The organism is Corynebacterium sp. AOP36-E1-14, from assembly GCF_052377495.1.
In the GTDB taxonomy this organism is placed as follows: domain Bacteria; phylum Actinomycetota; class Actinomycetes; order Mycobacteriales; family Mycobacteriaceae; genus Corynebacterium.
In genome coordinates this window covers 1-82,739 of record NZ_JBQSWV010000013.1, presented here as the reverse complement: position 1 = coordinate 82,739, position 82,739 = coordinate 1, and the positions used below count along the sequence as shown (strand labels likewise).

General features: G+C 69.5%; 75 protein-coding genes. 70 read left to right on the top strand and 5 right to left on the bottom strand.

What is annotated here, in order from left to right:
* From ACT3TD_RS07945 to ACT3TD_RS07900, 10 genes are all read left to right on the top strand, one after another.
* The coding region (locus ACT3TD_RS07945; RefSeq protein ID WP_444637979.1) for a His/Gly/Thr/Pro-type tRNA ligase C-terminal domain-containing protein at positions 1-346 on the top strand (346 nt) is incomplete at its 5' end.
* Positions 306-881, top strand: a complete 576-nt coding sequence (locus ACT3TD_RS07940) for an HIT family protein (protein WP_301442018.1) — start codon at positions 306-308, stop codon at positions 879-881. The genes ACT3TD_RS07945 and ACT3TD_RS07940, both read left to right, overlap by 41 nt.
* A 62-nt stretch (positions 882-943) precedes the next feature.
* Positions 944-1,633, top strand: a complete 690-nt coding sequence (gene pgsA / locus ACT3TD_RS07935; RefSeq protein WP_301442019.1) for a phosphatidylinositol phosphate synthase — start codon at positions 944-946, stop codon at positions 1,631-1,633.
* On the top strand, positions 1,626-2,579 hold the full coding sequence (locus ACT3TD_RS07930; RefSeq protein ID WP_441579573.1) for a phosphatidylinositol mannoside acyltransferase: 954 nt from the start codon (positions 1,626-1,628) through the stop codon (positions 2,577-2,579). Before pgsA ends, ACT3TD_RS07930 begins: the two co-directional genes overlap by 8 nt.
* Positions 2,576-3,754 (top strand): glycosyltransferase family 4 protein, encoded by a 1,179-nt coding sequence (locus ACT3TD_RS07925; protein ID WP_301442021.1) that lies wholly within the window; start codon positions 2,576-2,578, stop codon positions 3,752-3,754. Before ACT3TD_RS07930 ends, ACT3TD_RS07925 begins: the two co-directional genes overlap by 4 nt.
* Entirely contained in the window at positions 3,751-4,227 is a 477-nt protein-coding gene (locus tag ACT3TD_RS07920) for a hypothetical protein (RefSeq protein ID WP_301442022.1), read from the top strand. The genes ACT3TD_RS07925 and ACT3TD_RS07920 overlap by 4 nt, the downstream gene beginning before the upstream one ends.
* A gap of 113 nt (positions 4,228-4,340) precedes the next feature.
* Positions 4,341-5,249: a pyridoxal 5'-phosphate synthase lyase subunit PdxS gene (pdxS, locus tag ACT3TD_RS07915; RefSeq protein ID WP_301442038.1), complete on the top strand. Its 909-nt coding sequence runs from the start codon at positions 4,341-4,343 to the stop codon at positions 5,247-5,249.
* Positions 5,250-6,152 carry an acyl-CoA thioesterase gene (locus ACT3TD_RS07910; RefSeq protein WP_444614707.1) on the top strand — a complete coding sequence of 301 codons (903 nt, stop codon included), beginning with the start codon at positions 5,250-5,252 and terminating at the stop codon, positions 6,150-6,152.
* The gene (pdxT, locus tag ACT3TD_RS07905; RefSeq protein ID WP_301442024.1) at positions 6,153-6,800 is read left to right on the top strand and encodes a pyridoxal 5'-phosphate synthase glutaminase subunit PdxT; all 648 of its coding nucleotides are present in this window, start codon (positions 6,153-6,155) and stop codon (positions 6,798-6,800) included.
* An 84-nt stretch (positions 6,801-6,884) separates the two neighbouring features.
* On the top strand, positions 6,885-7,637 hold the full coding sequence (locus ACT3TD_RS07900) for a YebC/PmpR family DNA-binding transcriptional regulator (protein WP_301442025.1): 753 nt from the start codon (positions 6,885-6,887) through the stop codon (positions 7,635-7,637).
* Between the two features lie 7 nt (positions 7,638-7,644).
* Here the strand turns inward: ACT3TD_RS07900 and ACT3TD_RS07895 are convergent, their stop codons facing one another.
* A complete protein-coding gene (locus ACT3TD_RS07895; RefSeq protein WP_301442026.1) occupies positions 7,645-8,091 on the bottom strand; it encodes a DUF3817 domain-containing protein in 447 nt (148 codons plus the stop codon).
* A 127-nt stretch (positions 8,092-8,218) separates the two neighbouring features.
* Here ACT3TD_RS07895 and ruvC point away from each other — a divergent pair, with 127 nt between their 5' ends.
* From ruvC to ACT3TD_RS07850, 9 genes are all read left to right on the top strand, one after another.
* Entirely contained in the window at positions 8,219-8,791 is a 573-nt protein-coding gene (ruvC, locus tag ACT3TD_RS07890) for a crossover junction endodeoxyribonuclease RuvC (RefSeq protein WP_367620291.1), read from the top strand.
* Positions 8,792-9,436 carry a Holliday junction branch migration protein RuvA gene (ruvA, locus tag ACT3TD_RS07885; protein ID WP_301442027.1) on the top strand — a complete coding sequence of 215 codons (645 nt, stop codon included), beginning with the start codon at positions 8,792-8,794 and terminating at the stop codon, positions 9,434-9,436.
* Between the two features lie 29 nt (positions 9,437-9,465).
* Positions 9,466-10,560 (top strand): Holliday junction branch migration DNA helicase RuvB, encoded by a 1,095-nt coding sequence (gene ruvB / locus ACT3TD_RS07880; RefSeq protein WP_301442028.1) that lies wholly within the window; start codon positions 9,466-9,468, stop codon positions 10,558-10,560.
* A 28-nt stretch (positions 10,561-10,588) separates the two neighbouring features.
* On the top strand, positions 10,589-11,023 hold the full coding sequence (gene yajC, locus ACT3TD_RS07875; RefSeq protein ID WP_301442029.1) for a preprotein translocase subunit YajC: 435 nt from the start codon (positions 10,589-10,591) through the stop codon (positions 11,021-11,023).
* A 160-nt stretch (positions 11,024-11,183) separates the two neighbouring features.
* Positions 11,184-13,058, top strand: a complete 1,875-nt coding sequence (secD, locus tag ACT3TD_RS07870) for a protein translocase subunit SecD (protein ID WP_444614708.1) — start codon at positions 11,184-11,186, stop codon at positions 13,056-13,058.
* A 2-nt stretch (positions 13,059-13,060) separates the two neighbouring features.
* Positions 13,061-14,305, top strand: a complete 1,245-nt coding sequence (secF, locus tag ACT3TD_RS07865; protein ID WP_301442031.1) for a protein translocase subunit SecF — start codon at positions 13,061-13,063, stop codon at positions 14,303-14,305.
* A 22-nt stretch (positions 14,306-14,327) separates the two neighbouring features.
* Positions 14,328-16,184 carry an ABC transporter substrate-binding protein gene (locus ACT3TD_RS07860; protein ID WP_441579624.1) on the top strand — a complete coding sequence of 619 codons (1,857 nt, stop codon included), beginning with the start codon at positions 14,328-14,330 and terminating at the stop codon, positions 16,182-16,184.
* Positions 16,181-16,723 (top strand): adenine phosphoribosyltransferase, encoded by a 543-nt coding sequence (locus ACT3TD_RS07855; protein ID WP_301442033.1) that lies wholly within the window; start codon positions 16,181-16,183, stop codon positions 16,721-16,723. Before ACT3TD_RS07860 ends, ACT3TD_RS07855 begins: the two co-directional genes overlap by 4 nt.
* 43 nt (positions 16,724-16,766) lie before the next feature.
* Positions 16,767-19,037, top strand: a complete 2,271-nt coding sequence (locus tag ACT3TD_RS07850) for a RelA/SpoT family protein (protein WP_301442034.1) — start codon at positions 16,767-16,769, stop codon at positions 19,035-19,037.
* 36 nt (positions 19,038-19,073) lie between these two features.
* On the opposite strand, the gene ACT3TD_RS07845 is transcribed toward ACT3TD_RS07850, so the two are convergent.
* Entirely contained in the window at positions 19,074-19,919 is an 846-nt protein-coding gene (locus ACT3TD_RS07845) for a peptidylprolyl isomerase (protein WP_301442035.1), read from the bottom strand.
* Between the two features lie 182 nt (positions 19,920-20,101).
* Between ACT3TD_RS07845 and ACT3TD_RS07840 the strand changes: the two genes are divergently transcribed.
* The 5 genes from ACT3TD_RS07840 (at position 20,102) to ACT3TD_RS07820 (ending at position 27,528) form a co-directional block, all read left to right on the top strand.
* Positions 20,102-20,764, top strand: coding sequence for an MBL fold metallo-hydrolase (locus tag ACT3TD_RS07840; RefSeq protein ID WP_301442036.1), 663 nt, complete (start codon positions 20,102-20,104; stop codon positions 20,762-20,764).
* A gap of 31 nt (positions 20,765-20,795) precedes the next feature.
* Positions 20,796-22,103: a histidine--tRNA ligase gene (gene hisS / locus ACT3TD_RS07835; RefSeq protein WP_441579623.1), complete on the top strand. Its 1,308-nt coding sequence runs from the start codon at positions 20,796-20,798 to the stop codon at positions 22,101-22,103.
* A 128-nt stretch (positions 22,104-22,231) separates the two neighbouring features.
* Positions 22,232-24,382, top strand: a complete 2,151-nt coding sequence (gene betT / locus ACT3TD_RS07830) for a choline BCCT transporter BetT (RefSeq protein ID WP_301443162.1) — start codon at positions 22,232-22,234, stop codon at positions 24,380-24,382.
* Entirely contained in the window at positions 24,375-25,880 is a 1,506-nt protein-coding gene (locus tag ACT3TD_RS07825) for an aldehyde dehydrogenase family protein (protein WP_301443163.1), read from the top strand. Before betT ends, ACT3TD_RS07825 begins: the two co-directional genes overlap by 8 nt.
* A 64-nt stretch (positions 25,881-25,944) precedes the next feature.
* Positions 25,945-27,528: a GMC family oxidoreductase gene (locus ACT3TD_RS07820; RefSeq protein ID WP_301443164.1), complete on the top strand. Its 1,584-nt coding sequence runs from the start codon at positions 25,945-25,947 to the stop codon at positions 27,526-27,528.
* A gap of 27 nt (positions 27,529-27,555) precedes the next feature.
* On the opposite strand, the gene ypfJ is transcribed toward ACT3TD_RS07820, so the two are convergent.
* Complete coding sequence (gene ypfJ / locus ACT3TD_RS07815; protein WP_441579699.1) at positions 27,556-28,503, bottom strand: KPN_02809 family neutral zinc metallopeptidase; 948 nt, start codon at positions 28,501-28,503, stop codon at positions 27,556-27,558.
* A gap of 26 nt (positions 28,504-28,529) precedes the next feature.
* A complete protein-coding gene (locus tag ACT3TD_RS07810) occupies positions 28,530-30,434 on the bottom strand; it encodes a calcineurin-like phosphoesterase family protein (protein ID WP_301443166.1) in 1,905 nt (634 codons plus the stop codon).
* Between the two features lie 304 nt (positions 30,435-30,738).
* On the opposite strand from ACT3TD_RS07810, the gene ACT3TD_RS07805 reads away from it, so the two are divergent.
* Positions 30,739-30,870 (top strand): hypothetical protein, encoded by a 132-nt coding sequence (locus tag ACT3TD_RS07805; protein WP_301442961.1) that lies wholly within the window; start codon positions 30,739-30,741, stop codon positions 30,868-30,870.
* Between the two features lie 55 nt (positions 30,871-30,925).
* Here ACT3TD_RS07805 and ACT3TD_RS07800 read toward each other — a convergent pair whose 3' ends face one another.
* Positions 30,926-31,267, bottom strand: a complete 342-nt coding sequence (locus ACT3TD_RS07800; RefSeq protein WP_301442962.1) for a hypothetical protein — start codon at positions 31,265-31,267, stop codon at positions 30,926-30,928.
* A gap of 170 nt (positions 31,268-31,437) precedes the next feature.
* Here ACT3TD_RS07800 and aspS point away from each other — a divergent pair, with 170 nt between their 5' ends.
* The 45 genes from aspS (at position 31,438) to secG (ending at position 82,608) form a co-directional block, all read left to right on the top strand.
* The gene (aspS, locus tag ACT3TD_RS07795) at positions 31,438-33,222 is read left to right on the top strand and encodes an aspartate--tRNA ligase (protein WP_301442963.1); all 1,785 of its coding nucleotides are present in this window, start codon (positions 31,438-31,440) and stop codon (positions 33,220-33,222) included.
* Positions 33,223-33,263: 41 nt separating this feature from the next.
* Positions 33,264-34,454, top strand: a complete 1,191-nt coding sequence (locus ACT3TD_RS07790; protein WP_301442964.1) for a phosphotransferase — start codon at positions 33,264-33,266, stop codon at positions 34,452-34,454.
* A complete protein-coding gene (locus ACT3TD_RS07785; protein ID WP_301442965.1) occupies positions 34,451-35,878 on the top strand; it encodes a replication-associated recombination protein A in 1,428 nt (475 codons plus the stop codon). The genes ACT3TD_RS07790 and ACT3TD_RS07785 overlap by 4 nt, the downstream gene beginning before the upstream one ends.
* 72 nt (positions 35,879-35,950) lie before the next feature.
* The gene (gene alaS / locus ACT3TD_RS07780) at positions 35,951-38,647 is read left to right on the top strand and encodes an alanine--tRNA ligase (RefSeq protein ID WP_301442966.1); all 2,697 of its coding nucleotides are present in this window, start codon (positions 35,951-35,953) and stop codon (positions 38,645-38,647) included.
* Positions 38,647-39,114: a Holliday junction resolvase RuvX gene (ruvX, locus tag ACT3TD_RS07775; protein WP_301442967.1), complete on the top strand. Its 468-nt coding sequence runs from the start codon at positions 38,647-38,649 to the stop codon at positions 39,112-39,114. Before alaS ends, ruvX begins: the two co-directional genes overlap by 1 nt.
* Positions 39,115-39,265: 151 nt before the next feature.
* A complete protein-coding gene (gene mltG / locus ACT3TD_RS07770) occupies positions 39,266-40,450 on the top strand; it encodes an endolytic transglycosylase MltG (protein WP_441579260.1) in 1,185 nt (394 codons plus the stop codon).
* Positions 40,451-40,498: 48 nt separating this feature from the next.
* Positions 40,499-41,494 carry a shikimate dehydrogenase gene (locus ACT3TD_RS07765; protein ID WP_441579259.1) on the top strand — a complete coding sequence of 332 codons (996 nt, stop codon included), beginning with the start codon at positions 40,499-40,501 and terminating at the stop codon, positions 41,492-41,494.
* Between the two features lie 46 nt (positions 41,495-41,540).
* Entirely contained in the window at positions 41,541-41,996 is a 456-nt protein-coding gene (locus ACT3TD_RS07760) for an A24 family peptidase (protein WP_441579258.1), read from the top strand.
* A gap of 57 nt (positions 41,997-42,053) precedes the next feature.
* Complete coding sequence (gene aroC / locus ACT3TD_RS07755) at positions 42,054-43,280, top strand: chorismate synthase (RefSeq protein ID WP_301441895.1); 1,227 nt, start codon at positions 42,054-42,056, stop codon at positions 43,278-43,280.
* The gene (locus ACT3TD_RS07750) at positions 43,280-43,894 is read left to right on the top strand and encodes a shikimate kinase (RefSeq protein ID WP_301441896.1); all 615 of its coding nucleotides are present in this window, start codon (positions 43,280-43,282) and stop codon (positions 43,892-43,894) included. The genes aroC and ACT3TD_RS07750 overlap by 1 nt, the downstream gene beginning before the upstream one ends.
* The gene (aroB, locus tag ACT3TD_RS07745; protein ID WP_301441897.1) at positions 43,891-44,997 is read left to right on the top strand and encodes a 3-dehydroquinate synthase; all 1,107 of its coding nucleotides are present in this window, start codon (positions 43,891-43,893) and stop codon (positions 44,995-44,997) included. The genes ACT3TD_RS07750 and aroB overlap by 4 nt, the downstream gene beginning before the upstream one ends.
* Before the next feature lie 38 nt (positions 44,998-45,035).
* On the top strand, positions 45,036-45,467 hold the full coding sequence (gene aroQ / locus ACT3TD_RS07740) for a type II 3-dehydroquinate dehydratase (protein ID WP_301441898.1): 432 nt from the start codon (positions 45,036-45,038) through the stop codon (positions 45,465-45,467).
* Between the two features lie 57 nt (positions 45,468-45,524).
* On the top strand, positions 45,525-46,589 hold the full coding sequence (locus ACT3TD_RS07735; protein WP_301441899.1) for a M24 family metallopeptidase: 1,065 nt from the start codon (positions 45,525-45,527) through the stop codon (positions 46,587-46,589).
* Positions 46,590-46,648: 59 nt separating this feature from the next.
* The gene (efp, locus tag ACT3TD_RS07730; RefSeq protein ID WP_301441900.1) at positions 46,649-47,212 is read left to right on the top strand and encodes an elongation factor P; all 564 of its coding nucleotides are present in this window, start codon (positions 46,649-46,651) and stop codon (positions 47,210-47,212) included.
* Positions 47,213-47,217: 5 nt separating this feature from the next.
* Positions 47,218-47,847 carry a transcription antitermination factor NusB gene (nusB, locus tag ACT3TD_RS07725; RefSeq protein ID WP_301441901.1) on the top strand — a complete coding sequence of 210 codons (630 nt, stop codon included), beginning with the start codon at positions 47,218-47,220 and terminating at the stop codon, positions 47,845-47,847.
* A 121-nt stretch (positions 47,848-47,968) separates the two neighbouring features.
* Complete coding sequence (pyrR, locus tag ACT3TD_RS07720; protein ID WP_301441902.1) at positions 47,969-48,565, top strand: bifunctional pyr operon transcriptional regulator/uracil phosphoribosyltransferase PyrR; 597 nt, start codon at positions 47,969-47,971, stop codon at positions 48,563-48,565.
* The gene (locus tag ACT3TD_RS07715; protein ID WP_301441903.1) at positions 48,562-49,545 is read left to right on the top strand and encodes an aspartate carbamoyltransferase catalytic subunit; all 984 of its coding nucleotides are present in this window, start codon (positions 48,562-48,564) and stop codon (positions 49,543-49,545) included. Before pyrR ends, ACT3TD_RS07715 begins: the two co-directional genes overlap by 4 nt.
* On the top strand, positions 49,542-50,936 hold the full coding sequence (locus ACT3TD_RS07710) for a dihydroorotase (RefSeq protein ID WP_301441904.1): 1,395 nt from the start codon (positions 49,542-49,544) through the stop codon (positions 50,934-50,936). Before ACT3TD_RS07715 ends, ACT3TD_RS07710 begins: the two co-directional genes overlap by 4 nt.
* The gene (gene carA, locus ACT3TD_RS07705) at positions 50,933-52,102 is read left to right on the top strand and encodes a glutamine-hydrolyzing carbamoyl-phosphate synthase small subunit (RefSeq protein WP_301441905.1); all 1,170 of its coding nucleotides are present in this window, start codon (positions 50,933-50,935) and stop codon (positions 52,100-52,102) included. The genes ACT3TD_RS07710 and carA overlap by 4 nt, the downstream gene beginning before the upstream one ends.
* Positions 52,103-55,453, top strand: coding sequence for a carbamoyl-phosphate synthase large subunit (gene carB, locus ACT3TD_RS07700; RefSeq protein ID WP_301441906.1), 3,351 nt, complete (start codon positions 52,103-52,105; stop codon positions 55,451-55,453).
* Positions 55,440-56,282 carry an orotidine-5'-phosphate decarboxylase gene (gene pyrF, locus ACT3TD_RS07695; RefSeq protein ID WP_301441907.1) on the top strand — a complete coding sequence of 281 codons (843 nt, stop codon included), beginning with the start codon at positions 55,440-55,442 and terminating at the stop codon, positions 56,280-56,282. Before carB ends, pyrF begins: the two co-directional genes overlap by 14 nt.
* Positions 56,283-56,574: 292 nt before the next feature.
* Positions 56,575-56,895: an integration host factor, actinobacterial type gene (gene mihF / locus ACT3TD_RS07690; RefSeq protein WP_038548495.1), complete on the top strand. Its 321-nt coding sequence runs from the start codon at positions 56,575-56,577 to the stop codon at positions 56,893-56,895.
* Between the two features lie 29 nt (positions 56,896-56,924).
* Complete coding sequence (gmk, locus tag ACT3TD_RS07685) at positions 56,925-57,506, top strand: guanylate kinase (RefSeq protein WP_301441908.1); 582 nt, start codon at positions 56,925-56,927, stop codon at positions 57,504-57,506.
* Positions 57,507-57,556: 50 nt separating this feature from the next.
* Complete coding sequence (rpoZ, locus tag ACT3TD_RS07680) at positions 57,557-57,829, top strand: DNA-directed RNA polymerase subunit omega (protein WP_038548496.1); 273 nt, start codon at positions 57,557-57,559, stop codon at positions 57,827-57,829.
* 173 nt (positions 57,830-58,002) lie between these two features.
* Positions 58,003-59,259 carry a bifunctional phosphopantothenoylcysteine decarboxylase/phosphopantothenate--cysteine ligase CoaBC gene (gene coaBC / locus ACT3TD_RS07675; RefSeq protein WP_441579256.1) on the top strand — a complete coding sequence of 419 codons (1,257 nt, stop codon included), beginning with the start codon at positions 58,003-58,005 and terminating at the stop codon, positions 59,257-59,259.
* 198 nt (positions 59,260-59,457) lie between these two features.
* Positions 59,458-60,720, top strand: a complete 1,263-nt coding sequence (gene metK / locus ACT3TD_RS07670; RefSeq protein ID WP_441579255.1) for a methionine adenosyltransferase — start codon at positions 59,458-59,460, stop codon at positions 60,718-60,720.
* An 81-nt stretch (positions 60,721-60,801) separates the two neighbouring features.
* Complete coding sequence (locus tag ACT3TD_RS07665) at positions 60,802-62,823, top strand: primosomal protein N' (protein ID WP_301441919.1); 2,022 nt, start codon at positions 60,802-60,804, stop codon at positions 62,821-62,823.
* Between the two features lie 27 nt (positions 62,824-62,850).
* Complete coding sequence (gene def / locus ACT3TD_RS07660) at positions 62,851-63,354, top strand: peptide deformylase (RefSeq protein WP_301441911.1); 504 nt, start codon at positions 62,851-62,853, stop codon at positions 63,352-63,354.
* Positions 63,351-64,391 (top strand): methionyl-tRNA formyltransferase, encoded by a 1,041-nt coding sequence (gene fmt / locus ACT3TD_RS07655; protein ID WP_301441912.1) that lies wholly within the window; start codon positions 63,351-63,353, stop codon positions 64,389-64,391. The genes def and fmt overlap by 4 nt, the downstream gene beginning before the upstream one ends.
* Positions 64,391-65,956: an RsmB/NOP family class I SAM-dependent RNA methyltransferase gene (locus tag ACT3TD_RS07650; RefSeq protein ID WP_441579436.1), complete on the top strand. Its 1,566-nt coding sequence runs from the start codon at positions 64,391-64,393 to the stop codon at positions 65,954-65,956. The genes fmt and ACT3TD_RS07650 overlap by 1 nt, the downstream gene beginning before the upstream one ends.
* A 47-nt stretch (positions 65,957-66,003) precedes the next feature.
* A complete protein-coding gene (gene rpe / locus ACT3TD_RS07645) occupies positions 66,004-66,690 on the top strand; it encodes a ribulose-phosphate 3-epimerase (RefSeq protein WP_301441914.1) in 687 nt (228 codons plus the stop codon).
* Complete coding sequence (gene ribD / locus ACT3TD_RS07640) at positions 66,687-67,784, top strand: bifunctional diaminohydroxyphosphoribosylaminopyrimidine deaminase/5-amino-6-(5-phosphoribosylamino)uracil reductase RibD (protein WP_441579435.1); 1,098 nt, start codon at positions 66,687-66,689, stop codon at positions 67,782-67,784. The genes rpe and ribD overlap by 4 nt, the downstream gene beginning before the upstream one ends.
* 89 nt (positions 67,785-67,873) lie before the next feature.
* Positions 67,874-68,494 carry a riboflavin synthase gene (locus tag ACT3TD_RS07635; RefSeq protein WP_301441916.1) on the top strand — a complete coding sequence of 207 codons (621 nt, stop codon included), beginning with the start codon at positions 67,874-67,876 and terminating at the stop codon, positions 68,492-68,494.
* A 74-nt stretch (positions 68,495-68,568) separates the two neighbouring features.
* Positions 68,569-69,819 (top strand): bifunctional 3,4-dihydroxy-2-butanone-4-phosphate synthase/GTP cyclohydrolase II, encoded by a 1,251-nt coding sequence (locus ACT3TD_RS07630; protein WP_301441920.1) that lies wholly within the window; start codon positions 68,569-68,571, stop codon positions 69,817-69,819.
* Positions 69,820-69,844: 25 nt separating this feature from the next.
* Entirely contained in the window at positions 69,845-70,327 is a 483-nt protein-coding gene (gene ribH, locus ACT3TD_RS07625; RefSeq protein ID WP_301441917.1) for a 6,7-dimethyl-8-ribityllumazine synthase, read from the top strand.
* A 45-nt stretch (positions 70,328-70,372) separates the two neighbouring features.
* Complete coding sequence (locus tag ACT3TD_RS07620; RefSeq protein WP_441582932.1) at positions 70,373-70,918, top strand: PH domain-containing protein; 546 nt, start codon at positions 70,373-70,375, stop codon at positions 70,916-70,918.
* A gap of 19 nt (positions 70,919-70,937) precedes the next feature.
* The gene (gene uvrC, locus ACT3TD_RS07615; RefSeq protein WP_441579433.1) at positions 70,938-73,058 is read left to right on the top strand and encodes an excinuclease ABC subunit UvrC; all 2,121 of its coding nucleotides are present in this window, start codon (positions 70,938-70,940) and stop codon (positions 73,056-73,058) included.
* A gap of 9 nt (positions 73,059-73,067) precedes the next feature.
* A complete protein-coding gene (gene rapZ, locus ACT3TD_RS07610) occupies positions 73,068-74,012 on the top strand; it encodes an RNase adapter RapZ (RefSeq protein WP_301442875.1) in 945 nt (314 codons plus the stop codon).
* The gene (locus ACT3TD_RS07605; RefSeq protein ID WP_301442876.1) at positions 74,009-75,091 is read left to right on the top strand and encodes a gluconeogenesis factor YvcK family protein; all 1,083 of its coding nucleotides are present in this window, start codon (positions 74,009-74,011) and stop codon (positions 75,089-75,091) included. Before rapZ ends, ACT3TD_RS07605 begins: the two co-directional genes overlap by 4 nt.
* Positions 75,075-76,148 carry a DNA-binding protein WhiA gene (gene whiA, locus ACT3TD_RS07600; protein ID WP_301442877.1) on the top strand — a complete coding sequence of 358 codons (1,074 nt, stop codon included), beginning with the start codon at positions 75,075-75,077 and terminating at the stop codon, positions 76,146-76,148. Before ACT3TD_RS07605 ends, whiA begins: the two co-directional genes overlap by 17 nt.
* Positions 76,149-76,225: 77 nt before the next feature.
* Positions 76,226-77,233, top strand: coding sequence for a type I glyceraldehyde-3-phosphate dehydrogenase (gene gap / locus ACT3TD_RS07595; RefSeq protein WP_301442878.1), 1,008 nt, complete (start codon positions 76,226-76,228; stop codon positions 77,231-77,233).
* A gap of 172 nt (positions 77,234-77,405) precedes the next feature.
* Positions 77,406-78,617, top strand: coding sequence for a phosphoglycerate kinase (locus ACT3TD_RS07590; protein ID WP_301442879.1), 1,212 nt, complete (start codon positions 77,406-77,408; stop codon positions 78,615-78,617).
* 12 nt (positions 78,618-78,629) lie between these two features.
* The gene (tpiA, locus tag ACT3TD_RS07585; protein WP_301442880.1) at positions 78,630-79,412 is read left to right on the top strand and encodes a triose-phosphate isomerase; all 783 of its coding nucleotides are present in this window, start codon (positions 78,630-78,632) and stop codon (positions 79,410-79,412) included.
* A 99-nt stretch (positions 79,413-79,511) separates the two neighbouring features.
* The gene (ppc, locus tag ACT3TD_RS07580) at positions 79,512-82,265 is read left to right on the top strand and encodes a phosphoenolpyruvate carboxylase (protein WP_301442882.1); all 2,754 of its coding nucleotides are present in this window, start codon (positions 79,512-79,514) and stop codon (positions 82,263-82,265) included.
* A 103-nt stretch (positions 82,266-82,368) separates the two neighbouring features.
* Positions 82,369-82,608, top strand: a complete 240-nt coding sequence (gene secG, locus ACT3TD_RS07575; protein WP_301442881.1) for a preprotein translocase subunit SecG — start codon at positions 82,369-82,371, stop codon at positions 82,606-82,608.
* Positions 82,609-82,739: the final 131 nt, after the last annotated feature.

Below are 82,739 nucleotides of genomic sequence, written 5' to 3'. Positions count from 1 at the left end.
CTGGCTGGCACCGCACCAGGTGACCGGCATCCCGGTGGCCGACGAGTTCGTCGACTACCTGGAGGACATCACCGCCCAGCTGCGCGGGCAGGGCATCCGTGCCGCGGTCGACACCTCCGACGACCGGATGCAGAAGAAGATCCGCAACCACACCACCGGCAAGGTCCCGTTCATGCTGCTGGCCGGCGGACGCGACGTCGAGGCCGGTGCGGTGAGCTTCCGGTTCCTCGACGGCACCCAGGTCAACGGCGTGCCGAAGGACGATGCGGTGCGCATCATCACCGACTGGGTGCGTAGCCGGCGCAATGAGCAGCCGAGTGGAGACAACATTGGCGAGCTCAGCTGACGACCTGTCGCCGGACGGCCTGCAGAGGTTGTGGGCGCCGTACCGCTCGGCCTACATCGGTGAGAAGAGCGGGTCCGGCGAGACCGGTGGGGACACCGGCGCCGACCCGGACGACCCGTTCCTGACGATCCCCGACAAGTCCGACGAGGACGGTCTGATCGTCGCCAGGGGAGCGGAGGTCTTCTGCATCCTGAACCTGTACCCGTACAATCCGGGGCACATGATGGTCCTGCCGTACCGTAGGGTCGCCTCGTACGAGGACCTCACGGACTCCGAGACCGCGGAGTTCGCCGAGTTCACGAAGAAGGCGATCCGGGTGCTGCGGGCGGTCTCCGGGCCGGACGCGCTGAACGTGGGCATGAACCTCGGCCGGGCGTCCGGCGGGTCGGTGCCTGGTCACCTGCACCAGCACATCGTTCCGCGCTGGCAGGGTGACACGAGTTTCATGACCGTGTTGTCCGGCTCGAAGGTGCTGATCCAGGTGCTGGGGGAGACCCGGGAGCTGCTGGCCTCGGCGTGGCAACAGCTCGACTGACACGGAACTGAGAGAATATCGGCGGAGATGAAGTCTGCAAGCACGGCAAGGAGACCTGAAACATGTTGAGCGTTCGTGGACGCCGGCCGGCGGCGGTGGTCATTGAACCGATCGCCCGACGGCTGGTGAACTGGGGAGTGACCCCCAACACCGTGACGATCACCTCGACCACGGTCGCCGTCGTGCTGTCGGTGGCGTTGATCCCCACCGGGCACCACTTCCTCGCCGGCATCCTGCTCGGGATCACGGTGGCCACCGACATGATCGACGGCACCATGGCCCGGATGCTCGGTGGTGGCACCAGGTTCGGTGCCACGCTGGACGCGACCTGCGACCGGATCACCGACGGTGTCCTGTTCGGCGCGATCGCGTGGTGGATGGCCTTCCAGCACGACCACGAGCCCTACAAGGGGCTGTTCGCCGCGGCGCTGGTGATCATGATCGCCAGCCAGGTGACGTCCTACGTCAAGGCCCGTGCGGAGGCCTCGCAGATCAAGGTCGACGGTGGGCTCATCGAGCGCCCGGAGCGCCTGATCATCGGCCTGGTGTCGCTGGGGCTGTCCGGCCTCGGGGTGCCCTACATCCTGGGAGCGGGCCTGATCCTGCTGGCGGTGGGGTCGGTGTACACCGTCTTCGAGCGCCTGGTGATCGTGTCCCGCTCCGACGCGGCGTCCGAGCGCATCGCCCCGCCGACCGGGGCGAAGAGCTATGAAGACACGGCGGACGCAGAGGAAAGCAGGTCACATGAGTGAGGACGCGTCGTTCGCCGAGCGGCTCAGCGCGCTCGGCTACCAGGCCGGATGGGCGCTGACGCGACGGTTGCCGCAGGGACTGGCGGACCGTCTGTTCACCGTCATCGCCGACAGGGTGTCCGGTAACGGGCGGGGTCCGGAGCAGTTGCGGGCGAACCTCGGCCGGGTCGTGGGCGACGAGAACGTGACCCGCGAGCTGGTGCGCGACTCCATGCGGTCCTACATGCGCTACTGGCGCGAGGCCTTCCAGCTTCCCAGCATGGCGGGCCCGGAGTTGGCCGCACGCGTGGCCGCGGGCTTCGACCCGGCGGACGTGGAACGTCTCGACGCGGCACTGGCCCGGGGCAAGGGCGCGGTGCTGAGTCTGCCGCACTCCGGCAACTGGGACATGGCGGGGGTGTGGCTCGTCGACCACTTCGGCCAGTTCGCCACCGTCGCCGAGCGGTTGAAGCCGGAGAGCCTGTTCGAGGCCTTCGTGGAGTTCCGTGAGTCCCTCGGGTTCGAGGTGCTGGCGCTCTCCGGTGGTGAGGCCCCGCCGTTCGGCCGGTTGCGCGAGGTCGTGCGCGCCGGCGGCGTGGTGTGCCTGCTCGGCGAGCGTGATCTCTCGGGCAAGGGGGTCGAGGTGGACTTCCTCGGCGAGCGCACCTCCATGCCGGCCGGCGCGGCGCGGCTGGCGCAAGAGACCGGTGCGGCGATGATGGTCTTCCACACGTCCTTCACCCCCGACGGCTGGGAGTCCAGTTTCAGCGAGGAACTCGACACCAGCGGCACGCTGGACGAGATCGTCCAGCAGCAGGCGGACGTCTACGCCCGCAACATCACCGCGCACCCGGCGGACTGGCACATGCTGCAGCCCCTGTGGTTCTCCGACCTGTCGGACGCCCGGCGCCGACGCCTCGGCATCACCGGTGATGCCGGTGATGCCGGGGGAGACGGCGCGCGATGAAGATCGGCATGGTGTGCCCCTACTCCTTCGACGAGCCGGGAGGGGTCCAGATCCACGCCGTCGACCTGTGCACCGAGCTCATCCGTCGGGGCCACGAGGTCAGCCTGATCGGGCCGGGCGGGGAGGACGCCGAGGTCCCCGACTTCGTGGAGCTCGGCGGTGCCGCCATCCCGATCCCGTACAACGGGTCGGTCGCCCGGCTGGCATTCGGGCCGTCCACCTGGCGGCACCTGGGTGACTGGATCGACCGGCACGACTTCGACGTGGTGCACATCCACGAACCGAACTCACCGAGTTACTCCATGATCACCCTGGCCAAGGCCGACGGGCCGATCGTGGCGACCTACCACGCCTCGGCGAGCGAGTCCCTGGTCCTCAAGGTCTTCCTGCCGGTGCTGCGTCCCTTCCTGGAACGCATCCAGGGAGGTATCGCCGTGTCCGAGGAGGCGCGACGCTGGCAGGTCGAGATGCTGTCCGGGGATCCGGTGCTCATCCCCAACGGGGTGGACACCGCGACCTACCGGGCGGCCACACCGATGCCCGCGCTCGACCCGGACCGTCCTCGCGTGATGTTCCTCGGCCGGTTCACCGAACCGCGCAAGGGGTTCCCGTTGCTGCTCAAGGCGCTTCCGGGGATCCTGCGGGAGGTGCCGGACGTCGAGGTCGTCGTGGTCGGCGGTGGTGAGACCGAGGAACTTAGGCAGTCGCTGCGCAAGGCGCGGGTGAGTTTCGTGGAGGGCAGCGGCAACGAAGCCGGGGAGGGAGCAGGGCAGGACCGCGCCACCGTGCGCATCCTCGGCCGGCTCAGCGAGGCGGACAAGGCTGCGGCGCTGGCGGCGTCCGACGTCTACGTCGCTCCGAACACCGGCGGCGAGAGTTTCGGCATCGTGCTCGTCGAGGCCATGGCCGCGGGCGCGGCCGTGGTGGCCAGCGACATCCCCGCCTTCAGCGCGGTGACCGACCACGGTCGTGCCGGACGGTTGTTCTCCAACGGCTCGGCACGCGACCTGGCGCGCGCGGTGAAGGACCTGCTCGCCGATGACGGACGGCGCGCGCGTCTCGTCGAGCGCGGTTACGAGCGTAGCCGCGACTTCGACTGGGATCGGGTGACCACCCAGGTCGAACGGGTCTACGAGACGGTCGTCACCGACGGCAGGAAGGTGCGCAGGTCATGATCCCGGTGTGGTTGCTTGTCCTGGTCGTGGTGGTGGCGGTCCTGGCGTTGGTGGGGCTGTGGTTGTCGTTGACCGCCTCGCGGCTCAACCGGCTGCACATCCGCACCGACGCCGCACGTCTGGCGCTCGAGGGGGCGCTGCAGTCGCGCTCCGCGGTGGTCTCCGCGATCCATCCGGACCTGATGCGCAGCGCCGGACGCACCACGTCCGTGGCCCTGCGCGCCGAGGACATGGACGCCCGCTCCGACGCGGAGAACGTCCTGCTGCGGCAACTGCGCGCCGAGGACATCGCCAATCCGGCGTTCGTCGAGGCGTCGGTGAAGGTCGACCTGGCGGCACGGTTCTACAACGACGCCGTCGGCGACACGCGCGACCTGCGGGGACGCCCGGTGATCCGGGTGTTCCGGCTGGCGGGCTCCGCCCCGCTGCCCGCCTACTACGAGGCGATGTCGGTGGGTTCGGAGACGCCCTGACGGGCGTCCGCGATCTGATTCACACCCTGTGGACCGCACGGTCTGTCTTGCCCGGTAGAATGCGCCTTGATCACCATTAGGCTACCGAGATCACTCGAGAATCAGAGGTCATGATGACGCAGAACAGTGCCGACAACGTCGCAGCCAGGGGTACCGGGCGCGTGAAGCGCGGCCTCGCCGACATGCTCAAGGGGGGTGTGATCATGGACGTGGTCACCCCGGAGCAGGCGAAGATCGCCGAGGACGCCGGCGCCACCGCCGTGATGGCACTGGAGCGCGTGCCCGCCGACATCCGCGCCGAGGGCGGCGTGTCACGTATGTCGGACCCCGACATGATCGAGGGCATCGTCGAGGCCGTCACCATCCCGGTGATGGCGAAGGCCCGCATCGGCCACTTCGTCGAGGCGCAGGTGCTCGAGAGCCTCGGGGTCGACTTCATCGACGAGTCCGAGGTCCTCACCCCGGCCGACTACGCCAACCACATCGACAAGTTCGGTTTCACCGTGCCCTTCGTCTGTGGCGCGACGAACCTCGGCGAGGCGCTGCGTCGCATCAACGAGGGTGCGGCGATGATCCGTTCCAAGGGCGAGGCCGGCACCGGCGACGTCTCGAACGCGGTCACCCACATGCGCACCATCCGCGGCGAGATCAACCGGCTGACCTCGATGGCGCCCGATGAGCTCTACGTGGCGGCCAAGGAGCTGCAGGCCCCCTACGAGCTGGTGCGCGAGGTCGCCGAGAACGGCAAGCTGCCCGTGGTGATGTTCACCGCCGGCGGTATCGCCACCCCGGCGGACGCGGCGATGATGATGCAGCTCGGCGCCGAGGGCGTCTTCGTGGGTTCGGGCATCTTCAAGTCCGGCGACCCGGAGAAGCGGGCCCGCGCGATCGTGCAGGCCACGCTCAACTACGAGGACGCCGCCACGGTGGCCTCGGTCTCGCGCGGTCTCGGTGAGGCCATGGTCGGCATCAACGTCGACGAGATCCCGGAGCCCCACCGTCTGGCAGAGCGGGGCTGGTGAATGTCTGACGCCCAGTCTGCCCAGCCTGCCGACGGTCGTCGGCCGCGGATCACCGACGTCCTCGATCTCGAGCAGATCGAGCCGGGGATCTTCCGCGGCCAGGTCATCCCGTCGGCGCTCTCGCGCACCTTCGGTGGCCAGGTGGCTGCACAGTCCCTCGTCGCCGCCACACGCACGGTGGGCGCGGAGTACCGGGTGCACTCGCTGCACGGGTACTTCGTGGGGCCGGGCAACTCGGACCGTCCGACCGTGTACCTCGTCGACGAGGTGCGCAACGGCCGCTCGTTCCGGGTGCGCTCCGTGCGCGCCGTGCAGGACGGCCGGACGTTGTTCGTGATGCAGGCCAGCTTCCACGTACGCGGTGACGAGGGCCCGGAGCATTCGGACATCGTCCGCAAGGTGCCGCCGCCGGAGGAGATCCGTCCGCAGGTGGACTCCGACCGTCCGCTGGTCCGCGCCTTCGCCAAGGACTGGGAGGACTGGGACATCCGCATCGTCCCGCCGGAGATGTGGGAGAAGAGCCCCGGCGCCGCCTCCCAGCAGGTGGTGTGGTTCAAGTCGAAGGTGCCGCTGCCGGACGACGAGACCTTCCACATCTGCACCCTGGCGTACATGTCGGACATGACCCTGCTGGGTTCGGCGCTGGTCCCGCACCGCGACGAGCCGGTCCAGGAGGCGTCGTTGGACCACGCCATGTGGTTCATGCGCCCGTTCCGGGCCGACGAGTGGCTGCTCTACGACCAGTCCTCGCCGTCCGCCCACGGTGGGCGCGCGCTGACCACGGGCCGGATCTTCAACCAGCAGGGCGACCTGGTGGCGACGGTGACCAAGGAGGGTCTTACCCGGTCCCTGGCCGAGGGGAAGCAGTCCGTGCCGATCAAGACCGACCTTCAGGGGAAGTAAGTGAGCGAACGTCCACTCATCGGTGTGCTGGCCCTGCAGGGCGGGGTCGTGGAGCATGTCCGCATGCTGGAGGGCCTGGGCGCGCGCACGCGTCTGGTGCGCCGTCCGGGTCATCTGGAGGGCCTCGACGGCCTCGTGTTCCCCGGTGGGGAGTCCACCACGATGTCGAAGCTCATGGAGCTCGGCGGGATGCTGGAGCCCCTGCGTTCCCTGATCGCCGACGGACTGCCCTGCTTCGGCACGTGCGCTGGCCTGATCCTGCTGGGCAGCGAGATCCTGGACACGCGCGCGGACGCGCACTGCCTGAACGCCCTGGACGTGACGGTGCGCCGCAACGCCTTCGGACGTCAGGTCGACTCCTTCGAGACGGACCTCGACGTCGCCGGCGTCACCGGTGCCACCGGCGACCCGGTGCACGCGGTGTTCATCCGCGCGCCGTGGGTCGAGCGGGTCGGCGAGGACGTCGAGGTGCTGTCCCGCGTCGACGACGGCGGCCCGGCGCACGGTGCCGTCGTCGCGGTCCGTCAGGGCCCCGTCCTGGGGCTGTCCTTCCACCCGGAACTCACCGGCGACGACCGGCTGCACCGGTACTTCCTCACGATGGTGGGGGAGTCAGCGCAGGCGCGGAAGTCACCGCATCACGTGTGAACACGGTGCGGTGAACCGGTGTTTCGGTGTGGTGCACTATCATGGGTTCGTCAAGCACCCGACCAATGGGAGATCAGGTAGACGATGAGCGGCCACTCTAAATGGGCGACAACGAAGCACAAGAAAGCTGCGAATGACGCCAAGCGCGGCAAGGAGTTCGCGAAGCTGATCAAGAACATCGAGGTCGCTGCCCGCACCGGTGGTGGGGACCCGTCGGCGAACCCGACCCTCGACGACATGATCAAGAAGGCCAAGAAGGCTTCGGTCCCCAACGACAACATCGAGCGCGCCCGCAAGCGCGGCTCCGGCGAGGAGGCCGGCGGTGCGGACTGGGAGACCATCGTCTACGAGGGTTACGGTCCCAACGGTGTCGCGGTGCTCATCGAGTGCCTCACCGACAACCGCAACCGCGCCACCACGGACGTGCGTACCGCGATGAACAAGAACGGCGGGAACATGGCGGACGCCGGTTCGGTGTCCTACCTGTTCGAGCGCAAGGGTGTCGTGATCCTGGACAAGGCCGACCACACCGAGGACGACCTGCTCATGGCCGTGCTCGACGCGGGCGCAGACGAGGTCAACGACCTCGGCGAGAAGTTCGAGATCGTCTCCAGCCTGTCCGACCTGACCAACGTGCGCAGCGCGCTGGACGAGAACGGCATCGAGTACGACTCCGCCGACCCGGACTACCGGGCCGACGTCGAGGTCCCGTTGGACGCCGAGGGCGCGAAGAAGATCTTCCGCCTCATCGACGTCCTCGAGGAGTCCGACGACGTCCAGGACGTGTTCACGAACATGGACGTCTCCGACGAGGTCCTGGCGGAACTCGACGCCTGACGTCCCGCTACCCGCCGAAGGGCGGGCCGACGACCAGCAGGCCGCCGAAGACGAGCAGCACGACCACGGCGAGGGTTCCGGCGGACAGGTAGGGACGTCCCACCAGTACCGCGAGGATCCGGTCGCCGAGGGGTGCCCCGGGGCCGGCCTCGGTACGCCACGGGCCGTCCAGCCCACCCCGGTTGGCCACGGCCATCTCGAAGGGGACGGTGGCGAAGGGGACGACGGCGGAGAACAGGCCCAGGATGCCCTGGCCGGCACTCCAGCGGTTGTTCATCCACACGAGGACGGTCACCACGACGAAGGCCAGGAAGGCCAGTCCGTGGATCGGGCCGGCGGCGGAGACACCTGCCTCGGTCACGCCGGTGTACTTGAGGATCATCCCGAGGATCAGCAGCCCCCAGGTCACGGCCTCGATGATTGCGGTGGTCCGGTATATTTTCAGAGGAGTCATCGGCTGCTGATGCTACCCGACGCCGCGGTGCCGGTCATAAGTCACGTTGGGGGAGTTCGCGGCACGTGGCCCGCGGCTTTCGCACAGGTGTGCTATGTTCAGGTCGCGAAGGTGTGCACGGGCGATCATGGTGAGGAGCAGACAGGTGACAGGGCAACCACGCTCCACCCCGGCGGCGCAGGGACTGCTCGTGATGGGTATCGACCCTGGTCTGACCCGGTGTGGGCTGTCGGTGGTGCGTTCCGGTCAGGGGCGCTCCGTGGTGCCGGTCGCCGTGGGTGTGGTGCGCACGCCGGCGGAGGTCGAGCTTCCCCAGCGGCTGCGCCGGCTTTCCGAGGCGGTCGAGAGCTGGATGGACGACTACCGTCCGGACGTGGTGGCCATTGAACGAGTTTTCGAACGCGGGAACGTGTCCACCGTGATGAACACCGCTCACGCCGTCGGGGTACTCATGCTCAGCGCCGCGCGCCGCAACCTGCCCGTGCACCAGTACACCCCCAGCGAGGTCAAGAAGGCGGTCTCCGGCAACGGCCGGGCCGACAAACGCCAGATGACCAACATGATCACCCGCATCCTCGGACTGTCGGAACCGCCGAAACCCGCGGACGCCGCCGACGCCCTCGCGCTGGCGGTGTGTCACTGCTGGCGTTCGCCGTACCAGGCCCTGGTCTCAGATGCCTCAGACTCGAAAGGTTCATAAGTGATTGCTTCATTGAGGGGCACCGTCATCGACAAGAGGCTCGACTCCGTGGTGATCGAGTGCGCCGGCGTCGGCTACCAGTGCCAGGCGACGGCCCCGACGTTGGCCACCCTGCCGCGCGGGGAGGAGGTCTTCGTGCTGACCACCATGGTGGTGCGTGAGGACTCGCAGACCCTGTTCGCGTTCCCGGACGTCGCCTCGCGCGAGGTCTTCGGCCTGCTGCAGTCGGTGTCGGGCGTGGGCGCCCGCCTGGCCATGGGCGTGATGTCGGTGCTCGACCCGGCCGAGTTGTCCCGTGCCGTCACCGAGGGCGACGTCAAGGCCCTGCAGCGCGCCCCGGGGGTCGGCAAGCGGCTTGCCGAGCGCATGGCCGTGGACCTCAAGGGCAAGCTCGACGGGTACGCCGTCGCGCCCACCGCGACAGCGGCCGATGGTGGCGTGGGGCAGGACGAGCCGCTCGCCGACGCGGTGCCCGGTCAGGTCGTCGACGCACTCACCGGCCTCGGCTTCACCGAACGTGACGCGGAGAAGGCCGTACGCGAGATCAGCGCGACTGGTGCAGACGGCGACGGCGGTGCTGCCGAGCCCGCGGACACCGCCACCGTCCTGCGCCGGGCGCTCGCCCACCTCGGTGGCCGACGGTAGCGTGGGCACCGGTACAAGAAGGAGAACAGATGGGTGACATCGAACGCACCGAGTTCGACACCGGCTCGGCCGGGGTGACGAACAGCGGGGGAGGCGCAGGGTTCGGCGGCAGCGGCAGCGGCGTCAACGAGGACCTCTCGCCGACGCCCCAGCCCGGGGAGGGCGACGCCGAGCTCTCGCTGCGTCCTCGCTCACTGGGCGAGTTCATCGGCCAGCCGAAGGTCCGCAGCCAGCTGGAGCTGGTCCTCGGCGGGGCGAAGGCGCGCAACGTCGCCCCCGACCACGTGCTGCTCGCCGGGCCTCCCGGGCTCGGTAAGACGACCATGGCCATGATCATCGCCCAGGAACTCGGCTCCTCGGTCCGCATGACGTCGGGGCCGGCCCTGGAACGCGCCGGCGACCTCGCGGCGATGCTGTCGAACCTCATCGAGGGCGACGTCCTGTTCATCGACGAGATCCACCGCATGGCCCGCCCGGCGGAGGAGATGCTCTACATGGCGATGGAGGACTTCCGGATCGACGTGATCGTGGGCAAGGGGCCCGGGGCTACCTCGATCCCGATCGAACTGCCGCAATTCACCCTCGTCGGCGCCACCACGCGTGCCGGCATGCTCACCGGGCCGCTGCGCGACCGCTTCGGCTTCACCGCGCAGATGGAGTTCTACGACACCGCCGACCTCACCCGTGTGGTCACCCGCGCCGCCGGCATCCTCGGGGTAACCGTGACCGCGGACGCCGCCGTGGAGATCGCCTCCCGGTCGCGGGGCACCCCGCGTATCGCCAACCGCCTGCTGCGCCGCGTGCGTGACTACGCCGAGGTCGAGGGTGACGGGACGATCAGCGTGGACGTCGCCCGCGCCGCGCTGCAGATCTTCGACGTCGACGAGCTCGGTCTCGACCGGCTCGACCGGGCGGTCCTGGACGCTCTGGTGCGTGGCCACAACGGTGGTCCCGTCGGGGTGAACACCCTGGCGGTCGCGGTGGGGGAGGAACCCACCACCGTCGAGGAGGTCTGCGAGCCCTACCTGGTGCGGGCCGGTATGGTCTCGCGCACGCCCCGCGGGAGGACCGCCACGCCGGCGGCCTGGCGGCACCTCGGACTGGAACAACCGGCCGATAGGTGACCAAACACCCGTGTGGCAGACTGGCCGCATGGAACCCTTTCTTCTGATTCTGATTGTCCTTGTCTTCCTCGGCCTGCCCGTCCTGTCGATGCGTAAGCAGTCGAAGCAGATCAATCAGATCAAGACCTTCCAGTCACAGCTGGAACCCGGAATGATCGTGCAGATGACCTCGGGCATCCACGCCCGGCTCGTCGAGGTGGGCACCACCACCGTCGACGTCGAGCTCGCACCCGGCGTGACCACCACCTGGGACCGCACCGCCGTGCTCAAGCTGGTGGAGACCGACCAGGGTGGCGAGGCCGACGGGGCCGTCGAGGAGAACGTCGTGGCCGAGGAAGCTCCGGCCTCCGAGTTCGAGAACTTCGACACCGTGGAGCCCTTCGAGGACCGTCAGGACGAGGCCATGGACAACCCGTTCAACGGCGACGAGCGTAAGGACGACGGCGACACGCCCCGGTCGTAACCGGTCCCGCCACCTCAGTTCCTTCCCCACACACCCCTCCGGTGAGACCGTGATGACCCACGTTGCCAGCCGGAGGGTCTAGACTCAGTCGACGACATGGCGGTGGTTCTTTTGTCATGCCCATGTTGCCGACATCCCCGAAACTTCAGGAGTAACCCGAGTGAGTTCCAAGGGCTCAACGGCCGCCAGAGCAAGAAGGTGGCCTAAGCAGGCACTTCTGCTCTTCGTCGCCATCCTGGTCGTGATCTACGGCCTCGTATTCTTCACCGGTGACAAGAGCCCCACGCCGAAGCTGGGCATCGACCTGCAAGGCGGTACCCGGGTCACCCTGGTGCCACAGGGCGAGGAGCCCACCAGCGACCAGCTGAGCCAGGCACGCCGGATCCTCGAGGAACGTGTCAACGGCATGGGTGTCAGTGGCGCCCAGGTCGTCTCCGACGGCAACTCCCTTGTCATCACCGTTCCCGGCGAGGACTCCTCCGAGGCACGCACCCTGGGCCAGGCCTCCCAGATGCTCTTCCGTCCGGTGATGCAGGGCGGTATGCCCGAGGACGGTCTCAACGACGTCCTCACCGAGATGGCCGACCGCTGGGTCGAGACCGGGATTCTCACCGCCGACGAGGCGGACCAGAAGCTCGAGGACGCCATGGCGACCGTCGAGCAGATGGGTATGGAGACCCCGGAGGACACCCCGACCGTCACCGCGCAGGAACCGGCCGAGCCGGCCAACTCCATCGAGGAGGCCGACCGGCGCCAGGAGACCACCGAGGTGATGCGTGAGGACCGCCAGTCCGAGGACACCAACACCCAGATCGCCGCCTCCTTCCTCATGACCTGCTCGGACGGCGTCGACCCGCTCGCCGGTGCCGACGACGCCGCCAAGCCGCTGGTCAGCTGCAGCGAGGGTCAGCCGATCCTGCTGGAGCCGGCCCCGCTGCTCAATGGCCAGGAGGACGAGGAGAACGGGACCCGCCTCACCGGTGACATGATCGACACCGATTCGCAGATCTTCGGCGGACTGGACTCCGAGACCGGCCAGATCAAGATCACCTTCCGGTTCAAGACCGGCGACGCCACCCCCGGTGGCGAGACCTGGCAGCGCATCGGGCAGGAGTACGCCCAGCAGCAGATCGCCATCACCCTCGACAGCCAGGTGCTCTCCGCACCGACGATGCAGTCGCCGACGCCCCCCGGCCGCGACTCCGAGATCACCGGTGACTTCACCGAGAGCGAGGCGTCCGACCTCGCCAACAACCTGCGCTACGGCGCGCTGCCGCTCAGCTTCACCGGCGAGAACGGTGAGCAGGGCGGTACGGCCGAGACGATCTCGCCGACGATGGGTACCGCCGCACTGCAGGCCGGTCTCATCGCCGGTCTGGTCGGCCTGGTCCTCGTCGCGCTCTGGTCGCTGATCTACTACCGCGGCTTCGGTGTCGTCGCCGTGTTCTCGTTGATCGCCTCGGGTCTGCTGATCTACGGTGCCCTGGTCCTGCTGGGCCGGTGGATCGACTACAGCCTGGACCTGGCCGGCATCGCCGGTCTGATCATCGGTATCGGTACGACCGCGGACTCTTTCGTGGTCTACTTCGAACGCATCAAGGACATGATCCAACAGGGGCACAGTTTCCGGTCCGCGGTGCCACGCGCCTGGAAGCGGGCGCGTGCCACGATCATCACGGGCAACGTGGTGTCCATCGTCGCCTCCCTGGTCCTGTACTTCGTGGCCGTCGGCGACGTCAAGGGCTTCGCCTTCACCCTGGGTCTGTCCACCGTCTTCGACGTGGTCATCGCCTTCCTGGTCACCGCACCGCTGGTGATCCTGATGTCGCGCTCGGAGAAGTTCGCCTCGCCGAAGCTCAACGGCCTGCACTCGGCCTTCCGCTCGGCGGAACGCCGCCGCGCCGGCCAGCTGGCCGAAGGCTCCGAGCCCGTGACGGTCCCCGACAGCGAGCCGGACGGAGAACCCGACGGCGATCCGGACAGCGCTCCACAGGACGGCCCTGCGTCCTCCACTGAGAACGGAAAGGACCAGTGAGCATGAACGCGACGACTGAAACCACGTCTTCCAACACGTCTTCCACCGCGCCTACCCCCAAGCCCGCCGGTATCCTCGAGAAGACCTATAACGGCGAGGCCAACTTCGCCTTCGTCGACAAGCGGCGCCGCTGGTACTGGATCTACGCGCTGCTGACCTTGCTGTGCTTCCTGGTCATCGCGATCAAGGGCTTCACCTTGGGCATCGACCTGGAGGGTGGCACGAAGCTGACCATGCCGCCGTCCAACGGTGCCACCGAGACCTCGGTCACCGAGGTCGTCGAGGACGCCACCGGTGTGACACCGCAGTCGGTGCAGACCGTGGGCAGCGGCAACAGCCAGAGCATCGAGGTCGCCTCCGAGCGTCTGTCGGACGAGCAGATCCGTGAGGCACGGGTCGCGCTCTACGATGAGTTCGAGCCGACCGACCAGACCGGCCAGCCCAGCCCCGACGCCATCAGCGACTCCACCGTGTCGGAGTCCTGGGGCCAGTCGGTCACCGAACGCATGGTCATCGGCATGGTGGTGTTCCTGGCGATCGTCTTCGTCTACATCACCATCCGCATGGAGCGCGACATGGCGATCTCCGCGATCGTCACCCTGCTGCTGGACGGCATCTTCGTCGCCGGCATCTACTCGCTCGTCGGATTCGAGGTCTCACCGGCCACGATCATCGGCCTGCTGACGATTCTGGCGTACTCGCTCTACGACACCGTGATCGTGTTCGACAAGGTCCACGAGAACACGCAGGACGTGTTCAGCTCGACGCGCTCCACCTACGGTGAACAGGTCAACCTGGCGATCAACCAGACGGTGATGAGGTCGTTGAACACCTCGCTGTTCTCCGTGGTCCCGATTGCCTCGCTGCTGGTCGTGGCGGTGTGGCTGATGGGTGTCGGCACGCTCAAGGACCTGGCCCTGGTCCAGTTCGTGGGCGTGATCGCCGGTACCTTCAGCTCGATCTACTTCTCGGCGCCGCTGCTGGTGACCCTGAAGAGCCGCCAGAAGAAGATGGTCGAGCACGACCGCAAGGTCGCCCGCGCCCGCGAACTCGCCGCGGACCGCAGCGTCGTACCGGCGGACCAGTCCGCTGCTGACGCCTCCGGCGACGAGGCCGCGCAGGACGGCCCGGCCGCCGAAGCGGCCGACGAGCAGCCGCGGCGCACCGTCACGTTGCCGCCGCACTCGCACGGCGGGGACACCGAACCCGGTCAGGACAGGGGCCGCACCTGGCGGCCCGGGATGTAATCTCACAAGGAAAGACAGGACGATGACGCATCGATTCCGCCGTCCGGCGGCTCTCCTCACGGCCACGGCGGTGGCCTTCGGGGTGGTGGCGTGCTCCTCCGACGACGGAGTCGAGGACGCGTCCGACCCGCTGTTCGGCTACGCACTGCCACGCCCGATCGTGACCCTCAACGCCGCGAGCGCCCAGGGCGCGGCGACCGATGCGGCGAAGGTGTCCGCACGCCTGTACCCGGGCTCCTACCTCACCGGGCCGGACGGACGGCTGTTGCCGAACACCGACCTGGTGAGGGCGACGCCCTCGGCGGACAACGGCGACATCGTCAACTACCGGATCAGCGACCAGGTGACCTACTCCGACGGCGCCCCGGTGGTCTGCGACGACTTCCTGCTGACGTGGGTGGCATCGAAGTACCCGGACCTGTTCTCCTCCGACCTGGGCCTGACCGCCCGGGTCAAGGACTTCAACTGCGACGCCGGTCAGCGTGACTTCAGCATCGAGTTCGACCGGGGCATGGGCAGCCGTTACCGCGAGCTGTTCAGTGTCGGCGAGGTTCTGCCCTCGCACACCGTGGCCGAGCGCGCCGGCGTGGACGACGTGGTCGGTGCCATCGACACCGGCGACCAGGATGCTCTGGCCGACCTGGGCCGGGAGTGGAGCTCCACCTTCCGCGTCGCCGAGACCGACCCCTCGCAGGTCCCGACCTACGGGCCGTACCGGGTGGCCTCCCGTGGTGAGGACGGCTCCCTGGCGCTCACCGTCAACCCGGAGTGGACCGGGGTGCGCCCCGGTCTGGACGAGGTCGTGATGTGGTCGGGTCCCGGTGCCGGCATCGAGGGACCCGACTTCGAGCAGCTCTCCTCGGACTACCGGCTCTACGTCGCCGACGTCCCCCCTGAGACCGACCCGGTGGCCGCGGGCCTCGAGGTCGCTCCGGAGACAGGGACGCAGACGGCGACTGACACGGCAACCGAGACCGGTGCACCGTCCAGCGAGACGACCGGCAGCGATGACGCCGACGGTGCCGACGGTGCAGAGGACGGTGATGACGGCATCCGGGCGGACACCGACGAGACCGCCCCGGACCTCTCGGACTCCGACGACGTCTCCGGACGCTTCGCCGTGACCCGTGGCTCCGGCACCCGTGTCGACGGTCTGACGCTGTCGGACAGCGGCATCTTCGACTCCGCGGAGAACCGGCGCGCCTTCGCGCGCTGCGTGGACCGCAGTGCGGTGGCCGACGCGGTGAAGTCGGAGTCCGGCATCACCGTCGACGAGGCACCCTTCCGGCTGATCGCCCCCGGCGCCCAGGCAGGGGAGAACCTCGGCGACATCGCCGCCCGCAACAACTACACCGACACCGCGCCGACCACCGACCGCCTGGGCGGGACGACCGTGCGCGTCGGCTACTTCTCCGACGTGGCACGCTACCGGGCGATGGTCGACACCCTCGTCGAGTCCTGCTCCGCCGCGGACGTGACCGTGGTGCCGGTCCCGCTGGGTGTCGACGACCTCGACGGCCTCGGCACCGACTACGACGCCCTGCTGGAGACCCGGTCGACCTTCGGCCAGAACCCGCAGGTCTCGTTCCCGGCGTCGTCGGGCGCCTCGGGCACGGCCACGGTCAGCCAGCTGCGTGACGCCGAGAACGTCCTGGCGGACTCGACGGCGACCGTGCCGTTGACCGCCGAGCCCCGCTCGGTTGCGGTGGACCGTGGCCTGTCCAACGTGGTCGACAACCCCGGCGAGACCGGCATGAGCTGGAACATGGACCGCTGGGTCTCCCCGGACTTCCCGACGACCTCGGCACCGACCACGGCGCCGACCGAGCCCAGCAGCAGCAACAGTGACGACAGTGAAAACAGTGAGGACGAGCAGTGACTGACTACCCGGACGCCAGGACCGCCCTGGCGGCCAAGACCCGACACGTCCCGGACTTCCCGGGGCCCGGGATCGTCTTCCAGGACCTGACCCCCGTCCTCGCCGACGGAACGGCCTTCCGCACGATCGTCACCGAGATGGCCGACGTCTGCCGCGAGTTCGACATCGACGTCGTCGCCGGCCTCGACGCCCGCGGCTTCCTGCTCGGCTCCGCGGTCGCCCTGCAACTCGGTGTCGGTGTGCTCGCGCTGCGCAAGGCGGGCAAGCTCCCGCCGCCGGTGTTCCACCAGGACTACGCCCTGGAGTACGGCACCGCCGCCCTGGAGATCCCCTCGGAGGGCCTCGACGTGCACGGACGCCGCGTCCTGCTCGTCGACGACGTGCTCGCCACCGGCGGCACGCTGGTCGCCGCACGTGCCCTGCTGGACAAGGCCGGCGCGATCACCGTGGGTGTCGCCGTGGCCCTGGAGGTCCCGGAACTGCAGGGTGCGAAACGTTTGGGGGACCTTCCGTTGTACGTGGTTTCCCGCGGACAGTAGGCTTGTCGTTCACACGCTGCACACAGTAGGGAAACGGTGAGGCATGACGAACGAGAAGAACTCGCTGTGGATGGCCGCGCGTATCGCGCGCAGCCTCACCGGCAAGAGCAGGATCAACCCCGTGCTGGGGCCGCTGATCGCCGTGCACCGGCGCTACCACCCCAAGGCCGACGTCGAGATCCTCAGCCGCGCCTACACCACCGCAGAACGCCTGCACTCCGGGGTGCTGCGTAAGTCGGGGGAGCCCTACATCACCCACCCGCTTGCCGTGGCGACCATCGCCGCGGAGATCGGCATGGACACCACCACGCTGGTCGCCGCGCTGCTGCACGACACGGTCGAGGACACCGACTACTCCCTCGACGACCTCACCGCCGACTTCGGCGCCGAGGTCACCCAGCTGGTGGACGGGGTGACCAAGCTGGACAAGGTCGCCCTGGGTTCCGCGGCCGAGGCCGAGACGATCCGCAAGATGATCGTGGCCATGGCCCACGACCCGCGCGTGCTGGTGATCAAGGTCGCCGACCGGCTGCACAACATGCGCACGATGCGTTTCCTGCCGCCGGAGAAGCAGGCCAAGAAGGCCCGGCAGACCCTGGAGGTCATCGCACCGCTGGCGCACCGCCTGGGCATGGCCACGATCAAGTGGGAGCTGGAGGACCTGTCCTTCGCGATCCTGTACCCGAAGAAGTACGAGGAGATCGTCCGGCTCGTCGCCGACCGTGCGCCCAAGCGTGACCAGTACCTGGCGAAGGTCATCAACGACATCCAGTCCACGCTGCGCGACTCGCACATCACCGCCGAGGTGGTGGGCCGGCCGAAGCACTACTGGTCGATCTACCAGAAGATGATCGTGCGCGGCCGCGACTTCGACGAGATCTTCGACTTGGTGGGCATCCGCATCCTCGTCGACGAGATCCGCGACTGCTACGCCGCCGTCGGCGCGGTGCACTCGCAGTACCAGCCGATGCCCGGCCGGTTCAAGGACTACATCTCCCAGCCGCGCTTCGACGTGTACCGCTCGCTGCACACCACGGTCATCGGGCCGGACGCCAAGGTGCTGGAGGTGCAGATCCGTACCCACGAGATGCATTACCAGGCGGAGTACGGCATCGCCGCCCACTGGCGCTACAAGGAGACCAAGGGCTCGCACAAGGGCGACGCCGCCGAGGTCGACCAGATGGCGTGGATGCGTCAGCTGCTCGACTGGCAGAAGGAGGCCGCGGACCCCAACGAGTTCCTGGACTCGCTGCGCTACGACCTCTCGACGACCCAGATCTTCGTGTTCACCCCCCGTGGCGACGCGGTGACACTGCCCACGGACGCCACCCCGGTGGACTTCGCCTACGCGGTGCACACCGAGGTCGGCCACCGGTGCATCGGTGCGAAGGTCAACGGCAAGCTGGTCGCGTTGGAGTCGCCGCTCAAGACCGGCGACAAGGTGGAGATCTTCACCTCGAAGGACTCGACCGCGGGTCCGTCGAAGGACTGGGAGAAGTTCGTGGTCTCCCCGCGGGCGCGTAACCGCATCCGCACCTGGTTCAACAAGGAGCGCCGCGAGGAGACCCTGGAGAAGGGCAAGGAGGCTCTGGCGGCCGAGGCGCAGCGTACGGGTATCCCGTTGCAGCGTCTGGTGACGGCCACGGCGTTGCGCACGGTGGCTACGCAGCTCTCCCGCGATTCCGTGGACGACCTGTACGACGCCATCGGCAAGGGCGGGGTCACCGCCGGGCATGTGGTCCACATGCTGCAGGACATCTACCAGGGCGACGCCGACGAGGACGACCAGCCGGTCGCCCCGGCCCCCGCGGTGCGTCGCACGACCCCGCAGCAGCAGGTCCAGTCCGGCCGTGGTGACGGCTCCGGTGTGCTGGTGCAGGGCAACTCGGATTTCTCGGCGAAGCTCGCCAAGTGCTGTACCCCGGTGCCCGGCGACGAGATCTTCGGCTTCATCACCAAGGGTGGCGGGGTGTCGGTGCACCGTACGGACTGCACCAACTCCGAGAAGCTGCACTCAGAGCCGGAGCGCCTCATCGACGTGGCGTGGGCCTCGGACGTGCGCGACGCGGTCTTCGTGGTCACCCTGCAGATCGAGGGCCTGGACCGCACGGGCCTGCTCAGCGAGGTCACTCGTGTGGTCAGTGAACAGAAGGTGCCGATCATCGCCACGAGCACTCACGTGGCGGAGGACCGGGTGGCGATGTGCCGGTTCACCTTCGAGGTGTCGGACACCAAGCAGCTGGGTTACCTGATGAACCAGCTGCGCAACGTGGAGGGCGTCTACGACGTCTACCGCGTCACCACCGGGGGGTAGGACGCGCCGACGGCGCGACCTACCGGACGCGGGGTGTCAGGCGACCGTGGCGCTCTCGATGCGGACCTCGTCGACGGGCTCGCCGTCGCCGCCGGTGTCCTCGTGCTGACCCTCGTTCTCCTCGATGATGGAGTCCAGGGTGCTCAGCCCGTCCTCGGAGATGGTGCCGAAGATGGTGTAGTCGTTGGGCAGCTGGGTCTCGTCGTCGACGAGGAAGAACTGGGAGCCGTTGGTGTTCTCGCCGCTGTTGGCCATCGCGAGCACGCCGCGCTTGTACTGGCCCTCCTCCTCGACCGGCTCGCCGTCCTCGTTCCAGACGGGGTACTCGTCGGGGAAGGAGTAGCCGGGGCCGCCGGAACCGTCACCGGCAGGGTCACCGCACTGCAGGATCTTCATGGAGTCGCTGACGACCACGCGGTGGCAGGTGGTGTCGTTGTAGAAGTCCTCCGAGGCGAGGTGCTCGAAGCTGGTGGCGGCACAGGGGGCCTGGCCGTAGTCCAGGGTCACGCCGATGTCGCCCTTGTTGGTGGCCAGGGTGACGTCCGAGGTGCCGTCCGTGCGCAGGTCGTCGGCACTGGGCACGGAGACCTCCTTGGCGGCGTCGCCGGACTCGTTGTAGGCGCACTCCTGCGGGGCCGAGGCCTCCTCGGTCTCCGGGGTGCTCGGGGCGGAGCTCTGGCCGTCGGCGAGGTTCTCCTGGTCGTCTTCGTCGCCGCCACCGGCCGTGGCGGCGATGTAGATGCCGCCGACCAGGGCGACGAGCACGACCAGGGTGGCCAGCGTGACGCCGAGGGGGCGCAGCTTTTCGCGCCGTGCCCTCGACTTCAGTTCCTTGTCGAGATTCTTGAGTGCCGCGTCGCGGCGGGAGGAGTTGTCGGACAAAGCTCCGTGGCCTTTCCCTCGGGGATGGTCGTGATCGGATGTGATCGGTCGTGATCGACTGCCCCATTGTTCCACCCCGCACCTGCTTACTCCAGCAGCACGCCACCTTGTCGCCTGTGAATCTGCCCCGGGATCCACCTCGCCGGTGAATCCGGGCCGCGCCGGACGGTAGGGTGGCGGCCATGGCGAACCTCACCGTGGAAGTATTGCCCACCGGCCCGTTCGAGACGAACTGCCTGCTCCTGCACGACGGGGCCGAGGCCACCGTCGTGGACCCGGGGATGGGGGCCGCGGCACTGATCGAGCAGGCCGTGGCGGAGAAGGGGCTGCGGGTCACGCAGATCGTGCTGACCCACGGTCACATCGACCACGTCCGCGACCTGCCTTCGGTGCAGGCCACCTACGCCGTGGCGTCCCACATGCACCCGGCGGACAACGTCTTCCTGCAGCGCGAGGTGCTCGACGCGATGGGACCGTCCGGCGAGGCGCACGACGTGGCCACGATGGAGACCCCGGAGGTCCCCACGCCCGTCGCCGACGGCGACGTGCTGGACATCTGCGGGGTGGGGTTCACCGCCCACCACATGCCCGGGCACTCGCCGGGCTCGGTGATGTTCCGCGGCGAGGTCGAGGGCCAGGGCCTGATCCTCGGCGGCGACGTGCTCTTCCGCGGAGGGGTGGGACGCACCGACCTGCCGTTCTCCGAGCCGGCGGTGATGGTCGACAGCCTGCGCCGCCTGGTGGAGACCTTCGACGGGGAGGACACCGTGGTGCCCGGTCACGGCCCGGCGACGACGGTGGGCACGGAGAAGGAGCAGAACGGCTTCCTGCAGGGGGTCGTGTGAGCCGACGGCCGGGTCGCTATAGTTGACCCCCGTGAGTGACTCCAGCAGCACCGGTTCCACCGGACAGGTCCAATCGTTCGCCGGCCCCAAGGGGGTGCCGGACTACGTGCCCCCGGCATCCGCGGCGTTCCATGCTGTGCGCAGCACGTTCGAGGAGGTCATCCACAAGTCCGGCTACGGCCACATCGAACTGCCGGTCTTCGAGGAGACCGCCCTGTTCGCCCGCGGGGTGGGGGAGTCCACGGATGTGGTCTCCAAGGAGATGTACACCTTCGAGGACCGTGGTGGCCGCTCGGTGACCCTGCGTCCGGAGGGCACCGCCGGGGTGATGCGTTCGGTGATCGAGCACAACCTCGACCGCGGCCAGCTTCCGGTGAAGCTGACCTACTCCGGCCCGTTCTTCCGCTACGAGCGTCCGCAGGCGGGACGCTACCGCCAGCTCCAGCAGGTCGGCGTCGAGGCGATCGGCGTCGACGACCCCACGTTGGACGCCGAGGTCGTGGCCATGGCCGACCGCTGTTACCGCGCGCTCGGGCTCTCGGACTTCCGCCTTGAACTCTCCACGCTGGGCGACGAGACCTGCCGCCCGCAGTACCGCGCGAAGCTGCAGGAGTTCCTCTTCGCCCTGCCGTTGGACGAGGAGACCCGTCGACGTGCCGAGATCAACCCGCTGCGCGTGCTCGACGACAAGCGCCCGGAGGTCCGCGAGATGATGGCGGACGCCCCGTTGATGCCGGACAACCTGTCCGACGCGGCCCGGGAGCACTTCGAGACCGTGACCGGCACCCTCGACGACATGGGCGTGTCCTACACCCTGAACCCCCGCCTCGTGCGCGGGCTGGACTACTACACCAAGACCTGCTTCGAGTTCGTCCACGACGGACTCGGCGCGCAGTCCGGCATCGGCGGGGGAGGACGCTACGACGGCCTGATGGCCCAGCTGGGCGGCCAGGACCTCTCCGGCATCGGGTTCGGTCTCGGCGTGGACCGCACCGTGCTCGCCCTGGAGGCCGAGGGTGTCTCGCCGACGACGGGACGCCGTGTCGACGTCTACGGCGTGCCGATGGGTGCCGACGCGAAGCGTCGGATGGCGGTGGTCGTCGACCGGCTGCGCCGCGCCGGCGTCAGCGCCGACATGTCCTACGGCGACCGTGGTCTCAAGGGCGCGATGAAGGGCGCGGACCGGGCGGGCGCCCTCTTCGCTCTGGTCCTGGGCGACAACGAGCTCCGGGACGGCACCGTGGTGTTGCGCGACCTGTCGACCCGTCAGCAGACCGAGGTCGCGGTAGAGGATGTGGAGCAGGTTGTGACCAGGGCATTAGCGGAAGTAACCGCCTGATCTTGCTCTGACCTTAGCCTCTCCTCAACCGGGGGTGGCGGGTGCTCCGATGGGCTAGCCTTGTCTCTGAATCCTGAAAGTTATATTCAGGCGCAGAGACCTCACACTGAGCCCAGAGGAGTATTTTCATGGAAGAATCTGAGTCCCCGGGAGGCGGGGAGTCAACGACGGCAGCACGCAGTTCACCGGTCAACTGGCCGGTGTTTATTGTGTCCGCCGGACTGATGGTCGCCTTCGTGGTCTGGGCCTGGCTGGCCCCGGACTCCGCGGACAACGTGATCAACACGGTCAAGGAGTGGGTCTCCACCAACCTGGGCTGGTACTACGTGTTGACCGCCGGGGTGGTGGTGGTCTTCGTCCTGGTGATCGCGTTTCGCCGCGTGGGCAACACCAAGATCGGCCCGGACCACTCGCAGCCACGGTTCGGGATGTTCACCTGGGGCGCAATGCTCTTCGCCGCCGGCATCGGTGTGGACCTGATGTTCTTCGGCGTCTCGGGCCCCGCGACGAACTACCTCACCCCGCCGGAGACCGCCGAGCTCTCCGACGAGGCCGCCCGCATGGCCCCGCTGTGGACGATGTTCCACTACGGCATCCCGGGCTGGGCGATGTACGCCCTGATGGGGATGGCCTTCGGCCTGTTCGCCTACCGCTACCACATGCCGCTGAGCATCCGCTCGGCCCTGGCCCCGGTCTTCGGACGCCGCATCCACGGCGCGATCGGCCACGGCGTGGACATCGCCGCGGCCATCGGCACCGCCTTCGGCATCGCCGTCTCCCTGGGCATCGGCGTGGTGTTCCTGAACTACGGTCTCTCCGAGATCTTCGGGATCCCCACGAACACCGGCGTCCAGGTCGCCCTGATCGGCCTTTCCGTGCTGATCACCGTCATCTCCACGGTCTCCGGCGTGGACAAGGGCATCCGCCGGCTCTCCGAGCTCAACGTGTGGCTGGCCCTGGCGCTGATGGTGTGGATCGTGGTCATGGGCCGGACCGCCGAGCTGCTCAACGCCCTGGTGCAGAACCTCGGCGACTTCGTGGCCCGGTTCCCCTCGATGATCATGAACACCTTCGCCTACACCGACGGTGCCGCCGACTACCCGGCGGACCAGTGGCAGTCGGACTGGACACTGTTCTTCTGGGCCTGGTGGATCGCCTGGGCACCCTTCGTGGGCCTGTTCCTGGCCCGGATCTCGCGCGGACGCACCCTGCGCCAGTTCATCCTCGGCGTGCTCGTGATCCCCTTCGCCTTCATCGCGATCTGGATCTCGATCTTCGGCAACGCCGCCCTCGGCTTCTTCCGCGACGGCGACGAGGAGTTCCTGCAGACCGCGGTGGACACCCCGGAGTCCGGGTTCTTCCTGCTGCTGCAGCAGTACCCGGGATCGACCTTCGCGGTGGCCCTGGCCGTGCTGACCGGCCTGCTGTTCTACGTCACCTCGGCGGACTCCGGTTCGCTGGTGATGGCGAACATCACGTCCAAGCCCTCGGTGGAGGACGCGGACGGCCCGCCGTGGCTGCGGATCGTGTGGGCGGTGCTCACCGGTGCGCTGACGCTGGTGATGCTGCTCATCGGCGGTGTCTACACACTGCAGGCGGCGACGGTGCTCATCGGGCTGCCGTTCTCGGTGATCATGTACCTGCTGATGTTCAGCATCTGGCGGGTCCTGGGCGCCGAGGCCCACTGGTTGCAGTCCCGGGCGCTCTCCCTGCCCGGCGCGCTGTCCGACCGGGCGGGAACCCCGCAGCCGCGACTGGCGTGGCGCAACCGGCTCAAGCGCCGGATGAGCTTCCCCTCGGCGAAGGAGACCCAGGCCTACGTGGAGAGCACCGCGGCGCCGGCCATCACCGAGGTCGCCGAGGAACTGCGCGAACTCGGCCTGGACGTCTCGCTCACCCGCGACACACACCCGGAGTACCCGATCGACTTCGTCGACCTGCTGGTCCGGTTCCCGGGCCAGGACGACTTCAAGTACCAGGCGTACCCGGTGCCGGGGCAGGTGCCGAACTTCGCGGTGAACCTTAACGTGGACCACGACGTGTACTTCACGCTCGAGGTCTTCTCGGCGACCGGTTCACGCGGCCACAACATCCTCGGCTACTCGAAGGACCAGGTCATCTCGGATGTCCTGGACTCCTATGAGGTGCACGTGGAGTACATGTCCCTGACCGGTGACGGTGGTACCCCCACCGCCGACGCCCACGGCACGGCACCCTCGCTGTGGACCAACGACGACAACGACCCTGAACAGACAGGAAGAGAGAACAGCAATGACTGACACCATCCGGGACACCCCCCAGGACACCCCCTGGTCGCTGTACATCGACGGCGCCTGGACCGCCGCGGCCGACGGCGGCACCCGAACCGTGACCTGCCCGGCGGACGGCAGCGTCGTCGCCGTGGTCTCCGAGGCGACCTCCGCCGACACCGAGAAGGCCATCGCCGCGGCCCGACGGGCCTTCGACGCCGGCGAGTGGTCCTCCACCTCGGCTGCCTACCGTGGCGACCTGCTGCTCAAGGTCGCCGACGCCATGGCCGAGCGCAAGGACGAGTTCGCCCGCGCCGAGGCCCTGGACACCGGCAAGCGTCTGGTCGAGGCCGAGGGCGACATGGACGACATCATGAACTGCTTCCGGTTCTTCGGCAAGATCGCCGACCAGCACCCGGGCCGCATCATCGACGCCGGGGACGACTCGGTGATCTCCCGGGTCGTCTACGAGCCCGTCGGCGTGTGCGGGATGATCACCCCGTGGAACTTCCCGCTGCTGCAGGCCAGCTGGAAGATCGCCCCGGCGATCGCCGCCGGCAACACCTTCGTGCTCAAGCCCGCCGAACTGACCCCGCACACCGCCATCCTGATCATCGACGTGCTGGACAAGCTCGGGCTGCCCGCCGGTGTGGCCAACCTGGTGCTCGGCGCGGGTGCCGAGGCCGGTGCGCCGCTGTCGTCGCACCCGGACGTGGACATGGTCTCGTTCACCGGTGGTCTGGTCACCGGTCAGCGCATCGCCGCCGCCGCGGCCCCGTCCATCAAGAAGCTGGCCCTGGAGCTCGGCGGCAAGAACCCGAACGTGGTCTTCGCCGACGCCGACTTCGACGCCGCCGTGGACAACGCCCTCAACGCCGGTTTCCTGGACTCCGGCCTGGTCTGCTCGGCCGGCACCCGTCTGATCGTCGAGGAGAGCATCAAGGAGCGTTTCGTCGACGAGCTCGTCCGCCGTGCCGAGGGCATCGTGATGGGCGGTCCCTTCGACGAGGCCGCCGAGACCGGCCCGCTGATCTCGGTGGAGCACCGCGACAAGGTCACCGACTACGTCCGGCGTGGTGTGGAGGCCGGCGCGACCCTGCGCTGCGGCGGCCACTGGGGCGGCCCCGAGCTGGAGAAGGGCTGCTTCTACGCCCCGACGGTCCTCGACAACTGCACCGCGGAGAACCCCGCGGTCGTCGAGGAGGGCTTCGGCCCGGTCATCACCGTGGAGACCTTCACCACGGAGGCCGAGGCCATCGCCACGGCAAACCACACCGAGTACGGCCTGGCCGGCGCGGTGTGGACCAGCGATCGGGGAGTGGCGAACCGGGTCTCCCGGGCGCTGCGCCACGGCACGGTGTGGATCAACGACTACCACCCCTACGTCCCCCAGGCGGAGTGGGGCGGCTTCAAGGCCTCCGGCACCGGACGCGAGCTCGGCCTGGCCGGACTCGAGGAGTACCGCGAGGCCAAGCACGTCTACGAGAACACCGAGCCGGCCGCGACCGGCTGGTTCCCCCAGAAGTAGTACCCCGTCAGCAGTACCTGACTGTTCACCTGAATTCATGGAACACATGAGGAGTGGAGAAGACATGCGAGACAACTACGACTACATCGTCATCGGTGCAGGTTCCTCGGGCGCCGTGGTGGCGTCCCGGCTCAGCGAGGACCCGGAGGTCACCGTCGCCCTGATCGAGGCCGGCCCCACCGATGTCGACAAGCCAGAGATCCTGAACCTCGCCGAGTGGCCCGGACTGCTGGAGTCCGGCTACGACTGGGACTACCCGATCGAGCCGCAGCAGCACGGCAACTCCTTCATGCGCCACGCGCGTGCGAAGGTGCTCGGCGGCTGTTCCTCGCACAACTCGTGCATCGCCTTCCACACCCCGGCCCAGGACCTGGACCACTGGGTGAGCCTGGGTGCGGCCGGCTGGGACTCCGAGAGCGTCCTGCCGCTGATCAAGCGCCTGGAGACCAATGACCGTGAGGGCGACAACCACGGCCACGACGGCCCCGTCCGTCTGCGCTCGGTGCCGCACCGCGACCCGGTGGGCACGGCGATCATCGAGGCCTGCGAACAGCAGGGCCTGCCGAACACGCCTTTCAACGAGGGCACCACCGTCAACCACGGTGCGGACTGGTTCCAGATCAACGCCACCGACGAGAACGTGCGTTCCTCGTCCTCGGTGTCCTACCTGCACCCGGTCATGGAGCGCGAGAACCTGGACATCCTGACCGACCGTCAGGTCTCCCGGATCCTGTTCAGCGAGACCACCGACGGCGAGGGCGGGCAGCCCACGGCCACCGGCATCGAGTACCTGGACAACCCCTTCGGACGGCTCAAGACCCTGGACGCCAACCGTGAGGTCATCCTCTCCGCCGGCGCGATCGACAGCCCGAAGCTGCTCATGCTCTCCGGCATCGGCCCGGCCGAGCACCTCGCCGAGGTCGGCGTGGAGACCCTGGTCGACGCCCCCGGCGTCGGCGAGCACCTGCAGGACCACCCGGAGGCCGTGATCTCCTGGGAGTCCAAGGTCCCGATGACCCGTGACGCCACACAGTGGTGGGAGATCGGGATCTTCGACAAGGTCGACGAGGGCGGTGCCGACGGCCTGGACCTGCCGGACCTGATGATGCACTACGGTTCGATGCCCTTCGACATGCACACCCGTCGTCAGGGCTACCCGACCGCGGACGAGGCGTTCTGCCTGACGCCGAACATCACCCACGCCAAGGCCCGCGGCACGGTGCGGCTGCGGACCTGCGACTTCCGCGACAAGCCGATGGTCGACCCGCGGTACTTCACCGACGAGGAGGGCTACGACATGCACATCGCCGTGGAGGGCATCAAGCTCGCCCGCGAGATCGTCGCCCAGCCGGCCATGGCCGAGTACGCCGGCCGGGAGCTCTTCCCGGGTACCGAGGTGCAGTCGGACGAGGACATCGCCGACTACGTGGCCAAGACGCACAACACCGTCTACCACCCGGCCGGCACGGTGCGCATGGGTGCCGTGGACGACGTCATGTCGCCGCTGGACCCGGAGCTGCGCGTCAAGGGTGTCTCCGGGCTGCGCGTCGTCGACGCCTCGGTGATGCCGCAACTCACCGCGGTCAACCCCAACATCAGCTGCATGCTGATCGGGGAGCGCGCCTCGGACCTGATCCGCGGCAACTGATCAGCATCCGATCGGCGAGGGGAGTCCTCAGCGCCTGAAGTCCTGGGCGCAGGACTCCATCGTGCCGTTGTCGTAGCCGGTAGTGAACCACTGCTGGCGCTGCTCGGATGAGCCGTGGGTCCAGGCGTCCGGGTTGACCTGGCCGCCGCCGGCGGACTGGATGGCGTCGTCGCCGATCGCCTGGGCGGAGGTGATGGCCTGGTTGACCTGCTCGGGGGTGACGGGGTCGAGCACGGCGTCCTCGCCCTTGTCGGCGTGGGCGGCCCAGACACCGGCGTAGCAGTCGGCCTGCAGCTCCATCTTCACCGCATTGGAGTCCTCGCCGGGGTCGTCGTAGTCAGACAGCCCCAGGTTCCCCTCCAGGTTCTGGATGTGGTGGCCGAACTCGTGGGCGACCACGTACATCTGCGCGAACGGGCCGTCGGAGCCGCCCATCTGGCGCAGCTGGGTGAAGAAGTCGTCACCGATGTAGACGGTCTGGTCGCCGGGGCAGTAGAACGGGCCGGTCTGGGCCGTCGAGGCCGTACCGCACCCGGTGTTGACCTGCCCGTCACCGATGACCAGGCCGGGTTCGGTGTAGCGGATGCCCGCCTGCTCGGGGAGCAGACCGGACCACACGGCGTCCAGGGAGATGGCGGTGCCCTCGATGCGGCAGTCGTCGTAGGTGTTGGCGTCCTCCACCGTGGTGCAGTGCTCCAGGTTCCCGCCATCGGTGCGCGTGGCACCGGAGGTTCCATCGGAGCCGCCGAACATGCCGGCACCACCGTTGGCGAAGAAGATCACCGCGGCGACGACGATGATCCCCGGAAGCCCGAAGCGCCGTCCGACACGGCTCATCAGGATCATGCCGAGGATACCGCCGCCCCGGTTGCCCCCGTTGTTACCCCCGCCGAGGCCGAAGCCTCCGCCACCACCGCTGCTGCCGCCCGAGCGGGCGCGACCGCCCATCCCGGACAGGTTGTTGTTGAACGACATGGTGGAAGTGTAGCGGGACCGGGGTGTCAGTCGGTCACCGTGAACTCCACGGTGTCCTGGAACTCCTCGCCGTGGCGGTCGGTGCCGGTGACCACGGCGGTGTGCCGGCCGACCTCCAGGTCGGCGGGCAGGGAGGTCCGCCACAGGTGCGGGCTCGCCTGGGCCACGTTGCCGGTGGAGCTGAGGTTGTGGGTGGCAGAGACGGTCTCGGTGTACTCCCACCCCTTGTTGAGGGGTTCCCCCTCGGCCGGCTGGGTCAGCTCGGCGTCCTGCGGCTCGGAGTCGTCGATGCTCACGGTGACGGAGGCGTCGGTGGAGCCGTTGAAGAAACTGCTCGACAGGTAGCTCTCGCCGCCCTCGACGTCGGCCTTGGAGACCTCGCGCGGGTCGATCGGCTCGACCTTTGCGTCCTCGCCCTTGGCCTCCGCGGCGGCGGCCCAGGAGCGCCAGGTGGGGGAGTTGACACCGGTGAGGAACTGGTGGGAGGGGTCCTCGTTGCGCACGGTGTAGTACTCGCTGCGCTGTCCGCCGGAGAACTGCATGGTCAGCACTCCCGGCTCGGCGGCGTCCTGGGTGTAAGCGTAGGGCACGCCGTTGTCGTTGAGCTCCCCGGAGTACCAGTCGCCGGAGACCGCACCGGCGACGATCTGGTCGTTGGGCAGTTCCTCGATCGGGCTCTCGTCGTAGGTGGCCCACTCCTCGCGGCGTTCCCCGGCGAGCAGGGTCTCGCGGGTGTGGGTGTGGCCGCCGACGGTGACGGCGTCGGGACGCTCGGCGAGCACGTCGTAGAGCTCCGCGGCGTTGTCGGTGACGACCTCGGCGTAGTTGACGATCGGGGCGTGGGCCGCGATCACGACCTGACGGTCGTCGGGCACGGTGGCCAGGTCGTTTCGCAGCCAGCGCAGCTGCTCGTCCGAGATGCGCTCGTCGTAGCCACCGTTGCCGGAGCCGTCGTCGCCGTTGTAGTCGATGTTGTCGAGGGCGACGATGTGCACGTCGCCGACGTCGTAGGAGTAGTAGGGGGAGCCGAAGTCACGCCGGTAGGTGTCGGTGGCGTTGATGTCGCTGTCGGCGTCGTAGTCGATGTCGTGGTTGCCGGGCAGGGCGCGGACCGGGCCGTTGGCGTCCGCGTAGAGGCCCTTGAGGTCCGGGTTGAGGCTGAGGTCGTCGCCGACGTTGTCGCCGAGCAGCAGGATGCCGCAGCCGGCGTAGTCGTCGCGTGCGGCCAGGTCGGCCGGGGCACCCTTGGCGGCGTAACCGACCTCGGTCTTGTCGTAGGTCTGGGTGTCGGCGGCGATAGCGCAGTTCTGGGCGCTCGAGGCGGTGGCCTCGGACTTCGCCAGGGGGAAGTTCACCGCGTCCGGCACCGGGCCGGTGGGCTCGAGTCCGCCGTACTTCAGGTCGGGGGAACCCTCGGGGTAGTGCTCGTAACTGAACTGGGCGAAGTTGGAGGAGTCGACCGGGACCTGCCAGCCGGAAGGCTGGGTGACGGTGACGGACATGTTGTCGCGGACCGGAAGGCTGTAGTTGCCGTCCTCGTCGGTGGTGACCACGTCGATGCCGTTGGAGACGCTCACCCCGGCGACGCCGTCCTCGTCGCCGCCGAGGGAGGAGTCACGGTCGGCGTCGTCGAAGACCCGGCCGGTGATGGTCTCGGCGGTATCGGCGGCACTGTCGTCGCCACGCAGTACCTCGACGGATCCTTCGTAGAGGCCGTCGTTGGTGGTGGGGGCTTCGTCGGGGGCCGCGGCATCCGAGGAGCCCGAGGAGCTGGAGAGGGACGGCCCGTCGGAGAAGGACGAGGTGTCGGCGTCCGGCAGTGCGTCCTGTCCTGCGGCGGGTGCCGCGGTGGCGAGGGTGGTGGACAGGGCGGTCAGCAGGACGGTGGAGAGTGCGATCCCGGTGCGCGACCGGAAGGGCTGTCGAGACATGGTGGGGGTGCTCCCTGGGATGTTGGATCATGAGGGGTGTGAAGCCACGGGTTAGGCCGTGCCTCTGGGAGCGTAGGGCGTGGGGTTGTTGCCGCGGTGGCCTCGACGTGACACCGGGGTGAACAGCTGTGGGCGGGAGGGTTGCCGGCCCGGCGGGTTGGGGCGCAGGGGAGGCGCGGGACGCCTGTGGCTGCGGTCCGGGGTGAGGAAGGCTATGCTTCGTTTCATAATTGTCGGGATGTGGGCATAGGAACTGGCTTCACCCCGACAAAGCAACCCCGACGCACAGGAGAACCGGAAGAACATGGACTACATCGCACTCGCGCAGCAGGCTCTCGACGCAGGCGACTGGGCCGCCTACAACCACTGGGACATCGCCCAGCAGGTGTACGACGCCACCCTCGGCCGCTTCGACTGGAGCGGCGTCGGCGCCTGAGTGTGCCCCCCTTCCTGACCGTGCCACCTCCTGGTCATGCCCGGCAGGGGCGCGGTCAGATCACGTCTGCGGCCTTCAGGTCGCTGCCCAGACGGGCGAGCAGTAGTCCGATCACCGCGAGCATGCTGATGCCCAAGCACGCCATGCCGCTGACCCAGGACGCCTCGGTGTCGGTGGCCAGCCCGTACACCAGTGCCACCACGGCTATGACCGTGGAGAACAGCAGCACGATCTGGCTCGTCAGCCAGAACAGGCGGTAGGGGTCGCGGGAGTCCAGGGGGGTGACCACGGTGTCCTCGACCGTCAGCTGGTCGGCGATGCCGTCGGAGTCGGGGTGGCGGTGGGCCCCGGCGCCCTGTCCTGCGGCGCCCGGTGTGTTGGGGTCCTGCTGTGTCATCTCAGGTGTCCTTTCGTCGTCGATCGGATCTCGACCGTTGCCCTCCAGCATGCCACCGTTGTTCCGCCCGCGACGGAGGGGTAGTACACTGGGCCGCTGATATCGGGCTACCTCCGGCACCACCGTGCCGACGAGTAGCCTCCCCGAACAATCCGAAAGGACTACGCGACGTGCTGCGGACCCATCTTTGTGGTGACCTTCGCTCAGACCACATCGGCGAGGAGGTCACCCTCACCGGATGGGTCTCCCGTCGACGGGACCACGGTGGAGTGATCTTCATCGACCTGCGCGACCGTTCCGGACTCGCCCAGGTGGTGTTCCGTGAGAGTGATGTCGCCGAGCGCGCCCACGCACTGCGCAGCGAGTACTGCCTGCGTGTCACCGGTGTGGTCGAGGGGCGCCCCGAAGGCTCGGAGAACCCGAACCTGGCCTCCGGCGCCATCGAACTCAACGTCTCCGGCCTGGAGATCCTCAACGAGTCCGCGGCCCTGCCGTTCCAGATCGACGACTCCGCCAGCGGCGGAGAGGTTGGCGAGGAGACCCGTCTGAAGTACCGCTACCTGGACCTGCGCCGGGACAACCAGGCCCGTGCCCTGCGCCTGCGCTCCAAGGTGAACGCCGCAGCCCGCAACGTGCTGGTCGACCAGGACTTCACCGAGATCGAGACGCCCACCCTCACCCGCTCCACCCCGGAGGGTGCACGCGACTTCCTGGTGCCGGCGCGTCTGCGCCCCGGTAACTTCTACGCCCTGCCGCAGTCCCCGCAGCTGTTCAAGCAGCTGCTCATGGTCTCCGGCATGGAGCGCTACTTCCAGATCGCGCGCTGCTACCGCGACGAGGACTTCCGTGCCGACCGTCAGCCGGAGTTCACCCAGCTCGACGTGGAGATGAGCTTCGTCGACCAGGAGGACGTCATCGCCCTGGCCGAGCAGATCCTCGCCGCGGTGTGGAAGGAGATCGGCTACGAGATCACCGGGCCGATCCCGCGGATCACCTACGCCGACGCGATGCGCCGCTACGGTTCGGACAAGCCGGACCTGCGTTTCGACATCGAGATCACCGAGTGCGCGGAGTTCTTCGAGAACACCTCCTTCCGCGTGTTCAAGTCCGACTACGTCGGTGCCGTGGTCATGGACGGCGGTGCCTCGCAGGCCCGTCGTACCCTCGACGCCTGGCAGGACTGGGCCAAGCAGCGCGGCGCCAAGGGTCTGGCCTACATCCTCGTCGGCGAGGACGGCACCCTGTCCGGCCCCGTCGCCAAGAACATCACCGAGGAGGAGCGTGCCGGCATCGCCGAGCACGTCGGCGCCAAGCCCGGCGACTGCATCTTCTTCGCCGCCGGCGACGTGAAGTCCTCCCGCGCATTGCTCGGCGCGGCCCGTGGCGAGATCGCCGAGCGCCTCGGCCTGATCAAGGACGGCGACTGGGCCTTCACCTGGGTCGTCGACGCCCCGATGTTCGAGCCGGCCGCCGACGCGACCGCCTCCGGCGACGTGGCCCTGGGCCACTCCGCCTGGACCGCGGTGCACCACGCGTTCACCTCCCCGAAGCCGGAGTGGATCGACAACTTCGACGACAACCCGGGCGAGGCCACCGCCTACGCCTACGACATCGTCTGCAACGGCAACGAGATCGGCGGCGGGTCGATCCGTATCCACCGTCGCGACATCCAGGAGCGTGTCTTCGCGGTCATGGGCATCACCGAGGAGGAGGCGCGCGAGAAGTTCGGCTTCCTGCTCGACGCCTTCGCCTTCGGCGCCCCGCCGCACGGCGGTATCGCCTTCGGCTGGGACCGTATCGTCTCGCTGCTCGGCGGCTACGACTCCATCCGTGACGTCATCGCCTTCCCGAAGTCCGGCGGCGGCATCGACCCGCTGACGGACGCCCCGGGCGAGATCACCGCGCAGCAGCGCAAGGAGTCCGGGATCGACGCCAAACCCAAGAAGAACGCCTGAGTCCTTCGCACATGGAGGGACGTCCGAGAGAGGACATCGACGTGCTGAGTATCGACGACGCGCTGGAGAGTGCGGCACACCTGCTGGGGAACCGTTTCGGCGGCACCCCGGAACTGACCCACCCGGAGAACCTCGGTGGGAGCGGGGATTCCCTGGTCGTGCGGGTGCGGGTGTCGCCGAACCCGTTCCTCCAGGAGCGCACCGTCGTGATCAAGCAGCTTCCGCCGGTCACCTCGCGTGGCGACGACTCCGAGGCGATCTCGGCGATGGTCCGCGAGGTGGTGGCCTACCAGTACACCAACACGCTGGCCGAGGAGCACCGTCCGGGCCCGCAGCTGCTGGCCCACGACATCGACACCCGCATCATGGTGCTCTCCGACCTCGGTGACGGACGCAACTATTCCGACATCCTCACCATGGCCGACGAACCGGAGCGCGCCGCGGCCCTGCGCAAGCTGGGCCGGGCGTTGGGACGCATGCACGTCGCGACCGCCGACGGGCAGGAGGCCTTCGACACGCTCAACCGTCGTCAGCACTCCCGCCACAACCTCCCGGCCTCCGGTGTCACCGACCGTGACGTGGACGTCGCCGCTCTGGTGGAGCAGGGCCTGGACCTGCTGCGTCGCAGCGGGGTGACGGTGGACCCCACCGTGGAGGCGCTCGCCCACGAGGCAGGGGCGCGTCAGTCCCGCAGCCGGGTGCAGGCGTTCACCCCCTTCGACCTGACCCCGGACAACATCATGCTGGCCGACTCGGTGGTCTTCCTGGACTACGAGTGGGCGGGTTTCCGCGACATCGTCTCCGACGTCGCCTGCGTGATCGCCGGGTTCCCCCACGACATCACCACCCCGCTGCTGGACCCCGAGGAACTCCGCGAGTTCATCGAGTCCTGGTCCTCGGAGGTCTCCGTGGTGTGGCCTGCCGTGCGTGAGGAGGGGCGCCTGGAGAAGGCGCTGATGGCGTCGTTGGTCGGCTGGGCGCTGATGAGCCTGTCGTTGCTCTACCACGGCACCCTGGCGGTCATCGAGACCTCCGCATCGGCGGCCGAGGGCGCCCGTCGTCTCGACCTGATGCCCCGTGAGCACCTCGCCGACCTGGCGACCACGGTGGAGGCGGTGCGCCGCTTCGCCGAGCGTCACGACGTCGACGAGAGCTTCCCGGCCGTGCGCGACTTCGCCGCCGAGCTGCTCACCACCCTGGCCAAGCTCGGGGCGCAGCCGCAGATTCGATGACTGACGGCGACGGACTTTTCGAGGTCCCTGGCGGGAGCCCCGAGGCCGCGGATAACCCTGGGGCCTCCGGGGCCGGCATCCCGTCGCGGTCGGCGGACTCCTACTTCCACCCCGGGGCGCACGCGCCCTTGGCGGTGCGCATGCGTCCGCGCTCCCTCGACGAGGTCGTCGGCCAGTCCCACGTGCTCGGCGACAACTCCCCGCTGCGCCGTCTGATCGACGGCCGCGGGGACTCCTCGGTCATCCTCTACGGCCCACCCGGCACGGGCAAGACCACGGTGGCCTCCCTGGTCGCCGGGGCGTCCGGCCGGCGTTTCGAGGCGCTCTCGGCGCTCAACGCCGGGGTCAAGGAGGTCCGTTCGGTCATCGACAACGCCCGTCGCCTGCTCACCCACGGTGAGTCGACGGTGCTGTTCATCGACGAGGTCCACCGGTTCTCCAAGACCCAGCAGGACGCACTGCTGGGCGCGGTGGAGAACCGCACGGTGCTGCTCGTCGCGGCGACGACTGAGAACCCGAGCTTCTCGGTGGTCTCACCGCTGCTGTCACGTTCGCTGCTGGTGCAGCTCAAGCCGTTGCAGGACGCCGACGTCGCCATGCTGCTCACCCGGGCCACGACCGACCGCCGCGGCTACGGTGGCGCGGTCACCCTGGCCGACGACGCCCGTGACCTGCTCGCCGCCCTCGCGGCCGGGGATGCCCGCCGTGGTCTGACCTACCTCGAGGCCGCCGTCGAGGGACTCGGGGACCTTGGTGGGAACGGAACGACCGACACAGACGCGCCCAGCCTCCTGACCGCCGAGGACGTCCGGGCGTCCACCGACCGCGCGGTGGCGCGCTACGACCGCGACGGCGACCAGCACTACGACATCACCAGTGCCTTCGTGAAGTCGTTGCGCGGCTCGGACCCGGACGCCGCGCTGCACTACCTGGCCCGCATGATCGACGCGGGGGAGGACCCCCGCTTCATCGCCCGCCGACTGGTGGTGCACGCCTCCGAGGACGTCGGCATGGCCGACCCCACGGCCCTGCAGGCGGCGATCGCCGCGCACCAGGCGGTGAGCTTCATCGGCATGCCCGAGGGACGCATCCCGCTGGCGCAGGCGACGGTGCACATCGCCACCGCGGCGAAGTCGAACTCGGTGGTGCAGGGCATCGACGCCGCCCTCGCCGACGTCCGGGAAGGACGCGGCTCGGTGGTGCCGCCGCATCTGCGCGACGGGCACTACTCGGGGGCGGAGTCGCTCGGCAACGCCGTCGGCTACCGGTACCCGCACGACGACCCGCGCGGCGTCCTGCGCCAGGACTACCTGCCGGAGGACCTGGCGGAAGCCCGCTACTACCGGCCGACCGAGCACGGCCGTGAGCACACGCTCAAGCCCCGCCTGGAGACCCTGCGTGGCATCGTCCGGGGCAGCGGGTAGACTGTTTCCGGTTAAGGCAACACGTGTAAAACACCGCGTCGACGATTCAGCTATCAAGAAGGTTCCGAAACTGTGCAGACCCATGAGATCCGCGAGCGCTTTCTCTCCCACTTCGTGAAGCAAGGCCACACCGAGGTCCCCAGTGCCTCGTTGATCCTGGACGACCCGAACCTGCTGTTCGTCAACGCCGGCATGGTGCCGTTCAAGCCCTACTTCCTCGGTGAGCAGACGCCGCCGTCCTCGCGCGCCACCTCGATCCAGAAGTGCGTGCGCACCCTGGACATCGAGGAGGTCGGCATCACCACCCGCCACAACACCTTCTTCCAGATGGCCGGCAACTTCTCCTTCGGCGACTACTTCAAGCGCGAGGTCATCCACTTCGCCTGGGGCCTGCTGACCAACCCCGTCGCCGAGGGCGGCTTCGGCCTGGACCCCGACCGGCTGTGGCCCACCGTGTACCGGACCGACGACGAGGCCGCGGCGATCTGGCACGAGGAGATCGGTGTGCCCGCCGAGCGCATCCAGCGCCGCGGTGGCGAGGACAACTACTGGGACATGGGGGTGCCCGGCCCGGGCGGCCCGTGCTCGGAGATCTTCTACGACCGTGGCCCGGAGTACGGCGTCGACGGCGGCCCGGAGGCCGACGAAAACCGGTTCATCGAGATCTGGAACCTGGTCTTCATGCAGGACGTGCGCGGTGAGAAGAGCCCGAAGGAGGGCTTCGAACCCGTCGGTGAGCTGCCGCAGAAGAACATCGACACCGGCATGGGCATCGAGCGCGTCGCCTGCATCCTGCAGGGCGTGGAGAACGTCTACGAGACCGACCTGCTCGCCCCGGTGATCAAGGTCGCCGAGGAGCTCACCGGTGCCGTCTACGGTCTGGTGGAGAACTCGGTGGAGGACGTGCGTTTCCGCGTCATCGCCGACCACACCCGCACGGCCCTGATGCTCATCCTGGACGGCGTGACCCCCGGCAACGAGGGCCGCGGCTACATCCTGCGCCGTCTGCTGCGCCGCATCATCCGTTCGGCCCGGCTGCTGGGCGCCACCGGGGTGACCATGGAGCGCTTCATGGACACCGTGCGCACCACGATGACCCCGTCCTACCCGGAGATCACGGAGAACTGGGAGCGCATCCGCGCCGTCGCCGTGGGCGAGGAGACCGCCTTCCTGAAGACCCTGGAGTCCGGCACCCGCCTGTTCGAGGAGGCCGCGGCCAAGGTCAAGGCCCAGGGCCGGACCGAGCTCGACGGCGCCTCCGCCTTCACCCTGCACGACACCCACGGTTTCCCCATCGACCTGACCATCGAGATGGCCTCGGAGGAGGGACTGACCGTCGACAAGGACGGGGAGAACGGCTTCGACGCCCACATGGCCGAGCAGAAGGCCCGCGCCAAGGCCGACAGCCGGGCGAAGAAGCAGGTCCACGCCGACGTGTCGGTGTACCGCTCCTTCGTCGACAACCACCCCACGGTCTTCCTGGGCTACGACTCCACCGACGCCGAGGCCCACATCCTGGGCCTGGTCTCCGCCGGCACCCTGGTCGACCGCGCCCCGGAGGGCACCGAGGTCGAGGTCATCCTGGACCGCACCCCGTTCTACGCCGAGGCCGGCGGCCAGATGGCCGACCGCGGCACCCTCACCGGCCCCGGCGGGCTGGGCGAGGTCCGCGACGTGCAGAAGACCGGACGCAAGGTCTCGCTGCACCGCGTCGCCGTCACCGGCGGTGAGCTCGCCGTGGGCGACACCGTCTCCGCACACGTCGACCACGCGTGGCGCCACGCCGCACGCCAGGCGCACTCCGGCACCCACCTGATCCACGCCGCCCTGCGCGACGTGCTCGGGCCCACCGCGGTGCAGGCCGGTTCGATGAACAAGCCGGGCTACCTGCGCTTCGACTTCAAGTACGGCACCCAGCTCACCGACGACCAGCTGCGCCGCATCCAGGAGATCTCCAACGAGGCCGTGGACACCGACTACAAGGTCAACACCATCGAGACCAGCCTCGAGGAGGCCAAGGCGATGGGTGCGATGGCCCTGTTCGGTGAGAACTACGGTTCGCAGGTACGCGTCGTGGAGATCGGCGGACCGTTCTCCATGGAGCTGTGCGGCGGCATCCACGTCGACCACTCCTCCCAGGTCGGCCCGGTCACCATCCTCGGCGAGTCCTCCGTGGGCTCGGGCACGCGCCGTATCGAGGCCTACACCGGCATGGACTCGATGCGTTTCCTCGCCGGCCAGAACGCCGTCGCCGGCAGCCTGGCCTCGCGGCTGAAGGTCACCTCCGAGGACCTGCCGGAGCGCTTCGCCCAGATCAACGAGCGCCTGCAGGCGGCGGAGAAGCGGATCAACCAGTTCCGCACCGCCGAGCTGACCGCCAAGGTCGGCGACTACGTGCTGCAGGCCGTCACCGTTGACGGTGTGCGTGTGCTCGCCGCCCGTGTGGCCGACGGTATCGCCGGCGGCGACCTGCGCACCATCGCCAACGACGCCAAGGCCCGCTTCGGGTCCGAGCCGGCGGTCGTGCTCTTCGCCTCGGCGGACACCGAGTCCGGCAAGGTGCCGTTCATCGCCGCAGTCACCGACGCCGCCGTCGACCGTGGCCTGTCCGCCGGTGAGGTCGTCAAGGCCGTCGGCCCGCTGGTCGGCGGACGCGGCGGCGGCAAGCCGTCGATGGCGCAGGGCTCCGGCAACGACGCCTCCGGCATCGACGCCGCGGTCGCCGCGGTGCGTCCGCACGTCGAGTCGGTCCTCGCCGGCGGCAAGTGATGGAGGACGGGGACCCCGGGCGGGGACGCCGTCTGGGCCTGGACGTCGGCACGGTACGCATCGGCGTGGCCCTGTCCGACCCCGACGGCATCCTCGCCACCCCGCTGGAGACCGTCGCCGCGGAGAAGGGCAGCGGTCGGCGCCCCGGCAGCGAGTTCGCCCGCGTCCTCGAGCTCATCGAGGAGAATTTCGTGGTCGAGGTCGTCGTGGGGCTTCCGGTGACACTGCGCTCCAAGCGCACCGAGAGCACGATCCGCGCGGAGAACTACGCCGCCGCCCTGCGTGAGGCGTTGGACGGCACACCGGTGCGCCTGGTTGACGAACGCATGTCCACCGTGGCCGCCACCAGCGCAATGCGTGCCTCCGGGGTCAGCGAACGCAAGGGCCGCTCGCGCATCGACCAGGCCGCCGCGGTGCACATCCTGCAGGGGTGGCTGGACACGCGTACCACCCGGCTGGACCGTTAACCACCCCGTAACCGGGTGTCCGATCAAGGATTTCCGGGCAGGACATGCGAGAATAACGCGCAGCGGAACATGCGATGCTGTTCCATAGACTTTTTATGACGTTCCAAGACGTTGTTACACCAAGTACACAGTAGAGACGTGGGAGTGAACCTTGCCTCGAAAGATCAGTACCGAACCCAGGTACCGTCGGCGCCGACAGTGGTCGATTGCTATCAGCCTTGCACTGATCCTTCTTCTCGTCTTCGTCGTCGCCTACGTCTACTACCAGCGTGAGGTCGTCAGCACCCGCGACTACGAGGGGGAGGGCAACGGCAACGTGGTCCTCGTCCGCGTCGACGAGGGCGACACCGTCTCCGGCCTGCTGCCGCAGCTGCTGGAGGACAACGTGGTCGGCTCACGCTCGGCGATGCTCAGTGCCGCCGACCACGCGGAGCAGAACGGGGACACCCGCGGCCTGGAGGCCGGCTACTACGCACTGCAGGAGGAGATGTCCGCCGAGGCGGCGATGACCGCACTGACCGACGACGAGCGTCGCCTGGGTGTCATCGACATCCCCAACGGCCTGACCCTCGAGGACGTCACCGTGGTCGGCGGCGAGGCCCGCGAGGGCATCTACTCCGCCATCGCCGGCAACTCCTGCCGTGAAGGCCTGACCGACGGGCTGGAGGACTGCGTCAGCGTCGACGACCTGCGTGAGACCGTCGCGACCACCCCGGCCGACGAGCTCGGCGTGCCCGAGTGGGCCGTGGACGCCGTGGAGGCCCGCGGCGACGACGCACGACGGGTCGAGGGCCTGATCTCCCCGGGTGTGCACCTCTTCGACCCCACCGCCGGCCCGCAGGAGATCATGAACACCCTGCTGGAGGACTCCGCGGAGGTCTACGAGGGCACCGGTCTGCTCGAGGCGTCCGACAGCGTGGGCCTGAGCCCCTATGACATGATCACCGCCGCCTCCCTCGTGGAGCGCGAGGCCCCGGAGGGCGACTTCGACAAGGTCGCCCGGGTGATCCTCAACCGTCTGGACGAGGACCAGCAGCTGGAGTTCGACTCCACGGTCAACTACGACGTCTCCGCCCAGGAGGTCGCCACCACCGACGAGGACCGTGCCCGCAACACCCCGTGGAACACCTACGCCAAGAAGGGGCTGCCGGACACCCCGATCGCCTCACCGGGCATCACCGCGCTGCAGTCCGTGGAGCACCCCGCCGACGGCGACTGGCTCTACTTCGTGACCGTGGACACCGACGGACGCACCGTGTTCAACCGCGAGTTCTCCGACCACGAGGCCGCCATCGAGGAGTCGCGCCGCAACGGTGTCCTCGACAGTGCCCGTTAGTGCCCGTTAGTGCCCGATAACCCCAGACAGACGCGAGGTAAGAGGATCATGGACAGCAGCAACGACGCCCCCGAGGTGTACAGCGTCGAGGAGTTCCTCGAACTCGCCGCCCGGCTCCAGGCTGACTCGGAAGGCACAGAGGGCACGCCGGCACAGTTGTGCGCCGTGCTGGGGCGTCCGGTGGGGCACTCCCTGTCCCCGGTGATCCACCTGGGCAGTGCGGCGATGATGGACAACGACGCCCTGGTGTACGTCCGCGTGGACGCCGGTGAGCCCTCGGAGGTGCGTCGGCTGATGCAGCACTCGCCGGCGTGCGTGCGTGGTTTCTCGGTGACGATGCCGGGCAAGTCCGCCGCCCACGACCTTGCCGACGAGGTCACCGACCGCGCGGCGCTGATCGGCAGTGCGAACACCCTGGTGCCCCTGCGCGACGCCGACGACGTCCCCACGGGCCGCTGGATGGCCGACAACACCGACGTCGACGGTCTGGCCGCCTGCCTCCGCGCCGTCCTCGGCGAGGACGAGGCCCCCGGTTCAGGACGTGGCTCAGGACGAGGTGTCGTCGTCGGCAACGGCGGGACGTCGCGTCCTGCCGTCGCCGCGCTGGCGGCCGAGGGGTTCACCTCGGTCACCGTGCTGGCACGCTCCGAGCGGGCGTTGAACCTGCAGAGCCTGGTCGAGTCCTACGGCATGGAGTTCGACTGGCTGCGCCTGGACGATGAGCGGCTCGCGTCGACCTGTGCCGCGGCGGACGTGCTGATCTCCACCATCCCGGCCGCCGGGGCGGGTGCGGTCGCCGAGCAGCTGGCCTCGGCGGCCGCGGTGGTCGACGTGATCTACGACCCGTACCCCACGCCGCTGATGCTGGCCGCGCGCAGCGCCGGCCACCCGGTGTCGGACGGCCTGCTGATGCTGGCCGGCCAGGGTGTCGAGCAGTTCCGGCAGTTCACCGCGGAGACGCCCTCCACGGAGGGCATGTACCGGTTGCTGCGGGCGCACCGCAGGACCCTGGAGTCGGCCGCCGGCTCTGACGCGGGGGCGTAGGGGACGAACGGGGGGACGAATGGGGATGGGGGAGACCGGGGGGTCTGTGCTAATCAGCACAGCGCTGCTCAGCACGGTCGCGTTGGCGGCCGTGGCACTGTGGGCGGGCGCGCTGGTGGTGCACGACCTGCGCTCGCGGCGGCTGCCGGACAGGTTGACGTTGCCCGCCGTGCCGGTGGCCTGGGTGCTCGCCGTGGCGTCCGGTCACCCGTGGGCGGTGCTCGGTGGGCTGGGCTGGTTCCTGCTGTGCGTGCTGCCCGGCAGGCTCACCCCGCGATGGCGCGTCGGTGGCGGCGACGCCAAGTTGGCCCTGAGTCTGGGCGTGGCCCCCGCGGTGGCCGGGGGAGCGGCCGGGGTGTTGCTCGCCGTGGCCGGCGCCTCGCTGGTCACCCTCGTGTTCGCCCTGTCGCCACGGGTCCGGGCGCGCGGGTTGCTGCACGGTCCCGGCATGCTGCTAGCCACGGTAGTCGCCACGGCCGTCACCGCCGTGACGGTGACCTGAGCCATAAACCCCGGGTTGTGGTGACGACCAATGGTTGCCCGTGCGACAATGTAGGGCATGCTTCGATGGACGACTGCCGGGGAATCACACGGCCAGGCCCTTGTTTCCGTTGTCGAGGACATTCCCGCCGGGGTGCCAGTCACCCGCGTCGAGGTGTCCCGCCAACTCGCCCGACGGCGCCTCGGCTACGGCCGTGGCGCACGCATGAAGTTCGAGGCCGACGAGGTGACCTTCCTCGGCGGCGTGCGTCACGGACTGACCATCGGTTCGCCGGTGGCCGTGATGATCGGCAACACCGAGTGGCCGAAGTGGACCACCATCATGTCCGCCGACCCGGTGGACCTCACCGACGAGGCCGTGGCCAAGGAGATGGACTCCGGCCGCGGTGCACGTCTGACCCGCCCACGCCCGGGGCACGCCGACTTCCCCGGCATGGTGAAGTACGGCCACGACGAGGCCCGCCCGGTGCTGGAACGCTCCAGTGCCCGGGAGACCGCCGCGCGCGTGGCGGCGGGCACCTTCGCCCGCGCCCTGCTGCGCGAGGTCACCGGTGCCGAGGTTGTCAGCCACGTCCTGTCGATCGGCCCGTCGGACACCTACACCGGCCCGCCGCCGACCGCGGCGGACCTGGACGCGGTGGACGGCTCCCCGGTGCGCGCGTTCACCGCCCACGGCGACAACCACGAGAAGTCGATGATCAGCGAGATCGAGGCCGCCCGCAAGTCCGGCGACACCCTCGGTGGCGTGGTGGAGGTCGTGGTTTCCGGGCTGCCGGTCGGCCTGGGCACCCACGTCAGCTGGGACGGTCGTCTCGACGGCCAGCTGGCCCAGGCGCTGATGAGCATCCAGGCGATCAAGGGTGTCGAGGTCGGCGACGGCTTCGAGGAGGCCCGTCGCCGTGGCTCCGAGGCCCACGACGAGATCGACCGCCTCGACCGGAGTTCGGGTGTGGGGCGTCGGACGAACCGCGCCGGCGGCCTGGAGGGCGGCATGACCAACGGTGAGCAGCTGCGCGTGCGTGCGGCGATGAAGCCGATCTCCACCGTGCCGCGTGCCCTGGCCACCGTGGACATGGACGACGGACGTCCGGCCACCGGCATCCACCAGCGTTCCGACGTGTGCGCGGTGCCCGCCGCCGGCGTGGTCGCCGAGTCAATGGTCGCCTTGGTGCTGGCGCGTGCGGTGATGGAGAAGTTCGGCGGCGACAGCGTCGCCGAGACCCGCCGCAACTACCGCTCCTACATCGACGACGTGGACGCCCGACTGACCTGGGACGAGGCCTGATGGCCGGCGAGACGGGCGCTGCCGGAGCGTCTGCCACCGCAACCCCCCGGGTCGTGCTCGTCGGGCCGCCCGGTGCCGGCAAGAGCACCGTGGGTCACGCCCTCGGCGAGGCGTTGCGCTGCGGGGTCGTGGACTCCGACACCCTGTTGGAGGACGCCAACGGCACGTCCTGCGGTGAGTTGTTCACCGCCCTCGGCGAGCCGGAGTTCCGGGCGCGCGAGGAGACCCACGTCGCCGAGGCGCTGGGCTCCACCGGCGTGGTGTCCCTCGGCGGCGGCGCGGTGCTCTCCGCGGCGACCCGCCGGCTGCTCGCCGCGCACACCGTGGTCTACCTGCGGGTGTCGGCGGAGGAGGGGACCAGGCGCACCGCGCACCTGGCGACCCGTCCGGTGCTCGCCGCCGCCGACGGCGACGACCCCGCCGCGCGCTACCGCGAGATCCTCGCCGAGCGTGAGGACCTCTACGGGGAGGTCGCCACCTACGTCGTCGACGCCGACGGACGCACCCCCCGGCACACCGTGGCCGAGGTGCTCGCCCTGATCGGCGTGCACGACCCCGCCGCCGACGAGCCTGCCGACGACGAGCCCGAACACACCCCGGAGGCCCAGCTGTGAGTACCCCGACCACCCGCACGGTGCACGTCGCCACGGAGCACCCCTACGACGTCGTCATCGGACGCGACCTGACCGCCGCTGTCGCCGACGCCGTGCCCGGGGCACGCCGCGCCGTGGTGCTGCACCAGCCGCCGCTGGCGGACCTGGCGTCCCGCGTGGCCGACGGCCTGCGCGCCGCCGGTGTCGAACCGGTCCTGTACGAGACGCCGGACGCCGAGGCAGCCAAGACCGTCGCCGGTGCCGCGCAGTGCTGGGACGTCTGCGCCGACGCCGGACTGTCGCGTCAGGACGTCGTCGTCGGCGTCGGCGGCGGGGCCACCACCGACCTCGCCGGGTTTATCGCCGCGACGTGGATGCGTGGGGTGCGGGTCGTGCAGTACCCCACCACGCTTCTGGCCATGGTCGACGCGGCGGTGGGCGGCAAGACCGGCATCAACACCGCCGCCGGCAAGAACCTCGTCGGCGGCTTCCACGAGCCCTCGGCCGTCCTGGTCGACCTCGACGTGCTCGAGACGCTGCCGCACCAGGAGATCGTGGCGGGCAGCGCGGAGATCATCAAGGCCGGGTTCATCCGCGACGGCCACATCCTCGACCTCTACGAGGCCGACCCCGCTGCCGCCTGCGACCCGCACGGCACCCTGCCGGAGCTCATCGAGGCGGCCATCAGGGTCAAGGCGGACGTCGTCGGCCAGGATCTGCGCGAGTCCTCGCTGCGCGAGATCCTCAACTACGGCCACACCTACGGTCACGCCGTGGAGCAGCACGAGAACTACCGGTGGCGCCACGGTCACGCCGTGGCGGTGGGCATGGTCTTCGAGGCCGAGCTCGCCCATGCCGCCGGCCTGCTCGACGCCGACGCGGTGGCCCGCCACCGACGTATCCTCGACAGCGTGGGCCTGCCCACCGGCTACTCCGACGCCACCCTCGCCGAGCTCACCGAGGTCATGGCCCGCGACAAGAAGAACAAGGACGGCAGCCTGCGCGTCGTCGTCGTGGGCGACCGTGAAGGCGACGGTGAGGGTGACGGTTCCTACGTCCCGCAGACGTTGGTGAACCCCGCCCAGGCAGACCTGCAGACCGCCTACCGCAACACCGCCAGCTAGCTCGTCAACAGTCAGCCAAAGTCAGCCAAGGAGACACCATGCGCATCGTCGTGCTCAACGGACCGAACCTCGACCGGCTCGGACGCCGCCAGCCCGAGATCTACGGCTCCACCACCCTGGCCGACGTGGAGGAGGGGCTCAGGGCCGACGCCCGGCGCCTCGGCGTGGAGATCGAGACGCTGCAGTCCAACCACGAGGGCGACCTCATCGACCGGGTGCACCGGGCGGCCGACGACGGCGACGCGGTCGTCATCAACCCCGGCGGCCTGACCCACACCTCGGTCGCCCTGCGCGACGCCCTGGTCGAGGTCGCCGACGGCCCCGGTTTCGTGGAGGTGCACATCTCCAACATCCACGCCCGCGAGGCCTTCCGCCACCACAGCTACCTCTCACCGATCGCCCGCGGCGTGATCGCCGGGCTCGGGGTCAAGGGCTACACCATGGCGCTGGAGTACCTCGCAGGCAGCTAGTGGGTACCTCCCGAGCGGGCACACCGTCGCCCGCGGCGGGGTAGTACCCTGAGGGTCATGACCGACACCCTCACCCGCCGCCGCGCCGTCGCACAGACCGTCGCCGACGCCGGCCACAGCCTCCTGCTCGTCTCCGACCTGAAGAACATCCGCTACCTCACCGGATTCAGCGGCTCCAACGCCGCCCTGCTGCTCGACACCGACGGTGCGGCGACCCTGGTCACCGACGGACGCTACGACACCCAGGTGCGCCAGGAGACCGCGGACTCGACCAACATCGACATCCGGATCACCCGTGACCTCTTCGGTGAACTGCGCGGAGTCGCCGGCGACAGCGCCTTCGCCGTCGAACCGGGCATGAGCGTGGCCACCGCCCGCGAACTCGGTGACCCGGCGATCCTCTCCGGCGCGGTCGAAGGGGCCCGCCTGGTCAAGGACGCGGCCGAGCTGGACGCCCTGCGCGAGGCCGGCCGGCTGGCGGACTCGGTCTTCACAGAATTCATCACCGCCGGCGGCATCCGCGAGGGCATCACCGAGATCGAGGCCGCGGCCGACCTGGAGTACCGCCTGCGGGCCGCCGGGGCGGACGGACTGAGCTTCGACACGATCCTGGCGTCCGGCGTGAACGCGGCCAAGCCGCACGCCGGCGTCTCGCGCGACGTCATCGTCCCGGGCCTGGTGACCATGGACTTCGGCGTGTGGCTCGACGGCTACGCCTCCGACCAGACCCGCACGGTGTGCGTGGGGGAGCCGGACGCACTGTCGGCGGAGATCTACGACCTGGTGTACCGCTCCTTCAACGCCGGGGTGGAGGCCGTGCGCCCGGGGGCGGGCCTGTTCGCCGTCGACAAGGTCTGCCGCGACATCATCGACGAAGCCGGTTACGCGGAGTACTTCGTGCACTCCACCGGCCACGGTGTCGGCCTGGACGTGCACGAGGCGCCCTACGCAGCCTCGCGCACCCCGCAGGACAAGCAGCTCTCCGAGTCGATGACGCTGACCATCGAACCGGGCGTCTACCTGCCCGGGCGTACCGGTGTGCGGATCGAGAACACCTACATCGTCACCGCCACCGGCGCGGAGTCGGTGAACCCCTCGCCGACCGAGTTGCGTGTGCTCTAGCAGGGGACTGCTAGACTGACCGGCTGACCATCCATCCTCGTTTCCCAGGGAGTAGACACGTGGCGACCACCGCGGATTTCAAGAACGGTCTCGTGCTGAAGATCGACAACAAGCTGCAGCAGATCATCGAGTTCCAGCACGTCAAGCCGGGCAAGGGCCCCGCGTTCGTGCGGACCAAGCTGAAGGACGTCGTCTCGGGCAAGACCCTCGACAAGACCTTCAACGCCGGTGTGAAGGTCGAGACCGCCACCGTCGACCGTCGCGACATGACCTACCTGTACCACGACGGCGAGAACTTCGTTGTCATGGACGACAAGGACTTCGAGCAGTTCGAGGTGCCCTCCGAGAAGTTCGGCGACGCCGGCCGCTTCCTGCTGGAGAACATGCGCGTGCAGCTGTCCTTCCACGACGGCCAGATCCTCTTCGGTGAGCTGCCGGTCTCCGTGGACCTGGAGATCCAGCACACCGACCCGGGCCTGCAGGGCGACCGCTCCACCGGTGGCAGCAAGCCCGCCACCCTGGAGACCGGCGCGGAGATCCAGGTCCCGCTGTTCCTGGAGACCGGCAACGTCGTCAAGGTCGACACCCGCTCGGGCGAGTACCTCTCCCGCGTCAACAACTAGACGTCATGTCCAACGAGAATCATTCCGGCGACAAGCAGGCCGGTGAGGCCTACCGCCGCCACGGGGCCCGTTACAAGGCCCGTCGACGCGCCGTCGACATCCTCTTCGAGGCCGAGTTCCGCGACATCGACCCCGTCGAGATCGTCGAGGACCGCACCGAACTGGCCAGGGACGAGTCCAACCAGGTCAAGCAGGTGCCGGAGTACACCGCCCGGATCGTGCCGGGGGTGGCGTCCTCCCTCGACGAGATCGACCGAGCGATCGCCAGCCACCTGAGCAGCACCTGGCGTCTGGAGCGCCTGCCGGCGGTGGACCGTGCGGTGCTGCGCGTGTCCGCCTGGGAGCTGCTCTACAACACGGAGGTCCCCTCGCGGGTGGCGCTCAAGGAGGGCATCCAGCTCGCCTCGGAGTACTCCCACGACAAGGCCCCCGGCTACGTCAACGCCGTGCTCGACGGGATCGCCCGCGACAAGCGCCTCGCTGACGAGGCGTCCGCCGCCGAGAAGGCCGAGCAGGACGCTGCGGCGGCGAAGGCCGAGCGTGACGCCGAGCAGGCGCGCGCCGACGCCCTCGTCGACGGCATCGTCGACGAACCCGCCGACGAGCCGGACGACGAGCCCGGCGACGAGAACTAGACTCCCCGGGGCTGACGTCCCGGGACCGTGCTAGAATTCTGCACGGAAACTGGATCCGGTCCTCGTGCCGGTTCCGACCACCTTTAACGATCCGTCCTGTGAGGCGGGGAAGGAGGTCACGATGAGCACGCAGCATACCGACGGCACCACGGTCACCCTCCTGGGTCCGGACGACGTCGGACGTACTGTCGCACGCATCGCGCACCAGATCATCGAGAAAACGGCACTGGACGCACCCGGCTCCGACCGGGTCGTGCTCCTGGGGATCCCGTCGGGGGGAGTGCCGCTGGCGGCGCGACTCGCCGAGAAGATCGAGGAGTTCAGCGGGGTGGGCGTGTTCCACGGGGCCGTGGACGCCACGCTCTACCGCGACGACCTCACCTCCACGCCGCACCGCGCCCTGAAGCCCACCAGCGTCCCGCGCGACGGGGTGGACGGTGCCACCGTCATCCTCGTCGACGACGTGCTGTTCTCCGGGCGGACCATCCGCGCCTCGTTGGACGCGCTGAGCGACGTGGGCCGTGCCCGCATCGTGCAGCTGGCGGTCCTGGTCGACCGTGGCCACCGCGAACTGCCCATCCGCGCCGACTACGTGGGCAAGAACATCCCCACCTCCACCAGTGAGGACGTCCGTGTCTCCCTCGCCGAGATCGACGGCGTGGACCGGGTGGAGTTGCTCCGCCCGGCCGGCACGGCGCCGGAAGGAGACAACGCATGAAGCACCTGCTGAGCATCGCCGACCTCGACGCCGACGACATCACCCTGCTGCTCGACGAGGCCGACCGCTTCGCCGAGACGCTGCGCGACCGTGAGGTCAAGAAACTGCCGACCCTGCGTGGTCGCACCGTGTTCACCCTGTTCTACGAGAACTCCACCCGCACGCGCTCCAGCTTCGAGACCGCGGGCAAGTGGATGAGCGCCGACGTGATCAACATCTCGGCGTCCTCGTCCTCGGTGAAGAAGGGCGAGTCACTCAAGGACACCGCCCTGACGTTGCGCGCCGTCGGCGCCGACGCGATCATCATGCGCCACCCCTCGTCCGGTGCGGCCCGCCAGGTCGCCAACTGGGTCGGCCAGGGCAGTGACGGCATCAGCGTGCTCAACGCCGGCGACGGCGCCCACGAGCACCCCACCCAGGCCCTGCTGGACGCGGTGACGCTGCGCAACAAGCTCGGCACGCTCGACGGCGCCCACGTGGTCATCGTCGGCGACATCCTGCACTCCCGGGTGGCGCGCTCCAACGCCCTGCTGCTCACCGCCCTGGGCGCGGACGTGACCTTCGTCGCCCCGCGAACCCTGCTGGCCCCGGGGATCGAGCACTGGGTCAACCCGAACGGCCCGGCCGCCGGCAAGGGCACCGTGCGCGTCAGCCACGACATGGACACCGCCATCGCCTCGGCGGACGCGGTGATGATGCTGCGCGTGCAGGCCGAGCGCATGGACGGCGGTTTCTTCCCCTCGCACCGCGAGTACGCCACGCGCTACGGGCTGTCCCAGGACCGCCTGGCAGCGCTGAAGGACGACGCGATCGTGCTGCACCCCGGCCCGATGCTGCGCGGCATGGAGATCAACGACGCGGTGGCGGACGCCCCGCAGACCGTGGTCCTCGACCAGGTCACCGCCGGTGTGCACGTGCGCATGGCGGCCCTGTTCACCCTGCTGGTCGGCACCGAGACGAACGCGGGGGAGCAGCGATGAGCACAACAACCATCCCGGAGGAGAACAACGTGAACGACTACCCGGCAACCGGCGTCCTTCACCCGGCCGCCGAGGGGGCCGTGCTGCTGCGCGGCGTCCTGCCCTACGGCGAGGGCGACCCGCAGGACGTGCTGGTGCGCGACGGCGTGATCGCCGAGATCGCCCCGACCGGGAGCATCAGCGCCACCGATGAGTTCGAGGTCATCGACCTCGACGGCCAGGTCCTGCTGCCGGGCCTGGTCGACATGCACGTGCACATGCGCGAGCCCGGCCGTGAGGACACCGAGACCATCGCCACCGGTTCGGCCGCCGCCGCCCGCGGCGGGTTCACCGCCGTGTTCACCATGGCCAACACCGACCCGGTCACCGACACCCCCGCCATCGCCGAGATGGTGTGGCTCAAGGGCCAGCAGAAGAACCTCTGCGACGTGCACCCGGTCGGCTCGATCAGCCGCGGGCTCAAGGGCACCGAGCTCACCGAGTTCGGCATGATGGCCGACTCGGACGCCAGGGTGCGCATGTTCTCCGACGACGGCAAGTGCGTCGACGACCCGCGCCTGATGCGCCGGGCCGTGGAGTACGCCGGGGGACTGGACGTGCTGCTCGCCCAGCACTGCGAGGAGCCCCGCCTGACCGAGGGCGCCGTCGCCCACGAGGGTGAGACCGCCGCCCGCCTGGGACTGCGCGGTTGGCCGCGCGTCGCCGAGGAGTCCATCGTGATCCGCGACGCCCTGCTGGCCCGCGACTACGGCGGACGCCTGCACATCTGCCACGCCTCCACCGAGGGCACCGTGGGCCTGCTGGGTTGGGCCCGCGAGCACGACATCCCGCTGTCCGCCGAGGTCACCCCGCACCACCTCATCCTCACCGACGAGAAGCTGGAGACCTACGACGGGCACTACCGGGTCAACCCTCCGCTGCGCGAGACCCGCGACACCCTGGCGCTGCGCCGGGCCCTGATCGACGGCACTGTGGACTGCGTGGCCACCGACCACGCCCCGCACGGCTCCGAGGAGAAGTGCTGCGAGTTCGACAAGGCCCGCCCCGGCATGCTGGGACTGGAGACCTCCCTGGCGATCATCGCCGGGCTGTTCGTCACCGACCCACCGCAGGACCAGGAGCGCCAGGACTGGCGTTTCGTGGCCCGGGTGATGTCGGAGCGCCCGGCGGAGATCCTGCGGCTGCCCGGACACGGGCGTCCGGTGGCCGTGGGCGAGCCGGCGAACCTGTGCGTGGTCGACCCTGACCACGGCTGGACCGCCCACGGCGAGCAGATGGCCTCCAAGTCGGCCAACACCCCCTACGAGGGGATGGACCTGCCGGTGAAGGTCACCACCACGCTGCTGCGCGGCAAGGTGACCTGGCAGGACGGCCAGGTGAGCGACAAATGACCGATAATACGACAGAGAAGAGTACTGCTGTGAGTTCCTCCCGCACCCCCGCGCTGCTGGTCCTCGGCGACGGACGGGTGTTCCGCGGCCGGGCCTTCGGCGCCACCGGCACCACCCTCGGTGAGGCCGTCTTCACCACCGGCATGACCGGTTACCAGGAGACGATGACCGACCCGTCCTACCACCGGCAGATCGTGGTGGCGACCGCCCCGCAGATCGGCAACACCGGCTGGAACGACGAGGACGGCGAGTCCCACGGTGACCACATCTGGGTCGCCGGCCTGGTCATCCGCGACCTCTCGCGCACCGTGTCCAACTGGCGCGCCGACCGCAGCCTCGCCGAGGAGATGGAGAAGCAGGGCGTCATCGGCATCCAGGGTGTCGACACCCGCGCTATCGTGCGTCACCTGCGCGACAAGGGTTCCGTCGCCGCCGGCGTGTTCAGCGGCGAGGCCGCCGGGCGTCCGGTCGAGGAGCTCGTCGCCGAGGTCAACGCCCAGCAGTCGATGGCCGGCGCCGACCTGGCGACCCAGGTCTCCACCGACGAGACCTACGTGCTTGAGCCCGAGGGGGAGACGCGCTTCACCGTGCTCGCCTACGACATGGGCATCAAGACCAACACCCCGCGCAACTTCGTCGCCCGCGGCGTGCGCACCGTGGTCGTGCCGGCGAACTCGCCGGTCGAGCCGCTCATCGAGCAGTACTCCCCGGACGGCGTGTTCATCTCCAACGGTCCCGGTGACCCGGCCACCGCCGACGTGATGGTCGAGCAGGTCCGTACCGTGCTGGAGCGCAGGATCCCGCTGTTCGGCATCTGCTTCGGCAACCAGATCCTGGGCCGCGCCCTGGGCATGGAGACCTACAAGCTGAAGTTCGGCCACCGTGGCATCAACGTGCCGGTGCTCAACCACCTCACCGGCAAGATCGACATCACCTCGCAGAACCACGGCTTCGCCCTGAGCGGCCGTGCCGGTGAGCCCTTCGACACCGACTTCGGCACCGCCCAGGTCACCCACACCTGCCTCAACGACGACTGCGTCGAGGGTGTCGCCCTCGACAGCGGCCTCGCCTTCTCCGTCCAGTACCACCCCGAGGCCGCCGCCGGTCCTCACGACGCCAATCCGCTGTTCGACCAGTTCATCGAACTGATGGAAGGGAACAACTAAATGCCGAAGCGCACCGACATCAACCACGTCCTCGTCATCGGCTCCGGCCCGATCGTCATCGGCCAGGCCTGCGAGTTCGACTACTCCGGCACCCAGGCGTGCCGTGCCCTCAAGGCCGAGGGCCTGCGGGTCTCGCTGATCAACTCCAACCCGGCCACGATCATGACCGACCCGGAGTTCGCCGACCACACCTACATCGAGCCGATCCAGCCCGAGTACATCGAGAAGATCTTCGCCGCGGAGAAGGAGGCCGGCCACCCGGTCGACGCCGTGCTGGCCACCCTCGGTGGGCAGACCGCGCTGAACGCCGCGATCCAGCTGGACCGCGCCGGCATCCTCGACAAGTTCGACGTCGAGCTCATCGGCGCCGACATCGACGCCATCGAGCGCGGCGAGGACCGTCAGAAGTTCAAGGACATCGTCGCCTCCATTGGCGGCGAGTCCGCCCGCTCGCGGGTCTGCCACAACATGGACGAGGTCCACGACACCGTCGCCGAGCTCGGCCTGCCGGTCGTCGTGCGCCCGTCGTTCACCATGGGTGGTCTGGGCTCCGGCCTCGCCTTCACCTACGAGGACCTGGACCGCATCGCCGGTGGCGGCCTGGCCGCCTCCCCCGAGGCCAACGTGCTCATCGAGGAGTCCATCCTCGGCTGGAAGGAGTACGAGCTGGAGCTCATGCGCGACGGCGACGACAACGCCGTGGTCATCTGCTCCATCGAGAACGTCGACGCACTCGGCGTGCACACCGGCGACTCCATGACCGTCGCGCCCTCCATGACGCTGACCGACCGCGAGTACCAGATCATGCGCGACCAGGGCATCGACATCCTGCGCGCCGTGGGCGTGGACACCGGCGGCTGCAACATCCAGTTCGCCGTCAACCCCGACGACGGCCGCCTGATCACCATCGAGATGAACCCGCGTGTGTCGCGCTCCTCGGCGCTGGCGTCGAAGGCGACCGGTTTCCCGATCGCCAAGATCGCCGCCCTGCTGGCCATCGGCTACACCCTCGACGAGCTGCGCAACGACATCACCCAGGTCACCCCGGCGGCCTTCGAGCCGACCCTGGACTACGTGATCGTCAAGGCCCCGCGCTTCGCCTTCGAGAAGTTCCCCGGCGCCGACGACACCCTCACCACCACCATGAAGGCCGTGGGTGAGGCCATGTCCGTGGGCCGCAACTACATCGCCGCCCTGAACAAGGTGCTGCGCTCCCTGGAGACCAAGCCGGCCGGCTTCTGGACGACCACCGACGAGTACTTCGCCGGCGAGCGTGCCGGCGACCTCGCCGCCGTGCTCGACGACCTGGGACGTCCCACCGAGGGCCGTATCTACGACATGGAGCTGGCCCTGCGCCTCGGCGCCACCGTGGACCAGGTCCACCGCGCCTCCGTGGGCGTGGACCCCTGGTTCCTGCACGAGCTCAAGGCCCTGGTGGACTTCCGCTCCGAGCTTCAGGACGCCCCGGTGCTCACCGAGGACCTGCTGCGCGAGGCGAAGTACATGGGCCTGGCGGACACCCAGATCGCCGCGCTGCGTCCCGAGCTCGCCGGCGAAGACGGCGTGCGGTCGCTGCGCTGGTCGCTGGGCATCCGTCCGGTCTTCAAGACCGTGGACACCTGCGCCGCGGAGTTCGAGGCGCAGACCCCGTACCACTACTCCGCCTACGAGATGGACCCCGAGGCCGAGACCGAGGTCGCCGAGCAGCGCGACCGCGAGAAGATCATCATCCTGGGCTCCGGGCCCAACCGCATCGGCCAGGGCATCGAGTTCGACTACTCCTGCGTGCACGCCGCGCTCGAGCTCTCGCGCGTGGGCTACGAGACGGTCATGGTCAACTGCAACCCGGAGACCGTCTCCACCGACTACGACACCGCCGACCGTCTCTACTTCGAGCCGCTGACGTTCGAGGACGTCATGGAGGTCTACCACGCCGAGGCACAGTCCGGCACCGTGGCCGGCGTGATCGTGCAGCTCGGCGGCCAGACCCCGCTGGGCCTGGCGCAGCGTCTCACCGACGCCGGCGTGCCGGTGATCGGCACCTCCTCCGAGGCGATCAACCTCGCCGAGGACCGCGGCGAGTTCGGCACCGTGCTGGAGAAGGCCGAGCTGCCCGCCCCGGCCTTCGGCACCGCCACGACCTTCGCCGAGGCACGCGCCGTCGCCGCCCGCATCGGCTACCCGGTGCTGGTGCGTCCGTCCTACGTGCTCGGCGGACGCGGCATGGAGATCGTCTACGACGAGGCCTCCCTGGAGGACTACATCGACCGCGCCACCGAGATCACCTCGGACCACCCGGTGCTGGTCGACCGCTTCCTGGACAACGCCATCGAGATCGACGTCGACGCCCTGTGCGACGGCGACGAGGTCTACCTCGCCGGCGTGATGGAGCACATCGAGGAGGCCGGCATCCACTCCGGTGACTCCGCCTGCGCCCTGCCGCCGATGACACTGGGGGAGAGCGACATCGACAACGTGCGTCGCTCCACCGCCGCCCTGGCCCACGGCATCGGGGTCAAGGGCCTGATGAACATCCAGTTCGCCCTGAAGGACGACGTCCTCTACGTCATCGAGGCCAACCCGCGTGCCTCGCGCACCGTGCCCTTCGTCTCGAAGGCCACCGGTGTGCCGCTGGCCAAGGCGGCCTCGCGCATCATGACCGGTACGCCGATCCGCGAGCTCATCGCCGAGGGCCTGATCCCGGGTGACCGGGACGGCGGCTCGCTGCCGCTGGGCCACCCCATCGCGGTCAAGGAGGCGGTCATGCCCTTCAACCGCTTCCGCAACCCGCAGGGTGAGATGCTCGACAGCCTGCTGAGCCCGGAGATGAAGTCCACCGGCGAGGTCATGGGCCTGGACTCCGACTTCGGCACCGCCTTCGCCAAGTCCCAGGAGGCCGCCACCGGCTCCCTGCCGACCAGTGGCCGGGTGTTCGTGTCCGTGGCCAACCGCGACAAGCGCACCATGATCCTGCCGATCCAGCGTCTGGCGTCACTGGGCTTCGACCTGGTCGCCACCGAGGGCACCGCGGCGATGCTACGGCGCAACGGTCTGGAGTGCGAGGTCGTGGCCAAGCAGACCGACATCGAGTCCGGCACCGCCGCCGAGGGCAAGAGCTCGATCGTGGACCTCATCGACCAGGGTTCGATCGACTTCATCCTCAACACCCCGGCCAGCACCGCCGCCGCCCGGGGCGACGGCTACGACATCCGTGCCGCCGCGGTGCGCCAGGGTGTCTCTTGCGTGACCACGGTGCAGGGTGCCGTGGCCGCGGTGCAGGGCATCGAGGCGCTGAAGGGCTCCACCACGGTGGTGCGCGCCATCCAGGACGTGGACCATGACAGCTACTGAGTCCACCCGGGACACCTTCGGCGAGCGTTTCCTCGCCCGCTCCGGGCACCTGGGACGCCTGTGCGTGGGCATGGACCCGCACGCCGGCATCCTGCGTGACTGGGGCCTGGGTGTGGACGTCGCCGGGTTGGCGGAGTTCTCCCGCATCTGCGTGGAGGCCTTCGCCGACACCGCCTGCGTGGTCAAGCCGCAGGTCGCCTTCTACGAGGCCTTCAGCTCCGCCGGGCTGGCCGTGCTGGAGGACGCCCTGGCGGCGCTGCGGGGTGCCGGCACGCTGGTGGTGGCCGACGCCAAGCGTGGCGACATCGGTTCGACGATGGCCGGCTACGCGACGGCCTGGCTGTCGGACGACTCGCCGCTGTGCGCCGACGCCGTGACGGTCTCGCCCTACCTGGGCCTGGACTCCCTGGCACCGGCCCTGGAGGCCGGTGAGGCCACGGGCAGGGGAGTGATCGTGCTCTCCGCGACGTCCAACCCGCAGGGCCCGCAGTTCCAGACGCTGACCACCCCGGACGGGCCGAGTGTGGCCCAGACGGTGGTGGACTGGGCGGCGCGCCACAACGCCGCACACCCCGGCGGCGGCAACGTCGGCGTGGTCGTCGGCGCGACGGTCGCCGAACCGCCGGTGCTGGACGCCGTGGGCGGGCTGGTGCTGATGCCCGGTGTGGGCGCCCAGGGCGGTGGTGCGCAGGACGTCCGGCGTATCGCCGGGGCGGCCGAACGGTGGGCCAGCCCCAACATCTCGCGGTCCGTGCTCGCCGCGGGCCCGGATGTTGGGTCCCTGCGCGAGGCGGTCGCCGCCGCCGCGGCGGAGTTCCCGCAGGTCTGAGCGCTCCGCGCGGGAGCGTCCCGCGGAGCGCGAACTGGGGCTTTGTTCAACTTCCCCCGGTCGTAGTGCTACACTTGGCGCGTTGTTTCATGGTCGCGACCTGCGACACCTCTCCCGTGTAAAACGTGGGGGTTGTTGGCATTCGGCACAGCGTATCGCTAGGATTCGTCGAGGCTGACGGTCGGACGTGACGTCCGACCGGCTGAAACACCTGAAGTACCTGAAGTGCCTGCATTTCATGCAGTACCCCATAGCAAGTGACATCGAACCACAGAACAAGACGGAGGAACCCGTGGCCCTTCCCCAGTTGACCCCGGAGCAGCGTGCAGAAGCCCTGAAGAAGGCCGCCGAGGCCCGCAAGGCCCGTGCCGAGCTCAAGGAGAAGCTCAAGCGTGGAGGCACCGACCTCAAGCAGGTCCTTGCTGACGCCGACGAAGACCCGATCATCGGCAAGATGAAGGTGTCGGCCCTTCTCGAGGCCATGCCCAAGGTCGGCAAGGTCAAGGCCCAGGAGATCATGACCGAGCTGGAGATCGCCCCCACCCGTCGCCTCCGCGGCCTGGGCGACCGTCAGCGTCGCGCCCTGCTGGAGCGCTTCGGTTTCGAGGTCTAGGAACCTTGTCCCCGCAAGTTCAGGCCGAAGTGCAGAACACCGACGTTCCCTCCCCGCACCTGGTCGTGCTGGCGGGACCGTCGGCCGTCGGGAAGTCGACTGTGGTCGCACAGTTGAAGGCCGCCGTGCCGGACCTGTTCTTCAGTGTGTCGTGGACGACCCGGGACCCCCGTCCCGGTGAGGTCGACGGCAGGGACTACCACTACGTCTCCCGGGAGCGATTCCGGGAGGAGGTGGACGGTGGCCTCATGCTCGAGTGGGCGGAGATCCACGGTGGCCTGCAGTTGTCCGGGACCCCGGCACAGCCGGTGACCGAGGCCCTGCGTTCCGGGCGTCCGGTCCTGGTCGAGGTCGACCTGGCCGGCGCGCGCAACATCAAGCAGATGATGCCCGAGGCACTCACGGTGTTCCTGGCACCTCCCACCTGGGAGGAGCTGGTGGAGCGGCTGACCGGCCGTGGTACCGAGAGTGAGGACGTCATCCGGCGTCGCCTGGAGACCGCCCGTGAGGAGCTCGCCTCCAAGGGTGAGTTCGACCGGGTGGTCGTGAACCGGGACGTGACCGAGGCTGTCGCCGAGATCAGCGCCCTGCTGACCGGCCACGCAGAGTAAGAGCAAGACAACTCGCGTTTTCCAACGCGGTGAACAAGCAAAGGTGTGGAGTGGAAACCAACGACAACTCAACCGTCTTCGACCCGGCGGTCGGCATCACCAACCCGCCGATCGATGATCTGCTGACCAAGGTGTCCTCGAAGTACGCCCTGGTGATCTTCGCGGCCAAGCGTGCGCGTCAGATCAACAACTACTTCCAGACCGTCGGTGACGGCGTGTTCGAGTTCGTCGGCCCGCTGGTCACCCCGGAAGCCCACGAGAAGCCGCTGTCGGTGGCCCTGCGTGAGATCGAGGGCGATCTGCTGGAGCACACCGAAGGCTGATCCACCCGCTTCCCGGCACCCAGGCCCGCCGTCGGCACCGTCGTACCCCGCACCCAGTGCGGGGGAGACGGTCGCCGGTGGCGGGCCTGAGCCGTCGGTGGGACACGGCAGGGCCCCAGCAGGTCCACGGCACTGGAACATCGCCCGGCGGGCGTGGGCTAGGCTGGTCTCCTGTGAGTGACAACCAACTGAACGTGCTCGTCGGCGTGGGGGGCGGTATCGCCGCCTACAAGTCCGGCGCCCTGGTCCGCTACTTCACCGAGGCCGGGCACGACGTCCACGTCATCCCCACCGAGTCGGCCCTGCGTTTCGTCGGTGCGGCGACGTTCGAGGCCCTCTCCGGCAACCCGGTGTCCACCACCGTCTTCGACGGGGTGGACGAGGTCCGGCACGTGCGCCTGGGGCAGGACGCCGACCTGATCGTGATCGCCCCGGCCACCGCGGACCTGCTGGCGCGTCTGGCGCACGGGCGTAGCGACGACCTGCTGACCGCCAGCGTGCTGGTGGCGACGTGCCCGGTGGTGCTGGCGCCGGCGATGCACACCGAGATGTGGCAGAACCCGGCGACCCGCGACAACGTGGCCACGCTGCGTCGACGCGGGGTGACGGTGCTCGAGCCCGCCCACGGCCGGCTGACGGGCACGGACTCCGGTGCGGGGCGTCTGCCCGAGCCCGAGCACATCGGGGCGTTGGCCACGGCGGCACTGGACCGGTTCGGCATCTTCCGTCAGTCCCTGGCGGGTCGGCGGGTCCTGGTGACCGCCGGTGGCACGCACGAGGCCCTGGACCCGGTGCGCTACCTCGGCAACGCCTCCTCGGGCCGGCAGGGATTCGCCCTGGCCGACATCGCCGTGCAGCGTGGCGCGCAGGTGGAGCTCGTCGCCGGGGTCACCGAGGACCTGCCGGTGCCCTCGGGTGCCCGCGTCACCCGGGTGCGTAGTGCCCGGGAGATGGAGAATGCCGTGGCGGAACTGGCCGGTGGGGTGGACGCGGTGGTCATGGCCGCCGCGGTGGCGGACTTCCGCCCCGCGACCACGGCCGGAGCCAAGCTGAAGAAGGGTGGGGAGACAGACCTGACCAACCTGGAGCTGACCGAGAACCCGGACATCCTGCACGGTCTGGTGGAGCGTCGCCGCGGCGGCGGGCTGCCGGAGGACCTCGTCATCGCCGGCTTCGCCGCGGAAACCGGTGACGAGTCTCACTCCCCGTTGGACCTCGCGCGGGCAAAACTAGAGCGAAAAGGCTGTGACCTGCTGATGTGCAATGCCGTCGGCGACGGGGTGGTGTTCGGCCAGGCGGACAGCCAGGGCTGGATCCTCACCCCGGGACAGCGTCCGGGCGCCGAGGAGGTCACCGAGGTCCCGGCGTCGTCCAAGCTGGTCGTGGCCTCGTACATCCTCGACACGCTCGAGGACCTGCTGCCCGGCTGAGACCTCACCGGGTGCCCCACAGGCGCCATACCGGGTGCCCTCCGACACCCGCCGCCACCACTTTACAGACTGCTTGGTCTAGGATGGTGACGTTCGGGCGCGCACCACGGTCACGTACGACAGAAACAGAGCAGGATCTCGCCCCGAGGTCCACCCAAGACACCATCTCGAAGACAAGTCAGGAAGTCAGCGAAGTCCATGACAGAGAGCACCCCCTCCTCCGCACGTCCCCGCCTGTTCACCAGTGAGTCGGTGACCGAGGGCCACCCCGACAAGATCTGCGACGCGATCTCGGACACGATCCTCGACGCGTTGCTGGCCAAGGACCCGCTCTCGCACGTGGCGGTGGAGACGATGGTCACCACCGGCCAGGTGCACGTGGCCGGCGAGGTCCGCACGGACGCCTACGTGGAGATCCCGAAGCTGGTCCGTGAGACCCTGCTGAGCATCGGCTTCACCTCCTCCTCCGTCGGTTTCGACGGCCGGACCTGCGGCGTCAACATCGCCATCGGCGAGCAGTCGCAGGAGATCGGCGACGGCGTCGACACCTCCCACGAGATTCGCAGCGGCGCGGAGGGAGACAAGTACGAGGACGTCGACCAGGCCGGTGCCGGCGACCAGGGCCTGATGTTCGGCTACGCCTCGGACGAGACCCCGGAGCTGATGCCCCTGCCGATCGCCACGGCCCACCGCCTGTCGCGCCGGCTGACCCAGGTGCGCAAGGAGGGCATCGTCAACCACCTGCGTCCGGACGGCAAGACCCAGGTCACCTTCGCCTACGACGCCGAGGGCCGCCCCTCCCACCTGGACACCGTGGTCATCTCCACCCAGCACGACGAGGAGATCACCCAGGCCGAGCTCACCGAGCAGCTGCGCACCAACGTGGTCGACTGGGTCATCGAGGACGCCGGCCTGCAGGACTTCGTCACCGGCGAGCTGACCCTGCTGATCAACCCGTCGGGGTCGTTCATCCTCGGCGGGCCGATGGGCGACGCCGGGCTGACCGGACGCAAGATCATCGTGGACACCTACGGCGGCATGGCCCGTCACGGTGGCGGGGCGTTCTCCGGCAAGGACCCGAGCAAGGTGGACCGCTCGGCGGCCTACGCGATGCGCTGGGTGGCCAAGAACATCGTCGCCGCGGGCCTGGCGCACCGTGCGGAGGTGCAGGTGGCCTACGCCATCGGCCGTGCCCGCCCGGTGGGCCTGTACGTGGAGACCTTCGGCACCGCCACCGGCGGGCTGACCGACGAGCAGATCCAGCAGGCGGTGAGCGAGGTCTTCGACCTTCGCCCCGGTGCGATCATCCGCGACCTGGACCTGCTGCGTCCGATCTACGCGCAGACCGCCGCCTACGGTCACTTCGGCCGCACGGACATCGACCTGCCGTGGGAGAGCACGCAGCGCGCCGACGCCCTGGCCGCCGCCGCCCAGAATGCGGCCCAGAACGCGGCACAGTAGGGAAAACCGGTGGCCGACCCGACCGGCCCGGCTGAGGGGGAGGTGGACGACCCGGTCGCCCGCGTCCTGCCGTTGCTGGGCATGCCGCACCTGGACCGGCTGTTCGACTACGCCGTGCCGGCGAAGCTGGACGCCGAGGCGCGCCCTGGGGTGAAGGTGCGGGTGCGTTTCGCCGGGCGTCTGGTGGACGCCCTGCTCGTGGAGCGCCGCCGCACCACCGACCACGTGGGCACCCTGGCCCCGTTGAACCGGGTGATCAGCCCGTTGCAGGTCGTGCCGCCGCGGATCTGGTCGTTGGTGAACCATCTCGCCGACCGCTACGCCGGCACCCGCTCGGACGTGATCCGCGCGCTGGTGCCGTCGCGGCACGCCTCGGCGGAGAAGGACGGGCTCTTCGGTGGTGGGGTGGACTGGGAGGAGCTCTACGGCCCGCTGGTCGCCCGAGACGATCTCGTCGCCGCCCCGCGTACCGCCGCGGCGTCGGGCTGGGCGGGGTACCGCCACGCCGACAGTTTCCTAGGTGCGGTGCTCGACGGCCGGGCCGCCCGGGCGTCCTGGCTGTGGACGCCGGGGGAGGACTGGGCCGCGCGGGTGGCAGAGGCCGCCGCGTCGGTCGCCTGGAACGGTGGCGGGGTGCTGGTCGTGGCCCCGAACCAGCGGGAGGTCGACCGGGTCGTCGCGGCGTTGCGGGTGTTCCTGTCCGCGGCGCAGATCACCGAACTCAGCGCGAAGGTCGGCCCGGCGGCACGTTACCGCCGTTATCTGGCGGTGCTGGCGGGCCAGGGCCGGGTGGTGGTCGGCACGAGGTCGGCGGCCAGTGCCCCGGTCGCCGACCTGCGCCTGATCGTGCTGCTGGGCGAGGCGGACGACAACCTGGTGGACCCGCGCTCGCCCTACCTGCACGCCCGTGAGGTGCTGCGGTTGCGCTCGGAACTGGAGGAGACCGGCCTGCTCGTGGGCGGGGCACACCGTTCGGCGGAGATCCAGCGCTGGGTGGAGGAGGGTTTCACCCCCACCCTGCGCCCGCTGCCGGAGTCCCTGCGTGCCCGCATGCCGTGGATCCATGCCCTCGACGACATCCACGACGCCCACGCCACGCACTCCCGTCTGCCCTCGGCCGGGCTCAAGGCGATCCGACGGAGCCTGGACGCCGACATGCCCTGCCTGGTGCAGGTGCCGCGGCGTGGCTACGCCCCGGCGGTGGCGTGTTCGACGTGCCGGACGCCCGCGCGGTGCCGGCGCTGCAACGGCCCCCTGGAGCTGCCGGCCGGCCCCACCGGCACCGACGGGTCCTCGGTGCCGCGCTGCCGCTGGTGTGGTGCACTGGAGGGCCAGTTCACCTGCGGGACCTGCGGCGGGCACGCCCTGCGCATGTCGGTGGTGGGCCAGGAGCGCACCGCCGAGGAATTGGGCCGGGCCTTCACCGGGGTGCCGGTGGTGGTCTCCGGCGGCGGCCAGATGCGCACCCACGTGCCGGACAAGGCGGGCCTGGTGGTCGCCACCCCGGGCTCGGAGCCGGTGGTGGAGGACGGCGGCGGCTACGGCGCGGTGCTGGTGCTGGACACCTGGCTCACCTTGGGCCGTGAAGACCTGCGGGCCGGGGAGGCCGCGCTGCGCCAGTGGATGGAGGCGGCGTGTCTGGCGGTGCCGCGCGAGTCCGGCGGCGAGATGGTCGTCGCCGTCGCACCGGACGACCCGACGGTGCAGGCCCTGATCCGCTGGGACCCGGAGGGCGCGGCCGCCCGCGAGCTGGCAGGACGGCGCGAGGCGTCCTTCCCCCCGGCGGTGACGCTGGTCGCGGTGGACGGCACGCCAACGTCCCTGGAGCAGTTCGAGGACGCCTGGGCGCCGCCGGAACAGCTCGGCGGGGTCGAACGCCTCGGCCCGGTGGAATTGCCGCCGGGTGTGCGCAGACCGGCGGGGCTGGGCGAGCCGGAGGCGGCGACCGCGCGCCGGCTGATCGTCCGCGTCCCGGTCACCGTCGAGCCCGGTGGGACCGCCGAGATGCTCGGGGCGTCGCTGCGCGCGGCGTTGTCTTTGCGTGCCACGCGCCGCCAGTCCGACCCGCTGCGCATCGTCGTCGACCCGGTGCGGGTGGGGTAGCCGGGCCTGGCGGTAGACTGTGACGCCATGACCGTTCTCGACATCCGTCTCTTCGGCGACCCGGTCCTGCGCACTGTCGCGGACCCGGTCGGCGACCCCACCGGCGACGACTCCCTGCCCACCCTCATCGACGACATGCTGGAGACCATGGACTCCGCCGGGGGAGTCGGTCTGGCGGCGAACCAGGTGGGCCTGACCCGCCGGATCTTCGTCTACGACTGCGACGGCGACCGCGGCCACGTCATCGACCCGGTGTGGAGCGCCGTCGGCGAGGACGAGCAGACCGCGCGGGAGGGGTGCCTGTCGGTTCCCGAGACCGGCGGCCCGGTGACCAGGTTCGAACGGGTCCGTCTCACCGGTTCCACGGTGGACGGGGCCACGGTGGACCGCGAGGTCGACGGGCTGATGGCCCGCTGCGTGCAGCATGAGACCGACCACCTGGACGGGGTGATGTTCTTCCAGCGCATGGAGCCGGCGGAGCGTCGCGCGGTGATGGGTGAGATCCGGGGAAGCGAGTGGTTCAACCGATGAGGATCCTTTTCGCCGGCACGCCCGAGCCTGCCGCGGTGACCCTGGAGTACCTGCTGGAGGAGTCCGACCACGAGGTCGTCGGTGTACTGACCCAGCCGGACGCCAAGCGTGGACGTGGCCGCACGCTGCACCCCTCGGCGGTGGCGGAGGTTGCCACGGCCCACGGTGTGCCCGTGCACAAGTTCGCCTCGTTGAAGCCGGGGCACGAGGACGCCGAGGAGGTGCGTGAGACGTTGCGCGGTTACGCCGCCGACGGTGCGGAGGCCGTGGCGGTGGTGGCCTACGGGCAGATCCTGCCGCAGGACGTGCTGGGGATCTTCCCGCAGGGGTGGATCAACCTGCACTTCTCCCTGCTGCCACGTTGGCGCGGTGCGGCACCGGTGCAGGCCGCCATCGCCGCCGGTGACACCACCACGGGTGCCTCGACGTTCCGCATCGTTCCCGGGTTGGACGCCGGCCCGGTCACCGGTGAGGTCACCGAGACGATCGGGCTGGAGGACACCGCCGACGACCTGCTGACACGACTGACGTACTCGGGTCGGGTGCTGTTGTCCCGGACGTTGTCGGGGCTGGCCTCCGGCGAGGTCGTCGCCGAGGAGCAGGACGAGACGGGCTCGACGTACGCGTCGAAGATCACCAGCGCGCAGGCGCGGGTGGACTGGCGGCGTCCGGCGGCGGTGGTGCAGCGTACCGCGCGTGCGCACACCCCGGCGCCGGGTCCGTGGACGGTGCTCGACGGCGAGCGCTACAAGCTGGGCCTGATGCTTCCGGTGCCCTCGAGCGAGGACGACAGCGAGGACGCACGTTTGGCCCCCGGTGAGCTGCGCGCCACGAAGGCCGCGGTGGTCGTGGGCACCGGCGACGGCGTCCTGGAGATCACCCGGATCCAGCCGCCGGGCAAGAAGATGATGGTCGCGGCGGACTGGGCCCGTGGCCGCGGCGACCTGTTCGAGGTATCCCCGTCCGCATCCCCGGCCACGTCCCCGGCCACATTCGAGAGTCCGCTAGAGCAGCACGCAGCAGAGGGAGAGTCCTGATGGCAGGTTTCCGCGCACGGTCGACGTCGGGGGATTCCCCGAAGCAGCGTCCGGGTCAGAAGAAGACGTCCGGCGACCACCGTCAGGGTGGTCAGTCAGGCTACCGGCGGCGCAGCGAGTCGCACCGCCAGGAGCACCGCGACGTGGTGGAGCAGCGGGAGAAGCAGGGCAAGCGCGGCTCGGGCGACAAGGTGCGCGACGCGGTCTTCGGCGTGCTGCGCCAGGTCAGTTCGCAGGACGCCTACGCCAACCTGGTGCTGCCCGGGGTGATCCGCTCGGCCGGGTTGAGCGGGCGCGACGCCGCCTTCGCCACCGAGCTGACCTACGGCACCTTGCGTGCCCAGGGCCTGCTGGACGCCGTGATCGCCGAGGCCGCCGGGCGCCCGGTGGGACGCATCGACGAGACGGTGCTGGACGCGTTGCGCCTGGGTGCCTACCAGGTGCTGCGTACCCGTGTCGACGACCATGCGGCGGTGAACACCACCGTGGAGCTGGTCAAGGCCAACGGTGAGGAGAAGGCCGCCGGTTTCACCAACGGTGTGCTGCGCCGGATCACCCGCTCGACGCCGCAGGAGTGGCTGGGTACCGTCACCGCCGGGTTCACCGACCCGGTGGACGCCCTGGCGTTGCGTTACGCCCACCCGACGTGGATCGCCGAGGTATTCAACACCGCCCTCGGCGGGGCCGCCGGTGAGCCTGCCGCTGAGCTGGAGGCGGCGTTGACCGCCGACGACGAGCGTCCGCTGGTGCATCTGGCGGCGCGTCCGGGCCAGATCACTGCCGAGGAACTCGCCCTGGTCACCGGTGGTGAGGAAGGTCGGTGGTCGCCGTACGCGGTGTACCTCTCCGAGGGCGACCCGGGAAAGCTGGAGCCGGTGAAGGAGTCGCTGGCCTCGGTGCAGGACGAGGGCAGCCAGCTCATCGCCCTGGCGATGCTGCGCGCCGAGGTGGATGGCGACCAGGGCCGGTGGCTGGACCTGTGCTCGGGGCCGGGCGGCAAGACGGCGTTCCTGGCGTCCTGGGCGATGGGCGACGGAGCACGGGTGGACGCGGTCGAGTCCGCCCCGCACCGCGCGGAGCTGGTCCGCAAGGCCACGCAGGGGCTGCCGGTGTCGGTGCACCTCGGCGACGGCCGTGATCTGGCCGGCGTCGAGGGGCTCGAGGTGCCTGGCTCGCAGGATTCCGATGCCGGACGTGTCGGCTTCGACCGCGTGCTGGTGGACGCACCCTGTACGGGGTTGGGCGCGTTGCGTCGGCGTCCGGAGGCGCGCTGGCGCAAGTCGGCCGAGGACGTGGCCCCGCTGGTCACCCTGCAGCGTGACCTGCTGCGCTCGGCGGTGTCGGCGACGGCGCCGGGCGGGGTGACGGTGTACTCCACTTGCTCGCCGCACCCGGCGGAGACCAGCGCGGTGGTGCGCGCGGTGGCCGAGGAGACCGGCGCGGTCATCGAGGACGCCACCGCACTGTTCCCGGAGTTGGAGGACGTCTCGGGTCCGTTCGTGCAGCTGTGGCCGCACCGTCACGGTACCGACGCGATGTTCTTCGCGGTGCTGCGGCGGCCCTGACACACCTCGGGGACATCTCAGCGGCCGTCCCGACTAGAGTGGGTGCCATGAGTCCTGCGCGCCGTCAGCCCCAGATCGCCCCGTCCATCCTCGCCGCCGACTTCGCGGACATCAGGGGCAGTGTGGCCCTGGTTCCGGGGGCGGACTGGCTGCACATCGACGTGATGGACGGGCACTTCGTGCCGAACCTGAGCTTCGGTCTGCCGGTGGCGGACGCTGTGCGCCGCTCCACGGACACCTTCGTGGACGTGCACCTGATGATCGAGGACCCGGCCCGCTGGGCATCCGACTACGCCGCGTTCGGCAACGTGACCTTCCACCTGGAGGCCGTGGCGGACGTGGAGGCCGCGGTCGCCCTGGCCGCCACGTTGCGTGAGGCGGGCACCAGGGCCGGGGTGAGCATCAAGCCGGGAACCGCGGTGGAACCGCTGCTGGACCACCTCGCCGACTTCGACACGGTGCTGGTGATGAGTGTGGAGCCGGGCTTCGGCGGGCAGTCCTTCATGCCTGAGGTGCTGGACAAGGTCCGTGCCCTGCGTGCCCGTATCGACGCCGACGTGCTGGACACCCTTGTGGAGATCGACGGCGGCATCGGGCCGGACACGGTGGGCGTCAGCGCCGAGGCCGGGGTGGACGTCTTCGTCGCCGGCTCGAGCGTGTTCGGGGCAGAGAATCCCGAAGCCCGGGTGACCGAGCTGCGGAACACTGCCGCGCAGGCGGTCGCCGGGGCATGACGGACCCGCTCGTCGACCGGCTGTCCGCTCTGCTCGCCGAGGCAGGTGCCGGGGAGCCTGCAGAGTCCTGGGAGGCCGAGTCACTGGCCGCCGCGGTGTTGCAGGCGGACGCCGCCGGCCAGGAGGTCCGCGGGACGACCTCGCCGAACCCGCCGGTCGGCGCGGTGGTGCTGGACGCCCAGGGGACTGTTGTCGGTGTCGGGGCGACGAGCCCTCCCGGTGGTGCCCACGCCGAGGTCAACGCTCTGACCGCCGCGGGGGAGCGGGCGCGTGGGGGAACGGCCGTGGTGACCCTGGAGCCCTGTAACCACACCGGACGCACGGGTCCGTGCAGTCAGGCACTGCTGGCGGCGGGCGTGGCGCGCGTGGTGTTCGTCTTCGCCGACCCGGGTGAGACACAGGGCGGGGGAGCGGAGTATCTCCGCGCCGCCGGGGTAGAGGTCATCGGACCGTTGGTGGGAGACACCGGGAACTTGGCGGGAGTGCCGGTGTTCAGCGTGGAGCCGTGGTTGGCGGCACAGCGCCTGGGCCGGCCGCACGTGACGCTGAAGTACGCCGCCACGATGGACGGTTTCGCCGCGGCCACGGACGGCACGTCGCAGTGGATCACCGGCGAGGTTGCCCGCCAACGGGTTCACCGTGACCGTGCGCGCCGAGACGCGATCCTCGTGGGGACGGGGACGGTAGTCGCGGATGATCCACGCCTCACCGCCCGGCGGGCGGACGGATCCCTGTACGACCACCAGCCGCTGCGGATCGTGGTGGGAACCTCGGACCTGGCCGGGGACGCGTCGATCCGTCCTGCCCTGCACCTGCAGACGCGCGACCTGCCTGTGGTACTCGAGGAGTTGTGGGGCAGGGGCGTGGTGGATGTCCTGGTGGAGGGCGGCCCGCACCTGACGGCGGCATTCGTGGCGGCCGGTCTGGTGGACGCGGTGGAGGCGTACACCGCCCCGGCACTACTGGGGGCGGGTTTGCCGGCGGTCGTGGCACCGCAGGGTGCGACGACCACGATGGCCGGCATCCATCGGTTCACATTGAGGTCGGCAGAGACCATCGGCGGGGATGTGCTGATCGTGACAACGCGCAACTGAACCCGATCCTTCGGTGACTCCGGGAGCACGGTGCAGCTCCTGTGCCCCGCTTCACAAGCACCCCGGTACCTGTCCTACACTGAACAGTTATGTTCACCGGAATCGTCGAGGAGACGGGCACGGTCGCCGAGGTAGACGGCACCGAAGACGCCCAGCGCATCCGCATCGCCTGCAGCCACGTCCTGCAGGACGCCACCCACGGGGCGTCCATCAGCGTCAACGGTGTCTGCCTCACCGTGACCGAGTTCGACTCCACCGGCTTCTGGGCCGACTGCATGAAGGTCACCCTGGACTACACGGCCCTCGGTGCCGCGCACCCCGGTGACCGGGTCAACCTGGAGCGCGCCACACCGGCCGGCGGGCGTCTCGGCGGCCACATCGTCCAGGGCCACGTCGACGGCACCGCCGAGCTCATCTCCCGCACCCCGGGCAGCGAGTGGGAGGTCTTCCGCTTCGAACTCACCGGCGCCAGCGCCGAGCTCGCGCGCTACGTCGCCAAGAAGGGCAGCATCGCCGTCAACGGTGTCTCCCTCACCGTGGCTGAGGTCGGGCCCGTCAGCGACCCCTGGTTCGAGGTCTCGCTGATCCCCACCACCCTCGCCGAGACGATGCTCGGCGACCTCAAGACCGGCGACACCGTCAACATCGAGTGCGACGTACTCTCCAAGTACCTCGAACGACTGTCCCAGGCAGAAGGAGACGCCCAGTGAGCGACCTCACCAACCCCACCAGCGGCACCCACGGCTCCAGCTCGGACCGGAGCCAGTCCGGCGACCGTGGCAGCCTGCTCGACCCCGTCGAGGACGCCATCAGCGACATCGCCGCCGGCAAGCCCGTGGTCGTCGTCGACGACGAGGACCGGGAGAACGAGGGCGACATCATTTTCGCCGCCGAGACCGCCACCGCCGAGACCGTGGCCTTCACCGTCCGGCACTCCTCGGGCTACATCTGCGCCGCCGTTCCCGACAGTGAGGCCGACCGGCTCGGGCTGCCGCCCATGGTCGCCCGCAACGAGGACGTCCGCGGCACCGCCTACACCGTCACCGTCGACGCCGCCGAGGGCATCACCACCGGCATCAGCGCCACCGACCGTGCCCGCACCCTGCGCCTGCTCGCCGACCCCACGTCCACCCGCGAGAGCTTCCACCGTCCCGGGCACGTCGTGCCGCTGCGGGCGAAGAAGGGCGGGGTCCTCGAACGCGGCGGGCACACCGAGGCCTCCGTGGACCTCGCCCGCGCCGCCGGGCTGCGTCCGGCCGGTGTGCTGTGCGAGGTCGTCTCCGAGGAGGACCCGACCGGCATGGCACGCCTGCCGGAGCTGCGCCGCTTCTGCGACGAGCACGGCCTGTCGTTGATCTCCATCGAGCAGCTCGCCGACTGGCGCCGCGTGCACACCCCGGTGGTGGCCCGCAGCGTGGAGTCCCGGCTGCCCACCCGCTACGGCAACTTCCACGCCGTGGCCTATAACGGCCTGATCGACGGGGTCGAGCACGTCGCACTGGTTGCCGGTGCCACAGGAGACACCGGAGACACCGGCAACTTCAACGGCGCCGAGGACGTCCTGGTGCGCATCCACTCCGAGTGCCTCACCGGCGACATCTTCGGCTCCCTGCGCTGCGACTGCGGTGAGCAGCTGTCCACCTCCCTGGACCGCATCGCCGAGGCCGGCAGCGGGGTACTGGTGTACCTGCGCGGCCAGGAGGGCCGCGGCATCGGCCTGGTGCCGAAGCTCAAGGCCTACAACCTGCAGGACCAGGGGCTGGACACCGTCGACGCCAACACCGCCCAGGGCCTGCCGGTGGACTCGCGCGAGTACAGCGCCGCCGCCCAGATCCTGCGCGACCTCGGCGTCGGCTCGGTGGCCCTGCTGTCGAACAACCCCGGCAAGCGCCTCGACCTGGAACGCCACGGCATCCCCGTGACCCGCCGGGTGCCCGTGGAGCTGCCCGCCAACCCGGAGAATGAGGCCTACCTGCGCACCAAGCGTGACCGCATGGGCCACCAGATCGACTCGCTGACCCCCGCCGCCCACTAGCCACCACACTCCTAAGGAGCCACCCATGCCCTCGGACGGACTCGCCGACATCACCCTCACCCGCGACGCCGGGGCGGGCTACCGCATCGCCGTGGTCACCGCCTCCTGGAACGCCGAAGTCACCGACCGGCTGCACGAGCACGCCGTGACCGCCCTGCGCCAGGCCGGAGCCTACGTCGGACAGTGGCGCGTCGCCGGTGCCGTCGAACTGCCCGTCGTGGCCGCGGAGGCGGCGAAGAACTTCGACGCCGTCGTCGCCAACGGCTGCGTCATCCGTGGGGAGACCGCCCACTTCGACCACGTGTGCAATGCCGTGACCTACGGGCTGACCCGCGTCTCCCTGGACTGCGGAAAACCCGTCGGCAACGGTGTGCTCACCGTGGAGAACCAGGCCCAGGCCGTCGCCCGCGCCGGCGGCGACGGGGCCGTGGAGGACAAGGGGGCGGACGCCGCCCGCGCCGTCCTGCACTCGCTGCTGGTGCTGCGCGACATCCGCTCGGCACGCTGAGCACGGTTTCGTCGTGGTCCGTGCCCGGGGGTAGGCTGGTGACCCGTGAGCAGCTCTGAATCAGTGTCCCAGTCCACTGTGGCCGACGGCGCGGTAGACCGTGCGGCGGATAGCACGGCCACCGGCGCGACCCCCGGTCGCGCGGGCCGTCCGGAGTGGCTGCTGACCGTCACCTCCACCAGCCTGCGGTGGTGGGCGGTCATCGGTGCGGTCGTGGTCATGGCCGTGCACGTCTTCATGGCCGTCGTCTCCGGGGTGGGGGACACCGGCGCCACGGTCAGCAGCGTGGACCAGTGGGCGTTCATCGGCATCGGCGTGATCATCTCCGCCGCAGTGCTGATGCTGCTGCGCCCCCGGGTGCGCGTCAACGAGGACGGGGTGGAGGTCCGCAACATCTTCGGCGCCCAGTTCTACCACTGGTCGATCATCCACGGCCTGTCCTTCCCCCGTAAGGCCCGCTGGGCCCGCCTCGAGCTGCCGGACTTCGAGTTCGTGCCGATGATGGCCTTCCAGGTCGCCGACCGGTCCACGATCGCCAGGAAGGTGGAGGACTTCCGCGTCCTCGAGGACCGCTACATGCCCGACGAGTAGGGGAGTAGGCTCCGAGTCCATGGCCGACCCCGCCTCCTACCGACCCGCCCCCGGCACGATCCCCACCAGTCCGGGGGTCTACACGTTCCGTGACGCCGACGACCGGGTGATCTACGTCGGCAAGGCGAAGAACCTGCGCGCCCGCCTGTCGAACTACTTCCAGGACCCCGGGCACCTGGAACCGCGCATCCGCACCATGGTGCACACCGCCGACCACGTGCAGTGGACCGTGGTGGGCAGCGAGATCGAGGCCCTGAACCTCGAGTACACGTGGATCAAGAAGTTCGCCCCCCGGTTCAACGTGATGTACCGGGACGACAAGACCTACCCCATGCTCGCCGTGAGCGTGAAGGAGACCTACCCGCGGGCGTTCCTCTACCGTGGCCCGCGCAAGAAGGGCGTGCGCTACTTCGGCCCGTACCCCAAGGCCTGGGCCATCCGCGACACCCTGGAGTCGCTGACCCGGGTGTTCCCGGTGCGCACCTGCACCACCGGGGTGTACCGGCGCCACGAACAGCTCGGACGGCCCTGCCTGCTCGGCTACATCGACCGCTGTTCGGCACCGTGCGTGGGGCGGGTGTCGCCCTCGCAGCACCGCGAACTCGTCGACGAGTTCTGCTCCTTCCTGGCCGGCGGCAACACCGACCGGGTGATCCGCGACGTGCGCGGCGAGATGACGGACGCCGCCGCCGACCTCGACTTCGAACGCGCGGCATCCCTGCGCGACCAGCTCGGGGCGATGGAGAAGACCGTGGAGAAGCAGTCCGTGGTGTTCTCCGACGACACCGACGCCGACCTCGTCGCCGTGGCCAGCGATGAACTCGAGGCCGCCGTGCAGGTCTTCCACGTGCGCGGCGGACGCATCCGCGGCCAACGCGGCTGGGTGGTGGAGAAGAAGGCGTCCACCGACGATGCTGGTGAGGCTGGCGACGCTGGAGACGCCGAAGATTCAGAGGCCGACGGCTGGCCCACGCTGCTGGAGGACTTCCTCACCCAGTTCTACGGGGAGAACGCCGAACTCGCGAACGCCACCGAGTCCGCCGTCGGCGGCAACTCGCGCGCCGACGTCGCGTCCGGCAGTAGCGTCGGCGCTACCGGCACCGGCACCGAGCCGGACGCCGTGGCCCTGGAGCCCGTGCCGCGCGAGATCCTGCTGCCCGTCCTGCCCACCAACCGGGAGCGGCTCACCGACTGGCTCACCGTCCTGCGCGGTGCCCGGGTCACCCTGCGCGTCCCGCAGCGCGGCGACAAGCGCTCGCTGATGGAGACCGCCACCACCAACGCCACCCAGGCGTTACGCCAGCACAAGATCGCCCGCGCCGGCGATCTGACCACCCGCTCGGCGGCCCTGCAGGAACTGCAGGAGGCGCTGTGGATGGACGATTCCCCGCTGCGCATCGAGTGCACCGACATCTCCCACATCCAGGGCACCGACGTGGTCGCCAGCCTCGTGGTCTTCGAGGACGGCCTGCCGCGCAAGTCCGACTACCGTCGCTACCGCATCCGCGAGGCCGCCGGCGACGGGCACTCCGACGACGTCGCCTCGATCGCTGAAGTCGTCCGGCGCCGTTTTAAACGCCATCACAAGGACCGCACCGCCGTGCCCGAGGGCGACGACGGCGGCGACCTGCTGGACGGCGAGGTCACCGTGGAGCAGGCCGAGGCCGGGTCGAAGAAGTTCGCCTATCCGCCGCAGCTCTTCGTCGTCGACGGCGGCAAGCCCCAGGTCAACGCGGCCCAGGAGGTACTCGACGAGTTGGGCGTCACCGACGTCACCCTGGTGGGGGTGGCCAAGCGGCTGGAGGAGCTGTGGGTGCCCGGCGACGATTACCCGGTGATCCTGCCACGCAACTCCCAGGCGCTGTACCTGATCCAGCAACTGCGCGACGAGGCGCACCGATTCGCCATCACCTTCCACCGCTCCAGTCGCGGTAAACGTATGACCCGCTCCGCCCTCGACGAGGTCAAGGGGCTGGGTCCGAAGCGTCGGGCCGAGCTCGTGAAGACCTTCGGCTCGGTGGCCAAGGTCCGGGAGGCCGGGGTGGAGGGCATCACCCAGGTGCCAGGCTTCGGGCCGGCACTCGCCGAGGCCATCGTGGCGGCGTTGGAGCGGCAGACACCACCGGAGTCTTCGGTCTAGAATCGTGGCATGAACGATGCCACCCGAGACACGGGAACGCGACCTGACCGGCAGGAGGCGTCGCTGGTCCTCATCACCGGGATGTCCGGCGCCGGCCGCAAGGAGGCGGCCACCGTCCTGGAGGAGATGGGCTGGTACGTCGCCGACAACCTGCCCCCGGAACTGATCATGCGCATGGTCGAGCTCAGCTTCGAGTCTGACTCGCCCGTCGAGCGCCTGGCCGTGGTGACCGACGTACGCTCGCGCGACTTCGTCGGTTCGCTCACCGAGGTGCTCTCCAGCCTGCACGAGTCCGGCCGGCGGCCTGTGGTGCTCTACCTCGATGCCGACGACCGCACCCTGATCCGCCGATACGGCCGGGTGCGCCGCACCCACCCGCTGCAGGACGGGGAGACGCTGCAGGCCGGCATCGACCGGGAGCGCGAGATGATGGAGGGCATCCGTCAGCGCGCCGACCTGGTCATCGACACCTCCGGCACCAGCGTGCACGACCTGCGCCGCAGCATGGAGGGCTACTTCGAGGCGCTGTCGGACCGGCGTGAGCACGTGACCGTGCAGTCCTTCGGTTTCAAGAACGGCATCCCCAACGACGTGGACGTGATGCTGGACGCCCGCTTCCTGCCCAACCCGTACTGGGACGAGAACCTGCGCGACTACAGCGGGCTGGACGCCCCGGTCGCCGAGTTCGTCCTGTCCCGCCCGGAGGCCTCCGACTACCTCGACGCGGTCGAGACCCTCGTGTCCACCGCGCTGCCCGGCTACCGCAGGGAGGGCAAACGGTTCCTCACCGTCGCGATCGGCTGCACCGGTGGCCAGCACCGTAGCCCGGCGGTCGCCGAGGCGCTCGCCGCGCGCCTGGCGGCGAACCCGGAGCTGGACGTCCGCACCGTCCACCGCGACCTGGAGCCGGGGCGTCCCGGCCGCACCGCCACCGGAGAGGGGGCCTCGGCATGAGCGAGTTGAACGATACGGCTGAAATGAATATTGACCGCATCACCGCCCTCGGCGGCGGCCACGGCCTGTTCGCCACGCTGCGCTCGGCGCGTGCCGCGGCCGAGCACGTCACCGCCGTGGTGACCGTCGCCGACGACGGCGGTTCGTCCGGACGCATGCGCCGCGAGCTCGGCTCGCTGCCCCCGGGGGACCTGCGCATGGCGCTCGCCGCCCTGGTACGCGACACCCCGCGCGGGCACCTGTGGGAACGCACCCTGCAGCACCGCTTCTCCGGGCACGGCGCTCTCGCCGGCCACGCCGTGGGCAACCTGGTGCTCACCGGGCTGTCGGAGGTGCTGGGCTCCAGCATCGAGGCGCTCGACGAACTCAGCGACCTGCTCGGCATCCGCGGCCGGGTGCTGCCGATGTCGCCGGAGCCGCTGGACCTGGAGGCCGAGGTCCAGGGCATCGGCGACGACCCGCGCGAGGTCAACTCCGTGCGCGGGCAGGTCGCCGTCGCGTCCACCCTGGGGCAGGTGCGTCGCGTCCGGCTGATCCCGCAGAACCCGGAGGCCTCACCGGAGGCGGTGCAGGCCATCCTCGACGCCGACCTGGTCACCCTGGGCCCGGGCTCCTGGTTCTCCTCGGTGATCCCGCACCTGCTGATGCCCGGCATCGTCGAGGCGCTGGCCGAGACCACCGCCACCCGCGCGGTGATCATGAACCTCGTCGCCGAGCCGGGGGAGACCAGCGGGTTCTCCATGGAACGCCACATCCACATGCTGCTGCAGCACTGTCCCACCCTCACCATGGACGTGGTGGTGGTCGACACCTCCGTGCTGCTGCCCGGCAATGAACGCCGCCACATGGAACGCGCCGCCGCCCGGCTGGGCGCCACCGTGCTTTACCGCGACGTACGCGAGGACGACGACCGCGGCCGGTGGACCGACCGGCACTCCTCGGCCAAGCTCGCCGGGGTGCTGCGTGAACTCGCCGACTGGGACCGCACCGCCACCCCCACGGTAGGATCACCCGGAACACACGACGAGCCGGGGCACCCGGAGGAAAGGGGCGACAGCCACAGTGGCACTGACGTCTGAGGTGAAGGATGAGCTGGCCCGGGTCAACGAGACCCGGCCGGAGGTCATGACCGCCGAGGTGTCCGGCCTACTGCGCTACTGCGCGGGCCTGCACCTGGTGGCCGGACGCATCGTCGTCGAGGCCGAGGTCGACAACGGCGCCACCGCGCGCCGCGTCTCCCGCTTCGTCGAGGAGCTCTTCGACCTCACCGCCGAGATCCAGGTCGTCGGGGGAGGGAACCTGCGCACCTCCTCGCGCTACGTCCTGCGCTGGGCCGAGGGCGGCACCGAACTCGCCCGCCGCACCGGGCTGATCGACCGTGCCGGACGTCCCGTCCGCGGTCTGCCGCCCTACATCATCGGCGGCACCGCCGAGCAGTGCACCGCCGCCTGGCGCGGCGCGTTCCTCGCCCGCGGCTCGCTGACCGAGCCGGGCCGCTCGTCCTCCCTGGAGGTCACCACGCCCGGCAACGAGGCGGCCCTGGCGCTCGTCGGGGCGGCACGCCGGATCGGGGTCACCGCGAAGACGAAGGAGACCCGCGGGATCATCCGGGTGACCATCCGCGACGGGGAGAGCATCGGCGACCTGCTGACCCGCATGGGTGCGCAGCGCACCCGGCTGGACTGGGAGGAGCAGCGCATGCGCCGCGAGGTCCGGGCCACGGCCAACCGGCTGGCGAACTTCGACGACGCCAACCTGCGCCGGTCCGCCCGCGCCGCCGTCGTCGCCGCCGCCCGGGTGGACCGGGCGTTGACGATCCTCGGCGAGGACGTGCCCGACCACCTCGTGCAGGCCGGCACGCTGCGGGTGCAGCACCGGCAGGCCTCGCTGGAGGAACTCGGCCAGCTCGCCGACCCCCAGATGACCAAGGACGCCGTCGCCGGACGCATCCGCCGCCTGCTCACCATGGCCGACCAGCGCGCCGGCGAGGTCGGCATCCCCGACACCCACGCCGCGGTCACCGACGACATCTTCGACCTCGATGACATGGACGACATGGAAGATCTGGACGGTACGGGGGACCCCGCCGACGCCGAAGATAAGCGGTTGACCCCGGAGGATCAGGGCACGGAATAGCTCCACGGCGGGGCGCCGGATTCCGCTGTACTCTGGACAACGGCAACTCACCACTCATCGAGAACAGGAGCTTTACCGTGACGGTACGGGTAGGAATCAACGGGTTCGGCAGGATCGGCCGCAACTTCTTCCGGGCACTCCGCGAGAGCGGGGCTGACCTCGAGGTCGTCGCCTTCAACGACCTCACCGACAACAAGACCCTGGCCAACCTCCTGAAGTACGACTCCATCCTGGGTCGTCTGGACGCCGAGGTCAGCTACGACGAGGAGTCGATCACCGTCGACGGCAAGCGTCTCGTGGTCACCGCCGAGCGCGACCCGCAGAACCTCAAGTGGGGCGAGCTGGGTGTCGACATCGTCATCGAGTCCACCGGTTTCTTCACCGACGCCACCGCCGCGAAGGCGCACGTGGACGCGGGTGCGAAGAAGGTCATCATCTCCGCCCCGGCGAAGAACGAGGACGCGACCTTCGTCGTCGGTGTCAACCACACCGACTACGACCCGGCGGCGCACACGATCATCTCGAACGCATCGTGCACCACCAACTGCCTGGCACCGATGGCCAAGGTCCTCGACGAGGAGTTCGGCATCGTCAAGGGTCTGATGACCACCATCCACGCCTACACCGGCGACCAGCGTCTGCACGACGCACCTCACAAGGACCTGCGTCGCGCCCGCGCCGCGGCCCTGAACATCGTGCCGACCTCCACCGGTGCGGCCAAGGCCGTGTCCCTGGTGCTCCCGCAGCTCAAGGGCAAGCTGGACGGCTACGCACTGCGCGTGCCCGTGCCCACCGGCTCGGTCACCGACCTGACCTTCGAGGCGTCCAAGGAGGTCAGCGTCGAGGCCGTGAACGCCGCCATCAAGAAGCACGCCGAGGGTGAGCTCAAGGGCGTGCTGTCCTACTCCGACGACGAGCCGCTGGTCTCCACCGACATCGTCGGCGACTCGCACTCCTCGATCTTCGACTCGGGTCTGACGAAGGTCATCGGCAACCAGGTCAAGGTCGTCTCCTGGTACGACAACGAGTGGGGCTACTCGCGCCGCCTCGTGGACCTCGCCGCCTACGTGGGCGAGCGTCTCTGATCCACCTCCGGGTGGTCCAGTAGTCTGGAGCAGTACCGGCCGGTTCCACCGGTCCCACGGCGGGTCGGCACATGCCGACCCGCCGTCACCCTGTCTGCTCCCGTCCGGCCACCATTTCTTCCACCCCTCACGAACGATCCCCGTCAACCACCTATCCACAGGAGACTGAGCCATGACCGTGAAGACCATCGACGACCTCATCGCCGACGGTGTCGAAGGACGTCACGTCCTCGTCCGCGCCGACCTGAACGTGCCCCTCAAGGACGGTGACATCACCGACCCGGGCCGCATCGACGCCTCGCTGCCCACCCTGCGCCGCCTCGTCGACGCCGGTGCCCGCGTCATCGTCACCGCCCACCTCGGCCGCCCGAAGGGCGAGGTCAACCCCGAGTTCTCTCTCGCCCCCGTCGCCGAGGCCCTCGCCGAGCGTCTCGACCAGTGGGTGCCGCTGGCGCAGGACGTCACCGGCGAGGACGCCCACGAGCGTGCCAACGGCCTCAACGACGGCGACATCCTCCTGCTGGAGAACGTCCGCTTCGACGCCCGCGAGACCTCCAAGGACGAGGCCGAGCGCCAGGCGTTCGCCGCCGAGCTCGCCGCGCTCACCGGCGACAACGGGGCCTTCGTCTCCGACGGCTTCGGTGTAGTCCACCGTCGCCAGGCGTCCGTCTACGACGTCGCCGCCCTGCTGCCGCACTACGCCGGCGGTCTGGTGCAGTCCGAGCTCGAGGTCCTGCGCACCGTGTCCGAGGACCCGGCCCAGCCCTACGCCGTGGTGCTCGGCGGCTCGAAGGTCTCCGACAAGCTCGGCGTGATCGAGGCGCTCGCCCCCAAGGTCGACACGCTGATCATCGGCGGCGGCATGTGCTTCACCTTCCTCGCCGCCCAGGGCCACTCCGTGGGCAGCTCGCTGCTGCAGGAGGACATGATCGACACCTGCCGCGACCTGCTCGAGCGTTTCGGTGACGTCATCGCCCTGCCGTCCGACGTCGTCGTCGCCCCCGAGTTCGCCGCCGACGCACCGGCCACCACCGTCGCCGCCGACGCCATCCCGGACGGCCAGATGGGCCTCGACATCGGTCCGGACTCCGTGGCCGCGTTCTCCGAGACCCTCGGTGCCGCCAAGACCGTGTTCTGGAACGGCCCGATGGGCGTGTTCGAGTTCGCCGCCTTCGCCGACGGCACCCGTGGGCTGGCCGAGGCGATCATCAAGGCCACCTCCGCCGGCGCGTTCTCCGTGGTCGGTGGCGGCGACTCCGCCGCCGCCGTGCGCACCCTCGGCCTCGACGAGGACGGCTTCAGCCACATCTCCACCGGCGGCGGCGCCTCCCTCGAGTTCCTCGAGGGCAAGGAACTGCCCGGCATCACCGTTCTCGAGAACTGAGGAGTACCCACCATGTCACGCACCCCGCTCATCGCCGGCAACTGGAAGATGAACCTCAACCACCTGGAGGCCATCCAGGTCGTCCAGAAGTTCGCCTTCGCCCTGCCCAAGGACTACTACGAGCACGTCGACGTCGCCGTGATCCCCCCGTTCACCGACATCCGCAGCGTGCAGACCGTCGTGGACGGCGAGAAGATCCCGCTGACCTACGGCTCCCAGGACGTCTCCGTCCACGAGTCCGGCGCCTACACCGGCGAGGTCTCCGCCCCGATGCTGGCCAAGCTGGGCTGCAGCTGGGCCGTCGTCGGCCACTCGGAGCGTCGCCAGTACCACGGGGAGGACGACGCGACCGTGGCCGCCAAGGCCAAGGCCGCGCTGGGCTCCGGGCTGTCGCCGATCGTGTGCGTCGGCGAGCCGCTGGAGGTCCGCGAGTCCGGTGAGCACGTCGACTACGTCGTCGCGCAGACCCGCGCCTCCCTGGACGGTCTGTCGTCGTCCGACCTGGCCAACGTGGTCATCGCCTACGAGCCGGTGTGGGCCATCGGCACCGGCAAGGTCGCCTCGGCGTCCGACGCGCAGGAGGTCTGCGCCGCGATCCGCGTGCTCGTCGCCGAGCTCGCCGACCAGCAGACCGCCGACGGCGTCCGGATCCTCTACGGCGGTTCGGTGAAGACCGACTCCGTCGCCGAGATCGTCGGCCAGGCCGACGTCGACGGCGGACTCGTCGGCGGGGCCAGCCTCGACGGCGAGGATTTCGCACGACTGTGCGCGGCCGCTGCAAAGGCCGCCGGCTAGAGGCACAATGGGGGAATGACATCCCCCACTGAAGAGTCCGACACCACGGTCCCCGGCACCGCCATCCCCGTCGTCCCACCGGACCGGGACGAGCCGGAGATCGTGCCGGGTCTGCGTCAGGAACTGCGCTACCTCGGCTCCATCCTCGGCGACGTCATCCGCGACCAGGAGGGCGAGGACGTCTTCGCCCTCGTCGAGGAGACCCGGCAGGCGGCGTTCTCCATCCGCCACGGTGACGGCGACGTCGCCGACCTCGCCGACCGGCTCCGCGACCTCTCCGCGGACAAGGCACTGCCCGTAATCCGGGCCTTCTCCCACTTCGCCCTGTTGGCCAACCTGGCCGAGGACCTGCACGAGGAGCGCCTGCGCGAGCGCCTGGCCGATGAAGGTGCCGCCCCGCCGCGTGCCACCCTGCAGGCCGCCTGGAAGGCCCTCGACGAGGGCGAGGTCAGCGCCGCGGAGGTCTCGAAGGTCGTGGAGTCCGCCTACGTGGCGCCCGTACTCACCGCGCACCCCACCGAGACGCGTCGGCGCACCGTCTTCGACGTCCAGTGGGACATCACCCGCCTGATGCGCAAGCGCGGCCACATCCTCAACGCCGGGCGCACCGCCCGCAGCGACGACCGGCTGGCGAGCATCGACCGCGACATCCGCCGCCGCGTGACCATCCTGTGGCAGACCGCCCTGATCCGCTCGGTGCGCCCGCGCATCGAGGACGAGATCAACGTGGGCCTGCGCTACTTCACCATCAGCCTGCTGCAGGAGATCCCGCAGATCAACCGGCGCGTCACCGTGGAACTGCGGGAACGCTACGGACAGGACGTCCCTGCCACCCCGGTGGTGCGCCCCGGCAGCTGGATCGGCGGCGACCACGACGGCAACCCCTTCGTCACCGGTGAGACGGTGGACTACGCGTCCTCGCGTGCCGCCCAGACCGTCTTCGACTGGTACCTCGCGCAGCTGCACGACCTGGAGCACGAGCTCAGCCTGTCCAGCCGGTTGACCTCGGCCACCCCGGAGCTCGACGAGCTCGCGGACCGCGGCCACAACGACGTCCCGTCCCGCGTCGACGAGCCCTACCGTCGGGCCGCCCACGGCATCCGCGGACGGATCGCGGCCACTGCCGCCGCCCGTCTCAGCGACGCCGTCGACCCGGACCGCACCGCCGGACCGCACGAGCCCTACGCCGACGCCACCGAGTTCCTCGCCGACCTGGAGACCGTGGACGCCTCCCTGCGAGCCAGCGCCGACGACCTCATCGCCGACCACCGTCTCGGCACCGTCATCGCCGCCGCCCAGTCCTTCGGCTTCCACCTGAGCAGCCTGGACCTGCGACAGAACTCCGAGAGCTTCGAGGCGATCCTCACCGAGATCTTCGCCCGGGCCGGTGTGGTCGGCGACTACACCACGCTGGACGAGGACGCCCGCGTCGAGCTGCTCGCCGGCGAACTGCACTCACCGCGTCCGCTGACCGACCCGCGCGCCACGTGGAGCGAGGCGACCGAGCGCGAGCTCGGCATCTTCCGCTCCGCGGCGGCCGCCGTCGCCCGCTTCGGTCCCGACGCCGTGCCGCACTGCATCATTTCCATGGCGTCCAGCGTCTCCGACATCCTGGAGCCGATGATCCTGCTCAAGGAGGTCGGCCTGATCGACGTCACCGACGGCGAGGTCACCGGCGGGATCGACGTGATCCCCCTGTTCGAGACCATCGACGACCTCGCCAACGGCTCGTCGGTGATGGCGCAGCTGTGGGGCCACGGCTTCTACCGTGACTACGTCGCCCAGCGTGGCGGTGTGCAGGAGGTCATGCTCGGCTACTCCGACTCGAACAAGGACGGCGGCTACTTCGCCGCCAACTGGGGCCTCTACGACGCGGAACTGTCGCTCGTCGCCGCGGCGAAGGACGCCGGGGTGGGCCTGCGCCTGTTCCACGGGCGCGGCGGCACCGTCGGACGCGGCGGCGGCCCCAGCCACGAGGCGATCCTCGCCCAGCCGGAGGGCGCGGTGCAGGGCAGCGTGCGCATCACCGAGCAGGGAGAGATCATCTCCGCGAAGTACGGGGTGCCCTCGGTGGCGCGCCGCAACCTCGAGGCGCTGGTGTCGGCGACACTGGAGGCCAGCCTGCTCCCCGTCGACCGCATCGACGACCCGGACGACGCCTACGCCGCCATGCGTGAGATCGCCGAGTTGTCCCGCAAGGCCTACGCCACGCTGATGCACGAGGACGACGGGTTCATCGACTACTTCACCTCCTCCACACCGCTGGCGGAGATCGGGAACCTGAACATCGGCTCGCGTCCGAGTTCGCGCAAGCAGACCAGCAGCATCGCCGACCTGCGCGCGATCCCGTGGGTGCTGTCCTGGTCGCAGTCGCGCATCATGCTGCCCGGCTGGTTCGGCGTGGGTTCGGCGTTGCGCGACTGGGTCGGCGAGGACGAGTCGGGGGAGAAGCTGGCGTACCTGCAGGAGCTGCACCGATCCTGGCCGTTCTTCCGCTCGGTCCTGTCGAACATGGCGCAGGTGATGGCCAAGGCCGACCTGTCCGTGGCGAAGTTGTACTCCGGCCTGGTGCCCGACGCCGCCGACGCCGAGCGCATCTACGACACCATCGTCGACGAGTTCCACCTCACCCTGGACATGTGCCTGAAGGTCACCGGGCAGGACAGCCTGGTCACCGACAACCCTGCACTGGCGATGTCGGTGCGCAACCGGTTCCCGTACCTGCTGCCGCTGAACCTGCTGCAACTGGAGCTGCTGCGCCGCTACCGTGCCGGGGACCGCAGCGAGGACGTGCTCGACGGCATCCGCCTGACCATGAACGGGCTGGCCACGGGGCTGCGCAACTCGGGCTAGGGCCCGTGTGCCTGGTGCGGGGTGTCGTGGGTGTCACGATGTCCGGCGGTGGGCTATGATGGTGTGGTTATCGCATGGCCCCGACCGACGTAAGGCAGTTCGCATGGTTCTCACCCTCCAGATCCTTCTGGTGGTCACCAGCCTCATTCTGGGACTCTCCGTTCTTCTCCACAAGGGGAAGGGCGGCGGCCTGTCCAGCCTGTTCGGTGGCGGTATGCAGTCGAGCCTGTCGGGCTCCACGGTGGTGGAGAAGAACCTCGACCGGTTGACGGTCACCACCGCGGTGATCTGGATCGCCGCCATCATCGGACTGAACCTGGTCGTCCACTACAACGTGGGCTGATCCGGCCTGTAGCTGGCCCGCACGTCCGGCCCCTGCACCTTGGTGGTGCGGGGGCTTTGGTGTGCGCGGGGGTCAGTCCTCGTCGGCAGGGTCCTCGGTGTCGGCGTCTGTGTCGTCGGTGTCGTCGAAGC

Coding starts and splice junctions, on each gene's coding strand:
- ACT3TD_RS07860 (WP_441579624.1), top strand. CDS start 14,328: ATGACGCATCGATTCCGCCGTCCGGCGGCTCTCCTCACGGCCACGGCG.
- ACT3TD_RS07635 (WP_301441916.1), top strand. CDS start 67,874: ATGTTCACCGGAATCGTCGAGGAGACGGGCACGGTCGCCGAGGTAGAC.
- ACT3TD_RS07850 (WP_301442034.1), top strand. CDS start 16,767: ATGACGAACGAGAAGAACTCGCTGTGGATGGCCGCGCGTATCGCGCGC.
- ACT3TD_RS07665 (WP_301441919.1), top strand. CDS start 60,802: ATGCCGCACCTGGACCGGCTGTTCGACTACGCCGTGCCGGCGAAGCTG.
- yajC (WP_301442029.1), top strand. CDS start 10,589: ATGGAACCCTTTCTTCTGATTCTGATTGTCCTTGTCTTCCTCGGCCTG.
- ACT3TD_RS07820 (WP_301443164.1), top strand. CDS start 25,945: ATGCGAGACAACTACGACTACATCGTCATCGGTGCAGGTTCCTCGGGC.
- ACT3TD_RS07925 (WP_301442021.1), top strand. CDS start 2,576: ATGAAGATCGGCATGGTGTGCCCCTACTCCTTCGACGAGCCGGGAGGG.
- rpe (WP_301441914.1), top strand. CDS start 66,004: ATGAGTCCTGCGCGCCGTCAGCCCCAGATCGCCCCGTCCATCCTCGCC.
- ACT3TD_RS07825 (WP_301443163.1), top strand. CDS start 24,375: ATGACTGACACCATCCGGGACACCCCCCAGGACACCCCCTGGTCGCTG.
- pyrR (WP_301441902.1), top strand. CDS start 47,969: ATGAGCACGCAGCATACCGACGGCACCACGGTCACCCTCCTGGGTCCG.
- nusB (WP_301441901.1), top strand. CDS start 47,218: ATGTCCAACGAGAATCATTCCGGCGACAAGCAGGCCGGTGAGGCCTAC.
- ACT3TD_RS07650 (WP_441579436.1), top strand. CDS start 64,391: ATGGCAGGTTTCCGCGCACGGTCGACGTCGGGGGATTCCCCGAAGCAG.
- ribH (WP_301441917.1), top strand. CDS start 69,845: ATGCCCTCGGACGGACTCGCCGACATCACCCTCACCCGCGACGCCGGG.
- uvrC (WP_441579433.1), top strand. CDS start 70,938: ATGGCCGACCCCGCCTCCTACCGACCCGCCCCCGGCACGATCCCCACC.
- ACT3TD_RS07590 (WP_301442879.1), top strand. CDS start 77,406: ATGACCGTGAAGACCATCGACGACCTCATCGCCGACGGTGTCGAAGGA.
- secF (WP_301442031.1), top strand. CDS start 13,061: ATGAACGCGACGACTGAAACCACGTCTTCCAACACGTCTTCCACCGCG.
- tpiA (WP_301442880.1), top strand. CDS start 78,630: ATGTCACGCACCCCGCTCATCGCCGGCAACTGGAAGATGAACCTCAAC.
- fmt (WP_301441912.1), top strand. CDS start 63,351: ATGAGGATCCTTTTCGCCGGCACGCCCGAGCCTGCCGCGGTGACCCTG.
- ACT3TD_RS07765 (WP_441579259.1), top strand. CDS start 40,499: ATGGACAGCAGCAACGACGCCCCCGAGGTGTACAGCGTCGAGGAGTTC.
- ACT3TD_RS07605 (WP_301442876.1), top strand. CDS start 74,009: ATGAGCGAGTTGAACGATACGGCTGAAATGAATATTGACCGCATCACC.
- carA (WP_301441905.1), top strand. CDS start 50,933: ATGACCGATAATACGACAGAGAAGAGTACTGCTGTGAGTTCCTCCCGC.
- aroC (WP_301441895.1), top strand. CDS start 42,054: ATGCTTCGATGGACGACTGCCGGGGAATCACACGGCCAGGCCCTTGTT.
- betT (WP_301443162.1), top strand. CDS start 22,232: ATGGAAGAATCTGAGTCCCCGGGAGGCGGGGAGTCAACGACGGCAGCA.
- ACT3TD_RS07710 (WP_301441904.1), top strand. CDS start 49,542: ATGAGCACAACAACCATCCCGGAGGAGAACAACGTGAACGACTACCCG.
- ACT3TD_RS07940 (WP_301442018.1), top strand. CDS start 306: ATGAGCAGCCGAGTGGAGACAACATTGGCGAGCTCAGCTGACGACCTG.
- ACT3TD_RS07735 (WP_301441899.1), top strand. CDS start 45,525: ATGACCGACACCCTCACCCGCCGCCGCGCCGTCGCACAGACCGTCGCC.
- ACT3TD_RS07895 (WP_301442026.1), bottom strand. CDS start 8,091: ATGACTCCTCTGAAAATATACCGGACCACCGCAATCATCGAGGCCGTG.
- ACT3TD_RS07810 (WP_301443166.1), bottom strand. CDS start 30,434: ATGTCTCGACAGCCCTTCCGGTCGCGCACCGGGATCGCACTCTCCACC.
- ACT3TD_RS07840 (WP_301442036.1), top strand. CDS start 20,102: ATGGCGAACCTCACCGTGGAAGTATTGCCCACCGGCCCGTTCGAGACG.
- ACT3TD_RS07910 (WP_444614707.1), top strand. CDS start 5,250: ATGTCTGACGCCCAGTCTGCCCAGCCTGCCGACGGTCGTCGGCCGCGG.
- carB (WP_301441906.1), top strand. CDS start 52,103: ATGCCGAAGCGCACCGACATCAACCACGTCCTCGTCATCGGCTCCGGC.
- ribD (WP_441579435.1), top strand. CDS start 66,687: ATGACGGACCCGCTCGTCGACCGGCTGTCCGCTCTGCTCGCCGAGGCA.
- ACT3TD_RS07920 (WP_301442022.1), top strand. CDS start 3,751: ATGATCCCGGTGTGGTTGCTTGTCCTGGTCGTGGTGGTGGCGGTCCTG.
- ruvC (WP_367620291.1), top strand. CDS start 8,219: ATGGTGAGGAGCAGACAGGTGACAGGGCAACCACGCTCCACCCCGGCG.
- rapZ (WP_301442875.1), top strand. CDS start 73,068: ATGAACGATGCCACCCGAGACACGGGAACGCGACCTGACCGGCAGGAG.
- ruvB (WP_301442028.1), top strand. CDS start 9,466: ATGGGTGACATCGAACGCACCGAGTTCGACACCGGCTCGGCCGGGGTG.
- ACT3TD_RS07750 (WP_301441896.1), top strand. CDS start 43,280: ATGGCCGGCGAGACGGGCGCTGCCGGAGCGTCTGCCACCGCAACCCCC.
- ACT3TD_RS07785 (WP_301442965.1), top strand. CDS start 34,451: ATGACTGACGGCGACGGACTTTTCGAGGTCCCTGGCGGGAGCCCCGAG.
- metK (WP_441579255.1), top strand. CDS start 59,458: ATGACAGAGAGCACCCCCTCCTCCGCACGTCCCCGCCTGTTCACCAGT.
- ypfJ (WP_441579699.1), bottom strand. CDS start 28,503: ATGTCGTTCAACAACAACCTGTCCGGGATGGGCGGTCGCGCCCGCTCG.
- aroQ (WP_301441898.1), top strand. CDS start 45,036: ATGCGCATCGTCGTGCTCAACGGACCGAACCTCGACCGGCTCGGACGC.
- ACT3TD_RS07800 (WP_301442962.1), bottom strand. CDS start 31,267: ATGACACAGCAGGACCCCAACACACCGGGCGCCGCAGGACAGGGCGCC.
- def (WP_301441911.1), top strand. CDS start 62,851: ATGACCGTTCTCGACATCCGTCTCTTCGGCGACCCGGTCCTGCGCACT.
- pgsA (WP_301442019.1), top strand. CDS start 944: ATGTTGAGCGTTCGTGGACGCCGGCCGGCGGCGGTGGTCATTGAACCG.
- ACT3TD_RS07805 (WP_301442961.1), top strand. CDS start 30,739: ATGGACTACATCGCACTCGCGCAGCAGGCTCTCGACGCAGGCGACTGG.
- ACT3TD_RS07930 (WP_441579573.1), top strand. CDS start 1,626: ATGAGTGAGGACGCGTCGTTCGCCGAGCGGCTCAGCGCGCTCGGCTAC.
- secG (WP_301442881.1), top strand. CDS start 82,369: ATGGTTCTCACCCTCCAGATCCTTCTGGTGGTCACCAGCCTCATTCTG.
- ACT3TD_RS07900 (WP_301442025.1), top strand. CDS start 6,885: ATGAGCGGCCACTCTAAATGGGCGACAACGAAGCACAAGAAAGCTGCG.
- pdxS (WP_301442038.1), top strand. CDS start 4,341: ATGACGCAGAACAGTGCCGACAACGTCGCAGCCAGGGGTACCGGGCGC.
- ACT3TD_RS07715 (WP_301441903.1), top strand. CDS start 48,562: ATGAAGCACCTGCTGAGCATCGCCGACCTCGACGCCGACGACATCACC.
- ruvX (WP_301442967.1), top strand. CDS start 38,647: ATGGAGGACGGGGACCCCGGGCGGGGACGCCGTCTGGGCCTGGACGTC.
- pyrF (WP_301441907.1), top strand. CDS start 55,440: ATGACAGCTACTGAGTCCACCCGGGACACCTTCGGCGAGCGTTTCCTC.